Here is a 92,769-nt window from a genome sequence, read left to right on the forward strand (position 1 = left end):
ATGGAGCCCTCGGATCGGATGGACAGGATCGAGCGGCGCGAGTGCACGGACTTCCTCGAATGCGATGCGGAGGCCATGGCTGAGGTTTACCACAGGGCCGGGCAAAGCAGAAGGGCCCCTTCGCGATGCGAAGGGGCCCTTCTGAGGTGACTGGTGACCTACGGAACGACAACCATTCCGACGGTCGGCAGGAAGCTGCAGGTGATCGGCGCGGCACCCTCGGCCTGAGTGGTGAGGGAACCGGAGATCACCGCGAGAACGCGGCCGCGGCCGGTGTCGGCGATGGCGGACAGGGTGGCCGGTCCGTCGGGGTTGATCTTCGACTCGGCGGTCAGGTTCTGGGTCGCCGACTTCTGGTTGTCGATGTTGACCCAGCTGACGGTGAGCGGGGTCGGCTGCACGGCGGCGGGCTTCTTGGTGCCCAGCGCGGTGAAGACGAACCCGGCCTGGCCGGCCTTCGGTCCCGGCGGGGGCAGGTGCGCGGGGCCGGGGACGGCCAGCGCGGTACCAACCGAGTCGGCGGTGGCCGAGATGCAGCCCTTGCCGAGGGTCGGGTAGAGGAACTGGGCGATCACGGGGCCACTCTCGGGCGGGAGCTCCGGTCCGCCGCCGCCGCTGCCGTCGAGGAAGGTGATGACCCTGGCGAGGGTCGCCTTCGTCGACTCGGGCAGGTTGGAGGACTCGAGCAGCGTGCGCGCCTGGGCGAGCAGGTCCGCCTGCGGTCCGCCTGCGATGTCGGACGGGCCGGCCGCGGCACCGATGATGGCCGGTGCCAGCGAGGCCAGCGCCTCGATGTTGAGGCCCTGGGGGAGCACGGGCGCCGGCTGCGCCACAGCGTTGGTCGGAGCAGCCAAGGCAGCGGCCGCGGCTATCGCTAGCGCGGTGATCGTTCTGCGCGGTCCTCGCGTACGAAGCACAGTCGTCCCATCCTTATTTCTTCAAGCGTCGGTTGGCCTGCAGGCCCCCAGCGGTAACGAGGGGCCACTCTATGCAGGCCATCAGGCGGTTGTACAGCGCTAGCCGAGACAACCCTGTTATTTCATCGTCACCCGAGGGTGACGTCGTGTCGGGAGTCTATGGCAATGCTGGGCCGGATGATGCTTGCCCGGTGACCATATCTTGTGACTAGAGTGAAAATTGAGATTGTTGATGCAACTGTTATCGACAATTTTCGGGGAGATTCAGCGGTCGCCGCGGCTGCCGTTAGGCTCGCTGTCGAACGCTTCGGGTTCCACCCGTCGGCCCACACCACACGGGAGAACGCGAGACGTGTCCGAGATGCCAACCGCACCGCAGACTCGGGATGCTCGCACCGGTAGCCGGTCGGCGTCGGTCCTCCGCTTCGCCCCGTTGCTGTTGGCGGTCTCCGTCGCGGTGCGGATGGCGTGGGTGTTCCTGAGCCCGAACGGCATGAACCTGGTCGATCTGCACGTCTATGTGGACGGCTCGGCCGCGCTGCTCAGCGACAACCTCTACGACTTCACCTACGCCGAGCTGACCCCGGACTTCCCGCTCCCGTTCACGTACCCGCCGTTCGCCGCGTTGGTGTTCTTCCCGCTGCACTACCTGCCCTTCCCCGTGGTGGGGGTGTGCTGGACGCTGCTCACCATCGCGGCGCTGTTCCTGGTGATCCGCATGAGCCTCGAACTGATCTACGGCGCGGCGGCGAGGGAACCCCGCTGGACCGCGATCGCCCTGACCTGGACAGCGGTCGGGATCTGGACCGAGCCGGTCCGCACCACGCTCGACTACGGGCAGGTCAACGTCTTCCTGGTGCTCGGCGCGATGGTCGCCGTCCGCAGCACCCGGTGGTTGATCGCGGGCGGGCTGGTCGGCGTCATCGCGGGTATCAAGCTCACCCCCGCCATCACCGGCCTCTACTTCGTGGCGCGCAGGCAATGGAAGGCCGCCGTCTTCTCCGCGGTCTCGTTCGGGCTGACGGTGGCGGTCAGCTACCTCTTGATCGGCCCCGCGGCGCGCGAGTACTTCGAACACCTGCTCGGCGACGCGTCTCGGATCGGTCCTGTCGGGTCGGTGTGGAACCAGTCGGTGCGCGGCGCCCTGAGCCGGGTGCTCGGGCATGACGTGGAGAGCGGCTGGCCCTGGCTGGTGGCGGTGGCGGTCGCGGCGCTGCTCGCCTTCTTCGCGTGGCGTGCGCTCGGCGCCGACGACCGGCTCGGCACCCTCGTCGTGGTGCAGCTCTTCGGACTGTTGATCTCGCCGATCTCGTGGTCGCACCACTGGGTGTGGCTGATCCCGATGCTGATCTGGCTCGTGCACGGACCGCTCGCGGGGTTGCTGGGATCGAAGATCCTCGCCGGCTGCTGGCTGGCGTCGACCGTCATCGGGGTGCCGTGGGTGCTGTCCTTCTTCCAGGACTCGATCTGGCTGATCTCGAGGCCGGCCGTGCTGGCCTGGCTGGGCGCCGTGAACGTGGTGGGCGCGGTCGCGTTCTACGCCTGGGTGATCTACGCCGGCCGACTCAGTCCTCGGCAGCCAGACGATCGATCTCCCGCGCAAGGCCAACGTCCAGATCGGTGATCCCGCCCATGGAATGGGTGGCGCAGGTGAAGGTGAGCGTGCGCCAGCGGATGTCGATGTCCGGGTGGTGATTGCGGCTCTCGGCGGCCGCCGCGACCCGATCGACCAACGCGATGGCGGCGGGAAAGGTCGGGCACTTCAGTGTCCGGGTGATCGACGCGCCCGCCCGCTGCCAATCGGGTAGCGATCCCAGCGCGGCTTCGACCTCGGCGTCCGACAGCAACTCGGCCATGACAATGATGGTGCCATGCATGGAGCCCGGGTGGACACGAATGCGGTGCGGGAGGTCGCGGCGGCGGCGATCATCGCGGGCGGTCGGCTGTTGCTCGCGCAGCGGGTGGCGCCGCCCGAACTGGCAGGCATGTGGGAGCTGCCCGGCGGCAAGATCGAGCCGGGGGAGACCCCGGCGCAGGGCCTGCGCCGCGAGCTCCGCGAGGAACTGGGTGTGGACACCGCGGTCGGCGACCGGATCGGGGTGGACGTGCCGCTGCCGAAGGGAATGGTCCTGCGCGCATACCTGGTGTCACTGCGCGACGGGACCCCGACCGCGCTGGAACATTCCGCGGTGCGCTGGGTGGATGCGGCCGAACTCGCCGCAGTCGACCTGGTGCCGAATGACAGGGCGTGGCTGGCCGAGTTGACGGCGGTCCTGCGGGCGGGCTAGCAGGGGGCCGTTGGCGCGTCCATCGCGTGTCGCGTCGGGAGAACCGTTGGCCCCAGCCGTTTCCGTGCCACGCTGATACCCGTCCATCGGCGAATCGAGGGAAGGCGCCAGCCATGAGGCGATCGGCGAGAGCAATTCTGGGTCTGATGGTGGCGGTCGCCGCGCTGACCCTCGGAGTGACGCCCGCGGCGGCCGCCGAGCCGCTGCCCGGCCCGATGCCGTTGGCGGACAACTGGTTCCAGGGGCCCGCCGACCTCTCCGGGTATGCAAACGGCGACGTGATCCGCAGCCGTCCCGTGGAGGTCCGCTTCCCGGCGAACACGGCCTGGCCGGTGGTCAAGACCACCCAGCTGCTCTACCGCACCTCCGATTCGTTCGGGGCTCCGGTGACCACGGCCACGACGGTGATGATCCCCGACCGCCCGTGGACCGGTCCGGGGGCGCGCCCGCTGCTCTCGCAGCAGCAGGCCATGGACGCCCTCGGCCTGCAGTGCAATCCGTCGGTGACCCTGCCCGCGGGCAAGTCCCAGGACCTGGCCCTCATCTCGCCGATGCTCGCGCTCGGCTACGCGGTCGTCACATCCGACTACCAGGGCCCGGAGATGGCCTGGATTGCCGGACGACAGACCGCGCACGGTGTGCTCGACGGGATCCGCGCCGCGCAACGCTTTGAGCCGCTCGGACTCTCGCAGTCTCCGGTCGTCCTGTACGGCTACTCGGGCGGCGGGCACGCGACCGCGTGGGCGGCGGAGCAGAAGGCCACGTACGCACCGGAACTCAACATCATCGGAGCAGCCGAGGGCGGGGTCCCCGGCGACCTGGCCGGGCTCAGCGAGAAGCAGCCCGCGGTCGGTTTCACCGCCTGGGGCACCCTGCTCGGTCTGTCGAGGGAGTACCCGGACAAGATCAGGCCGCAGGACTACCTCAACCCCGAGGGGATCGAGTTCGCCAAGGCGTTGACCGACGGGTGCCTGCCGGACCTGCTCGGCAAGACCAAGGGCGTCAGCCTCGCGCAGTACTCGAAGGTGGGGGACATCCTCACCATCCCGAGCGTCAAAGCTGTGATCGAGGAGAACTCGTTGGCACGCACCGCCGCAACGCCGGACATGCCGCTGTTCGTCTTCCATGACACCAAGGACGTGTTGATCCCGGACTGGGGGATGACCGGCGTGGTCCGCGAGTACTGCAACCGAGGGGTGGACGTCCAGTTCGCTCCCGGGCTCGGCGTCGATCATGTCGGTGGGGCGTTCGTCGGGATGCCGCCGGCCTACAAGTGGCTCGACGATCGCGTCGTCGGCCGTCAGACCACGCCCAACTGCTGAGTCCGAGGGCACGCCACGGGGAGGGGTTCAGGAGGCGCGAGCCTTCTTGAGCCCCTTCTTCAGGTCCTTGCCCTTGACGCCCTCGTTCTCGAGCTTCTTCATCCGCATGATGACGACGGGACACTTGAGGCACCGCGTCTTGCTGCGGCAGCACTTCTTCTTCGGCTTGAGGCTCGAGACCTTCTTCGCCTTGACCTTGCCCATGTCGGCACGGCCCTCCTGCCCGGGTCGGAAACCGGATCATCTCCGGCCTTCCCGAGGTTAGCGTAGCCTCAGAAATCGGCTCGGACGAGGTGCGCCGACTGCCGCGAGGCCGGCACGGACGGGCCCACCACCCGACCGCACCGGCCGATCCGTCAGCCCCCGACCGGGTAGTTGCCCCGAACCAGTCCTGCGGGATCGGTGGACCGCTTGATGGCCCGGAGCCGCGCGATCGTGGCGTCGTCGAAGGCCGACGATGCGGGGTCCCCAGAGCTGAGCATCGAGAGCACGGAAGGGCCGGATGCCCACGGGCCGAGCGTGTTTCGAAGCGTCGACAGTGCGGCGGCGACCGGATCGCGCAGTGCGGGATCCGGCAACATCGCGAGCGCCACCGCCAGATAGTCGCCGTGGATCGGTCCGGCGCAGCCACGCCCGGCGCGCCGCAGCGCCCCACCGAGGTGGCGCAGCTGCACCTGGAACAGCGGGGTCGCGACGCCTGCCCCCGCGAGCCCGAGTACTCGGTCGATGAGGTTCTCGTCGACGACGGTCACGGCCATCGCGGTGTGGGTGGCGGCGGAGGGGTCCTCGGGCTCCTCGCAGACCGCCCCGAGCTCGGATGGCAGTAGCGGCCGGACGGTGTCGCGGAGCACCGGGCCCGCCGCCCGGATCGGCGCCAGCAGGGCGCCCAGCTCCTCGGGCCCGCCGAGGTGGACCGCGTCCACGAAACAGAAGGAGCGTCCGCGGATCTCCTCCGGCAGGAACGGCAGTGGCGGGAAATGGGTCACCGACGCCCACAGGCTGAGCGTGTCCGGCGCGACACTGGTCACCTCGCCGAACGCGCGCAACACCTCGCCTGCGTCCTCGGCGGGGAACGCCAGCCGTCCGCCGGTGATCTGCGGAGCGGGGAACAGATCGATCTCGACCGCGGTGACGATCCCGAAGTCCCCGCCGCCGCCGCGCAGCGCCCACATCAGGTCCGGGTCCCGTTCCTCGGTGACCCACCGGTGCATGCCGAGCGGGTCGACGAGCTCGACCGCACGCAGGGAGCTCGCACCGGTACCGAATCTGCGTGAGAACCAGGACATCCCGCCGCCGAGGCAGAAGCCGACGACGGAGATGCCAGGGCTCGAGCCCGCGAGCCCGACCAGTCCGGTGCCGTCGAGGGCCTGCATCAGCGCACCCCAGGTCACACCCGCGCCCACCCTGGCGACCCGGGACTGGGCGTCGATCCAGACGTCGTCGAGGGCGCCGGTCCGGATGAGGACGACGTCCTCGAGCGAGTCCGTGGCTCCGTGTCCGCTGGGCTGTGCGCTGACCCTGAGTCCATGGGTGTGCGCGAAACGGACTGTCCGCACGACGTCCTGGGCGGTCGAGGCGAGCACCACGGCCTGCGGGCGCTGCTCGACGCTCCTGTTCCACGGGGCGGCCGACTCCTGGAAGTCCTCGTCGTGCGGGCGCAGGACCGTGCCGTCGAGCATCGGACCGAGATCGGCGAGCGGGTCGACGGCGGAGAGGACCGGATCGCCCCCGCGGGGAGATTGCTGTGTGAAGGTCATGGATCAACCGTCGCGGAGCCGGCGGCCTCGGACCATCCCAGTGCCCGGGGGACCCGGACCCCCAGAATTCTGGGGTTCCCCCTTCACGTTCGGCGCTGCAGAATTTCCTTCCATGGCGACCATGCGCGCGGAGACCGTCCGCACCCGGCTCGACGCGTTGTCCCGCGCGGGACTGTCGTGGGGTGAGTTCGGCGAGAACGCACTCCAGTTGCTCACCAAGGCGGTGCCGTTCGACTCCGCGTGCTTCGGCACCATCGACCCGGCGACGACGATGGTCACCGGGTCGGTGAAGACCGGCCTGGACGACCCGTGTGAGGCCGAGTTCGCACACCACGAGTACGTGGAGGACGACGTCAGCCTGTTCTCCGACCTGGCCCGGCGCAACGTCGGGGCGAGCATCCTGCACGAGGAGACCGGGGGCGACCCACGCAGGAGCTCTCGATTCCGCGACCTGTTCGAGCCGGTGTTCGGACTCGGACACGAGATGCGGGTGACGCTGAGGACCGGCGGCGACGTCTGGGGCGGCCTCGCGATCTATCGGCGCTCCGGTGGCAGCGGCTTCAGCCCGGCCGAGGCGGACTTCATCGACGGGCTGTCCGGGATGCTCGCGCTCGGGGTGCGGGCGGGCCTACTCGTCGGTGCCGCCGAGCGCCAGGAGCTGTGCGACTCGGCGGACGGGCCCGCTGTGCTGACGTTCGATCACACCAATGCCGTCTGTCAGGCGACCGTTGCGGCGGAGAGGCGGATCGAGGAACTCGGCGGCGCAGTCTGGGGGGAGTTGCCCCAGCCGGTGCTCGCGATCGTCGCGACCGCGCGTGCGCTCGGAGCGGGCCGGCTCGGGGTGGTGCCGAGCGTGCGGGTGCGGTCGCGGGCGGGCCGGTGGCTCACCGTGCACGCATCCCCGCTCAGCGGTCGCGGTGACACCCCGACGCAGGTCGTGGTCACCATCGAGCTGTCCGGCGCCCCCGAGGTGGTGCCCCTCGTGGTCGCCGGGTTCGGGCTCACCGCGCGCGAGCGGGATGTGGTCGACGGGGTGCTGCGCGGCGCGACCACGGCCGAGATCGCCAAGTCGCTGCACCTGTCGCCGTACACCGTCCAGGACCACCTCAAGGTGGTGTTCGACAAGGCCGGGGTGTCCAGCAGGAGGGAGCTGACGTCGAAGGTCTTCTTCGACCACTACGCCCCGAGGATCGGCGGTTCGCTGAGTCAGTCCGGGTGGTTCGCCGAGTAGCAGATCCAGGGTGATTCACAACTCGTTTTCGGCGGAATTGCCGAGGACGGGTAGTATCTAGCTGGCCGCAATGCCTGCACAGGCCGTCCTGTGCTGATGGATTCGCATTCGCGACGCGGCCGCCCGAGCCGTGCGAGCCTAGGTTTCGCGTGGCTGAATCAAGCCAGCCAGGAGACCGCAGCGTGCCCAGCACCACCTTCCGCAATGTTGCCATCGTCGCACACGTCGACCATGGCAAGACCACCCTCGTCGACGCCATGCTCCGGCAGTCCGGCGCATTCGCCGAGCGTGCCGAACTGGTCGACCGCGTGATGGACTCCGGTGACCTGGAGCGCGAAAAGGGCATCACCATCCTCGCGAAGAACACCGCCGTGCATAAGCACAACGAGGACGGTTCCGTCACCATCATCAACGTGATCGACACCCCCGGCCACGCCGACTTCGGTGGCGAGGTCGAGCGCGGCCTGTCCATGGTCGACGGCGTCGTGCTGCTGGTCGACGCGTCCGAGGGCCCGCTGCCGCAGACCCGCTTCGTGCTGCGCAAGGCGCTCGCCGCGTCGCTGCCGGTCATCATCGTGGTGAACAAGACCGACCGTCCCGACGCCCGCATCGAGGAGGTCGTGGCCGAGTCCCAGGACCTGCTCCTCGACCTGGCGTCCGACCTCGACGACGAGGCCGCCCAGGCCGCCGAGGCGCTGCTGGACCTGCCGGTCCTGTACGCGTCGGGTCGCGAGGGCAAGGCATCGCTGAACCAGCCGGAGAACGGCCAGGCTCCCGACACCGAGAACCTCAGCGTCCTCTTCGACGTGCTGATGGAGCATGTCCCGGCCCCGAAGGGTGACGCCTCGGCGCCCCTGCAGGCTCACGTCACCAACCTCGACGCCTCCGACTTCCTCGGCCGCCTCGCGCTGGTCCGCATTCACAACGGCGAGCTGCGCAAGGGCCAGACCGTCACGTGGATGCACGCAGACGGCGTCAAGAACGTCAAGATCACCGAGCTGCTCAAGACCGTCGGCGTCACCCGTGAGCCCGGCGAGAGCGCGACCGCCGGTGACATCGTCGCCGTCGCAGGCATCCCGGAGATCATGATCGGCGACACCCTCGCCGACACCGAGAACCCGGTCGCGCTGCCGACCATCACCGTCGACGAGCCCGCGATCTCCGTGGTCATCGGCACCAACACCTCCCCGCTCGTCGGTCGCGTGAAGGGCCACAAGCTGACCGCCCGCATGGTCAAGTCCCGCCTGGACTCCGAGCTGATCGGCAACGTGTCGCTGCGCGTTCTCGACATCGGCCGCCCGGACGCCTGGGAGGTGCAGGGCCGCGGTGAGCTGGCGCTGGCCATCCTCGTCGAGCAGATGCGTCGCGAGGGCTTCGAGCTCACCGTCGGCAAGCCGCAGGTCGTCACGCGTCAGGTCGACGGCAAGGTGCACGAGCCGTTCGAGGAACTGACCATCGACACCCCCGAGGAGCACCTCGGCGCGATCACCCAGCTGCTCGCGAACCGCAAGGGCAAGATGGTCCAGATGACCAACCACGGCACCGGCTGGGTGCGGATGGAGTTCATCGTCCCGTCGCGTGGCCTGATCGGTTTCCGCACCGACTTCCTCACCGAGACCCGCGGCACCGGCATCGCCAACGCCGTCTCGCACGGCTACGGCCCGTGGGCGGGCGAGATCCGCGCCCGCCACACCGGCTCGCTGGTCTCCGACCGCACCGGCTCGGTGACCCCGTTCGCGATGATCCAGCTCTCGGACCGCGGCACGTTCTTCGTCGATCCGGGCGCGGACACCTACGAGGGCATGGTCGTCGGTATCAACCCGCGCGCCGAGGACCTCGACATCAACGTCACCAAGGAGAAGAAGCTCACCAACATGCGTTCGGCGACCGCCGACGCCACGGAGACCCTCGCGAAGCCGATCGAGCTGACCCTCGAGAGCGCGATGGAGTTCTGTGCAGGCGACGAGTGCGTCGAGGTCACCCCGGAGGCGATCCGCGTGCGCAAGGTGCACCTGTCCCAGACCGACCGCGCCCGCGAGCGTTCGCGCGCGAAGTCCCGCGACAAGGCCGCGCTGTAAAGTTGCGCTTCGCGCACTGTGCGCGTGTCTCACCCCGATCGGGGTGAGACACGCGCACAGGCGGCGCAGCCGCAATTCGAAAGGGACAGCCAGTGCACGAAGCGGGACCAGCCGGGCGAAGATTCCGACAGATCCTGCCGATTGCGACAGTCCTCGTCGCCGGCCTCGTGCTGGCGGGCTGCACCGCGAACCCGCCACCCCCGGTGGAGAGCACCGACAGTCCCAAGCCGACGACGACGGTACCGACCAAGAACACGGTCGTGGTCGCGATCGACGAGTTGGGCCTCGGCTTCAACCCGCACCTGGTCTCCGACCAGTCCCCGGTCACCTCGGCGGTCAGCTCGATGGTGCTGCCCAGTGCCTTCCGTCCTGTGCCCAGCCCGACCCGGCCCGGCGGCACGGACTGGCTCCCCGACGAGTCCCTGCTGATCTCCGCGGACGTCACCTCGCAGAATCCGTTCACCGTCACGTACCAGCTCCGCAACGAGGCGCAGTGGTCCGACAGCGCGCCGATCGCCGCCGAGGACTTCCGCTACCTGTGGCGGCAGATGATCAGCCAGCCAGGGGTCGTCGACCCGGCCGGCTACGGACTCATCACCGACATCGGCTCCTCGGGCGGCGGCAAGACCGTCACCGTGACGATGAGCTCGCCGTATCCGGCCTGGCGCGAGCTGTTCACGGACCTGCTCCCTTCGCACCTGGTGAAGGACTCGCCGGGCGGGTTCACCCGCGGACTGGCCGAGAACATCCCCGTCTCCGGCGCCGACTTCCACATCAAGTCCATCGACCGCGGCCGCGACGAGATCCTGCTCGAGCGCAACGACCGGTTCTGGGGTAAGCCCGCGACCCCCGACCAGATCCTCATGCGTCGCGGTGGTTCGTCCGCGCAGTTGGCGGACTCGATGCGGTCCGGTGACGCCCAGGTCGCGCAGGTTCGGGGCAACGGCCCCCTGCAGGCGCAGTTGGCCGCCATTCCCTCGGTACGCGCCGCCGTCACCCCCGCACCCCGGGTGCTGGAGCTGACCATGAACGGCAGGGTGCCCGCGCTCGCCGACCAGCGGCTGCGCCGCGGCCTGATGGGGCTGCTCAGCCCCGACCTGTTGGCCTCCGTCGGTACCCCGACCGGCGCGAACGCGACGCCGGCCCGGGCCCAGGTGCTGGCACCGTCCGATCCGGGTTACGTCCCGACCGCCCCGCCCGCCCCGAGCCGTGAGCAGGCGCTCGGGTTGCTCGCCGAGGCGGGCTGGGTTCACACGTCCGTCGACGGCCCTGGCGAGACGGCCCAGTCCGAGATCACGAAGGACGGCGAACAGCTGGCCCTGGTGATCGGCGCACCGGAGGGCGACGACTCGGCCATCGCCGTCGCGAACACCGCTGCCGACCAGCTGCGCGGCGCCGGGGTGGATGCGACGGTGACGACGATGCGTCCGGATGAGCTGTACGGCAAGTCGCTCGTCGAGGGCGAGGTCGACGCCGTGGTCGGCTGGGTGCGCGCCGGCTCCGATCCGGCGACCTCGATGGCCTCCCGGTTCGCCTGCCCGCCGCCTGCGGTGCCTGCCCCGGCTCCCTCCGGCACCGACGAGTCGACGGACGCCGAGCCCGACGTCGTGCCCGATCCGCTTGCCCCGAGCAACCTGTCGGGGCTCTGCGATCCCGCCCTGCAGGTGGGCATCGACGAGGCGCTTCGCGGGACCGCGGATATCGGGCACGTGATCGCGCAGGCCGAGCCGAAGCTGTGGGATCTCGCCGCCGTGCTGCCCGTCCTGCAGGACACGACCGTGGTCGCGGCCGGGCCGGGCGTCCAGGGCGTCTCGCTGACCGGCGCGATCCAGGTCGGCATCTTCGCCGATGCCGCCGGCTGGTCGAGGAGCCCGCAGTGAGCGAACGTCGACTGCTGCTGGTACACGCCCATCCCGACGACGAGACCCTCACCACCGGGGGCACCATCGCGCGGTACGCCGCCGAGGGCGCGCGGGTGACAGTGCTGACGTGCACGCTCGGCGAGGAGGGTGAGGTGATCGGTGAGCGGTGGGCAGGCCTCGTCGCCGACCGCGCCGATCAGCTCGGCGGCTACCGCATCCTCGAGCTGACCGAGGCGCTCGCGAGGCTGGGTGTCGACGGACCCAGGTTCCTTGGCGGGGCGGGACGCTGGCGGGACTCCGGGATGATCGGCACCCCGTCAGCCGCCAACCCGCGCGCCTTCGTGAACGCCGACCCCGAGGTGGCGATCGAGGCCCTCGTCGCGGTGATCCGGGAGGTTCGTCCGCACGTGGTGGTCTGCTACGACCCCGACGGCGGCTACGGCCACCCCGATCACATCCAGGCGCACCGCTTCACGATGGCCGCGGCCGCGGCCGCGGGCACAGACGCATACCCCGACGCGGGCACGCCATGGGCGCCGGCGAAGGTGTATTGGACTGTCACCGAGGCGAACTCGTTGTCACGGGGGATCGAGTGCATCACCGAGATCCCGTCGTCGTGGCGGATGCCGGAGCCGGGGGAGTTGCCCTGTGTGCCCGACGAGTCGGTGACCGCCGCGGTGGACGTGCGGGCGGCGCTCGATGCCAAGCGGGCCGCACTGGCCGCGCACGCGACGCAGGTGACGGTGTCGGAGACCGGGTCGGAGTACGCGCTGTCGAACAATGTCGCGCAGCCGATCCTGGCCGAGGAGCACTACGTCCTGGTGCGCGGCGTCCGCGGCGAGGCCGACGGCGACGATCGCGAGCGGGACCTGTTCTCCGGCATCGCTTTCTAGAGAGCGTGACCCCGGAGCTTCGCGTCCGGCCCACGGTGTGACTCGATCCGGGTTACCCTCGGGGTGCTTCATCAGTCGTTCCTGAGTTCTTTCGCGCGTGTATGCAGATCGAATGTCGATTTCGCCGATCACGGAGGGATGAGCCCGATGGCGTTGCACAGGGTCACCGACAGGGGCGGGGACGTCCAAGACATCTACTCGACGCCGCTCAGCCGAGAAGTGCTGCCGAAGTACCAGATGCCGGACGGACCATCGGACCCACGGATCGCCTACGCGCTGATCCACGGCGAACTCCAGCTGGACGGCAACTCCTCGCAGAACCTCGCGACGTTCTGTTCGACCTGGTCAGAGGACGAGGTCCACCGGCTGATGAACGACTGCCTCGACAAGAACATGATCGACAAGGACGAGTATCCGCAGACCGCGGAGATCGAGTCCCGGTGCGTGCACATGCTGGCGGACCTGTGGAACTCGCCTGCCGGACGCGAGACCATGGGGTGCTCGACCACCGGATCGAGCGAGGCCGCCATGCTCGGCGGGCTGGCCCTCAAGTGGCGCTGGCGCCAGCGGCGGCAGGCGGAGGGCAAACCGACGGACCGCCCGAACCTGGTGTGCGGGCCGGTGCAGATCTGCTGGGACAAGTTCGCCCGGTATTTCGACGTGGAGTTGCGGCAGGTCCCGCTCGAGCCGGGCGCGACGGGGATACGTCCGCACCAGTTGCGGGAGTACGTCGACGAGAACACCATCGGCGTCGTCGCGATCCTGGGCGTCACGTACACCTGCGACTACGAGCCAGTCGCGGAGATCGCGGCGGAGCTGGACGCGATCATGGCGGACACCGGGCTGGACGTGCCCGTACACGTCGACGCGGCCAGCGGGGGGTTCATCGCCCCGTTCGTGCAGCCGGAGTTGGTGTGGGACTTCAGGATCCCGCGAGTGGCCTCCATCAACACCTCCGGTCACAAATACGGGCTGGCCCCGCTGGGGGTCGGCTGGGTGGTGTGGCGGTCGGCGGACCTGCTGCCAGAGGACCTGGTGTTCCGGGTGAGCTATCTCGGCGGCGACATGCCGACCTTTGCGCTCAACTTCTCCCGGCCGGGCGGGGAGATCGTCGCCCAGTACTACCTGTTGCTTCGCCTCGGCCGCGAGGGCTACCGGATGATTCAGCAGACGTGTGCCGAAATCGCCCAGGCCCTCGCCGAGGAGATCAAGACGATGGGGCCGTTCACCTTGCTCTACGACGGGACCGGCGGGTTGCCCGCGGTGTCCTACACCCTGACCGACCCGGCGACCGCGGGCTTCTCGCTCTACGACCTCAGCGACGAGCTGCGCAGGCGCGGCTGGCAGGTGCCCTCGTACCCGCTGCCCGCGAACCGTCAGGAGACCGTCATCCAGCGGGTCCTGGTCCGGCACGGGATCTCCCGCGACGTGATCTCCCTGCTGGCCGAGGACATCCGTCGATCGCTGGCGCGACTGGCAGGAGGTGCACCGTCAGACGAGGCCCGGTCCGGGTTCCATCACTGACGGGTTCGGGGTCCTTCCCGGGACACGGGGTCGGCTGTGGCGGCCGACACCCATCCGACTAGACTGTGACATGGGTCATAGTCGGGTCGGGCTGACGGAAGGGTGTCGATGTACAACTGGAGTGTTCAGAACGCGATCGTGGCATTCGTGGATTCGCTGCGCCCCCACTCGGAGCAGCATCACGAGATGTACATGAACGCGCTGTACAACTTCGTCGACATGCAGAGTCACCTCCTCACGCTCCTCGGCTACCCGCCGGTGGGCTGAAGCCCCCGGCCTACGATTGGTGCCATGACTTCCGGCACCAGCCCCGCACCGACCGGGCGTCGCATCCTCGACTCGGCAATTCTCGGTCTGCTGATGTTCGACGGCGCGCTCACGGCCGTGCTGGCCGTGCTGTTCCTGCCCACCTACCTGGGTTCGGTGCCGTTTCCGATCAGCGCGCTCGTCGCGGGCGTCGTCAACGTGTTGCTGGTGCTCGGGGCCCGTACCGTGACCGACCGGGCATCGATGGCGGCGCTTCCACTGGTCGGCTGGTTCCTCGGCTTCGTGCTGTGCATGTTCGGCGGTCCCGGCGGGGACGCACTGTTGCTCGCGAGCCCGCTGACCCTGGTGCTGCTCGGGTTCGCGGTGGTGCCCGCAGGGCTGCTCTTGCTGAGGTTCGCCTCCGAGGAGGCCGTCGCGCGCGGCAGCTCCGTCAGGCGGGCCTAGCGCGCCCGGCGGGGGTTCGATTCGTCAATCGCCGGTCGGAGTGCACGACGGACTGTTAGCGTGCCTCGACCGCAGCAGTGCGACGAGTGGAGCAGACAAGTGACCGAGGCTTCGAGCCCGTTGATCGGTGTCCGTCGGATGGGTTGTGCCGCAGCGGCGATGGCGGCCGCGGTCGCCGCAACTCTGCTCGGCACCGGCGTGGCAGGCGCCGTCCCACCGCCGGCGGGCCTCGACGAGGTCCTGTTCGTCGGGAACAACTGGGAAGGCACGGCCGACGTCATCGAGTCGACCGGCGGCTACGCCAAACTCGGCCGGGTGAACATCATCCCGGACAAGGAGGAGCGGCTGCGGGAGATCTACCTGAACCCGATCAAGCTGGGCTTCTTCCTCGGGATCCGCGAGACCGCGGGCGAGGGGCACGACCAGTTCGTCGACGACATGTACACCACCCCGGACGGGTCCGCGGTCGTCGCCTCCCGGCCCAGCTTCGCCGACGTCGTCTCGATCGATCTGGTCAGCGGAAAGGTCAACTGGCGCTTCCCGGTATCCGGTTTCCGGGCAGACCACATGGCCGTCTCGCCGGACGGCGGCCGGGTCGCGGTCTCCGCGTCGACCAGCAACACGGTGCACGTGCTCGACATCCGCACCGGCGCGCAGGTCGGGTCGTTCAGGACGGGGGACAAGCCGCACGAGAACGTCTTCACCGACGGCGGCCGGTACCTGTGGAACATGTCCATCGGTGAGGTGAACACCCCGCTGGACGCGCCCTCGCAGGACTCGACCAAGGGCGACCGCAGGATCACTGTCGTCGATGCCCAGACGTTCCAGACGGTGAAGGTGATCGACATGCGGGATCGGCTGGACGCCTTCGGCCGGAAGGACCTCTCGGACTCGGTACGGCCCGTCGCGTTCGCCCCGGACGAGAGCAAGCTGTACTTCCAGGTGTCCTTCTTCAACGGCTTCGTCGAATACGACATCGCCTCGGACACGATCACCCGGATCAAGGAACTGCCGAAGAACCCGAACACCAACCCGGATCGGACCACCTGGGTCAACGACTCCCGCCACCACGGCATGTCGATCAGTCCGGACGGCCGCAAGCTGTGTATCGCCGGGACCATGGACGACTACGTGACCGTCGTCGACACGGCCACATTGCAGGAGACCCCGACCGTCCCGGCCGGAAAGCCGTACTGGGCCACGGTCAACGGTGACGGCACGCACTGCATCATCTCCGAGAGCGCCGACGACTCGGTGAGCGCGATCGACTTCGCGACCGGCCAGAAGGTGGCGACCGTGCCCGTGGGCGATCACCCGCAGCGGGTGCGCATCGGGCACGTCCCCGACGGCTGGGCCGGTACCCCCGACGGGGGGACGGGCACGGGCAGCCTCGAGGGTGCGCTGGGAAGCGTGGGCTCCTAGCTACTCCTGTGGCAGCAACCCCGCCGCTCGACCGGCCTCGGACAGCACCGCCTCGACCATCGCCGGGGTGAGCCGACCGGTGAAGGTGTTCTGCTGGCTGACGTGAAAGCAGCCGAACAGGTGCAGGTCGTGCCCGCTCCCCGATGCGGGGAGCACGACGTGCGCGCCGTGCCCGAACTTCGGCCGCGGCCGCGGGATAGGCCACCCGGCGTCGGCCAGCGCGGGCAGCAGCGCCTGCCAACCGAATCCGCCGAGCACCACCACCGCCCGCAGGGTGGGGCTGAGCAGCCGCAGTTCCTCGTCGATCCAGCGCCTGCAGGTGTCCCGCTCGGTGGGGGTCGGCTTGTTGTCCGGGGGCGCGCAGTGCACCGGTGCCGTGACCCGGGTGCCGCGCAGTGTCAGCCCGTCCCCGATGTGAATCGAGGTCGGTTGGTTCGCCAGGCCGACCGCGTGCAGCGCCGCGTACAGCACGTCCCCGCTGCGGTCGCCGGTGAACATCCGGCCGGTGCGGTTGCCGCCGTGCGCGGCCGGAGCCAGCCCGACGATCAGCAGTGCCGCGTAATCCGGGCCGAAGCCGGGAACGGGCCTGCCCCAGTACGTCTCGTCGCGGAACGCGGCACGTTTCTCCACGGCCACACGCTCGCGCCACTCGACCAGGCGTGGGCAGCGCCTGCAGTCGACGAGCTCGCCGTCCATCTCGGCGAGGGTGGCATGGGCTTCCACAGATCCGACGGTACCCGCGCGGTGGGCCCGCAGTCCGGATCTAACCGGAGCAGGGGACGGTGCCGGCGAGCGTCGGGTCGAGGGCCTTGCGGGCGAGGAAGATCGGAGCCGAGTAATCGAGGAGCCCGGCCTGGGGATTCGGGCCGGTGTCGAAACTCTTCCGAGAGTGCCCGACAAAGAGGTCCTGGTTCTGGCACTCGTCCTGTACGTACATGTTCTGGACGGACGTTCCGGGGGCGGCATTGAGGAACGAGCCCGTGTACGGGGTGATGGTCCTGTCGGTTCTCGTCGCGATGACGGTGTAGTCGATCCCCGGGAAGGTCTCCTGTCCGGCGTTGAGCTTGGTAAGGAACGCCGATCCGATGATCTGCTGCTGCGACGCAATCGAGGCACCCGCAGCCTTGGCCGCGTCGACGGACAGGTATTGATCGCGGTAGTTCGATCCATGGGTGGACGGCGCGAGCATGACAAGGGTGTGCACCTTGTTGTTCGCGGGGTTCTCCTGGTCCGTGCCGCCTGCGAACCGGAGGTACTGCCGGGTCACCGTGGCGCCCTGCGAGTGCCCGACGACGTCGACCTGCGCGGAGCCGGTTTCCGCCCGAACCTTCTCGATGAACCCGTTCAGCTCGACCGCCGCGTCCTCGATCGCCGCGTGTCCCCACCAGTCCCGGCCCGCCGGGATGGGTATCGGACCAAGGAAGAGGGAGGGGGCGAAGCCATAGTTCAACGCGAAGACGCAGTACCCATCGTCCTTGAGCGGTTTGATCAGCGGGCCCTGGTCATTCGGGTTCTCCGCGTTGCCCCAGCTCTCCTGCATGCTCCTCCCGGTACCGTGCACCAGCACCACCGGTCGAGGGTGCTGCGGCGACGGCTCGCACTCCCAGTCGTTCGCGCCGGCGAGAGTGCCCTGTTCGGGCGCCCCGGCAGAACCGGTCACAGATGACTGGGCTGACGCGGTGGCCGGCGGGAGGGTCGCGGTGGTGAGGGCGAACAGTGCGATGGTCGCGACGCTCGTCGCGATCGCGCGGAGCCGGTCGTTCACGTGAGTAACTCCTGAGGCTGGGTCCGGGAAGTACGAAACAGTGCAGCCGTCATCTGTAACACCTCGGAGTGGGGCGGCGCAGCAGAATGCCCTGTTCGGTCAGTCCGATGCCGCGTGCACCCGCAACGTCAGCACCTGGAACGGCCTCAACGTCACGGTGATCGCGTCGCCGTCGAGGACGATGCCGGTGGGGTCGTCGACCGGTCGCTCGAGCAGGTCCACGAACTCGGCGCCCGTGTGGGGGAGGTCGAGGTCGATCCTCGCGGTCGACCTGGCGCCGGTGGATTCGTACAGCCGGACCACGACGTCGCCGCTGCGGTCCTCGGCGAGCTTGACCGCCTCGACCACCACCGCTGGATTCGACACCCGCAGCAGCGGTTCGACCGGCGCGCCACCCGTGATCGTGCGCGGCGGCAGGTTGATCCGATAGCCCTCGGTGACCGCATCGCCGATCGTGGCACCCGGACGTACGGAGACCCGCAGCGTGTGCGTGCCCTGATCGGAGGTCGGGTCCGGGTACAGCGGCGCGCGCAACAGCGACAGGCGAACGGTGGTGGTGCTGCCGCCGTCCGGCCGGGCGGAGCGTGCGATGTCGTGGCCGTAGGTGGAGTCGTTGGCCACCGCGACGCCGTACCCGGGCTCGCCGACGTGCACCCAGCGGTGCGCACAGATCTCGAACTTCGCGAAGTCCCAGGAGGTGTTGGAGTGCGTCGGACGGAAGACGTGCCCGAACTGTGTCTCCGCGGCGCTGCGATCGGCGTGCACGTCGAACGGGAAGGCCAGCTTGAGCAGCTTCTGCCGCTCGTGCCAGTCGATCACGTTGCTGATCTCCAGCGCACGGGCTCCGGGGGCGAGCTCGAGCCGTTGCACGACCGTCGAGTCGCCGAACGACCTGCGCACCACCACGGCGTCGCCGTCACGATCGACGGAGTCGGCGTCGCGCAGGTCGGTCACCGTGCGGCGGTAGAACTCGTCGATGTCCCAGGCGTCCCACTGGTTCGGCACGTCCCGGTGCAGCTGCAGCAGGTTGCCGACCGTGCCGGGCGCGATGGCCTCTCGTCCGGTGTCGGCATCGGTCAGCGAGGTGACAAGCCCGTCGCCGTTGATCGTGACCCGGACCAGGCCGTTGTCGAGGACGAAGCCCTTGCCGCGCTCGGTGATCCGGGTGGGCCGGGCCTCGCGGTCGGCCGTCGCGATGCCGAGCGCGGGCACGCCGTCGCGAGCGAGGGGGCCCGCGTTGAGGGTGAGTGTCGCCGAGCCCTCTCCGGTCAGTGCCAGCGCCGCGTCGGCGATGATCGCCTCCAGGCCCGCGGCGACGGCGGCGTAGTTGCGTTCGGCGTCGCGATGCACCCACGCGATCGAGCTGCCGGGCAGGATGTCGTGGAACTGCTGCAGCAGCACCAGATGCCAGAGCCGCTCGAGCTCGTCGTACGGATAGTGCGCCCCCGCCCGCACGGCGGCCGTGGCCGCCCACAGTTCCGCCTCGCGCAGGAGGTGTTCGCTGCGCCGGTTGCCCTGCTTGGTCCTGGCCTGCGAGGTGTAGGTCCCGCGGTGCAGCTCCAGGTACAGCTCACCGGACCACACGGGCGGACAGGGGTACTCGGCCTCGGCCCGGCGGAAGAAGTTCGCGGGCGTGTCCAGCGTCACGGTTGGTGAGCCCTCGAGCGAGCGGGTGCGCTCGGCCGCGGCCAGCATCTCGCGGGTCGGTCCGCCGCCGCCGTCGCCCCACCCGAACGGGACAAGGGACACGGTGCCCGCGCCCTGCTCCCGGTAGTTGCGCTGGGCATGACCGAGGTCGTGGCCGGACAGGTCCGAGTTGTACTTGTCGACCGGAGGGAAATGGGTGAAGACCTGGGTGCCGTCGATGCCCTCCCACCGAAAGGTGTGGTGCGGCATCCGGTTCGTCTTGTTCCATGAGATCTTCTGGGTGAGGAAGTACCGCGACCCCGACAGGCGCACCAACTGGGGCAGCGCGGCGGAGTAGCCGAACGAATCGGGCAGCCAGACCTCGGGGGTGTCGACGCCGAACTCGTCGAGGAAGAACCGCTTGCCCGCCACGAACTGCCGCGCCATCGCCTCACCGCCGGGCATGTTGGTGTCGGCCTCCACCCACATGCCGCCGACCGGGATGAACTGGCCCGCCGCGACCTTGTCCCGGATCCGCTCGAACAGTTCCGGGTAGCCGTCCCTGATCCAGGCGAGCTGCTGCGCGGACGAGCAGGCGAACCGGAAGTCCGGGTGATCATCCATCAGCGCAACGACATTGGCGAAGGTACGGGCGCACTTCCTGACGGTCTCGCGCACCGGCCACAGCCAGGCTGAGTCGATGTGCGCGTGCCCGACCGCGACCAGGTTGTGTGCGCTGGCGTAGGCCGGCCGCGAGAGCACCTCGCGAAGTTCCTTGCGCCCGGCGGCGGCGGTGCCTGCGATGTCGTCCGGGTCGACGGCGTCGAGCATCCGCTCGAGGGCGCGCAGGATCTCGTGCCTGCGCGGCAGGTCGAAAGGCAGCGCGTGCATCAGGCCGCTGAGCGCCGCGATGTCCTGCGTCAGCTCCCACACCGTGCGGTCGCGAAGCGCGAAGTCGACCTGGCGGAGCTGGTAGATCGGATCCTCGCCCGCGGTGCCCAGGTCACCTAGCGGGGTGGGCTGGAAGCCGAAACTCCGTGCCACATCGGGATTCGCGGCCAGCTCGAGATAGAGGTCGACCGGTCGGTGCGGATCCACGGGGAGGTAGGTGTTGAACGGGGAGATCGCCTTGATGACGGTGCCGTCGGGGCGATACGCGAGCGCCTCGGCGTTGAAACCGGGGCCGCCGGTGAATCCGGGATCGACCACCAGTTCCACCTCGACGCCGTCGCCGAGGTCCGCGAGCCAGCGTTCCGGCACGCGGCCGGTCACGTGCAGCCACATCGTCCCCCACGGCCTGCCCCAGCGGGTCCCGATCGCGATGGGTGCGAACTCCTGACGCAGTGCCTCCGCCGCCGGCACCGGCTCGCCCGGCACCTGCCACGCGCCGAGCTCGGCAGGCGCGGTGTCCCGGTAGAGCGCCGCGCCGAGCCGCTGATCGACGAACCGCCGCAGCCGCTCCTCCACGATTTCGCGATCGTCGTGCATCGGTGTCCTCCGTGCGTCGATGAGGGATGGGTCGGATCAGACGGTGCGGCTCCAGATGTCGCCTGCGCCAGGGGTCACCGTCTCGATCAGAGCCCAGGCGCGGTCGGCGGGCAGGTCGAGCACCTCGTAGTGGCCGGCGCCTGCCGGGGTGGCCGCCACCACGGTGGCGACCCCGGCACGCCGCTGGAAGTAGGTCTGCCGCACGGTCCATCCGATGATGCCGTCGGCCTCGAGGCTGGCCCGGCTGCGGTCCAGTGAGCCGCTGCGGGTGATGAGCCATCCCGGCGGCGTGGCGTGGCCGAGGCCCCGACAGCGGTCCCAGGCCAGCGCGGTGGCGGCAACGGCCAGGGCCGCGAGCCCGGCCCACAGTGGCCACCGCAGCGTCACGCCGAGCGCGGACGCGACCGCGGCCGCGACGCCGAGCGTCGCCACCGGGATCAGCGCCCGCGTGTACCGGCGGCGCCTGGCCGCGGGGCCGTGCTGGGTGAGCGGCACGGGGGAGTGGGCGCCGCCGAGGACCACGGCCGCCACCCGCTCGGCCTCGGCCCGCGGTGACTGCGGCATCAGCAGGGTGGACTGTCCCTTCCCGGCGCTGATCCCGGTCATGATCGCGTCGAGGTGCGCACCACCAGCGGCCCGCAGCAGCAGCGGTTCGCGCAGCGAGGTGCCGCGCAGGCGGGCCCGGTCCAGGGTGGTCTGCCTGGTCTTGAGCAGGCCGTGGCTGACGTGCAGCACCTTGCCGTTGTCGGTGACCAGGAGGTTGCCGAACGCGATGAGGTAGCGCACGCAGGCGAGCCCGCTCGCCACGACCAGGAGCACGACCAGCGCGAGCGCGACGGCGGCCGCGATGCCGAGGTGCTGCATGGAGTCGACCCCCCGGCTCACCGCCGAGGAGTCGGCGATCCGTTTGCCGAGCCCGTATTGGAAGGCGAGTCCGACGGCCGCGGCCACCGTCAGCACCCCGGTGACGGAGAACGGTGCGTAGCGGACCCAGGCGGGCGTCCAGTGCGCGATCTCCGTTTCCCGGTTCGGTGCGCCAGCGGCCGCTCCCACCTGTGCCGTCTCGGCATCGGCGGCCGCCGGTTCCCGGTGCCCGGCCAGCAGGGCCGCGCGCAGCGCGGGGACAAGAGCGGAATCGAGCGCGTTTAGCTCGAACCTCTTGGAGTCGCCGTGTCCGGACTGCTGCCCGGTGCCGATCCGGACGACGGACAGGCCCAGGAACCTGTGCAGCACACCGGATTCCACGTCGACCGACCGGATCCGGTTGCGCGGCACCGAGAGCAGGTTCTTCTGGAACACCCCGGTGCGCAGCTGCACGTGGACCGGGCCGATCCGGTAGCTGGTGGTGAACCAGCGCAGCAGCGCGTATGCCACCAGGACGGCGACGAAGATCAGACCGAACGTGTGGTTGCCGCTCTGGGTGCCGACGACCAGCGAGATCAGCAGCACCGGGAGCAGTTTGACGACCTCGTCGACCGGATGGACGAGCAGCATTCGCTTGTCGAGCCGCAGCCACGGCTGTTCCTGCTCGGCCGCCAACGCGGCGGCGCCGGAGGCCTCCGGCGGGGCTGTGCCCGGCGCGGGGTACCGCGTCGCGTAGTCCGGCGGGGCCGGGTGCCCTGGCGAGCTCATGTCGCGTCCCCGACGTTGCGGCCCGCGATCTCGGTGAGCTGCGCGACCGTCCGGTCCGCGACCTCGCGGTCGAGCGCGGTGATGGTGACCGCGCCCGCGGACGAGGCGGTGGTGACGGTGACCGTGGCGAGGCCGAGCATCCGGTCGATCGGTCCCCGCTCGGTGTCGACCGTCTGCACCCTGGAGATGGGGGCGATGCGGCGCTCCTGGGTGAACCATCCGGTCTTCGTGTACACCGCGTCGGCGCTGATCTCCCAGCGGTGCACGCGGTAGCGCCACTGCGGGACGACCAGGACGTGCGTCAGCGCGACCGCGAGGCAGACGACGAACACCGCGATGTGCGGCCACGTGGTCCAGCGCCCGTCGACGAATCCCCAGACGATCTGCGCGATGAAGACCGGGATCCACATCAGTGCGGCGTTGATCGCCCACAACTGCGGGGCGCGGGTGCTGGGTCGCCACTGGGGGTCGGCCATGGTGACGACGGGGGGCGGGGGAGTGCTCACCTCTCCAGCCTGCCCGATCCGGTGCCGTCACCGCGTGATCATCCGCCGGTTTCGGTGGATGTGGCGCCCTCCCGTGGGTCCGCAGGAGGGTTAGCCTGAGAGAGCGAGGGAAGGAACGACCATGGACCGATTCGATCCCGCCTCCAAGCCCGAGGTCCCCGAGGCCGACCGGGTAGAGCAGGAGACACCGGTGGGTGGACCGGACGACGCCGAAACCAACGACGAGTCCGCGCAGAAATCGGCCGCAGGCTCGCTCGAGGTCAACGACGCGGACGCGGCCGAACAGGCGCGCGTCGTGCCGGACGAGGACGAGTATCCGCACGAGTGATCGAGCGCGCACGCCGCGACCGGAGGCCTCCCCCTGGCAGGTCCCACGGGTGATGGCGCATGATCGAACGCGTGAGCCCTGACGACGCCCCCTCGACCACGCCCGCGATGCTGCCCGATCCCGCGATGCCGTCGGGATCCGCGAAGGCGGCCGCCCCGGCTCCGCCGGACGGGTTGGCGGCCCCGTCGCCGTCCGCGATGCGCCGGGCGCTGCGCCGCGCCCGCGACGGCGCCACCCTCAACGTCGACGAGGCAACGGTGCTGCTGCACGCGCGCGGCGCCGATCTCGACGACCTGGCCGCCTCCGCCGCGCGGGTTCGGGACGCGGGGCTGGAGGCGGCGGGCCGGCCGTTGACGGTCAGCTATTCGCGGAAGGTCTTCATCCCGCTGACCCGGCTCTGCCGGGACAAGTGCCACTACTGCACCTTCGTCACGGTGCCGGGGAAGTTGCGGGCCGAGGGGCACGGGATGTTCCTCGACCCGGACGAGGTGCTCGACATCGCCCGGCGCGGCGCGGAGCTCGGCTGCAAGGAGGCGCTGTTCACCCTCGGTGACCGGCCGGAGGACCGCTGGCCCGAGGCGCAGGAATGGCTCGACTCGCGCGGCTACGACTCCACGCTCGACTACGTGCGGGCGATGGCGATCCGGGTCCTCGAGGAGACCGGACTGCTGCCGCACCTGAATCCGGGCGTGATGAGCTGGGAGGAGATCTCGCGGCTCAAGCCGGTGGCGCCGTCGATGGGGATGATGCTCGAGACCACCTCGACCCGGCTGTTCACCGAGAAGGGTGAATGCCACTACGGCAGCCCCGACAAGGATCCGGCCGTTCGGCTGCGCACCCTCACCGACGCGGGCAGGCTCTCGGTTCCGTTCACCACCGGCATCCTGGTGGGCATCGGCGAGACGGTGGCCGAACGCGCCGAGTCCATTCTCGCGATCCGCAAGTCCCACAAGGCGTTCGGTCACGTCCAGGAAGTCATCATCCAGAACTTCCTTGCCAAGGACGACACCGCGATGCGCGACGCGCCGGACGCGGGAATCGAGGAGTTCCGGGCCACCATCGCCGTCGCCCGGCTGCTGCTCGGTCCCGGCATGCGGATCCAGTCACCGCCGAACCTGGTGTCCGCGGACGAGTGCCTCGCCCTGATCGCCGCGGGCGTCGACGACTGGGGCGGGGTCTCGCCGCTCACCCCTGACCACGTCAACCCGGAGCGGCCGTGGCCGAACCTCGACACGCTGGCCACGATCACCGCGGAGGCGGGTTACACGCTCATCGAGCGGACGGCCGCGCAGCCGCCGTACGTGCTCGCGGGCTCGCCGTGGATCGACCCCCGGATCTCCGCGCACGTGCAGGCCCTCGCGGACCCGGTGACCGGGCTGGCCAGGCCGGACACCCGGCCGACCGGTCTGCCCTGGCAGGAACCTGACGAGGCGTGGGAGTCGGCGGGGCGTGTCGACCTGAACACCGCGATCGACACCGAGGGCCGCAACACCGAGACCCGCAGCGACCTCGGCAGCGCGTTCGGCGACTGGGACTCGGTCCGCGAGCAGGTCCTCGAGCTGTCCAACCAGGGCGCGCCCGTGCGGCTCGACTCCGAGGTGCTGGCGGCGCTGCGCAGCGCCGAGCGTGACCCCGGTGCCTGCACCGACGACGAGTACCGGGCCCTGGCCACCGCCGAAGGCGAGGGCCTCGAGGCGATGGTCGCGTTGGCCGACGCCCTGCGCCGCGACGCCGTGGGCGACGACGTCACCTACGTGGTGAACCGGAACATCAACTTCACCAACATCTGCTACACCGGCTGCCGGTTCTGCGCCTTCGCGCAGCGCAAGGGCGACGCCGACGCGTTCACCCTGTCCACGGCCGAGGTGGCGGACAGGGCCTGGGAGGCGCATGTCGCAGGGGCCACCGAGGTCTGCATGCAGGGCGGCATCGATCCCGAGCTGCCCGTCACCGGCTACGCGGACCTGGTCCGCGCGGTCAAGGCCAGGGTGCCCTCGATGCACGTGCACGCCTTCAGCCCGATGGAGATCGTGAACGGCGCCTCCCGCGGTGGCCAGAGCGTGCGGGACTGGCTCACCGACCTGCGCGCCGCGGGCCTGGACTCGATCCCCGGCACCGCGGCGGAGATCCTCGACGACGAGGTGCGTTGGGTGCTCACCAAGGGCAAGCTGCCGACGAGTACCTGGGTCGACGTGGTCACCACCGCGCACGAGGTGGGCCTGCGGTCCAGCTCGACGATGATGTACGGGCACGTCGATCAGCCGCACCACTGGGTGGGGCACCTCAACGTGCTGCGCGGAATCCAGGACCGCACCGGCGGATTCACCGAGTTCGTGCTGCTGCCGTTCGTGCACCAGAGTTCCCCGCTGTACCTGGCAGGCGCGTCGCGGCCGGGACCGACCCAGCGCGACAACCGGGCCGCGCACGCGCTGGCGCGGATCATGCTGCACGGGCGGATCCACAACATCCAGACCAGCTGGGTCAAGCTCGGGGTCGCGGGGACCCAGGCGATGCTCCAGGGCGGCGCCAACGACCTGGGCGGCACCTTGATGGAGGAGACCATCTCGCGGATGGCCGGTTCGCAGCACGGATCGGAGATGACGGTGGCGGAGCTGCGGGCGATCGCCGAGGGGATCGGACGCCCGGCCCGCCAGCGCACGACGGGATATGCCGAAAGGGTGGGAGTGGCATGAGCGAGAAGGATCCGATCGGCGACGGCAGGGTCGTCGCGGTGCTCGACCGCGCGGCCTGGGGGATCAACCCGGTGCTCGACCTGATGAGCACCGACCCGCTGCGGATCAAGGCTCGTACGTTCACGCCGACCGCCGAGCAGCGCTCGCTTCTCGAGAAGGCGCTCGACGCGGCGGCCTGGCTGCTCGATGTCGCCGAGGTGCCCGGCACCGCCGCGTGGGAGCGGGCGAGCGACGAGCGCCGCGCCCGGTGGTGGGTGACCCGCCTCGGCGCGCTGAACACCATCGCGGTGGCGTTTCCCGGCGTGTTCGGGCCGCTGGCCCGGCGGCTGCCGATCCAGGACCTGCTGGCGTTCGCGAATCAGACGCTGGTGCTGGTCGCGGTCGCAAGGGAGCTCGGCGTCACCGATCGCAGCGCCCAGGTGGATCTGCTCGCCTCGGTGCTCTGTCGCAGGCAGACCGACGCCAGGACGCTGCTCGCACACCCGGATGCGACGCCGCCCGAGGCCGGGTCGTCCTGGCGGCCGTTCGCCCTGCTCGGCGCGATGTGGACCACCTCCCGGATGCTGCGGGCGATCCCCGGTGAGCTGGGGAAGCGTCCGAAGCCGGGCCAGCCCTATCGGACCATCGGGAAGCTGCCCCTGGTCGGCGCGGTGGCGGACTACTTCGGTGAGCGGGGCGCCCTCGCCAGGGCGGCAGCGCAGGGTCAGCGCTGGATCGACGGCCACACGGTGCGGACAGCGGCGGGCCGATCGGGCGTGCAGGGCCTCTCGAGCGTCTGACTTTCGACCCGGTGCTGCGGCCCGCTGCCCAGTAGTCTGTGAGAGCTCCCCGGTTTCGCACCGAATCCGACGGTCAGGGCACCCTAAGCGGGTGTGCCCGGCTCGGGGAGGAGATACTGGTAACTCCTGGGCGGACATGGGGGTTCGCCCGGCGTAATGGTCTTTACGAAAGGCAGGGAGAGCAGCAGTGCCCTACACGATTGCTGAACCGTGCGTGGATGTTCTCGACAAGGCGTGCATCGAGGAATGCCCTGTCGACTGTATCTACGAGGGGGGCCGCATGCTCTACATCCACCCCGATGAGTGCGTGGACTGCGGCGCCTGCGAGCCCGTCTGCCCCGTCGAGGCGATCTTCTACGAAGACGACGTGCCCGACCAGTGGAACGCCTACGTCAGCGCGAATGTCGATTTCTTCGTGGATCTCGGATCGCCCGGTGGCGCCGCCAAGCTCGGCAAGGTCGACTACGACCCGCCGTTCATCAAGGCGCTGCCGCCGATGGGCGAGCACTGAGTTGCTCGGTACCGCCGTGACCGCTCGCACCCGGGTCCCCGTGTCCGCGGGTTTGCCCGACTTCCCGTGGGACTCGTTGGCAGGAGCCAAGGCCAAGGCCGAGTCCCATCCCGACGGGATCGTCAACCTCTCGGTCGGCACGCCGGTCGATCCGGTGGACCCGCTGATCCGCGAGGCGCTGGCCTCCGTTTCGGAGGTGCCGGGATACCCGACCACGCACGGCACCCCCGAGCTGCGCGCGGCCGCGGTCGGTGCGCTGGCCCGGCGGTACGGGGTCACCGGGCTCGATCCGGCGGCCGTGCTGCCCGCGCTCGGCACCAAGGAGGCGATCGCCTGGCTGCCGCGGCTGCTCGGGCTCGGCGCCGATGACCTGGTCGTCATCCCCGAGGTCGCATACCCCACCTACGAGGTCGGCGCGCTGCTCGCCGGTGCCAGGGTGCTGCGCGCCGACGGCACCATGCGGCTCGGCCCCGAGAGCCCGTCGCTGATCTTCATCAATTCGCCGTCGAACCCGACCGGCAAGGTGCTCGGCATCGACCACCTGCGCAAGGTCGTCGACTTCGCGCGGCAGCGTGGAGCGATCGTCGTCTCCGACGAGTGCTACCTGGGCCTGACCTGGGAGGCCGAGGCGTACTCGATCCTCGACCCCCGCGTCTGCGACGGCGACCACACCGGCCTGCTGGCCGTGCACTCGTTGTCGAAGACCTCGAACCTGGCCAGCTACCGGGCCGGCTTCATCACCGGCGATGCCGCCCTGGTCGCGGAGCTGCTGGAGGTGCGCAAGCACGCCGGGATGATCATGCCGTTCCCCGTGCAGGCCGCGATGACCGCGGCGCTGAACGACGACGCGCACGAGAACGAGCAGCGGGAGCGGTACCGCGCCCGCCGCGAGGTGTTGCTGCCCGCCGTCCGCGCCGCCGGCTTCACCGTCGACAACTCCGAGGCAGGCCTGTACCTGTGGGCCACCCGCGAGGAGGCCTGCCGGGACACGGTTGACTGGTTCGCGGACCGGGGCATCCTGGTCGCGCCGGGCGACTTCTACGGTCCCGGTAGCAGGCGGCACGTGCGGATCGCGCTCACCGCGACCGACGAGCGGATCGCGGCCGCCGCCGTACGGCTCGCCGCCTGATCGCTGTTACCTGGCCGGGGACCCCGCCACGGCGCTAGCCTGGGGGCGGAGTTCCTCGTTGCCGGGGTACCGCCCCTGCAGCGTTCCCCTCGCGGGCAGGAGGCAGCATGGACGCCGTCACTCGGGTTCCCTCGCCCAGCAACGAACCGGTGTACTCGTACGCCCCTGGCAGCCGCGAGCGGCTGTTGCTCACCGCCAAGCTCACCGTGCTGGCCTCGGAGCCGGTCGAGCTGCCGCACGTGATCGGGGGTGTGCACCGGCAGGGCTCGGGTGAGCGGGTGGACGTCGTTCAACCGCATCGTCATTCGGCCGTGCTGGGGACGCTCACAAACGCCACCCACGAGGACGCGGACGCGGCCGTCGAGGCCGCGATCGCCGCCGCACCCGGCTGGCGGGCCCTGTCCTTCGACGACCGGGCCGCCGTGCTGCTGCGGGCCGCGGACCTGCTCTCCGGACCCTGGCGGGAGACGCTGGCCGCCGCGACCATGCTCGGTCAGTCCAAGTCGGTCCAGCAGGCCGAGATCGATGCGCCGTGCGAGCTGATCGACTTCTGGCGGTTCAACGTGCACTTCGCCCGGCAGATCCTGGCCGATCAGCCGGTCTCCGGACCGGGGGTGTGGAACCGGCTCGAGTACCGGCCGCTCGAGGGATTCGTCTACGCGATCACGCCGTTCAATTTCTCCGCCATCGCGGGCAACCTGCCGACCGCGCCCGCGCTGATGGGCAACACCGTGGTCTGGAAACCGTCGACCACGCAGACCGTCGCCGCGTACTGGACCATGAAACTGCTCGAGGAGGCCGGGCTGCCACCGGGGGTCATCAACCTCGTCACCGGCTCGGGTGCCGCGGTTTCCGATGTGGCGCTGGGTGATCCGCGCCTGGCCGGCATTCACTTCACCGGCTCCACCAGGACTTTCCAGCATCTCTGGCGGGAGGTGGGGGCCAACATCGACTCGTATCGCGGTTACCCACGGTTGGTCGGCGAGACCGGCGGCAAGGACTTCGTGGTCGCGCATGCCTCGGCGAATCCCGAGGTGCTGAGCACCGCGCTGGTGCGTGGTGCCTTCGAGTACCAGGGCCAGAAGTGCTCGGCAGCCTCCCGTGCCTACGTCCCGAAGTCGGTGTGGCACAGGATGGGAGAGGCCTTCCTGGCCCAGGTCGATCAGCTCACCTATGGCGACGTGACCGACCTCTCGAACTTCGGCGGGGCCCTCATCGACCGCGCGGCTTACGACAAGAACGTCGCCGCGATCGAGCGGGCGCGCGACGCCGCAGGCGTCCAGATCGCCGTCGGTGGGAAATACGACGACAGCGAGGGGTACTTCGTCCGGCCGACGGTGCTGCTCGCCGAGGATCCGCGCGACGAGTCCTTCGCCACCGAGTACTTCGGGCCGATCCTGTCGGTGCACGTCTACGACGACGACAAGCCGGGAGCCTTCGAGGACCTGCTGGCGGTGGTGGACTCGAGCGCCCCCTATGCGCTCACCGGGTCGATCATCGCGGACGACCGGGTCGCGGTCGACAAGGCGGCCGCGGCACTGCGATTCGCGGCGGGCAACTTCTACGTCAACGACAAACCGACCGGTGCCGTTGTCGGACAGCAACCCTTCGGAGGGGCCCGCGCCTCGGGCACCAACGACAAGGCGGGCTCGCCGATCAACCTGCTGCGCTGGACCTCCGCCCGGACCATCAAGGAGACCTTCGTCCCGCCGACGGACCACCGCTATCCGCACATGGAGCCGGAAGAGTAGCCGTGGTGGCGCAGGTGTTCGAGAACCCGCTGCGACCCGCGATCCTGGCCGCCGCGCGATCGACGGCGCTCAAGGCGGCGATCACCAAGGCGCCGGTGACCCGATCCATCGTCACCCGGTTCATCGCGGGGGAGACCAGGGCGGCGGCCTTGACCGCCGCGCGCGCGATCCTCGACACCGGCAGGCTGATCAGCATCGACCACCTGGGGGAGGACACCACCGACGAGGCCAAGGCCCGGGCCGCCGTCGCCGAATATCTGGCACTGCTCGCCGACCTTGCGGAGCTGCCGGAGGCGAAGGTGCCCGGCGATGTGCGCCCACTCGAGGTGTCGGTGAAGCTGTCCGCGCTGGGGCAGGCGCTGCCCGTCGACGGCCGCGACATCGCGCTGGCGAACGCGCGGACGCTCTGCGCCGCGGCCGAGAGTGCCGGGATCTGGATCACCGTTGACGCCGAGGACCACACCACCACCGACTCGACCCTGTCGATCGTCCGCGAACTGCGGGCCGACTACCCGTGGCTGGGCGCCGTGCTGCAGTCGTACCTGCGTCGTGCCGAGGCGGACTGCCGCGAACTGGCAGGCCAGGGTTCGCGGATCCGGCTGTGCAAGGGCGCCTACCGGGAACCGGAATCGGTCGCCTTCCAGGCCAGGGCGGACGTGGACGCGTCCTACCTGCGTTGCCTGCGGGTGCTGATGGAGGGCGCCGGCTACCCGATGGTGGCCTCCCACGACCCGGCGATCATCGCGGAGGCGGACTCGATGGCGGCGGGCTCGGGGCGGGGCGCGGCGGACTTCGAGAACCAGATGCTCTACGGGATCAGGGACGGCGAACAGCTCCGCCTTGCCGGGCTCGGCGCCCAGATGCGGGTCTATCTGCCGTACGGCGGCCAGTGGTACGGCTACTTCATGCGCCGGCTCGCGGAGCGGCCCGCCAACCTCGGCTTCTTCGTGCGCTCAATTCTCACGAGGGACTGAACCCATGTGATCGCGGTCGAAACGGGTAACCGCCCGCTGGGTGGGAACAGTCCTGGAGAACACGTTCTAGTGCAAGGAGATTGAGAAGAGCTGTGATCGGCATCACCGCGGCCCAGCCCGGCCGCTGAACGAGGAGACGCTTCATGACCAACGTGGACACCGAGATCACCGACGAGGTTCGCATCATCGACCAGGGCACGCCGCCCGCCCGCTTCGCGCGCGGCTGGCACTGCCTGGGCCTGGTGGAGGAGTTCCGGGACGGTAAGCCGCACTCGGTGGAGGCGTTCGGGACCAAGCTCGTGGTGTTCGCCGACAGCAACGGCGACATCAAGATCCTCGATGCCTACTGCAGGCACATGGGTGGCGACCTGAGTCAGGGCACCGTCAAGGGCGACTCGATCGCCTGCCCGTTCCACGACTGGCGCTGGGGCGGCAATGGCAAGTGCACCGGCATCCCCTACGCCCGCCGGGTTCCGCCGTTGGCCCGCACCCGCACCTGGCAGACCATGGAGCAGGACGAGCTGCTGTTCGTGTGGAACGACCCGGAGGGCAACCCGCCGCCGGCGGACGTGACGATCCCGCAGATGTGCCCCGAGGGCACGGAGTGGACCGACTGGGTGTGGAAGTCGATCGTCATCGACACCAACTGCCGCGAGATCATCGACAACGTCGTCGACATGGCGCACTTCTTCTACGTGCACTACTCGTTCCCCACGTACTTCAAGAACATCTTCGAGGGCCACGTCGCGATCCAGGAGTACGAGGGCGTCGGCCGCGAGGACATCACCGAGTGGGACGACCCGGACGTGCCGCAGCTGGTGTCGACCACCTCGACGGCGGCGTACCACGGTCCGTCGTTCATGATCGACGACCTGACGTACCACTACGAGCACTTCAAGGCCGAGTCGATCCTCATCAACTGCCACTACCCGGTTGGCCCGGACCAGTTCGTGCTGATGTACGGCATCAAGGTCAAGAAGACCGAGGAGGTCCCCGCGGAGATCGCCGACCAGATGGTGCAGGCGATGATCGGCTACATCGGCATCGGCTTCGAGCAGGACATCGAGATCTGGAAGAACAAGACCCGGATCGACAACCCGCTGCTCACCAACGAGGACGGCCCCGTCTACCAGCTGCGTCGCTGGTACGAGCAGTTCTACGTCGACGTCGCGGACGTCAAGCCGGAGATGGTGGACCGCTTCGAGTTCGAGCTCGACACAACAAGGCCGGTCGAGGCGTGGAAGCAGGAAGTCGCCGACAACATCGCCCGCAAGGCCGACGCGGAGGCCTCGGCCTGATGCAGCCGGTCGATTGCGAACGCTGCGGCAACCGGGTCCTCGTCGAGAAGGCCAGCTGGCAGCAGACGACGGTCCAGTGGAGCACCGACCACCCCGAGGTCATCTGCGAGGAGTACCAGCAGGACCCGTCGCTGACCCAGCGCGGTGCGCGGATCGGCCGCTGTTCGGCGTTGCGCGAATCGATCCGCAAGGCCGTCCTGGACGGGCGCATCACCGTCCCGGACTGACCCTTCCCTCCCGGCCCGGTACGCCAAGCGTGCCGGGCCGGAGTCAGGTCCCGTCGCCTACCGGCCGCGCGTCGCCGGTAGCGGCGACGATCAGCGCCAGCGCAACGGCGATCGCCGTGGTCCAATTCATCGTTGCGGCTCGGGTGCCGACGTGTTGGCCTTTTGGTGAACCGTCCGTGTGAGACGCTGGGCTGGTGCTGCTTCGATCGCTAGACGCCATCGCCGTCGCCCGAGGTGACGATCTCCCCGACGCCGTCCGGATCGGCGACACCACGCTCTCGCGCAGCGACATCCTCGGCGCTGCCGGCGCGCTCGCCAAGCGCATCGGCGGCGCCGAGCGGGTCGCCGTCCTCGCCACGCCGACCGCGTCGACGGTGATCGCGGTGGTCGGTTGCCTGCTCGCGGGCGTCACGGTCGTGCCGGTGCCGCCCGACGCCGGATCCGCCGAGCTCGACCACATCCTGCGCGATTCGGGTGCGCAGGCGTGGCTGGGTGCGGCGCCCGACGGGACGGATCTGCCGGTGGTGCCGGTGCGGTTGCACACCCGCGACTGGCACTCTCACCCCGAACCGCCCCCGTCCTCGATCGCCTTCGTGCTGTACACCTCCGGCACCACGGGGCCGCCGAAGGGCGTGCTGCTGAGCAGGGGTGCCATCGCGGCCGGCCTCGACGCGCTCGCGGATGCCTGGAAGTGGACCGCGAACGACACTCTGGTGCACGGACTTCCGCTGTTCCACGTGCACGGCCTGATCCTGGGTCTGCTCGGCCCGCTGCGGGTCGGCAGCAGGCTGATCCACACCGTGCGTCCCACCCCAGCGGCCTATGCGCAGGCCAACGGATCGCTCTATTTCGGTGTGCCGACGGTGTGGTCGCGGGTGGTCGAGGACGAGGTGTCGGCCAAGGCGCTGAGCGGGGCCCGGCTGCTGGTCTCCGGCAGCGCCCCGCTCCCGGTTCCGGTGTTCGAGCGGCTGGCGGACCTGACCGGGCTGGTGCCGATCGAGCGCTACGGCATGAGCGAGACCATGATCACGGTCAGCACCCGGGTGGGCGGTGAGCACCGACCGGGTTGGGTGGGGCTGCCGGTGGCGGGTGTGGAGACCAGGCTGATCGACGAGGACGGCACCCCGGTCCCGCACGACGGCGAGAGCATCGGCGAACTGCAGGTGCGCGGCCCGATGCTGTTCGACGGTTACCTGGGTCGCCCGGACGCGACCGCGGCGTCGTGGACCGAGGACGGCTGGTTCAAGACAGGGGACGTCGCGGTGATCGACGAGCACGGATTCCATCGGATCGTGGGCCGTGAATCGACCGACCTCATCAAGTCCGGCGGCTACCGGATCGGGGCGGGCGAGGTGGAAACCTCGCTGTTGGGCCACCCGGCGGTCCGCGAGGTCGCGGTGGTCGGGGTGCCGGACGACGACCTGGGACAGCGGCTGGTCGCCTATGTGGTCGGCGATGTGCCCTCGCCCGAGGACCTGATCGAGCACGTGGTCGCGGAGCTGTCCGCGCACAAGCGGCCTCGCGAGATCCGGGTGGTGGATTCGTTGCCGCGCAACGCACTCGGCAAGGTACAGAAGAACAAGCTCGGCTGAATCCGCTGGGCCTAGGCCAATGCGCCCGCGCCGCTGAGCGTGACGAACTCGTGTCCCTGCTCGCGCAGCGCGGGCAGGGCTGCGGCCAGTCCCTCCGCGGTGTCTCCCGCGGGGCGGTTCATGTGCGCGATCACGATCGATCCGGGTGCCGCTGAGGTGAGCGCACCCCGGACCTTCGCGGCGGGCATGGTCGCGCCGGAATCGCCGTTCACCGTGAAACCGACGACCTCCTCGCCGAGATCCCGGACGATGGCGGCCGCGACCTCGTCGCAGTGGGCTGTGCCCGGCCGGAACCAGCGCGGCGCCACGCCGGTGATCTCCTGCAGCCGTCGGTGATTGACGAGCACCTCGTCGATGACCTCCGCCACGGAACGGGTGCCCGCGATCCCGTAGGCCGATCGTCCGGTCACCGACAGCGGCAGGTGGTGGGTCCCGTGGTTGCCGAGCTCGATCAACGGGTTGCCGGCCAGGCGGACGGCCAGCGTCGGATTGGCGTCGATCCAGCGGCCGTTGAGGAACAGGGTGGCGGGCAGCCTCTCCCGCTCCAGCAGTCCCAGCAGGTCGGCGTCCACCGCGGTACCCCCGTGGCCGCCGCAGGCGTCGAAGGTGAGGGCGAGCCTGCGGTCGGGCAGCGCGAGCCGGGTCCTGGTCCCGGTGACGGCCAGGCCCCATTCGTGGGGGACCGCGCCCGCGTACCTGGCCTGCACCGTCGCCACCGAGGGCGGGACCGGGCTCAACGGCGGGGTTTCGGGGAGGATCCCGGACGGCCCGATCGGGAGTGGCTCGGAACCGGCGACGGTGGGCCCGCCGACCGTGACGCGGTGCGCGGCGAAGGCGAAGCCGCCTGCGAGGCCGAGGAGCAGGGACCGGCGGGTGAGGGGCGCGCGCACGGCGGTCACGCTATGACACCCGGCGCGATCTCGCGCGTCGAGGCGAACCGTGGGCGGAGACGGCTCCTTTTGAGCCCGACACGACTAACCTCGATAACCATGACCATGCCAGCCGAGAACACCCGTATCGTGCTCGCGTCACGCCCCGTCGGCGAACCCCGGCCATCCGATTTCCGGCTCGAGACCGTCCCGGTCCCCGCTCCGGGCGACGGGCAGTTGCTGCTCAAGACCCTCTACCTCTCGCTCGATCCTTACATGCGGGGCCGGATGAGCGCGGCGAAGTCGTACGCCGATCCGGTCGAGCTCGGCGACGTCATGGTCGGCGGCACCGTGTGCGAGGTGATCGAGTCGAGGGACCCGGCCTTCCACGCGGGCGATGTGGTCTTGTCCTTCTCGGGCTGGCAGACGCACTCGGTGATCGACGCGCACCACGTGCGCAAGCTCGACCCGCATGCCGCGCCGGTGCAGAGCTGGTTGGGTGTGTTGGGGATGCCCGGCTTCACCGGCTACGCGGGACTGCTGCGCATCGGCGATCCCAAGCCGGGTGAGACGGTGGTGGTCGCCGCCGCGACCGGGCCGGTCGGATCGGCCGTCGGGCAGATCGCGAAGATCAAGGGCGCCAGGGCGGTCGGCATCGGGGGCGGGCCGGAGAAGGTTGCCTACCTGCGCGAGATCGGCTTCGACGCCGCGATCGACCACCGCGCCCCCGACTTCGCCGACCAACTCGCGGCGGCCTGCCCCGACGGAATCGACGTGTACTTCGAGAATGTCGGCGGCGCCGTGTGGGCCGCGGTGTTCCCGCTTCTGAACGACTTCGCGCGGGTTCCTGTGTGCGGGCTGGTCTCGCACTACAACGACACCGCGGCTCCGGCGGGCCCGGATCGGTTGCCCGGCTTCATGAGTGACGTGCTGAAGAAGAGCCTGACGATCCGCGGCTTCATCCAGAGCGAGTTCGTCAAGAGCGACTTCAAGCACTTCGTCGGCGACATGTCCGGCTGGATCCACGCAGGCCGCATCGCGCACCGCGAGGACATCGTCGAGGGGCTGGAGAACGCGCCCGCCGCCTTCAACGGGATGCTCGCCGGGCGCAACTTCGGCAAGCTGATCATCAAGGTGGCGTGAGGTGGGCGGGGTGAAAGAGTTGGGTGAACGGCCGCAGGAGAAGGTCGGGCCGCTCGAACTGATCGCGTTCCTGTGCGAGCTGGCGATGCTTGTTCTTCTCGCCGTGGCCGGGATCGCGATGATGGATTCACTGCTCGGTCGGGTGCTCGTTGCGATCGCGTTGCCTGTCGCCGCGGCGGGGATCTGGTCGGTGTGGATGGCGCCGACGTCCCGCAGGAGGCTCCCCAATCCGTCCCGACTGTATGCGCAGGTCGCACTGTTCGCGGCGGTCGGGCTGGTCGTCGGGCCGACCACCGGCTGGCTCGTCGGCGCTGCATTCTTCGTGGTGTCCGCGGTCGTGTTCGCGGAGCGGTACAGGCGGGAGTTGCGTACCACGTAGCGAACTGCCGCCGGGTTCCCCGGCGTGGCGTGGCTCCTGCTGATCATCACGGTGGCGTGAGCACGCAACCCCGACAAGGGTGAACATTCCCACCTCCCGAGGGTGCTTCTCGAGCACCCCTGGGCGCCTACTGAAAAATGTTGGTGCAGATGACGATTGATGGGCAAACCCCATCCCAGGTCATTGGAGGCCAGATGTCCAACTCGAAGATCCGCACCGCGATCGCGGTCGTCGCCGCCAGTTTCGCCGTCGCCGCGGCCGCAGCCGGTCCGGCCTACGCCGTCACGGCCGCAAGCGCCGTCAAGCCCGCCGAACCCGTTCCGGGTCCCACGGCTCCGAATCCCTGCCCGCCGCCTGTCGTTGCCGCGTCCTACGTCGCCGCGCCGGCAGGAGGCGGCACCGGACCCACCGTTCCCAAGCCCTGCCCGGGCCGACCCGGTGGTGGCACCGGCGGCGGTGGCGGCACCGGTGGCGGAACGGGCGGTGGCACCGGCGGAGGCGGTGGCCCCAAGTAGAGCCGGACATCAGCTGCCCGCCGTCAGCTCGACGGCGGGCAGCTGCTTGACGGATCCATCGTGGATGTCATGTCCGGCTCGAGGGCAATCGCGGCTACCTGCTGTCCCGGAACACCGGCTCGCGCTTTTCGCGCCGCGCCAGGGTGGCCTCCTCGAAGTTGTCGGTCATCAGCCGGATCATCAACTGGCCAAGGCCTTCCTGGTTCATGTGCTGGGCCATCGAGGAGGCGTCCAGGCTCGACCACAGGGTCCGCTTGGTGAGCTCGACGCCGGGCCGGGAGAAGGCCGCGATCCGCTCGGCCAGGGTGAACGACTCCTCGAGCAGGTCGTCGCCGGACACCAGGCGCGAGACCAGGCCGATCCGCTCGGCCTCCACGGCGTCGATGTCCCGGCCGGACAGCATGATCTCGAAGGCCCGGGAGGACCCGATCGCGCGCGGCAGCAGGTAGCTCAGCCCCAGCTCGCTCGCGGTCAGTCCGTTGTTGATGCCCGCCGCGCGGAAGTAGGCGTCGGTGGAGGCCAGCCGGATGTCCGCGGCCAGCGACAGGCAGAAGCCGCCGCCGATCGCGGCGCCGTTGACCGCGGCGATCACCGGCTGGTGCATCCGGCGAACCGCCAGCACCACGTCGTCGAGGATCTCCATGGCGCGCAACGCGATCGACGGGCGGGTCAGGCCGTCGATGTGCGGGGGACTGCCGGCGGAGGCCTGGTCGGCGCCCGAGCAGAACCCGCGGCCCGCTCCCGTGAGGACGACCGCCCGCACGGAGTTGTCGTTGCTGATCGCCTCGAGGGATTCCTTGAGCGGAACCATCACGTCGAACGCCATCGCGTTCATCCGCTCGGGTCGGTTCAGCGTCACCAGGGCCACGTTCTCTCGCGGCCGCTCGACGAGGATGAAGCTCACGAAGGACTCCTGTTCGGTCACGGACGTAGGTCGCTGACACTACGTCCTGCCCGGCCGCCGCGGGGCGATTTCTGGCACCAGGTGCAGGATGCGCGGGGGTGCCGCACCGACCCGATTCGCCCGAAACGCGTCGTCCGATTCCCGCCAGCATCGAGTGCAGGGATTCCGCAATCTGATTCAGGCGAACATCGCGCCACTCTCAGCAGATCTCCGAAAGGACTCATCATGTCTTCGCGCCTGGATTCCAAGGTCTTCATCGTCACCGGCGGCACCTCCGGCATCGGCCTCGCGGTTGCCCGTCGGCTCACGGCGGAGGGCGCGGCTGTTGTGCTCGGTGCTCGCCGCAAGGACGTCGGCGAGGAGGCTGCCGCGAGCATCCGGGCCGCGGGCGGCACCGCGACCTTCGTGCCGGCGGATGTGTCGGTCGAGGCGGACGCCGCCGCGCTCGTCGCCGCCGCGGTCGCCGAGTTCGGGCGCCTGGACGGGGCCTTCAACAACGCGGGCGGCGTCAACGCGTCCGGCCCGGTGTCCGGCATCGCCGGGGCTGACTGGGACGCGGAGATGTCGCAGAACGTCACCAGCGTCTTCAACTGCCTCAAGCACCAGATTCCCGCCGTCCTCGAGACCCGCGGGGCCATCGTCAACAATGCGTCGAACCTGGGGGTCGTCGCGCTGCCCGAGGTCGCGCCCTACGTCGCGGCCAAGCACGCCGTGGTCGGCCTGACCCGGTCCGTCGCGCTTGAGGTCGCCGAGCGGGGAGTCCGGGTCAACGCCATCACCACCGGCGGGGTCGACACGCCGCTCTCGCGCGGGTCCATGGCCCCCACCGACGAGGCGATGGCGCGGATCGGCGCCTTGCACCCGGTGAACCGGGTCGCCCAGCCGGAGGAGATCGCGCCGTTCGTCGCGTTCCTGCTCAGCGACGAGGCGTCGTTCGTCACCGGCGCCGCACTCTCGATCGACGGTGGCTTCACGGCGCGCTGAGCGGAGCCGGACGCGCGTGCGGCTGCCTAGGCGGCCGCACGCCGCCGGCGCGCGTTGAGCACCGAGAGGCCGGCGATCACCGCGAACAGCACCGCGGTGGAGATCAGCTGCTTGCGGGCGTCGGCGTCCGTCAGCATCAGCAGGATCAGGCCGCCGAGCGCGGCAAGGGTGAACCAGCTCAGGTAGGGGAAACCCCACATCCGGAGGCTGAGCTTGCCCTCGGCCTCCAATCGCGGGCGCAGCCGCAGCTGCGAGACCACGATGAAGATCCAGATCACCAGCAGCGCGGCGCCGACCGCGTTGAGCAGGATCGACAGCAGCGAATCCGGCAGCAGCCAGTTCAGCAGCACGCTGACGAAACCGAAGAACACCGAGAGCAGCACAGCGTTGGTCGGCACCCCGGTCTTGGACAGGCCTGCCAGCAGCGCCGGACCGTCGCCGCGCCGGGCGAGCGAGTAGGCCATCCGGGAGGTGCCGTAGACGTTGGCGTTGAAGGCGGACAGCAGGGCCACCACGACCACCAGCTCCATGAAACCGGCCACGTAGGAGATGTGGGCCTGGTTCAGGACGGCCACGAAGGGGCCGCTCTGCAGCTGCGGCGAATCCCATGGCAGCACCAGCACCATGATCGCGATCGAGCCGATGTAGAACACGCTGATGCGCCACACCACGCTGCGCACGGCGGTGGCGATCGAGTGCTCCGGGTCCTTCGACTCGGCCGCGGCGATGGTGACGATCTCGATGCCGCCGAACGCGAACGCGACCACGAGCAGGCCCGCGGCGATGCCCGCGAACCCGTTCGGCATGAAGCCGCCCTGGCCGAGCAGGTTCGTGAACCCGACCGGGTCGGTGTCCGGCAGCAGCCCGAACACCAGCAGCACGCCGATCACCAGGAAGGCGACGATGACCGCGACCTTGATGGCGGCGAACCAGAACTCGAACTCGCCGAAGTTGCTCACCTTGGCCAGGTTCACCACCGCGAAGAAGGTGACGAAGACCAGCGCCACCACCCATTGCGGTACCCCTGGCAGCCATCCGTGCACGATTGCCGAGGCGCCGGTGATCTCGGCGCCGAGCACCATGATCAGCATGAACCAGTACAGCCAGCCCATCGTGAAGCCGGCCCACTCGCCGATGCCGATGCGGGCGTAATGGCTGAACGAGCCGCTGGCCGGGATCGCGGCGCCCATCTCGCCGAGCATCCGCATCACGAAGACCACGATGATGCCGGCGATGATGTACGAGATCAGCACGGCCGGGCCGGCCTTCGCGATCCCGACCCCGGTACCGAGGAACAACCCGGCGCCGATCGCGGAACCGAGGCCCATCATCGTGAGATGGCGGACCTTGAGCCCGTGCCCGAGGTGCGAGGTGTCGCCCTCCTCGGCGGGGGCCGTGGCGGTGTCCTTTGCCGGGTCGCTCGTCGTCATCGTCAGTCGTTCTTGTGCAGCGCCGCGTTGAGCTCGACGCCGGTGCCCTTCCACGGGGTCACCTCGACGGCGCCGGACACGGAGTTGCGGCGGAACAGGATGTTGGACTGGCCGTTGAGCTCCTTGGCCTTGATCACCGTGCCGTCGGGGCCGGAGACCTTGGTGCCGGAGGTGATGTACAGGCCGGCCTCGACCACGCAGTCGTCGCCGAGGGAGATGCCGAGGCCGGAGTTCGCGCCGAGCAGGCAGCGCTTGCCAACCGAGATGACCTCCTTGCCGCCGCCGGAGAGGGTGCCCATGATCGAGGCGCCGCCGCCGACATCGGAACCGTCGTCGACGACGACGCCTGCGGAGATGCGGCCCTCGACCATCGAGTTGCCGAGGGTGCCTGCGTTGAAGTTCACGAAGCCCTCGTGCATGACCGTGGTGCCGCTGGCCAGGTGCGCGCCGAGGCGGACCCGGTCCGCGTCGGCGATCCGGACGCCGGAGGGGACCACGTAGTCGACCAGGCGCGGGAACTTGTCGATGCCGTACACGGTGACCTGGCCGCGGGCGCGCAGCTTGGCGCGCACCAGCTCGAAGCCCTCGACCGCGCAGGGGCCGAAGTTGGTCCACACCACGTTGGCGAGCAGGCCGAAGACGCCGTCCAGGTTCGCGCCGTGCGGCTGGACGAGGCGGTGCGAGATCAGGTGCAGGCGCAGGTAGGCGTCGTGCGCGTCGACCGGCGCCGCGGCCAGGTCGGCGATCGTGGTGCGCACCGCGACGGTGCGGACACCGCGGGCCTCGTCGTCGCCGACCAGCACGGCCAGCTCGGCCGGGATGTCGGAACCCTCGAGCACGGCGGTGTCCGCCTGAGCGTGTTCGCCCAGCGTGGGCTCCGGGTACCAGGTGTCGAGGACGACCCCGCCCGTGGTCACGTTTGCGATACCGACTGCCGATGCTCCCTGAGTGCTCACGGGCAGTCAGGGTACCGGCTGGAGTAATTGAACCGTCACCCGAGCGCATCCCGTGGAAGGCTGTGCTCATCGACCGTCGTACCAGCCGGATGGATGTGGGGACGCATGCGTGGAATCGGATTCGCTCGCTCGGTCAGGATCGCGGCGGCCGGGGCCGCGGTGGCCGCGGCGCTCTCGCTGTTGTCGACGCCGCAGGCGGGAGCCGCGCCGCTCTGCCCGGGCGCGGGGCGGGCGCCCGTGCTGGTCGGCCGGGTTCCCGGCGCCGCCATCGAGGGCGCGGCGGTCGACGGCGCCGGTCGGCTCTATCTCACCGACCTGCGCAGCAACCGGGTGCTCCGCATCGACAGGCCCGGCGCCCCTGCGGTGCCGTTCGCGACCCTGCCCGGTCCGATCGGTGGCGGCCTGGCCTTCGCGCCGGACGGCGGCCTGCTGGTCGGCTACGGCGACGCCCGCGTGTTCGTCGGCGATGTCGCGCGGCCGGCCGGCATCGTCAAGATCGACGTCGGGACCGGCGCGGTGCGCCCGTTCGCGTCCGGGCTCTCCGCGGCAAACGGCCTCGCGGTGACCCGAGACGGCACCGTGTACGCGACCAACGACCTCGCGTCGCTGGTCGGGCGGGTGCTGCCGAATGGTGTCGTGCAGCCCGACTGGGCGGTGCTGCCCAGCGCGAACGGCGCCGCGCTCAGCGGCGACGACCGCTACCTCTACGTCTCGCGGACCTTCGCCAATCCGGGCGTGAGCCGGATCCCGCTGGCGAATCCGGCGGCGCCCGAGTCGCTGGTGGACTTCGGCGGCGCCGACACGTTCGTCGCGCCGGACGGCCTGGTGCTGGACGCGGCGGGCCGCCCGATCGTGCCGACCGACGTCAGCGGGGAGATCCTGCGGGTGGACGGGCCGAACCGGTACTGCGCGCTCGCAGGCGGCTTGCCGGGGTCGAGCGTGCTGACCTTCGGCAACGGCGGCGCCGGGTTCTCCGCCGGACGGCTGTTCCGGGCTGGGTTCGACGGCGACATCTACGAGATCTAGGCGCTTCGCGCCCGTGCGCGGTTGACGAGTCTGTGGACCCGCTAACCGCGCACGGGCGGCGGAGCCGTCTGGGCCGTTTCCTGATGCAAACCGACCGGATGGTTTAGCGTCCGCGGTTGTCAAGTCCGCGAGAACCATCAGGAGCTCTACATGAAACGTACGACCCGGTATCTCACCGGCCTGCTCACCGCAACCACGCTGATCGTCGGCCTCGGCGCGGGCACAGCCCAGGCGGAATCGGTGCAAATTCCCGCCCCAGCCGTCCCGCCCGCCAAGACGGTCGCAGCAGGTATGAGGCTCGCCTTCGACGACTACACGGAAAAGGGCAACATGTGCACCCTCGGTGCAGTCGGCACCGACTCCGGCAACAGGAAAGTTGGTATCACCGCCGGACACTGCAACCCGTGGGAGACCGAGGGGCCTCTGAAGCGGATCTACGTCGGTCCGATGACGCAGGTTCACACCCTCGACAACACCCACCCCGTCTGGGACTGGCGTGACGTCGCTGCGGGACCCATCGGCTGGATCCGCTGGGTATCGGACGATGAGCGCGATGGACCCCTCCGAGGGCCGCTCGACTACATGGTGATCGAGTTCGCCGAAAACGTCACCCTCTCCAGCCAGTTGATGACGACCCCCAAGTACGGACCCAATGCGAACGGGACGCCCTACGATCCCAATACGAGCCTGGACCCCGGTCCGATCGAAGTTCCTTCCCAGCCTTGGTGGAAGATGAACGAGATCTACGCCGACGCCGCCGGGAATCCGATGAACCCGGGGTGGAATCAGACCCTCTGCAATGCTGGTTCCACCACCACCCAGTTCTTCGCCCAGGCGGGTGATCCCAGGAACGTTCGGTGCGGCCCCATTGGGTACAGCAGCGGCGGACTTCTCTATTCCCAAGCAGGTATGAAGCCGGGCGACTCGGGTGGTCCCGCCTTTGTTCAGGGCCAGAGCAACAAGTGGGCTGGCATCTCGTCGTGGATTTGGCCGGGAGGAAACCTCTTCTACCAGCACGTTTACACCTCTGCCAAGAGGATTCTCGACGACCTGAACCCGCGCGGCATCACCGGCAGCGGCTTCAAGATCACCAACAACTAACGTCCCACCGAACGACTGCCTCGGAACACGCATTCCAGCGTCCGGCTATTTCGTTCGCGGTCACCGGTCCGTGGAGTTCGCCACCACCGGACGCCTTTGCACATGGTGCCCTGGTGTCCTATTGGTCCGCCCTGGACCAATAGGACACCAGGGCGGCGGAGCCGCCTAATCTGGGACGGTGACCTCACTGCCGCGCCTTGACCTGCACGCCGACCCGATCGACCTGACCGCAGCCCTGGTCGACATCCCGAGCGTCTCGCACGACGAGGCGCTGATCGCGGATGCCGTGGAGGCGGCGCTGCGCGAGCAGACCATCGGCTTCGAGGTGATCCGCAACGGCAACGCGGTGCTCGCGCGCACGGATCTGGGACTGCCGAGCCGGGTGATGCTGGCCGGCCACCTGGACACGGTGCCGATCGCCGACAACGTGCCGAGCACGCGCACCGTCGACCCCGAGCGGGGCGAGCTGCTGCACGGCTGCGGCACCGTCGACATGAAGTCCGGCGATGCGGTGTTCCTGCACCTGGCCGCGACGATCGAGGAACTCGCGCACGACCTGACGCTGGTGTTCTACGACTGCGAGGAGATCGCGGCCGTGCACAACGGGCTCGGCCGCATCGAACGCGAGCTGCCGCAGTGGCTGCAGGCCGACGTCGCGGTGCTGGGGGAACCATCGGGCGGGTTCATCGAGGCCGGCTGCCAGGGCACCCTGCGGGTGCGACTGACGACCTCGGGAACCCGCGCGCACTCGGCGCGATCCTGGCTGGGGGACAACGCGATCCACAAGTTCGGACCGCTGCTGGCCCGGCTCGCCGACTACCAGGCGCGGTCGGTGGACATCGACGGCTGTGTCTACCGCGAGGGCCTGTCCGCGGTGCGCATCGCCGGGGGAGTGGCGGGGAACGTGGTGCCCGACGCCGCCGAGGTGGACGTGAACTTCCGGTTCGCGCCCGACCGCAGCGTTGACCAGGCGATCGAACACGTCCGTGAGGTGGTGGACGGTCTCGGCCTCGGCTTCGAGGTGACGGACAGTTCGGCCGGGGCGCTGCCGGGCCTGGGCGCACCGGCCGCCGCCGCGCTGATCGGCGCGGCGGGCGGACAGTTCCGCGCGAAGTACGGCTGGACCGACGTCGCCCGGTTCTCGGCGCTCGGCATCCCGGCCGTCAATTACGGACCCGGAGACCCGAACCTCGCGCACAAGCGGGACGAGCACGTGCCGGTCTCGCAGATCACCGAGGTCACCCGGGTGCTGCGCGGCTACCTCAGCGCATGACCGGAACGGGTCCGGCCCCACCACGGCGGTCGTGGTGGGGCCGGAGTCGTCGGGCGGTGGCTAGCCGATGCTGAACGGCTGTCCCCAAAGCGTGGTGCTGCTGGTGATGTTGTCCGTGCTCACCGAGACGGTGGCGTAAGAGCGGGCCTGCGCGTAGCCGGCGCAGCCCTCGACGCCGATCGTGGAGTCGGCATAGGTGACCGAGCCGGACCTGCCCTTGAACGAGTTCGCGCCGGAGTGGGATTCGTTGCCGTAGCTGTCCTCCTTCTCCAGGTCGAGGAGCCGGATGTTCTTGGCCTGGCCGGGGCCGATGCTGACGGTGCCGGAGCCCTTGGCGGTCTGCTTGACGCTCTCGCCCTCCCAGCTCGAGGACATCCCGGTGTCGGCGCCGCCCTTGCCGCCGAGGGTCAGCTGGCAGGCCACCACATAGCCCGCAGTGATGCTGCCGCCCTTGGCATTCGGCCCGGTGACCTCGGCGCCGATTCGGCCGGACACCCACACGTTGCGGTGCAGCGGGGTCGCGCCCATCGACGGCGAGATGTTGGCGGTCTCGCCGGTACGGGTGATCGTGACGACGGTGCCGTCGGCGAGGGTCTTGCTGATGGTGCCGTCAGGCAGGGGGACGAAGGTGTCGGCGTTCGCGGCGCCCGCGGACAGGAAGCCGACCGCGACGGCGGTGGCGGCGCCGACGGCCGAGATCTGCAGCCCGCGACGCAGGCCGGTGGTGCTGGAGTTCATGATTTCGTCTTCCTATCCGATGCTGAACGGCTGGCCGTACAGGGTGGTCTTGGAGTAGTTGTCGCCGACGATCTCGACCACCGTGTAGGAACGGGCCTGGGCGAAGCCGCCGCAGTTCTGGATCTCGAGCTGGGTGTCCTGGTACTGGACCGAGTACTTGCCGTTCTTCTTGATGTCCTTTCCGGAGACGCCGACGAACTTGACCTGGCCTGCGGAGACCGGGACGGTCAGCGAACCTGAGATCGATGGGCCGGAGAGGTCGATGCCCGCGCCGATGGAGCCGCCGAGGCCGGTGATGTCGACCTGGCAGCCGACGATGTAGCCGGTGCTGATCCGCGAGACCCCGTGCGTCGAGGAGTTGTTGGTGCCCTTGTCGTTGGTCGCGCCGTTCCAGGGGCCGGCCTCGGTCTCCTTGGTGACGCCGGTGACGTCGGCGGTGACCGTGCCCGAGACCCACGCCGTGCGGCCGGCGCCGTTGGCGGCGAGCGACGGGGAGATCAGGGCGCTCTCGCCGGTGCGGGAGACGACCGCTCCCGGTCCGGCCTTCTGCCCGTCGGGCAGCGGCACGAAGGTGTCGGCGTGGGCCGCACCGGTGGACATCAGGCCGATCGCCATCGCGGCGGCGGCGACGCCTCCGATGCGGGCGCCCCGCACCCCGGACACGCTCTTCACACTCAATGCAATCCCCTCACAAGGAATCTCGACCGGGCAACTCGGACAACCGAGGCGGGCGGGGCATGTCGTTGCCACCGCGAACAAGAAGTTAGCGAAGGCTAAGCTACTTTGCAATCGCTTGCTTTGGCGTTTACCCGGTGAAATGGGTCACCCCTGTCGGGATAGCCTTGCTCGCATGGCACCCGACAAGACGCCCGGCCGGGCCGCGAAGCAGAACACCTCGAAGCGGGGCAGTGCCTCGGTCAAGCACCGCGGACCGATCCTGCTGCGACGCGATCGCAAGGTGGGCACGAGCACCACCGATCAGCGGCTGCTCGACCAGCGTGGGCCGACCGACTGGGTGCACACCGATCCGTGGCGGGTGCTCCGGATCCAGAGCGAGTTCGTCGAGGGTTTCGGTGCGCTGGCGGAGGTGCCGCGGGCGGTGACGGTGTTCGGTTCCGCCCGAACCGGGTCCGATCACCCCGAGTACACCGCGGGTCGCGAACTCGGCGCCGCGTTGGCCGAGGCCGGGTACGCCGTCATCACCGGCGGCGGCCCCGGCGTGATGGAGGCCGCGAACCGCGGCGCCAGCGAGTCGGGCGGCTACTCGATCGGGCTCGGGATCGAGCTGCCGTTCGAGCAGGGCCTGAACGAGTGGGTCGACCTCGGCATCAACTTCCGGTACTTCTTCGCCCGCAAGACCATGTTCGTCAAGTACTCGCAGGCCTTCATCTGTCTGCCTGGCGGGTTCGGCACCCTGGACGAGCTGTTCGAGGCGCTGACCCTCGTGCAGACCCGCAAGGTCACCCGGTTCCCGATCGTGCTGTTCGGCACGGAGTACTGGTCCGGCCTGGTCCAGTGGATCAAGACGACGCTGGTGGAGAGCGGCAAGATCTCCGAGGGTGACGTCGAACTGCTGCACGTGACCGACAGCGTCGAGGAGGCCGTGCGCATCGTCGTCGAGTCGCAGCACGGCGTCGACGCCGCCGAGCTGATGGGCACCGAGGAGGAGTGGTGAGCCCGATGCGCACCATCTGTGTGTATTGCGCCTCCGGGCCGGTCGACGATTCTTACCTGGCGCTCGCGGCGGAACTGGGTACCGAGATCGGCCGACGCGGGCTGCGGCTGGTCTCCGGCGGCGGCAATGTCTCGATGATGGGGGCGGTGGCCGAGGCCACCCGCGACGCAGGCGGCTGGACCATCGGTGTCATCCCGAAGGCGTTGGTGCACAGGGAGGTTGCCGATACCGATGCCGACGAACTGATCGTCACCGACACCATGCGCCAGCGCAAGCAGGTCATGGAGGACCGCGCCGATGCCTTCATCACCCTGCCGGGTGGGATCGGCACGCTCGAGGAACTCTTCGAGACCTGGACGGCGGGCTACCTGGGCATGCATGCCAAGCCGGTGGTCCTGCTCGACCCGGTCGGGCACTACTCCGGGCTGTTGAACTGGCTGGACGGATTGCGCGACGGCGGCTTCGTGCAGCAGCGGGCCCTCGACGGGCTGCTCGTGACGTCCGGGGTCGGCGAGGCGCTCGACGCCTGCACCACCCCGTGATCGCCGGTGCCTGGATGCCACTATGAAGCCCATGACCGAACCCCACCTCGCGGCCTCGCCGACCCTGTGCGGCAAGCCGGTGGCGACCGATCGGGCCCTGGTGATGGCGATCGTCAACCGCACCCCGGATTCGTTCTACGACAAGGGCGCCACCTTCACCGATGAGGCGGCCATGGCGGCCGTCCACCGGGCGGTCGACGAGGGCGCGGACCTGGTCGACATCGGCGGCGTCAAGGCGGGGCCAGGCGACGAGGTGGACACTGCCGAGGAGATCCGCCGGGTGGTGCCGTTCGTCGAGGCGATCCGCGCTCGGTACCCGGACCTGCTGATCTCCGTGGACACCTGGCGCGGCCCCGTCGCCCGGCTGGCGTGCGGTGCGGGCGCCGACCTGATCAACGACACCTGGGCCGGTGCCGATCCGACGTTGGTCGAGGTGGCGGCCGAGCTGGGCGCCGGATATGTCTGCTCGCACACCGGCGGCGCCGTGCCCCGGACCCGGCCGCACCGGGTCCGCTACACGGACGTCGTCGCGGACGTGGTCGACGAGGTGGTGACGGCGGCGCAGCGGGCGCGCGATCTCGGCGTCCCCGCCGACGGGATCCTCATCGATCCGACCCACGATTTCGGCAAAAACACCTTCCACGGGCTCGAGTTGTTGCGGCGCGTGGACGTTCTTGTAAACACCGGGTGGCCTGTCCTGATGGCACTGAGCAACAAGGATTTTATCGGGGAGACTCTAGGTGTAGAACTCGCCGAGCGGTTGGAGGGTACGTTGGCAGCGACAGCATTGGCAGCCGCAGAAGGTGCCCGGGTCTTCAGGGTCCACGAGGTCGCGTCCACCAGACGAGTGGTCGACATGGTCGCCGCGATCATCGGCACCAGGGCGCCGGCCCGCACGGTTCGGGGGCTGGCATGAGGGCGAGCACGAGCGGTGAGCGCGTCTGGTCAGAGGCGAACAGTTGGGACCACCCGGCCTGGAGCATCGCCGACCTGATCGCGGCGAAGGCAGGCCGGACGGTGTCGGTGGTGTTGCCCGCGCTGAACGAGGAGAAGACGGTCTCCGCGGTGGTGGACACCATCCATCCGCTGCTCGGCAGTCTGGTGGACGAGCTGATCGTGCTCGACTCCGGTTCCACCGACGAGACCGCGGAGCGGGCCGCGGCCGCGGGCGCAACCGTGGTCAGCCGTGAGCAGGCGGTGCCGGGACTCGCGCCGGTACCCGGCAAGGGCGAGGTGCTGTGGCGCTCGATCGCGGCGAGCACGGGCGACCTGATCGCCTTCGTCGATTCCGACCTGATCAACCCCGATCCGGAGTTCGTGCCGAAGCTGCTGGGGCCGCTGCTCACCGTCGACGGCATCCATCTCGTGAAGGGGTACTACCGGCGGCCGCTGCGGGTCAGCGGGACCGAGGATGCGAACGGCGGCGGCCGGGTCACGGAGTTGGTCGCGCGGCCGCTGCTCGCGGCGATGCGGCCCGAGCTGACCTCGGTGCTGCAACCTCTCGGTGGTGAGTACGCGGGGACACGGGAGCTGCTGTCCGCGGTGCCGTTCGCGCCCGGATACGGGGTGGAGATCGGGCTGCTGCTCGACACCTACGACCGGCTCGGGCTCAGCGCCATCGGCCAGGTGAACCTGGGGGTGCGCAAGCACCGCAACCGGCCGCTGGTCGAGCTCGGCGTGATGAGCAGGCAGATCATCGGCACCATGCTCCGCCGGTGCGGTATCGAGGATTCCGGAGCCGGGCTGACGCAGTTCCTCGCCGACGGCGACTCGTTCGTGCCGGTGACCACCGAGGTGTCGCTGGCGGACCGGCCGCCGATGAACACGCTCAGGCCGTAGGGCGGCGGGTCACCACGTTGCGGCGCTTGTCGGACGGCCGTGACAGGATCGGATCATGTTCACGGTGCTGCTCTATCTGCTGATCATGGCGCTGGTCGGAGGGCTGTTGTTCCTGGCGGCCTCGGCGGTGTTCGGGCGCGGTGAGGAGATGGCCCCGCTGCCGCCGGGGACCACCGCCACCATGCTCCCGGCAGAGGACGTCACAGGGGCGGACGTCCGCGCGCTGCGGTTCCAGCAGACCGTGCGTGGGTACAAGGCCGCCGAGGTGGACTGGGCATTGGATCGGTTGGGGCGCGAGATCGATTCGCTGCGGAGCGAATTGGCGAGCCTGCGCGAGGCGCCGGTCTCCGGGCAGGAGGAGTCATGAGCGCGGACGCGTCCTATGACGGCCGGACCCGGTGCCCGTGGGCGGTCGACGGGTCGGGATCGCGGATCTACCGCGACTACCACGACGAGGAATGGGGAGTGCCCCTGCGCGGTCGGGACGAGCTCTTCGAGCGGCTGTGCCTGGAGGCCTTCCAGTCCGGGCTGTCCTGGATCACCGTGCTCCGCAAGCGGGAGGCCTTCCGCTCCGCGTTCGCGGGCTTCGACGTCGAGACGGTGGCCGGGTTCGGGGCCGACGATGTCGAGCGGCTGCTCGCCGATCCGGGAATCGTCCGCAATCGGGCGAAGATCGAGGCCTGCATCTCGAATGCGCGGGCCGTTCTCGAGATGACGGACACCGATCTCGACGCGCTGCTCTGGTCGTTTGCACCCGAGCCACGCCCGGGCCGGTTGCGGACCGTCGACGAGGTGCCCGCGGTGACCGCGGAGTCGAAGGCGATGGCCAAGGAACTCAAGCGCAGGGGGTTCAAGTTTGTGGGTCCCACCACGGCATATGCCCTGATGCAGGCGACAGGGATGGTCGACGATCACGTGCTCGATTGCTGGGTCGAGGTGCGTCGCTGAGCCTGGTTTCCGGTCCGCATTCGATCGGAAACGAGACTCAGGTTCCCGGCATTCCTTGCAATAGGGAAGAATGGCACATGTGATCCCCGACAACAGCTGTCGGGGTACCGACGGTAAGCCTAGGCGCAGAGCTTGTCAGCGCAGATCTGGAGGGAGCAGGTAATGGCGGCCATGAAGCCCCGGACCGGTGACGGTCCCCTCGAAGCCACCAAGGAAGGGCGAGGAATCGTCATGCGGGTTCCGCTCGAGGGTGGAGGTCGGCTCGTCGTCGAGCTGACCCCGGAAGAAGCCGCCGCGCTCGGAGACGAGCTGAAGGGCGTCACCAGCTAACTCCTGGAATGGTTCGATACGGCGACCTTGCCGGACTCGAACCCTCAGGCATACGGCCCCGCTTGCCACCTCGGCTCGCGGGGTCTTTGCGGTGCAATCGACAGAGAGGCGGACCGATGCTGGCCGATGTCGTCGGGCTGCTCGCCTGCCCGCATTGCGGCGGTGGGCTCGACGTCGCCGACCGCACCCTGCTGTGTGAACAGGGACACAGCTTCGACATCGCCAGGCAGGGCTACGTCAGCCTGTTGTCCGGGGCCGCGAAGTTCACCGGCGACAGCGCCGAGATGATCGCGGCCCGTGCCCGATTCCTCGACGGCCACCATTTCGACCCGCTGATGGACGCGGTGGCCCGCGCCTGCGCCACCGATGCCCCTGCCGACCCGGCGGTGCTCGAGGTCGGCGCGGGTACGGGCCACTACCTCGCGGCCGTCCTCGACGCCCTGCCCGCCGCGCAGGGCATCGGCGTCGACGTCTCCAAGCCCGCCGCGCGATGGCTCGCTCGCAGCCATCCGCGGGCGGCGTCGGTGGTCGCCGACATCTGGACCCAGCTGCCGGTCCGCGCTCACGCCCTCAGTCATGTGCTGTCGATCTTCGCCCCGCGCAACGCCGCGGAGCTGCGCCGGGTGCTGCGGCAGGACGGAACGCTGATCGTGCTCACCCCGACGGATCGGCACCTGCGTGAACTCGTGGACCTGCTCGGCCTGGTCCGGGTGGACGAGAACAAGACGGTGCGCCTCGGCGCCAGCATGGCCGGGCACTTCGAGAGGGTGGACCGGGTTGCGGTCGAGTACCCGATGACGCTCGCGCGCACCGATGTCGACAGCCTGATCGCGATGGGTCCGTCCGCGCGTCACCTCGGCGACGAGGCGAGGGCGCAGCGCATTGCCAGCTTGCCCGAGTCCTCGACGGTGACGGCCTCCGTCACGATCAGCAGCTACCGCCCGGTCCCGGAGGCGGGCGCAGACCCGGTGTAGCCCTCGACCGCGGCCTGGTAGACGGCGAGGGTCTGCCTGGCGATCTGCTCCCAGGAGAATTCCGCGATCGCCCGCGCCCGGCCGGCCCTGCCCATCGCGGCCGCGCCCGCGCGGTCGGCGGTGACCGTGTTGACCGCCGCCGCCAGCGCGTGCTCGAACGCCTCCGGCTCGTAGGAGTTGTAGTGCACCAGACTCCCGGTGACGCCGTCCTCGACCACCTCGGGAATGCCGCCGACGTCGGAGGCCACCACCGCGGTCTCGGTGGCCATCGCCTCCAGGTTCACGATGCCGAGCGGCTCGTAGACCGAGGGACACACGAACACCGTTGCGGCGGAGAGGATCTCCCGGACCTGCGCGGTGGGCAGCATCTCCCTGACCCAGAACACGTTGCGTCGCGCCTCGGACAGCTTCGCGACCGCCCGCTCGGTCTCCTCGGCGATCTCCGCGGTGTCGGGGGCGCCTGCGCACAGCACCAGCTGCACATCCGGGTCGAAGTCGTGGGCCGCCGCGATCAGGTGGCCGACGCCCTTCTGTCGGGTGATCCGGCCGACGAAGGCCGCGATGGGGGCGTCCGGGTCGACGCCCAGGTCGCGCAGCACCGAGGTCGGGCGTTCGCCGCCGAAATCCGGGTACCAGACATCGGTGTCAATCCCGTTGCGCACCACATGCACTCGATCCGGGTTGACGAACGGATAGGCGTCGAGCAGGTCGAGGCGCATGCCCGCGCTGACCGCGATGACGGCGTCGGCGTACTCGACCGCGTTGCGCTCGGACCAGGAGGAGATGCGGTATCCACCGCCGAGCTGCTCGGCCTTCCACGGTCGGCGGGGCTCGAGCGAGTGGGCGGTCATGATGTGGGGCACCCCGTACAGCTCGCCCGCGAGGTGCCCGGCCAGGCCGGTGTACCAGGTGTGCGAATGCACCACGTCGGCCGCGCATGCCGCCTGCGCCATCCGCAGCTGCGCCGACAACATGGTCAACGCGGGATTGGCGCCTGCCAGAGCGGGATCGGGCCCGTGCACGATCGCGCCCTCGCGGGGCTCGCCCATGCAGTGCACCTCGACGTCGCAGAGCCGCGTGAGCTGGGCCACGAGCTCGGTGACGTGGACCCCCGCGCCACCGTAGATCTCCGGGGGGTACTCCCTGGTCATCATCGCAACCCGCACGCGATAAACGTAGCCGCCGAGCCGACTTGGGGCTACCGCTGGCGGGGGTAATGCCCGACCGATAGGTTGGCAGGGTGAGGAGCCAGCCGCATGTGCTCGGAATCGTGCTCGCCGGAGGCGAAGGGAAACGTCTGTACCCCTTGACCGCGGACCGGGCCAAGCCGGCGGTGCCGTTCGGCGGGGCCTACCGCCTGATCGACTTCGTGCTGAGCAACCTGGTCAACGCCGGCTATCTCCGGATCTGTGTGCTGACCCAGTACAAGTCGCATTCCCTCGACCGCCACATCTCGCAGACGTGGCGGCTGTCGGGTTTCGCGGGCGAGTACATCACCCCGGTCCCGGCGCAGCAGCGGCTCGGCCCGCGCTGGTACACCGGCAGCGCGGATGCGATCTTCCAGTCGCTCAACCTGGTCTACGACGAGGACCCCGAGTACATCGTGGTGTTCGGCGCCGACCACGTGTACCGGATGGATCCCGAGCAGATGGTCCAGCACCACATCGACTCGGGGGCGGGGGTCACCGTGGCCGGGATCCGTGTGCCACGCAGCGAGGCGTTCGCGTTCGGCTGCATCGACAGCGACGAGTCGGGCCGCATCACCCAGTTCCTGGAGAAGCCGGCGCATCCGCCCGGCACCCCGGACGACCCGAACGTGACGTTCGCGTCGATGGGGAACTATGTGTTCACCACGAAGGTACTGGTGGACGCCATCCGCGCCGACTCGGAGAACTCCGACTCCGACCACGACATGGGCGGGGACATCATCCCGGCGCTGGTCGCCGCCGGGATGGCCAACGTCTACGACTTCAAGGACAACGTGGTGCCCGGCGCAACCGACCGCGACCGCGGGTACTGGCGGGACGTCGGCACCATCGACGCGTTCTACGAGGCGCACATGGACCTGGTGTCCGTCCACCCGGTGTTCAACCTCTACAACCGGCGCTGGCCGATCCGTGGCGCGGCCGAGAACCTGGCGCCGGCCAAGTTCGTGCAGGGCGGGCTCGCCCAGGAATCGGTGGTGGGCGCCGGCTGCATCCTGTCCGCCGCGACCGTCCGCAACTCCGTGCTCAGCTCCAACGTGATGGTCGACGACGGCGCCACCGTCGAGGGCAGCGTGCTGATGCCGGGCGTGCGCGTCGGCAAGGGCGCGGTGGTGCGGCACGCGATCCTGGACAAGAACGTGGTGGTCGGCGAGGGCGAGATCATCGGCGTCGACCTCGAGCGTGACCGGCAGCGGTTCGCGGTCAGCCCTGGCGGCGTGGTCGCGATCGGCAAGGGCGTCTGGATCTGAGCCCCCTGTCCGCGGCCGGTCGGGTAACGGTTCGATGTGCGGGTTCGCCGAGGCGTCTCGGATGAGTAACGAGATCTTCGTTCCGCAATCCCTGATCCTCGTTTCCCTGGTCTAATGGAATGCTCAGAGACAGAATGGATTTCGACAGCGAGTAAGCCCTAACCCAAGGTCAGCCGGCCACCCGTACCGGTCAGTCGCACACGCGCGCGGGGGCCCCAGAGTTTCGGGATGCGCGATGATCGAAGCAGTGCTGGGGCTCTCCACGAGCACAAGCGAGCCGGCGCAACCCCGACCCGAGTCGGCGCAACCCCGACCCGAGCCGGCGGAGCGAATCGACGACGCACGTGGCGGTCGTGTGGTTCTCCACGGGTTGCTCGCGATTGCGACGTTGACACCGGCGCAGGCCGCGCTGCTCGTCACCGATGTGGTCGATCAGCTCGAGCTGGTGCGGAGCCGGGACGGCTACCCGATCATCCGGGACCACGGGGTGACGGTGTCCGAGCGGGGACAGCTCACGATCGAGTGCACCGGGAGCGCGGCGTCCTGGCACGACATGGACGAGGCGGTGGCGAGTCTGCTGCGGAGTATCGCGACGAGCTGTCGGGATCGTGCGCTCGCCGACCGGTTGGACGAATCGATCGCCCGAACAACAGATCTGGCAGACCTGGCGCAACGGGTTCGCGGTGCGGTCGCGACGGAGCTCGACCCGTCCACGGTTGGCAGGACGCGGTGCCAGCTCGCGGAGCTCGTCTCGGCGACGAGGGGGCTGGCACACTCGGACGATCGGGTCGTGACGGACCGCGCGAACTCGCAGGGCCCACCGACCCCGCCGACCCCGGCCGCCGCATCGTCGCTCGCCCCGAAGGGCTGGTATCCACCCGTCGAGAATCCGTGGCATCGCAAGCGGCGGCGGCTGTCGCGTCGTGGGGGTGTACTCGGCCTGATCTCGATCCTGCTGTTCGTCGGGGTGGTGTGGGCGGCTCCCGGTGCGTGGTCGGAGCTGCGTCGGGGCTGGGATGCCCTTCTGCATCCGGTGAATCCGTCGGAGCAGAATCAGATCAGTCCGGTCTCGCCGCCGCCGCCGCTCGCGCCCGAAGCCGCCCAGGCGAACTCACCGACCGCGCAGGGCACCGCCGAGGCTGGGCCGGTCCATACCGGACTTCCCGGCAGCGCGGGGCCGATCACCCTGGTCACCGCCACCTTCGCCAACGGGGAATGCGCGACGGGACAACCGTGCACCATGCGGGTCGACGTCCACGTCGATCCTGCTGCGAATGTCGGCGCGGTGACCTGGCATGTGGTCGTGTACGACCGATGCTCGGGAGCCGTTCATCCGGGCACTGACGTGACGACGCCCGTGCCGCCGGGTGGGCAGCAGGTGTACGGCATCGCCAGGGTCGTCCTGCCGCCCGCCCCCGCGCTCGCCGTCGCCGCGCTGACCAACGCCCCTGCGGCAGCCGCGTCGGAGCCGGCATTCGTGCCCGCCGAGAACGCAAAGTGCTGAGGGGTGGGGTCGCATGCAGGCGCACAAGCGAGAATCCGACCCCTGGCTCGTAGCGGCGGCGATCACCCTCGTCGTCCTCGGCCTGCTCAACCTGGTCTCGACGGGGAAGACCACGGATGCCGTCCGTCACGCACTCTTCGCTGCCATCGGCCTCGGTGCGATGTACGCGATATCGCGACTGCGGACCGGCACCCTCCGACGATTCGGCTGGACGTTGTATGCCGCTGCGGTCGTCCTGCTCGCTGCGGTGCCACTCATCGGGATCGCGACCAAGGGTGCGCAGCGATGGCTGAACTTCGGCCTGTTCACCGTTCAACCGTCCGAACTCGCCAAGCTGGCGCTGGTCATGGTCCCCGCGGCGATCCTGGCGGGTGGGTACACCCTCGGCCGGTTCGCGGCGACCCTGCTGATCTCGAGTGTGCCGATCGGTCTCGTGGCGCTGCAGCCCGACCTGTCGACCGCCGTGGTGCTCGCCTCGACCGTGATACTCATGCTGATCCTGGCCAGGGTGCCGCTGCTGCCCCTGCTGCCGCTGTTCGCGCTCGGGATCGCATCGTTGCCCCTTGCCGTGCTGTTCCTCCGGCCCTATCAGCTCGAGCGCATTCACGTGTTCCTGTCGAGCAACGCCGACCCGCAGGGGTCGGGTTGGGCGGCGCTGCAGGCCGACATCGCGATCGGCAGCGGCGGGTGGTTCGGTCTCGGGCGTGAGCCGTTTTACGACCTGAGGGCCGAGTACCTTCCCGAATCGGAGCACGATCTCGCCTTCGCGAGCCTCGTGTACGGATGGGGGTTGTTCGCCGGCCTGGCAGTCGTGGTCGCCACGATGATCATCGTGTGGCGGGCCGCGCTGGCCGCCCGAACGGCACGCACCAGGGAAGCCGCCCTCGTCGCGGCCGGGATCGGTGGGCTGTTCGGAGTGCAGGCCGTGGTCTCCATTGCGCAGAGCCTGTCGCTCCTCCCGCACACCGGCATGCCGATCCCCCTCTTCAGTTACGGGGGCACGGCGGCAATCGTCGGATTCGTCGCGATCGGGCTGGTGCTCGCGATCCGCCGCGACGGCGTCACGCGTCCCCTGTGGGCCACCGAGTCCAGGCGGCGCCGCCTGCCCCGAGGAGTGTCAACAGGCGCCGTCACGGTCACAGCGATGCTCCTCGCGCTGTCGGTGTTCGCGTGGCAGCTGCAGACCGGTCGGGGTACGGAGTTGCGCACGATGAGCGACGTGCAGATGGAGCGTTGCATCCGTCTACCCGCCGAGCGGGGTCACATCCTCGACCGAAACGGCGAGCCGCTCGCGTACAACGTCCCCGAGTACGCCGTCGCGGTGGTTGCCCGGATGTTCGACCGTGACGACGGGCCCGTGCGCGCCGAACTGGCCGCGCTGCTCGGCGTCACGCCCGAACAGCTGGCGGCGACCCTGGAGAGCGGCGGCCAGGAGTTGGAGGTCGTACTGGGCCGGGTCACCGCCGAGCAGGCTCGGCGGGTCGTGGACGCCCAACTCCCGTGGGTGCTCGTGTACCCGACCGGGCGCAGGCACTACCCGCACGGGGCATCGCTGGCATCCGTCCTCGGGTACGTCGGGCTCGCGGATCCGCATGACATGGAACGCTGGCCCCACCTCGCCCTCGGATCACGGGTCGGCAAGGCGGGTACCGAGAAGCAGTACGACGCGCTGCTCCGCGGCACCGACGGCAAGCAGTGCATGTTCGTCGATCCGTCCGGGCGTCTGGTGGCCACCGGCGAGCGGGTGGACCCGGTGCGGGGACACGACCTGAAGTTGCACCTCGACATGGGGATGCAGCAGCTCGCGACCGATGCGCTCACCGATGCGGTGCGCAGCAGTGGGGGCGATATGGGCGCGGCGATCGTGATGGACGCCCGCACCGGGGCGGTGCTGACGCTGGCCAGCGTGCCCGGATACGACAACAACGTCTACGGCCCCCCGGTCGACGCGGTCGCGCTGGCGGCACAGACCGAGGGGCCAGGGCCGGGACGGATGCTCAACCACGCCGACCAGTCCGCGGCACCGCCCGGCTCGACCTTCAAGATCGTCGTCGCGGCGGCCAACGCGAAGTACAACGTGCTGTCGCCGGACGCCCAGCTCGCGGGCGGTGCGTCGTACACCTATGGAGGGCACACATTCGCGAACTGGCAACCGATGGGGCCGAACAGCTTGATCGGGGCGATCCAGTGGTCGGACAACGTCTACTTCTACCAGCTCGCCGAACTCCTCGGCCCCGAGCGAATCGCGGCAACCGCCGCGGAGTTGGGCGTTGGCGAGGAATCGGGGATCGACCTGCCGGGCGAGGCCGTGGGCTTCCTCGGCACCCCGGAGAACGTCGGCAGCATCGGGGGAACCTGGTATCCGGGGTCGACGCTGCTGATGGGCATCGGTCAGGGCACCGTCAGCGCGACGCCTGTGCAGTTGGCGCGCTGGACGTCGGGCATCGCCACCGGCTCGACGGTGACCCCCCAGCTCGCCGCGGCGTACGGGCCGGACGCCCTGCCCATTCCCACCGCTGACCCTCGGCGACTGTCCTTCGCGGACCAACTCGGCCCCGTCCGAGCAGGGATGCGAGCATCTGCCGCTGCCGGAACGGCCGGGCAGTTGGCCACCTTGCCGGTCGCGGCGGGCGCCAAGACCGGAACGGCGGAGGATCCGTCGGCACCAGGAAAAGGCCTCAATGCCTGGTTCTCGGCGGTGGTGCCCTTCGACGCTCCCGAGATCGTGGTCTCGGTGCTGGTCCGTGGCGGTGGATTCGGGTCGGCAACGTCCGGGCCCGTCGCCAAGAAACTCCTCGAGCGCTACCTCGCACAACCACGGGCCGTGCCGAACCGCTGATCCCCGATCCACCGCGGGGTGGATCAGGGCCGATCAGTCGCTGTAAGCGGCAACCACTTCGGGGTGATCGAGGCAGGCGGTCGCACCTTCGGCGACACAGGTCAGCGGGCGCTCGGCCGTCTTCACAGGGAGCCCGAAGGTCTCTTCGAGCAGCTGCGACAGACCGTGCAGCAGCGACCCACCGCCGAGCGTCAGGAGCCCCTCGGACATCACGTCACCGATCGCCTGCGCGGGGATGTCCTCCAGGCATGCGGCCAGCGTCTGCACGATCCCGGTCGTGGTCGGCCGCAACGCATCCACGATCTCCTCGGTCTCGAGCGTGACCAGACGTGCCCGTCCGGTCACGGCGTCGCGGCCCTCGACGACGAGCGACTGCCCCTCGCCGGTCTCGGGCGCGCCGACCTTCACCCGCTCGGCGGTGAGCTCGCCGACGATGATGTTGTGCTCGGTCCGCAGGTAGTGATACAGCGCGTTGGTCAGTTCATCACCTGCGAGCCGGCAACTGCGATGCGAGAGCATGCCGCCATAACAGAACGCGGTGACTTCCGAAGTGCCGCCGCCGATGTCGACGACGAGGTGGGCGCGGGGTTCGAGCGGGTTGATCCCGCAGCCGAGTGCCCCCGCGACCGGCTCCGGTATCAGCCCGACCTTTCGCAGACCGGCCTCGTGTCCGACCTCGAGCAGAGCCCGACGCTCGAGCGAGGTGGCGCCTGCGGGAACCGAGATGACGCCCTTCGGCCGCACGCCGTACCGCCTGCTCGGGGCCGCGCGTTTGATGACGGCCGTGACGAAGGCCTGGGCCGACTCGAGGTCGACGATCACCCCGTCGTGCATCGGACGAACGGGCGTGACTCCCATGGGATTGCGGCCGACCAGGTCTCGCGCTTCCGTGCCGATCGCGAGGGCGTGGTGCGGATCCTTCTCTCGCACCAGCATGAACGATGGCTCGTTCAGGACGATGCCGTCTTCGGGGGTCCCGACGACAGTGTTGGTGGTTCCGAGATCGATACCAAGTCCGCTCACGTCGGCCTCCGAGAGGTGTTCCAGCGAGATGGTTCGATGGTACGCAGCGGCTCCGGCGTTCGGTCGAGATCGCGGTGACTCGTCACAGATCCGCGCTCAACCGTTATCGACCTCACCGTTCGGTTGATCGCTCAGTGGACCTCCATCAGCTCGGCCCACGACTCGACGTTGGGGTGACGCTTGAGCAACGCCCGGCGCTGGCGCTCGGTCATCCCGCCCCAGACGCCGAACTCGACTCGGTTGTCGAGGGCCTCGGCCCCGCACTGGATGATGACGGGGCACTGGCGGCACGCGGCGGCCGCCTCGCGTTGGGCTGCGCCGCGAACGAACATCTGATCGGGGTTCTGCGCACGGCACAGCGCACGCTCCACCCAGGCGTGCGGCATGGCGAGGAGGGGGTAGTCGCATTCCGCGGGGGCATAGCTCCCGGACTCCGGTCGGGGGCGGCTTGAGCACATCACGAGACCCCATGGTGCCCCGGATCGAGCCTGCCCGACAGCCGTTTTGGCGGAAGTTGGTCAACTGTCCATCTCGGGGTAACGGCGCGTTTCGGCCGTACATGGGGAGCCGGGCGAACCGGCTATCGGAGGTCCCGCCGCCGGAACGCGACAAGGCCGGCGACGAGCAGCCCCGCATCGATCACCAGGAGCCACACGACAGGGGCGGCCTCGAAGCCCGCGCCTGGCAACTTGGGCGTGTGGCTGAAGGGTTGGAGGTCGAGCACCCACTGCGGGACGCCCGAGATGGAACCGAGCAGGAACAGGGCCACGAACGTCACCAGCACGCCCCACGCCACCGGGGTGAAACGCGGAACCAGTCCGAAGAGCAGCACCGTCACCGCCGCCAGCATCCAGACGGCAGGCAGCTGCACGAGCCCGGTGGCAAGCACCCCTGGGAGCTTGCCCCCGACATCGCCTGCCGCGACACCGTAGGTCACCCCGGCAACCAGCCCGGCGGCGAGCATGGCGACGGCAGGGCCGACGAACGCGAAGACGACATGGCTTGCGGCCCATCGGATCCGGCCGACCGCACCGGAGGTCACGGACTCGGCGCGCTGCGCGGTCTCCTCGCCGTGCAGGCGCAGCGCCGAGGAGATCGCGAGCGCAGCGGCGCCGACGGCGAGCATGGTGAACGCGATCGTGATGAACGCGTCCTCGAGGGCCTGCGTTCCGCCCATCCGGCTGACGATCTCCCGGATCGTGTCGCCGCCGCCGAGCTCGTCGCCGATCCCGTGCACGACGCTGCCGATCAGCAGTGCGTACAGGCTGATCCCGATGGTCCACGCGATGAGCGTGCCCCGCTGCAGTCGCCAGGACAGGCCGAACGGGCCGCTCAGCACCCGCGCCGCTGTCGGCGCACCGAGGCGCTCCGCGATCACCCCCGCACCGACGTCCCGCCTGCGCAGCAACGCATACGCCGCCACGGTGAGCGCGATCGCCGTGGCCAGGTGCAGCAGGAGCACCCACCAGCGGTCGCCCGCGTACGGCCGCACCTGCAGCGACCAGCCCAGCGGCGACAGCCAGGACAGTGCGGCCGGACCGGCGTCGCCGACGGCACGGAGCGCGAATGCGGTCCCGAGGACGGCGAAGGCGATGCCGCGGGCGGTGCGGGCACTGGTGCTCAGCTGCGCCGCGACGGCGGCGACCGCCGTGAACACGATGCCGGATGCCGCCAGCGCGAGTCCGAACGCGATCGAGCCCGCGCGCGGCACGTCGGTGCCGAGCAGTCCCGCCGCGCCGATCGCCCCGGTCGCGATGGACGCGCCGAAGGCGACCAGCAACGCGGCGGTCAGGCCCGCGTACCGGCCGACGACGGTCGAGTCGAGCAGCTCCGTCCGACCGCTCTCCTCCTCCGCCCTTGTGTGCCGGATGACGGTGAGGATCACCGCGATCGCGATCAGCGTGTAGAAGATCCCGGCTTTCCAGATGCCGACGGCGCCGAGGCTGTCGTTGTAGATCTCGCCGTACATGGCGCGTTGAGCCGGGCTCCCCATGATGGTGGCGGCGAATGCCGCACGCTCCGCCTCGTCGGGGTAGATGCTCTCGATGCTGCCCATGTAGACGGGAGCAAGCGGCAGCGAGAGGAGCAGCACCCAGAGCGGTAGCACGATCCGGTCGCGCCGCAGGAAGAGCCGGACGAAGCCGAGCGTGCCGGTGAGGTTCGACGCCCCGCGCGGAGCCGCCGCGGCCGGATACCGTGGCCCCGCGACTGTCACGGTGCTCATGCCGTCACCTTCTCTCCGGTGGGCTCGGGTCCCTCGACCTGGTAGTGGCGAAGGAACAGTTCCTCGAGCGTCGGCGGCTTGCTGACCAGGCTGCGCACCCCGGCGTCGCCGAGCACGCGGATCAGCTCGCCCAGGTGTTCGCTGTCGACCTGGCAGTGCAGCGTGTGATCGTCGATCGAGATGTCATCGACGCCCGCGAGCCGGCTGAGGTCGCCTGGGTCGCCCGTCAACTCGGCACTGATCGAGGTGCGGCTCAGGTGTCGCATCGAGGACAGCGAGCCGCTCTCCACGGTCTTGCCCAACCGGATGATGGTCACCCGGTCGCACAGCGCCTCCACCTCGGACAGGATGTGGCTGGACAGCAGCACGGTGACACCGCGGCGGGCCGCCTCGGCGACGCAGTCGCGGAAGACCTGTTCCATCAGCGGGTCGAGGCCGGAGGTCGGCTCGTCGAGCAGGAGCAGTCGGGCGTTCGACGACAACGCCGAGATCAGGGACACCTTCTGCCGGTTGCCCTTCGAGTACGTGCGCGACTTCTTGCGTGGATCGAGGTCGAAGCGCTCGATGAGCTCGGAACGCCTGGCCTCGTCGATGCCGCCGCGCATCCGGGCCAACAGGTCGATGGTCTCGCCGCCGGTCAGCGACGGCCACAGCGTGACGTCGCCAGGAACGTAGGCCAGGTCGCGGTGCAGGGCGACGGCGTCACGCCACGGGTCGCGGCCGAGGACAGTGGCGCTGCCCGCGGTCGCGCGCAGGCTGCCGAGCAGCACCCGGATGGTGGTCGACTTGCCCGCGCCGTTGGGGCCGAGGAAGCCGTGCACCTCGCCGGGCGCGACCTGTAGGTCGAGGCCGTCGAGGGCCCGGGTCTGACCGAACGTCTTGACCAGGTCGCGAACGTCGATGAGCGGGTTCATGGCATCTCCTCGGTTGGGGCATCGGCGGCCAGGAAGGCGTCGAGCAGCGAGGAGTCGGTGAAGATCCCCTCGGCGTACATCTCGAGAGCGGGCAGGGTGATCTCGTCCGACAGGTCGCGGATGGCCGTGGCGTAGTCGAGCGCTCCCTCCCGGTCCGCCCTTATCTGTAGGTAGAGCAGCAGCGCGCCGACGTTGTTCAGGGTGAGATACCGCGCCCGCGCCTTCGGGTCGCGGCTCGCTCGCAGCTTGCCGGAGCGCACTCCGATCGCGAGGTACTCCTCGGTGTCGGCCACCATGTGCTCGAAGAGGGACTCGGCGAGCCGGCCGCCTGCCTGGAAGCTGCGGACCATGTACGCGACGACCGGCGCGTACTGCTCGAGTTCGCTCAGCGCCGCGATCGCGCCCGCAGGCCCCGGCGTCGACATGGCCTGAGCCTTCTGTTCCCTGATGATCTCGAGAACGTGCGCGTCACATTCGGCGCGCAGTCCGTCCTTGGAGCCGAAATGGTGGTTCACCAGCCCGGGGGAGACCCCCGCCGCGGTCGCGATGGCGCGGACGCCGGTGACGAAGCCCTGCTCGCCGAAGACCCGGATCGCCGTGTCGCGGATCCGCGCACGGGTGGTCAGGTCCCGGTCGGGGGTGGTTGGCTCGGCTGGCATTGAACGCATGTTTAGAAGATTAAACACTCGTTCAGTCGCTCGGCAACGGTTCTCCCGTCAAGAGGCCGTAAAAATTCGCCGACGAAGGCGGCAGTCGGTGCCGCTACTCCGAACGCGACGCGCAGAGCAGGCCGTCGCCCACCGGCAGCAGCACCTTCGTCAGGCGGTCGTCCTCCGCGATCGCCCGTGCTGCCGCACGCACGGCGAGGGTGGTCGCGTCGCGCTGGTTGGGGTCGGCGACCCGACCGCCGAGCAGCGCGTTGTGCAGGACGATCACCCCTCCTGGCCGGAGCAGCCGGACCCCCTCGGCGACGAACTGCGGGTGGTCGGCGGGCGAGGTGTCCACGAACACCAGGTCGTAGGCGGCGTCGGCGAGACGGGGCAGCACGTCCAGTCCCCAGCCGTTGATCAGCCGGGTGCGGCCGGGCGCGATCTCGCCGGACCGGAACGCGTCCTTGGCGGCCCGCTGGTGCTCGGGTTCGGTGTCGATGGTGGTCAGGACCCCGTCGGCACGCATGCCGTCGAGCAACCACAGCCCGCTCACGCCTGCACCGGTCCCGATCTCGACCACGGTCTTGGCGTCGAGCATCTGGGTGAACAGGCTCAACAGCGCGCCGACGGACGGCGGAACCGGGGTCGCGCCGAGATCCTCCGCCCGTTCGCGTGCGAGCGTGAGGACCGCGTCCTCGAGGACCGATTCCTCGGTGTGAGCCAGCAGCTGCTCGGCGTTGTTGTGCACGAATCCGAGGTTATAGCCGACACGCTGTGGTGGAGTCGAGGCGCGCACGTGATATTGGCCGCTGACCCGCAGATTCTCAGCTGAACCTCAGGTTGCTCACACATCTCACACATTTGGATCAGAAAAGGTGGGTCCACACGAGATCGCTGACCGCCCCGGAAGGGGGTACCGGACGAAACCGTCGAGGGGAACAAACCCGACACTTCGGGGGTTGTGCCTTTTGTCCAGATCGTCCTGTGCTCGCTCACCAGCTGTCCTTAGCAGGAGGTTTCCACAATCTCGATGGTCAACGCCGTTCCCGCCTTCGATGCGGAATTCACCGAGTCGGCTGATCTGAGCGGTACCGCCGCCTTCGACGCCACCGGCGATCAGACCGCCATGCCCTCATGGGACGAGCTCGTCCGTGAGCACGGCGACCGGGTGTATCGGCTGGCCTACCGGCTCTCGGGCAACGCCCAGGACGCCGAGGACCTCACCCAGGAGACCTTCATCCGGGTGTTCCGGTCGCTCTCGAACTACCAGGCGGGCACCTTCGAGGGGTGGCTGCACCGGATCACCACGAACCTGTTCCTCGACATGGTGCGGCGCCGCAACCGGATCAAGATGGAGGCACTGCCCGAGGACTACGAGCGGGTCCCGTCCGACCGCCCGAACCCCGAGCAGATCTACCACGATGCCCGGCTCGATCCCGAGTTGCAGTCCGCGCTGGACTCGCTGGCGCCCGAGTTCCGCGCCGCGGTGGTGCTCTGTGACGTCGAAGGCCTGTCATACGAGGAGATCGGTGCCACACTGGGAGTCAAGCTCGGTACCGTACGCAGCCGAATCCACCGTGGGCGGCAGGCGCTCAAGGAGTATCTGACCGCGGTGTCGGGGACAGGGAAGATGACATTCGCATGACCGTGCAGGAGGGTTGGATGACGCAGGCCAGGAAACCGCGCCGCTTCAGCTCTACCGAGCACCTGGCCAGCGAGGCGATCGCGGCGTACGTCGATGGCGAACTGCAGATGAACGCCTACCTGCGGGCCGCGCAGCACCTGTCGATGTGCCCCGAGTGCGCGGCCGAGGTCGACGCCCAGCACCATGCGCGCGGCGCGCTCCGGCAGGCCTCCGAGATCAGCATGCCCAGTTCGCTTCTCGGGATACTCAGCCAGATCCCGATGTGCACCCCGCTCCCGGACGCCGACAGCACGACGCTGGACCGCGGTCGTCGCTTCGCCGAGCGGTCCGGCTTCCGGCGCCCCGACGGCAAGGCAGGCGCCGTGCTCGCGGCCATGGTCACGTCGTACTCGTTCGCGTCGTGGCGCAAGCGGCGGTAGGCGCCGCCGCGTCGGTGACCGCGCGACGCACCGCGTCGGTGACTGCTGGTCCCGCCGCGTCGGTGATACTGGGATCCGTGACTGACGCCAACGAGGGGTACACAGCCGCGTGAACTCGGATCCCACATCCCCGACCGCGGGCGCGCGACCGGATGCAGCAGCTGAACAGGATTCGGCACCGCCCCGCCTGGCACCGCGGCCGCTCTACCGTCCCACCGTCGACCCCGCGGCCGCCGCGGCGTTCGGGCGGCCCGACGGCGTCGACTCCTCGTTCGCGCCGGGCGCGGACCGCGGCGCGGATCCGAAGCTCGCCGTGCGGCGTCCCGATCCGGTGCTCGCCGAGGCCTTCGGCCGCCCGGCAGGCGAAACCGATTCGATCCAGCGCGATCCGTCCGCGGGCGACACCGACGAGGTGGCGGACGCATCGCCTGCCGATCCGTGGCGGGATCCGGACGCTCCTGCGCGTCTCGGTTCCCCAGCCCTCGACGCCCCCGCGGCAGGGGACCTGCCGCCCGCGCCCGCCCTCGGCATCCGCGACGTCCTGCTCGGCGAGCGCATCGCGCCGCGGGCGCTGGCCGTGCTCGCGGGCGTCGCGTTGGCGATCGGCCTGGTCGGCGGCATCATCGGACGCGTAACGGCCGAGAACGTTGGCGCGCTGACCAGCCAGCGGGTCGAGCTGACGCAGTCGAGTGGCGACGACACCGAACTCGGCCAGGTGGCGAAGGTCGCCGAGGCGGTGCTCCCGTCCGTGGTGTCCATCCAGGTCGCGCTCGGTGAGCAATCCGGCACCGGCTCCGGCGTGGTGATCGACGGCGAGGGGTACATCGTCACCAACAACCACGTGATCTCGATGGCGGCGACGAACCCGGACACCGCGACGCTCCGTGTCGTCTTCGCGGACGGCACCAAGGCGCCCGCGCGGGTCGTCGGCCGCGACACGAAGACCGACCTCGCGGTGCTCAAGGTGGATGTCGGCAACCTCACCGTCGCCGAGCTCGGCAAGTCCGCGGACCTGAAGGTCGGCGACGACGTGGTCGCGGTCGGATCGCCGCTTGGTCTGAGCAAGACGGTCACCAGCGGGATCGTCAGCGCGCTGCACCGCCCCGTCCGGCTCAGCGGCGAGGGCACCGACACCGACGCGGTCATCGACGCGGTCCAGACCGACGCCGCGATCAACCCCGGCAACTCCGGCGGTCCGTTGGTGGATCACGAGGGCCGGGTGATCGGGATCAACTCCGCCATCAGGAGCGAGAGCGGGGGATCGGTCGGCCTCGGGTTCGCCATCCCCGTCGACGACGTCACCGCGGTCGCGCAGGAACTGATCAGGACCGGAGCCATGCATCACCCCGAGATCGGGGTGAACGCGCGGTCGGTGACCAACGAGCAGACCAGTGGTGCCGAGGTGGCCAACGTCAAGGAGGGCGGGCCGGCGCAGCAGGCCGGGATCATCGAGGGCGACGTCATCGTCAAGGTCGGTGAACGTGACGTGACCAGCGCGGACGAGCTGGTGGTCGCGGTGCACCAGCAGGCCGTCGGCCAGCCGGTTCCTGTGCAACTGGTGCGCTCGGGCCGGACGGTCGAAGTCCAGGTCACGCCCGCTTCGGACTGAGCGGCGCCATCGGAGGGCAAGCGGTATGCGATGTGAATTCGGCACTGATAGCGGCGCGGATCGCCGCGGGCACGTAGGCTGACCCGGTGTTTGGCAACATTGGCTGGGGCGAGTTCATGGTCCTACTCGTCGCGGCGCTCGTGATCCTCGGACCCGAGCGGTTGCCCGGTGCCGTCTCCTGGGTGACGAAGTCGCTGCGCCAGGTCCGTGACTACGCGGGCGGCGCGACGCAGCAGCTCAAGGACGAGCTCGGTCCCGAGTTCGAGGATCTGCGCAAGCCGCTCTCCGATCTGCAGCAGCTGCGGGGGATGACGCCCCGCTCGGTGATCACCAAGCATCTGCTCGACGGGGACGACTCGATCCTGACCGGCAACTTCGACGCGAAGCCGAAGAGCAGCGGTGGGCCAGGCGGCCCCGCCCTGCCCTCCTCGCCGCAACGCGATTCGACACCGCTCGCCTCCGGTGAGCGCCCGCCGTACGACGCCGACGCCACCTAGGGCCAGTCGAACGGAATCCAGTCGCTGGTCGCCGGATTCCGGTGGAAAGCAACGAATATCGAACTCTCCTCGCCCGGGCGTTCCGGGTCGAACAGGACCTGTGTCGTGCCCTGGTCCGGTACCCGGTGCAGGCTGGGAACCCGCCGAGTGACCCACCGCGTGACGCCCTTGGTGTCGGTGAAGGTCACCGTCGCGTCGATGCCCGCGATCGACACCGTGCCGTCCTCCTGAGGACTGTCGACGAGCACGTTGACGTCGGCGATCGTGCCCGGCACCCGTAGCCCGCGGACCAACAGGCGGTCACGCTCCTCGAGTTGGGCGGACTGCCTGCGGAACCGGAACACAGTCCGCGACACCGCCGCCCCGGTGGTCGCCAGCAGGAGCAGGGGAATCCAGACTTTCGTGTAGTAGCCCACCCAGGCGAGCGGGCTCCACGGCGTCTCGGTCATGGTGATCGGGTCGATGGCCGCGCCGACCTGCGACGGTGGCCACCAGTTCATGGTGGACACCACGAAGCCGAGGGAGACACCAGCCCAGCCGGCCGCGGCCATGATGCCGGGGCAGCGGTGCCGTCCGAGGAAGGTCGCGAGATCGTCGGACATCCCGACACCGAACAGGACGTAGCCGAAGGCCGCCCCGAACGGCCACCAGAGCCACGTCGGCGCCTCGTCGAACCTCGCCTCGTCGGCGAACGTGGTGTCGATGACGGCGTGCCGGAAGATGTCGGCGACACAGGCCAGGCCGTATCCCAGCAGGGCCGCGCAGGCCACGAACACCGCGAACCGGAAACAGAGCCACAGCAGGAAGGAGGGGCTGCCGCGCCTGGACTCGAGTTCGTCGTGCCGTCGCCTGGCCGGATCCAGTGTGCTCAATGCCCCCGCCTCGTCCACCGTCAAGGAAGCCACACTGTAGCGCCGTTCCTGCTTCGGTGATCCGCGCATTCGGCGTAGCGTCCAGCCATGGGAACCACCCGGGGCGCCCGCAACCAGTCGGTCGACGCGGAGGGTGACGTCTGATGCGCGATGTCCTCGCCGAGCTGTTGGCGATCTGGCGTGCGGGCGGGACGGCGGGCGTCGGCACGGTGGTGCAGACCTTCAGGTCCGCGCCGAGGCCCCCTGGCGCGGCGATGGTGGTCGCCCCCGACGGCACCGTGGCCGGCTCGGTCTCGGGTGGCTGTGTGGAGGGGGCCGTCTACGAGCTGGCCCTTGAGGTGGTCGAGTCCGGCAGGCCGGAGCTCGAGCGGTACGGAGTCACCGATGACGATGCCTTTGCGGTGGGGCTGACCTGCGGAGGCATTCTCGACGTCTACGTCGAGCCGATCTCCCGCCACACCTTTCCCGAGCTCGCCGAGGTGGCCGAGGACATCGAGCGCGAACGCCCGGTGGCAGTGGCGACGGTGATCGAACACCCCCGGTCCGCCTGGGTCGGTCGCCGGATGATCGTGCGGCCGGACGGGATCGGTGGAACGGTCGGGTCCGCGCGGGCCGATACCGCGATCGCCGATGACGCCCGTGGTCTGCTCGCGGCGGGACGGACCGGGGTGCTCACCTACGGCCCCGACGGGCAGCGGAGGGGAGAGGGGATGCGCGTGTTCGTCGCGAGTCATGCCCCGAGTCCGCGCATGCTCGTGTTCGGCGCCATCGACTTCGCCGCGGCGGTGGCCCATCAGGGGGCCTTCCTCGGCTACCGCGTCACGGTGTGCGACGCCAGGGCGGTGTTCGCAACGCACACCCGTTTCCCGACCGCGGACGAGGTCGTCGTGGACTGGCCGCACCGCTACCTGCAGTCGCAGATCGACGCCGACGCGATCGACGGCCGCACGGTGATCTGTGTGCTCACCCACGACCCCAAGTTCGATGTCCCGTTGCTGGCCCTCGCGCTCCGGCTGCCCGAGGTCGGCTTTGTCGGGGCGATGGGGTCGCGGCGTACCCACCGCGACCGGCTGCAGCGCCTGCGCGAGGCGGGGCTCACCGAGGCGGAGCTGGCACGGCTGTCCAGCCCGATCGGACTCGACATCGGGGCCCGCACGCCCGAGGAGACCGCGGTGTCCATCGCCGCCGAGATCATCGAGTTGCGATGGGGTGGGGGCGGCGAGCGGCTGACCGCGATCGAGGGCCGGATCCACCACGACGAATCCCTTTGACGCCCGCCCGCGCGAGCCGTTTGCGGACAGGTCGCGGTGATCGCACGGGGCGCTTGACACCCCCGGTGGACCGGTCGAGTCTGGATTTGTCCCCATGCGATGCGAGGTGGATCAGATGCAGGTCCCTGGACCTTTTGAATACGAGCGAGCGACGAGCGTCGACGAGGCGATCGGACTGCTCGAACGGCTGGGGAGCGAGGCTCGACTGGTGGCCGGCGGCCACAGCCTGCTCCCGATGATGAAGCTGCGGCTGGCGAACCCCGAGTACCTCATCGACATCAACCCGCTGCACGACGAGCTCGGTCACATCACGGTCGAGCCGTCGGGCGTGCGGATCGGTGCGATGGTGCGACACCGGGAGTTGCTCGAGTCAGCGGAGCTGGCCGCGCTGTGGCCGATCTTCCGGGACGCCGAGCGGGTGATCGCCGACCCGGTGGTGCGCAACCGAGGCACGATCGGCGGATCGCTCTGTCAGGCGGACCCGGCCGAGGACCTCAGCACGGTGTGCGAGGTGCTCGACGCGACCTGCGTGCTGCGCGGGCCGGGCGGCGAGCGCACGATCGGCATGTCCGAGTTCCACCTCGGGCCGTACGAGACCGCCGCGGCGGACGACGAGATCCTCACCGAGATCCGCATCCCCTTCCGCGATCACGGGTCGAATGCTTACGCGAAAGTGGAAAGACGCGTGGGGGATTGGGCGATCGCCGCGGCGGGAGCCGCGGTGTGGCTGGACGGCCCGATCATCGTCGAGGCGAGGATCGGTCTCACCGCGGTGAACGCCGACCGGTCCGGGTTCGGTGAGGTGTACGAGTTCCTCCTCGGCAAGCCGTGCACCGACGAGGTGGCCCTCTATGCGGGTGATCTGGCGTCGCGGCACTGCGAACCGGTCACCGACATGCGTGGGACCGCGGAGTACAAGCGGCACCTGGCCAAGGAACTCACCCGTCGCGCGTTGCGCACGGCGGCCGGACGGGTCCACTAGCGAGGGCAGGTCGGGGGACCAGGGAAGGACGAGAAGACATGCAGGTGACGATGACCGTCAACGGCAGCGAGGTCACGGAGGACGTCGAGCCCCGAATGCTCCTTGTGCACTTCCTGCGAGATCAGCTGGGACTGACCGGAACCCATTGGGGCTGCGACACCAGCAACTGCGGCACCTGCGTGGTGCTGGTGGACGGCGAGCCGGTGAAGTCCTGCACGATGTTGGCCGCGATGGCCGCCGGGCACGAGGTGCGGACCGTCGAGGGCCTCGAACGGGACGGCGAGCTCGACCCGGTCCAGCAGGGCTTCATGGAATGTCACGGCCTGCAGTGCGGCTTCTGCACCCCCGGCATGATGATGACCGCCAGGGCCCTGCTCGACAGCACCCCGCACCCGGACGAGCAGGCCATTCGCGAGGCGATCTCCGGGCAGATCTGCCGGTGTACCGGGTACACCACGATCGTCCGCTCCGTGCAGTGGGCCGCGGCGCACGAGGAGGGCGCGGCCCGCGAACCGGAACCGGAGCGCGGCACCGGTCCCACCGCGGCGCAGCCCGAGGCGAGCTCACAGCCGCGCGTCACCGAGCACGTCGGAGGTGCATCATGACCACCGTCGAACATCCACCGACCGGACCACTGACGGACGAGTCGGACAACGAACACTTCGACAACAACAAAAAGCCGGTCGGGTACGGGCGGATGCTCCGCAAGGAGGATCCCCGCTTCATCCGCGGTCGCGGGAACTATGTCGACGACATCGTGCTCCCCGGCATGCTGCACATGGCCATCCTGCGATCACCCGTCGCGCACGCACGCATCGTCGGCGTGGACACGACGGCGGCGCAGGCCCACCCGAAGGTGAAGGCGGTCATCACCGGCGCCGACCTGGCCGAGCAGGGCCTGGCCTGGATGCCGACCCTCTCCAACGACGTGCAGGCGGTCCTCGCCACCGACAAGGTGCGTTTCCAGGGGCAAGAGGTGGCGTGTGTCATCGCCGAGGACCGGTACTCGGCTCGTGACGCGCTCGAGCTGATCGAGGTCGAATACGACATCCTCGATCCGGTGATCGACGCTCGCAAGGCGCTCGCTCCCGATGCCCCGGTGATCCGCACGGACCTCGAAGGCAAGTCCGACAACCACGTCTTCGACTGGGAGGCGGGCGATTCGAAGGCGACCGAGGAGGCCTTCGCCAGGGCGGAGGTGATCACCACCCAGGAGATCGTCTACCCGAGGGTGCACCCGGCTCCGATGGAAACCTGTGGTGCCGTAGCGGATTACGACGCGGTCAACGGCAAACTGACGCTCTGGTCCACCTCCCAGGCACCGCATGCCCACCGGACCCTGTACGCACTGGTGGCGGGGCTGCCCGAGCACAAGATCCGGGTCGTCTCGCCTGACATCGGTGGTGGGTTCGGCAACAAGGTGCCGATCTACCCCGGATACGTGTGCGCCATCGTCGCCTCGCTGGTGACGGGGAAGCCGGTCAAATGGATGGAGGACCGCAGCGAGAACCTGATGAGCACGGGGTTCGCGCGGGACTACATCATGCAGGGCGAGATCGCCGCCACCCGGGACGGCAAGATCCTCGCGATCCGGACGAACGTGCTCGCCGACCACGGCGCGTTCAACGGCACCGCGGCTCCTGTGAAGTACCCGGCCGGGTTCTTCGGGGTGTTCACCGGTAGCTACGACCTCGAGGCGGCCTACTGCAAGATGACCGCGGTCTACACAGACAAGGCTCCTGGCGGGGTGGCGTATGCCTGCTCGTTCCGGATCACCGAGGCGGTGTACCTCGTCGAGCGACTGGTCGATTGCCTCGCCTACGACCTCGACATGGATCCGGCCGAGCTGCGGCTGAAGAACCTCCTCAAGCCGGAGCAGTTCCCCTACACCTCGAAGACCGGCTGGGTCTACGACTCGGGCGACTACGAGGTGACCATGCGCAAGGCCATGGACATGATCGGCTATGCCGACCTGCGCCGAGAGCAGGCCGAGAAGCGTGAGCGGGGCGAGCTGATGGGCATCGGCATGTCCTTCTTCACGGAGGCGGTCGGCGCCGGGCCCCGCAAGCACATGGACATCCTCGGGCTCGGCATGGCGGACGGTTGCGAGCTGCGGGTGCACCCCACCGGCAAGGCCGTGGTGCGGCTGTCGGTGCAGACCCAGGGCCAGGGGCACGAGACGACCTTCGCGCAGATCGTCGCCGAGGAGCTCGGCATCCCGCCGGACGACATCGAGGTGGTGCACGGCGACACCGACAACACCCCGTTCGGCCTCGGCACCTACGGCAGCCGGTCGACGCCGGTGTCGGGGGCGGCCGCGGCGCTTGTCGCGCGGAAGGTGCGGGACAAGGCGAAGATCATCGCGTCGGGGATGCTCGAGGTGTCGGTGGCCGATCTCGAATGGGAGAAGGGCTCCTTCCACGTGAAGGGCGATCCGACGACGGCGGTGACGATCCAGGACATCGCGATGCGCTCGTACGGTGCAGGCGACCTGCCCGAGGGGCTCGAGGGCGGGCTCGAGGCCCAGATCTGTTACAACCCAGAGAATCTCACCTACCCGTACGGATCGTATTTCTGCGTCGTCGACATCGATCCCGGCACCGCCGAGGTGAAGGTGCGCAGATTCCTCGCGGTCGACGACTGCGGTACCCGGATCAACCCGATGATCATCGAGGGACAGGTGCACGGTGGCATCACCGACGGGATCGGGATGGCGCTGATGGAGATCATGGCCTTCGACGAGGACGGGAACTGCCTTGGCGGCTCGCTGATGGACTACCTGATCCCGACCGCGCTCGAGGTGCCCCACCTCGAGACCGGTTTCACGGTGACGCCCTCGCCGCACCATCCGATCGGCGCCAAGGGCGTCGGTGAGTCGGCAACCGTTGGTTCGCCGCCCGCCGTCGTGAACGCCGTGGTCGACGCGCTTAAGCCGTTCGGCGTGCGGCACGCCGACATGCCGCTGACACCCTCGCGGGTGTGGGAGGCGATGCAGGGCAGAGCGGCGCCACCGATCTAGCCCGCGGCAGGAGACCGGGCAGGACCCAGCACAGCGCAGGAGGGTGCGGGCATGGAGACGAACGCGCGGATCGCCGAGCTGATCGACCGCAGGCAACCGTTCGTGCACGCGACCGTGGTTCGCGCCGAGCCGCCGACCTCCGCGCGCACGGGCGACGAGGCGATCGTGTTGCCGGACGGCTCCATCGAGGGGTTCGTCGGCGGCCAGTGCGCCGAGAGTTCGGTGCGCAAGGCCGCGCTCGACGCGCTGCGGTCCGAGGAGAGCGTGCTGCTGCGGGTGCTGCCGGACGGCCAGGCGCAGTTCCCCGAGGCGCCGGGGGCGACGGTCGTCGTCAACCCGTGCCTGTCCGGTGGTGCACTGGAGATCTTTCTCGCGCCGCGACTGCCCGCCGCGCGGCTCTACCTGATGGGGACAAACCCCGCCGCGGATGCGGTCGCCGACCTGGCGCGGATGCTGGGGTTCCAGATCGAGCGGGTCGAGGAGGGCGGCGGGCCCGACGGCGCGGTGGCGGCGGTGATCGTCGGTCTCGGGGGGAACGAGTCGGAGTCCATCCGGGCCGCGCTCGACGCGGGTGTGGGATACATCGGGCTGGTCGCCAGCAGGATCCGCGGCGCGAGCGTGCTGGCGCAGCTCGAACTCGACGAGGCGGAGCGGGCCAGGATCCACACCCCGGCCGGGTTGCCCATCGGCGCGCGCACCCCTGCCGAGATCGCGTTGTCGATCCTCGCGCAGATCGTGCATGGCATCCGGCTCGGGGGACTGGCCGGCCGAAGCCCGGCACTGGACGCCGCGCTCGCCGCCGCAGCACGGGACACGGTCACCGATCCGATCTGCGGCATGGCGGTGACGGTCCGCGAAGGCACCCCTCGGGTCGAACTCGGCGGGCAGACGTACTGGTTCTGCAGCACGGGGTGCCGAGACCGGTTCGAGAGCGAGCGGTCCCCGTGACGGTCACCGGCATCGTCCTCGCGGCCGGGGGATCGACCCGCCTCGGCCGGCCGAAGCAGCTGTTGGAATACCGGGGCGCCCCGCTGCTGACCGCGGTGCTGCGGGTCGCGCGCCGGTGCGACTTCGACGAGGTACTGGTGGCCCTCGGCGGCGGCGCCGCCGAGGTGGAGGCCGCCGTCGACCTGTCCGGGGTACAGGTCGTGCACAACCCCGACTTCGGTTCGGGCTGCGCGTCGACGATCTCGCGCGCGCTGGACGAGGTGGACCCGCACGCGCGGGGCGTCGTCCTGATGCTCGGCGACCAACCAGGGGTCGGATCGGCGACGATCGCGGCGCTGCTGGACGCGGCGACGCCGGACGCGAGCGCGGTCTGCCGGTACCGGGATGGACGCGGGCACCCGCTCTGGTTCGGCAGGAGCATGTTCCCCGAGCTGCGCACGCTGCACGGCGACAAGGGGGTGTGGAAACTGCTCGAATCGGGCCGGATCCCGGTGCTGGAGGTGCCGATCGATGCCGAGATCCCTCTCGACGTCGACACCTGGGACGACTACGTGGCGCTGCGGGCACAGGATTCTCGGTGAGCCATGGACCAGCACGGGTTCGCCGATCTCGCCGATGTCGTCGGGCGATTCGACGCGCAGGACTACCTGCTGGACGAGGGCACGGCGTCGGCGATCTACCTGGCACTGGCACTCGGGCGACCGCTGCTGCTCGAGGGCGAGCCGGGAGTGGGGAAGACGACCGCGGCCAAGGCGCTCGCGGCCGCCCTCGACACCACGCTGATCCGGCTTCAATGCTACGAGGGGCTCGGTGCCGGTGAGGCCCTGTACGACTGGAACTACCAGCGGCAGCTGCTCGCGATCCGGATGGCCGAGTCGCGCGCAGGCAGGCTGGACGAGTCGGATCTGTTCACCGAGGAGTTCCTGCTGCCGCGCCCGATCCTGCAGTGCGTGCGGCACCGGGGCGCCGGGGCCCCCGTCCTCCTGGTCGACGAGATCGACCGTGCCGATGACGAATTCGAGGCCCTGCTGCTCGAGTTCCTCGGTGAGTCGTCCGTGACGGTGCCGGAGCTGGGCACGTTCTCCGCTGAGCGTCCGCCCGTGGTGGTCCTCACCTCGAACCGCAGCCGCGACCTGCACGACGCGCTCCGCAGGCGCTGCCTCTACCACTGGATCGAGTATCCGAAACCCGAACGCGCGGTGGCGATCCTGCGGCGCACCGTGCCGGAGGCGAACACGGCCCTGATCAAGCAGGTCACCGAGTTCGTCGGCGATGCCCGCGGGCTCGACCTCGACAAGCCGCCTGGCCTGGCCGAGTCGATCGACTGGGTGTCGGCGCTCGCGGCACTGGGCGCGACCGAACTCGGCCGCGCCGAGGCGGTCACGAGCCTCGGTGCGATCGCCAAGACCCCGGACGACCGGGACTCGATCATCGCGCTGATCGACGACAACGAACGGGATCGGGCCACGCCGTGCTCGGCGCCCGATGCAACCACATGAGAGGCCAAGGGCGATGAAACTGGAGAATCAGTTCACGGTGAACGCGCCGATCGAGACGGCATGGGACACCCTGACCGATCTCGATGCGGTCGCGCCGCTGCTCCCGGGTGCGCAGCTGACGGGCCGCGACGGCGACGCGTACCTGGGCAAGATGAAGGTCAAGGTCGGCCCCGTGACGAGCGAGTTCTCCGGCCGGGCGGCGTTGACGGAAACCGACCGCGCGGCACACCGAGCCGTGATCGAGGCCAACGGACGGGATTCGCGGGGCGCAGGCAACGCCTCCGCCACCATCACCGCGCGCCTGGTCGAGGACGGCGCCGCGACGAGGGTGACCGTCGACACCGATATGCGGGTCGTCGGGAAGTTGGCGCAGTTCGGCAGCGGCGTCATCGCGCAGGTGTCGGAGAAGATGATGAACCAGTTCGCGGCCTCGCTCGAGGCCAAGCTGGCCGCGGGGGAGTCGGCGACCGAGCCGGAAACGGCTGTCCCCGCCGAGCAGGGTGCCCCGTCCGGAGCGCTCGTCGCGGCGCCCGAACCGGTCGAGGAACCCGAGCCGCTCGACCTGCTCGGGTTGGCCGGGCCTGCACTCGTGAGGCGGCTGCTCCCACTGGCGGCCGCGGTGCTGGCCGGTGTCGTGGCCGGGCTCGCGATCCGATTCCTGCGGCGACACGAGAGGTGACGATGGGCGATCCGGCACTGGCAAGGGGGATCGACCTGGCGGCCTTCTCCATCGCGCTGACGATGCGCCTGCGTGCCGCGCGGATCCCGGTGACCGAGGGCGGCGCGGCCGAATTCGCAAGGGCGTTGTCGTCCTTGCAGCCGACGTCGATGTCCCGCCTCTACTGGGCGGCGCGCCTGACGCTGGTGCGCAGGCAGGCCGATCTCGCCGGTTTCGACAGGGTGTTCATGGGCGTATTCGGTGCGTCGCTGTTGGCTAGGGATCCGAATGCGCGCCGCGCGCTTCGTGATTCGCTGCCGGATTCACACATCGCGGCGTTGTTCTCGAGCGCGGGCAGTGAATCGATGGAAGCGCAGGGGGTGGGACTGCCATGGGCGACGATGGAGGCGGTCCGGGTCACGCGCGACCGTGGCGATGAGGGGCCGAGCCTGGAACTGCGATTGCCTGGCCGGCTCGAGGCGGTGGAGGGCAGGCCGTTCGGACAGTTCAGGGAGGACGAGCTGCGGGCCCTGCGCAGCTGGCTGGACCGGGCGTCGGTCGACTGGCCGCAACGACGCACGAGGCGCAGTCGACGTCACCCGGCAGGCAGGCGGATCGCGCTGCGGGAGACGATCGCCCGGTCTCGGCGCACCGGCTGGGAGGCCCTGACGATCGTGCGCACCCGACCGGTGATCCGACCGAGGCGGATGGTCGTGCTCTGCGACGTGAGCCAGTCCATGCAGCCGTATGCCGACGCCTACCTACACCTGATGCGTGCCGCCGCGACCCGTGGCAACGCGGAGGTCTTCGCCTTCTCGACGCGGCTGACCAGGCTCACCGCCGTGCTGGCGCACCGATCCGCCGAGGCCGCCCTCGCGCATGCCAACGACAGGGTGGTCGACCGGTTCGGCGGCACTCACATCGGCGGCAGTGTGCGTGACCTGCTCGCGTCGCACCACGGCAATGCGTTGCGCGGGGCGGTGGTGCTCATCGCCTCGGACGGCTGGGACAGCGACAGCCCAGAGGCGCTGGGTGCCGCGATGGCCCGCCTGCACCGCAGGGCGTACCGCGTGATCTGGCTCAACCCCCGCGCGGGGGCAACGGGGTTCGAGCCGCTGGTCGGGGCGATGGCAGCGGCGCTGCCGTACTGCGACCGGTTCCTGGCGGCCGACACCCTGATCGCGGTGCGCGAGGCGCTGGAGGTGATCGGTACCGCCGCGTGGCAGGGCCGCTGAGCGCCGGACCTACAGGTGGCGCGTGGTGTCGATGCCGAGCGACATGCCCGCCAGGCCGCGCGAGCGGACCGACAGCTTCTCGGCGACCTCGCGCAGCGCCGTGCCTGCCGGGGAGTCGGGCGCACTGAGCACGATCGGGACGCCCTCGTCGCCGCCCTCGCGGACGGCCTGCTCGAGCGGGATCTGCCCGAGCAGCGGGACCTTCGCACCGACGGCCTTGGTGAGCCGGTCGGACACGGCCTGACCGCCGCCGGAGCCGAACACCTCCATCCGGGTGCCGTCGGGCAGCTCCATCCAGGACATGTTCTCCACGACCCCGACGATGCGCTGGCGGGTCTGCAGCGCGATCGCGCCCGCGCGTTCGGCCACCTCGGCCGCCGCCTGCTGCGGGGTGGTGACCACCAGGATCTCGGCGCCGGGGATCAGCTGGGCGACGGAGATCGCCACGTCGCCGGTGCCGGGCGGCAGGTCGAGCAGCAGCACGTCCAGGTCGCCCCAGAACACGTCCGCCAGGAACTGCTGGAGCGCGCGGTGCAGCATCGGCCCGCGCCAGACGACGGGGGTGTTGCCCTGGGTGAACTGCGCGATCGAGATGAGCTTCACGTCGTGCGACTGCGGCGGCATGATCATCCGCTCGACCTGCGTCGGCTTGGCATCGGTGCCGAGCATGCGGGGGACGGAGTGACCGTAGATGTCCGCGTCGAGGACACCGACCGAGAGGCCGCGGGCGGCCATGGCGGCCGCGAGATTGACTGTGACGCTGGACTTTCCGACACCACCCTTGCCGGATGCCACGGCGTACACGCGGGTCAGCGAGCCGGGCTGGGCGAACGGGATGACCGGCTCGGCCGAGTCGCCGCGCAGAGACTTGCGCAGCTCGGTGCGCTGCTCGTCGTTCATCACGTCGAGCTCGACGCGGATGGCGCCGATGCCGGAGACGTCGGCGACCGCCTTGGTGACCCGATCGGTGATCTCGGTCCGCATGGGGCAGCCCGCGGTCGTCAGGTAGATCTCGATGTCGACGCTGGCGTCGTCGGACAGCGCGACGCTCTTGACCATCCCCAGCTCGGTGATGGGTTTGCGGATCTCCGGATCGAGCACCCGGGACAGCGCGCTACGAACGTCGGACTCGGTCACTACTGGCATGCCCTAATCCTAGGTGGCCTGGACTCAGTGGATACGCGGCAGGGCGTCCGCGGTGGGGGTGATGCCGGTCGAGTAGGCCAGCGCCCATGCGGTCACGTTGGCCACGTACGCCATCGAGTTGTTGTAACGGTGGATCGCCATGGTGGCCGAGCCGATGTCGCGCATGTTGGTCCCGCGGTCGCACAGGTACTTGGCGGTCGCGGCGGCGGAGTCGAAGAGGTTCTGCGGATCGATCTTGCCGTCGCCGTTGCCGTCGGCGCCGAACTGCGCCCAGGTGGTCGGGATGAACTGGGTGGGGCCGACCGCACGGTCGTAGACGGTGTCGCCGTCGAGGGCGCCGCCGTCGGTGTCCATGATGACGGCCTGTCCCGGCAGGCTGCCGTTGAGGGGCAGGCCGATGACCGGCTCGAACACGTCGCCGTTGTCGTGGGCCTTGCCGCCGTTGGCGTGGTGCGACTCGACCATGCCGATGCCCGCGATCTGCATCCAGGTGATGCCGCAGCCGGGCAGGTCCTTGGCGAGCAGCTTCTCGGCGGCCTGGTAGGCGGCGAAGTTGACGCCGGGGATGCCGAGCGGCCCCTCGGGCAGGGGGGCGGGCGCGGGCGCCGGTGCGGGCTCGGGGGCGGGCGCGAGGGCAGGCGCGACCTCGGGGGCGGGCGTGGCCACGGCGATGGGTTCGGCCTCCGGCTGCGGGGCGGCGGGAACGTCGGCGATCGGAGCGGACTCGGCCGCGACCGTGAACGGGAGCGAGGGGGAGGCGCTCGCGGTGGTTCCGACGACCAGCCCGGCGGGGACCAGCCCGGCGAGCGCCACGACGGAGTTGCGGCGAAGGTTCGAGTCCTTCTTCTTGCTGTGGCGACCCACGGTGATCCTCCTGCGTCCCGGTCGGGGGCACTGATTCGTTATCGACCGGAGACGAGGCTACCCGAATTCGAGATTGTTCCGTTACTCAACCGTGATTTGCGTTGTCGAAACTCGAGGATATTTGCAGGTCAAAAGGAGAAATTCAATAATTTCAGTTAGGTCACGCCGAGGCGGGTCGGGGTCGCCGATGATGACCGTTTCGAGACCTTCGGAGCGGGTCGGGTGCCGGGGTTCCTGCCGCGCGCTCAGGGCGCGGGCGGGGGAACCGGTGCCGCGGGCGCGGCGGGCGCCGGCGCGGGCGGCGGGCAGAAGATCAGGCACGGCAGCTCGGGCAGGCCGGGGATCAACGGCGCGGGCGCCGGTGCGGCAGGCGCGGCAGGCGCCGCGGGCGCGGCCGCATCGACCGCGCGACCGCCGTCGACCTCGCGGCTCGGCTCGGGTGGCGAGGCCGACTCCGGCCGGACGTCCGGGATCGACCCGGGCGCGGGCGTCCCGCCGCCCGCGTACGCCGCGGACCAGGCCAGCACGTTGGCCGCGTAGGCCATCGAATTGTTGTAGCGCAGGACCGCCCTGACCTCCTGGGCGCTGTCGCGCAGGTTCAGCCCACCCGAGCAGAGGTACCGGGCGGCCGCGAGCGAGGCGTCGAAGACGTTGTTCGGGTCGGCGGCGCCATCGCCGTTCCCGTCGGCGGCATACCGCGCCCAGGTGCTGGGGATGAACTGCATGGGCCCGACCGCGCGATCGTGCTTCTTGTCGCCGTCCAGGGCGCCGCCGTCGGTGTCGGTGATGACCTGGTTGCCCGCGAGGTGCCCGTTCAGCACCGGCCCCAGGATCGGGGTCACCGTGGTGCCGGCCGCGTCGGTTCGGCCGCCACCGGCGTGCCCGGACTCGATCCGGCCGATCCCGGCCAGGAGATGCCAGGTCACCCCGCAGCCCGGTGCCTCGGTGGCCATCGTCGACTCGGCCATCCGGTAGGCGCCGAGCACCAGTTCGGGGATGCCGAGTTCGCTCACCGTCACCGCTGCGGGCATCGGCGACAGGCGGGGGGCCAGCGCGGGCGGGAGTTCGAACCGGACCGGCGGGGGCGGGGTGTAGGCGTGCGGCGCGCGGACGGGGCGGGGCGCGGCCGGCAGCACCCCTACGGTGCCCGCGGGATCGGGCGCGTCGGGGGTGGCGACCGCGACCCCGGCCAGGGCGGGTGCGGCGGTGCCGAACGGTCCGAAGCCGAGCGCGGCGCCGACGACGGTGGCCGCGGCCCCGACCGCGACGAAGGTCGCCGTCGACCCGGCAGCAAGACCCCTGATCTGCATGCGCCCACCCTTTGCGATGCCCGACCCACGAAATGTGACCCAGATTACATTCCGGAAACGCGGGTCGTGCCCCTTTCGGGTGCTGCTACCGCCGCGGTGGCCTCGGCTCCTCCTCGTCCTGGGGGGTCAGCAGGGACTTGATCTCCTCGAGCTCGCGGCGCAGGTAGTCCCTGGTGGCCACCTCGCCGACCGCCAGGCGCAGTGCGGCGAGCTCGCGGGCCAGGAACTCGGTGTCGGCCTTGGTCTGCTCCGCCCGGGCCCTGTCCTCCCCGAGCGAGACGCGGTCCCGGTTCTCCTGCCGGTTCTGCGCCAGCAGGATCAGCGGCGCCGCGTACGCGGCCTGGGTGGAGAACGCCAGGTTGAGCAGGATGAACGGGTACGGATCCCACCGCAGCCGGACCGCGAACACATTGAGGACGATCCAGACGACCACGACGATGGTCTGGATGGCCAGGTACCGCCCTGTGCCCAGGAACCGCGCGAACCGCTCGCCGACCCGGCCGACGGCTTCGACGTCGATCTGGAAGTTGAACAGGCGTGAACCGCGCGGTGTGTCGAGTCGTTGGCGTGCGCTCAGCGCCGTCGACTTGTCGGTCGCTGTCCGCTTCTCACTCATCGGCCACTTCCTGTTCGCGCCAGTCCTCCGGGAGCAGGTGATCGAGCACGTCGTCGACGGTGACGGCGCCGAGCAGGTGCTCCTCGTCGTCGACGACCGGGCCGCACACCAGGTTGTATCTCGCGAAGTAGCGGGTCACCGCCGTCAGCGATTCGTCTGGGTCGAGCCTGGTCAGGTCGGTGTCCAGCACCCCGCCGACCAGGGTCGCTGGCGGCTCCCGCAGCAGCTGCTGCAGGTGCACGCAGCCGAGATATCGACCGGTCGGGGTCGAGATCGGCGGCCGGACCACGAACACGAGGCTGGCCAGCGCGGGCGTCAGATCCGGATTCCGGACCCGGGCCAGCGCCTCGGCGACGGTGGTGGCGGGCGTGAGGATCACCGGTTCGGGCGTCATCAGGCCGCCCGCGGTGTCGGGGGAGTGCTCGAGCAGTCGTCGGACGGGCTCGGAGTCCTCTGGATCCATCAGCTGCAGCAGCGACTCGGCCTCCGCGTCGGGCAGCTCGCCAAGGAGGTCGGCGGCGTCGTCCGGGTCCATCGCCTCGAGCACGTCGGCCGCCCGCTCCACCTCGAGGTGGGTGAGCAGGTCGGTCTGATCGTCGGACGGCAACTCCTGCAGCACATCCGCGAGCCGCTCGTCGTCGAGCGCGACCGCGACCTCGTGACGGCGTTTGTCGGGCAGCTCCCGGATGGCGTTGGCGACGTCGGCGGGGCGCATGCCCTCGAACTGTTCCAACAGCTGCGACACGCCCTGTCCCGGCAGGGCCAGCTGGGATTGCGTCAGGCCCTGCACGTGCTGCCAGTCGACGATCTGCATCGCGGTGCGGCGGGCCAGCCGGCCCCGGGGCTTTCGTACCGCGACCCGGGAGACCACCCAGTCCCGCGTCCTGGTCAGCTCGATGCCCAGGTCCGCGACCAGGACCTCCATGCCTGCCAGGTCATCGTGTTCGGGGTCGTCGACGCGCACCCGGCTGTCGAGCACCTGGGCCAGCGCCAGCACCTCGCCCGGCTTCTGGGTGAACCGGCGCAGGCTCACGTTGCCGGTCAGCGTCACCGAGCCGGGCTCGATGGCGGTCACCCGTAGCATCGGGATGAATATCCTTCGCCGGGTGAGCAATTCGACGACCAGGCCGAGGACCCGGGGGCGTTGTCGACCGATCCGGATGGTGATGACGACGTCGCGGACGCGGCCGATCGATTCACCGTCGGGTCCGAGCACCACCAGGCCGGCGAGCCTGGCTACGAAGACCTTGCTCACTGCTGCCATGATGGCCAGGCTAATTCACACTGGAGGTCCACATGCAGGTCGCGCGCCCGCGCCGGTCGATTCTTGCCGTTCCCGGCAGCAGCAGGAAGATGATCGACAAGGCCAAGGGATTGCCCGCCGACGAGATCTTCCTCGATCTCGAGGACGCCGTCGCGCCGATCGCCAAGGCGCAGGCAAGGGCCGAGATCGTCGATGCACTGAACTCCGACGGATGGGGTGAGCAGATCCGGGTCGTCCGGGTCAACGACTGGACCACCGAGTGGACCCACGCCGATGTCATCGAGGTGGTCTCCGGCGCAGGCGCCCGGATCGACGCGATCCTGTTGCCGAAGGTGACCGACGCGAGTCATGTGCAGGCGCTCGACCTGCTGCTCACCCAGGTCGAGCGGGCCAACGGGCTCGAGGTGGGCCGGATCGGCATCGAGGCGCAGATCGAGAACGCGATCGGCCTGACCAACATCAACGCCATCGCGACCGCGAGCCCGCGGGTGCAGACGCTGGTCTTCGGCCCGGCGGACTTCATGGCGAGCATCAACATGCGCACCCTTGTCGTCGGCGAGCAGCCGGAGGGGTACGAGCCGGGCGACGCCTACCACCACATCCTGATGACGATCCTGATGGCGGCGCGGGCGCACGGGCTCGAGGCGATCGACGGACCGTACCTGCAGATCCGCGACGTCGAGGCCTTCCGGCGCGCGGCCGGACGGACCGCGGCGCTCGGTTTCGACGGCAAGTGGGTGCTCCATCCCGGCCAGATCGACGCGGCCAACGAGGTTTTCAGCCCACGTCAGGCCGACTACGACCACGCCGAGATGATCCTCGACGCGTACGAGTTCCACACCTCGGCGGCGGGCGGTGCACGCGGTGCCGCCATGCTCGGTGACGAGATGATCGACGAGGCGAGCGCCAAGATGGCGCTGGTCGTCGCGGGCAAGGGGCGCGCGGCCGGCATGGTGCGGACCACGCGGTTCGACCCGAACTCTCAGTAAGATGGACATCGACGAGAGTGCAGTTCTCACGAGCTGAATCACCGATGAGGGAGCACAGACGATGACCAATCCGCTGGCACAGCCGAATCCGACCGGGCGCGGCGGGGCGCTGCCGACCCCTCCCACCGGGTGGCCGATCGGCTCGTACCCGACCTATGCCGAGGCGCAGCGCGCCGTCGACCACCTGTCGGATCAGGCCTTCCCGGTCGAGGACGTCACCATCGTCGGTGTCGACCTGATGCAGGTCGAGCGCGTTCTCGGACGCCTCACCTGGGCGAAAGTGATTGGCGGCGGAATTGTTTCGGGCGCGTGGCTTGGTGTGTTCCTCGGCCTGCTGCTCGGACTGTTCACCGACAGCTTCCTCGGTCCGCTGGTCGCGGGCATCATCGGCGGCATCATCTTCGGGTTGATCTCCACCACCATCCCGTACGCCGCAACGCGCGGACAGCGTGATTTCGCGTCCACCATGCAGCTGGTGGCGGGCCGCTACGACGTGCTGTGCGAGCCCAAGACCGCCGAGCGGGCGCGGGACCTGCTGGCCAAGCTGGCCATCTGATCGTTTCGGTCCCGCGCCGACCGCTCACGCCGCGGACAGGGCCTCGACGACCGCGGCGGCCGTGTCCGCCACGGCCTGGTTGTTCCCCTGCGCGTCTGCCTGATTCGTCAGACTGTCGGTGAGGATGGCGAGGACCAGGGGATTGCCGTCCGGGTCCCACACGACGCCCGCGTCGTTGACGGTCCCGAAGCTGCCCGCGCCGGACTTGGTGGCAGCGGTCCACCCCGGCCGCAGCTCGGCACGAATCCGCTTGTCCGACGTCTTGCTCGCCCGCATCCAGTCGCCGAGTTGTGCACGTTCCGCCGATCCGAGCGCGTCCCCGACGATCAGGGCCCGGTATCCCTCCGCAAGGCCGTTCGGTGTCGAGGTGTCCCGCGGGTCGCCTCGGAGCGCGGTGTTCAGTTCGGGCTCCCACCGATCGAGTCGAGTGCTCTCGTCACCGATGTCGCGGGCGAGCGCGGTGACGGCAGGCGGCCCGCCGATCTCCTCGAGCAGGTAGTTGCCCGCCGTGTTGTCGCTCCTCGTCAATGCCGCTTCGGCGAGCTGTCGCAGCGTCATCGCCGTGCCGGCAGCTGCTTCGGTCACGGGCGAGTTCTCGACCAGATCGCCTGGGTCGACCATGACCGGCTCCTCGAGCGACGAGGCGCCGGTGACCGTTCGGCGGAGAACCTCGGCCGCCGCGTATGTCTTGAACGTCGAGCACAGTGCGAACCGTTCCTCGCCCCGATGCCGGTAGGTTCGGCCCGACGCGGGATCGATCGCGGTGACCCCGATTCGCGTGGAGTATCGGGCCTCCAACGCGTCGAGGGTCGCGTCGAGCGACTGGAGGTCCGGTGCCGGGGCCACTGATGTGACGGGCGCGGGGTGATCCGCGGCGGCCGTGCACGCACCGAGCAGCAGGGGAAGTGTGAGTGCGAGAGCGAAGGCGCCGCGACGGCGGGCGGCGTGCCCCGGTTTCGGCTGAACTCGAAGTCTGGTCATGAACCCCAATGTCGTGACCGACCGCGACCGGCGCAAAGACGGACGCGACGTCGCCGCCAGTCGAAATTACTATGCCCCCAGCTCGTGGATGCCTTTTGTGTCGGGCAACTCGTCACGGGCGGCTGACGACCCCGGATCGGCTGGTTCAATGGCGGCCATGGATCTGCTCCGCCATCTGAGCTTCTTTGTCGCCGTTGCGGAGGAGGGGCATTTCGGGAATGCCGCGTCGCGATTGGGTATGACGCAACCACCGTTGTCGCAGGGGATGAGGCGTCTCGAGCAGAGGCTGGGCACCGATCTGGTCCATCGCGGTGCCCGCGGCGTCGTCCTCACGGAAGCTGGACGTCAATTACTGCCTCGGGCACGGCTTCTCGTCTCCGATGCCGCCCGATTCGAGGACGAGGCCCAGCGCATCGCAGGCGGCCACGACCGGACGGTGAGGTGGGGTGTCACCCCGTCGCTCGGTGACGAGGTGGTGGTGCGGTGTGTCCGCGCGCTCCGAGGAGTCGACGGGGACCGGCCGACGAGGATCGTCACAACCACGGCCACCACAACCGAACTCGTGGAGAGCGTGCGGGCCGGGAGTCTGGATGTCGCGGTGGTCGAACACCCGGCCCTGCTCACCGGCCTCGACAGCGGGCCTGTCCTGAAGCTCCGGCGCTGGGTTGTGGTGCCGGAGGACCACCCCGTCGGCACCGCGAAGAAGGCGCAGGTCCGGATGCTCCGGGGGCTGGCATTGAGCACGGGTCCACGGTCGGACAATCCCCCCGCCCATGATCTGTTCGTCGACATGTGGAAGGCGCGAGGGGTCGATCCGGAGGTGATCGTCTCGACCGGTACCCGGGAGCTTCTGACCCATGTCGCGGCCGGTGGGTGTTTCGGGGTGACGACGACGGCTCCGACCGCGATGCCGGGTGTGAGGTGGGTTGACCTGGTTCGTGAGGACGTCGCGCTTCGGCTCCGGATCGTCTGGCGGTCGGGTGCCGAGTTCTCGTCGGCGGCCAGGGAACTGGATCGGGTGCTCCTCAAGGCGGGGCGATGAGGACCGCCGCCGAGAAGCGGATCCGCGACGTGTTCGCCGACGCCGGTTGTACCGGCTGGCTGCACGCCCGTCGTGTCGGAGAACAGCGAGTCGACGACGGTGACGCCGTCTCGGTCGAGGCCGACGATCTCGTCGTGACGGCATCGGTCTACAAGCTTCCCCTGTTGGTCGCGTTGTGCAGGGAGTTCGATACGGGCGCCCTCTCGCCAACGGCGACGGTGCGCGTCAACCCCGCGGACTGCACGCCGGGGCCGACGGGGGTGTCGATCTTCCGGGACCCCGTGGTCATGAGTTGGCGTGATCTCGCGCTGTCGATGATGACCGTGTCCGACAACGCCGCGGCGGACCTCATCCTCGGCAGCGTTGGCCTCGATGGGATCGATCGGGTCCTCACCGAACTCGGACTGAGCCGCACGCGGATCATCGGCGGCACAGCGGATGTCCACCGGGCCCTGCTCGTGGAGTCGCACGCGCACACGACGAGAGAAGCGTTCGATGCGCTGGCCGACAACGACGAGGCGTGGGCGGCCTCGGCTTACGATCCGGCGTTCGCGAGTGCGACCACCCCCCGGGAGATGACGTCGCTCCTCGACGCGATCTGGACGGGCAGGGCGGTGTCCGCGGCTCAGACCGAGTTCATCAGGGAGGTCATGGCCGGGCAGATCTGGCCGCACCGGATCCGCTCCGGATTTCCCTATGCAGGTGTCACCGTCGCGGGCAAGACCGGGACGATCGGGGCGATCCGCAACGAGGTGGCGGTGGTGGGCTTCCCTGGCGAGACCCCCGTTGCCGTAGCTGTTTTCACACGGGCGGCGCGTGCCGATCCGGTCCTGCCCGTTGTCGATCAGGCAATCGGACGGGCCGCTCACATCGCGGTGACCGAACTCCGTTCCGGCCGTATCGAGTGAGAGCGCAGTGCACCGGATTTCGTGGTGTGGTGTCCTACCCTTGGTGCGGCGATGGAAGTCCTTCGGCGGTAGGGGAGTGCGATGTCAGCGGGGACAGAGGTCAGGCGTGAACGATTGTCCCGCAGGGCACTGAGCCGCGCGACGCTGGAACGCCAGCACCTGCTGCGCCGCACCGGCGACAACGCGCTCGCGGTGATCGGGCACCTGTACGGCCTGCAGGCGCAGGCGCCGATGGCGCCCTACTTCGCGTTGTGGGCCCGGCTCAAGGGATTTCGGCCTACCGACCTGTCATCGTTGATCGAGAACCGAGATGTCGTCCGGATCGTGGTGATGCGCGGCACCGTGCACGCGGTCACCGCGGCCGATGCCCTGGCGCTGCGACCGTGGGTACAGCCGATCATGGATGCCGACATGCGGACGAACACCCTGCACAAGAACGGCCTCGTCGGGATGGACCTCGCGGCGCTGGCGGACTGGAGTCGGGCGACGCTCGAGCACACCCCGCTGAGCATGGCCGATCTGCGACCGTTGCTGGCCGAGCGTTGGCCGGACCGCGACCCGGTGGCCCTCGCGCATGGGGTCCGGAACCTGCTCCCACTCGTGCAGATCCCCCCGAGGGGGATCTGGGGCAGGTCCGGTCAGCCGGTCTGCACCACCCTGGAGCGGTGGACGGACGCGCCGCTGTCCGACCCGGTGCCGGACGAGATGATCCTTCGCTACCTGGCGGCGTACGGCCCGGCATCGGCGGCGGACGCCCAGGCCTGGTCCGGCCTGACCAGGCTGGGCGAGGTGTTCGACCGACTCCGCCCGAGGTTGCGGGTGTTCGTCGACGAGGACGGCGCCGAACTGTTCGATCTGCCCGACGCCCCGCGGCCGGACCCGGCTGGCAGCCTGCCGGCACGGATCCTGGCGCCGTACGACAGTGTCCTGCTCGGCCACGCCAACCGGAGTCGGGTGCTCGCGGACGAGCACCGCAAGGTGGTTTTCACCGCGAACGGGATCATCAAGCCGACGGTCATGGTCGGTGGCCAGGTCGCCGGATTCGTCACGGTCACCGCCAAGAAGCGTTCCGCGGCCGTCGAGATCGCGACATTCGCACCGCTCGCGAAGGGCGCAACGTCGGCGCTCGAGGCCGAGGCGCAGCGGTTGCTGAAGTTCGCGCACCCCGACGCCGACGACAACGACGTCCGGTTCACGGCTGTGCGGTGACCGTCTCCGCGATCGACGACTCGTTCTCTGCGGGAAGGTCATTGCCCGATTCCGGGGCCGCCGCATCCCTCGAGATCCGCCGCGCGAGCGCGTTGGCCGCGCCGACGAACAGCCCGACGATCGCGCCCCAGAGCACCGACACGAGCGCCCCGCCGACGAGCGAGGCCAGGTAGGCGCCTGGACCTTCCTGCAGCACGAAACTCAGGTACACCGTGCGGATCAGGTTCCCGGCGAGGACGCCGATCACGGTGGCGCCGAGGCCAGCCGAGAAGGCGCGCCCGACGCCGCCGCCGGGGTGCCTGCGCGCGGAATTCACCAGCCGCATCCAGACGACGGCGAGCATCACGAGCGCGGCGGCGCAATCGACGAGCCAGTTGGTGATGGTCGTCTCGCCGAGCGGGAACAGTCGCAGCGCCGGGATGCCGAACGGCAGCCCGATCGCACTCGGGACGAGCAGTTCCGGGAGCCGGGTGAGTACGGCGCCGGTGATCGACCAGACCCCGAACAGGACCGAGATCACGGCGAGCGCCGCGACGGCAGGCCACGGGACGCGGAAATCGGCATCGACCTGCGGATTCACCGAATCGGCAGCGCTGGCGTCAGACATGCCGCAACATTAACGGGATCAAATGGACCAAGCGTCCAGAATCATGCAGAAAGTTGAGTGTGAGTCCGTGCGGCGAATCAGAGTGGTGTCCCTCGTTGCGGCAGGCGCGCTCGTCCTCGCCGGTGGTGTCGGCGCGGTGCTCCGGTCCGACCCGGCGCCGGCCGAGTCGTACCTCACCGACGACCAGGGGCGCTCGCTGGTGCTGCGTGGATTCAACACGGCGTCCAGCGCGAAGAGCACCCCCGACGGCATGCCCGACTTCACCGAGGCCGACCTCGAGCGGGAACACGCCGACATGGGTACGAACTTCGTCCGGTTCCTGATCTCGTGGCGCTCGGTCGAGCCGGAACCCGGTGTCCACAGCCAGGAGTACCTGGACCGGGTGGAGGAACGCATCGGCTGGTACGCGGACCGCGGCTATCACGTCATGCTCGACATGCACCAGGACCTGTGGTCGGGCGCGATCACCCCGGACGGCAAGACCGGCAACGGCGCCCCCGCATGGGCCACCTACATGGACGGGTTGCCGGTCGGATCGCACGACATGTGGGAGCAGTACTACCTCGACCCCGGCGTGATCCGGGCCTTCGACAACTTCTGGGACACCACGGGGGCGCACCCCGAACTCTCCGAGCACTATGCGAACGCATGGCGGGCGGTGGCCGAGCGATTCGCCGACCATCCCGCGGTCGTCGCGTACGACCTGATGAACGAGCCGTACGGCGGCACCCTGCAGGGCCCCGTCTTCGAGGCCGGGCCGCTCACGGCGCTCTACCAGAAGTCGACCGACGCGATCCGCACCGTGGACCAGGACACCTGGGTCTGCGTGGCACCGCAGGCGATGGGCACTAACTGGGGCACCCCGAGCGGCCTCGGCGCGATCACCGACAACCGCGAGGGCGACCAGCGGATCGCCTACTGCCCCCACATCTATCCGCTGCCGATGGATCTCGGCGGGGGCTACGAGGGCACCTCCCGCGACCTGGTCGACGCGACGGTCGCCTCGTGGCGCGGCAACACCCTGCGCACGGCGGCGGCCCTCGGCGACGCCCCGATCATCCTCGGGGAGTTCGGGCTCGACACCACGCTCCCCGGTGCGCTCGACTACGTGGACCGGATCTACGCCACGGCCGCGGAGATCGGTGCGGGCGTGAGCTACTGGTCGCGCGACCCGGGACCATGGGGGCCGTACGGCGAGGACGGCACCGCCAGGAACCTCGTCACCGCGCTCGACACGCCGTATCCGCGTGCGGTCGCCGGGACGCCGATCACCTGGGCGGCATCCGGGGACCGGCTCGAGCTGACCTTCCGGCCCGACCGCGATGTCTCGGCACCGACCGAGATCTACCTGCCGCGCAGCGGCTTCCCCGCAGGCGTCACGGTCGACGGCGGCGAGGTACTGACCTGGGATCAGCAATCCCGGCTGCTCACCCTCCGGCCGCCGCAGTCGGGCGAGGACGTCACCGTGACGCTCACCCCTGCGCCCTGATCGGAGAGCATCGGCAATGGGGTGTTAGATGAACGGGTGAGTGACAGCGTCATCGCCTCCGTCCGTGCGCACCTCGCCGATCGGATCGGTGGGCCTGCGCCCTCCGCCGCGTCCGTGACCTTCCTCGGGCTCGAACCGCTGGAGGTCCTCCGCTTTCCCGCCGACTCCGACGATCTGGTCCGGTATGTCTCGCTCGGCTGTTCCCGGCATCCGATGGGTGATCCCGCCGAGGCCGTGGCGGACCCGGTGCGTGGGCCACGTGCGGAGCTGATGCTGACCCTGCGCGGCGGTGTCGGAGTCGCCTCCGGGGTGCACAAGACGCTGGCCGTGCTGGCCGCGGCGCCCGCGGTGGAGGGCGTGGTCCTCACGGTCGACGGGCTGCTCGACGTGGGTGAGCCGCTGTGGAAGGGCGCGCCGTTCACCGCGGTGCTGCTGGGGGAGAGCGACGTCGAGGACCTCGAGCTGCCCGAGCCCGCCGATCCGGTGCGTTTCCTCGCCGCGGTGCCGATCACCGGCACCGAGGCCGCCTGGGTGCGGCTTCGCGGTGCGGGGGCCCTGCGCGAGGCGTGGGCGGAGGCCGGGATCGACGTGCGCGACCCGGCGCGCGGGGCAGCCTCGCTCTAGTCAGAGCCAGTTGTTGCGGCGGAACGTGACGAACAGGCCGGTGCACACGATGGCGATCAACCCGACCACCCCGTAGTAGCCATAGGTCCAGCGCAGCTCCGGCATGTGGTCGAAGTTCATCCCGTAGATGCCCGCGACCATGGTCGGGACCGCGGCGATCGCGACCCAGGCCGAGATCTTGCGCATGTCGGTGTTCTGCTGCACGGCGACCTTGGCCAGGGCAGCCTCGACGAGGGTGCTGAGCACCTCGTCGAACTCGGCGATGCGCTCGGCGACGACGGTGTGGTGGTCCTGCACGTCGCGTAGATAGCGCCTGACCTCCTTCGGCACACCGGTTGCGGTGTCCTGACTCAGCCGCTGCAGTGGACTGGCCAGCGGGTTCACCGACTTGCGCAGCTCGACGATCTCCCTCTTGAGCAGGTAGATCTGCTCGATCGCGACCCGGGTGCGGGGGCTGAAGACCTCCTCCTCCATGAGATCGACGTCCTTCTCGACGGATTCGGTGACCGCGAGGTAGTGATCCACCACATGGTCGGCGATCGCGTGCAGCACGGCGGACGGCCCCAGCGCGAGCCGGGTGGGATTCGCCTCCATCAGCGCCCGCACGCCTGCCAGGCCGGAATGCTCGCCGTGCCGGACGGTGACCACGAAGTCGGTGCCGAGGAAGATCATGATCTCGCCGGTCTCGACCACCTCGTTGGCCGTGGTGATCGACTCGTGCTCAACGTAATTCACGGTCCTCAGCACCAGGAAGAGGACATCGTCGTACAGCTCGAGCTTGGGTCGCTGGTGGGCGTGCACTGCGTCCTCGACCGTCAGCTCGTGTAAGCCGAAAACCTCTGCGACACTGCCCATCTGATACTCGTCGGGGGCATGCAATCCCACCCAGGCGAAGCCCTTCCCGCGGGCGCGGACCTCGGCGAGGGCTGCGGAGTGGGTGAACTTGCCCGGCAGTCGCTCGCCGTCGATGT

The 92,769-nt window shown here is 69.6% G+C and carries 91 protein-coding genes (1 of these 91 cut by a window edge); 59 read left to right on the forward strand and 32 right to left on the reverse strand.

Annotated elements, in window-relative coordinates:
- On the reverse strand, window positions 1–77 hold the 5' portion of the coding sequence (locus tag RM1_RS01060) for a hypothetical protein (RefSeq protein WP_072749593.1). 259 nt of this gene lie to the left of the window's left edge; only the first 77 of its 336 coding nucleotides appear in the window; its start codon is at window positions 75–77; the stop codon falls past the left edge of the window.
- A gap of 81 nt (window positions 78–158) precedes the next feature.
- Window positions 159–917 (reverse strand): Rv1157c family protein, encoded by a 759-nt coding sequence (locus tag RM1_RS01065; RefSeq protein ID WP_072749594.1) that lies wholly within the window; start codon window positions 915–917, stop codon window positions 159–161.
- Between the two features lie 361 nt (window positions 918–1,278).
- On the opposite strand from RM1_RS01065, the gene RM1_RS01070 reads away from it, so the two are divergent.
- Window positions 1,279–2,541, forward strand: coding sequence for a mannosyltransferase (locus tag RM1_RS01070; RefSeq protein ID WP_072749682.1), 1,263 nt, complete (start codon window positions 1,279–1,281; stop codon window positions 2,539–2,541).
- Here RM1_RS01070 and RM1_RS01075 read toward each other — a convergent pair.
- Window positions 2,483–2,773, reverse strand: coding sequence for a 4a-hydroxytetrahydrobiopterin dehydratase (locus RM1_RS01075; protein ID WP_072749683.1), 291 nt, complete (start codon window positions 2,771–2,773; stop codon window positions 2,483–2,485). The genes RM1_RS01070 and RM1_RS01075 overlap by 59 nt on opposite strands.
- A gap of 30 nt (window positions 2,774–2,803) precedes the next feature.
- On the opposite strand from RM1_RS01075, the gene RM1_RS01080 reads away from it, so the two are divergent.
- Window positions 2,804–3,205 (forward strand): (deoxy)nucleoside triphosphate pyrophosphohydrolase, encoded by a 402-nt coding sequence (locus tag RM1_RS01080; protein WP_425528684.1) that lies wholly within the window; start codon window positions 2,804–2,806, stop codon window positions 3,203–3,205.
- Between the two features lie 146 nt (window positions 3,206–3,351).
- Complete coding sequence (locus RM1_RS01085; protein WP_072749596.1) at window positions 3,352–4,527, forward strand: lipase family protein; 1,176 nt, start codon at window positions 3,352–3,354, stop codon at window positions 4,525–4,527.
- A 27-nt stretch (window positions 4,528–4,554) separates the two neighbouring features.
- Here the strand turns inward: RM1_RS01085 and RM1_RS26285 are convergent, their stop codons facing one another.
- Entirely contained in the window at window positions 4,555–4,731 is a 177-nt protein-coding gene (locus tag RM1_RS26285; RefSeq protein WP_092667787.1) for a hypothetical protein, read from the reverse strand.
- A gap of 152 nt (window positions 4,732–4,883) precedes the next feature.
- The gene (locus RM1_RS01090) at window positions 4,884–6,284 is read right to left on the reverse strand and encodes an FAD-binding oxidoreductase (RefSeq protein ID WP_083576441.1); all 1,401 of its coding nucleotides are present in this window, start codon (window positions 6,282–6,284) and stop codon (window positions 4,884–4,886) included.
- Between the two features lie 112 nt (window positions 6,285–6,396).
- On the opposite strand from RM1_RS01090, the gene RM1_RS01095 reads away from it, so the two are divergent.
- The 8 genes from RM1_RS01095 to RM1_RS01125 all read left to right on the forward strand — a co-directional run bounded on the left by RM1_RS01095 (window position 6,397) and on the right by RM1_RS01125 (window position 16,005).
- Window positions 6,397–7,515 carry a LuxR C-terminal-related transcriptional regulator gene (locus RM1_RS01095; RefSeq protein ID WP_072749597.1) on the forward strand — a complete coding sequence of 373 codons (1,119 nt, stop codon included), beginning with the start codon at window positions 6,397–6,399 and terminating at the stop codon, window positions 7,513–7,515.
- A gap of 182 nt (window positions 7,516–7,697) precedes the next feature.
- On the forward strand, window positions 7,698–9,593 hold the full coding sequence (gene typA, locus RM1_RS01100; protein WP_072749598.1) for a translational GTPase TypA: 1,896 nt from the start codon (window positions 7,698–7,700) through the stop codon (window positions 9,591–9,593).
- 92 nt (window positions 9,594–9,685) lie between these two features.
- Window positions 9,686–11,473 carry an ABC transporter family substrate-binding protein gene (locus RM1_RS01105; protein WP_072749599.1) on the forward strand — a complete coding sequence of 596 codons (1,788 nt, stop codon included), beginning with the start codon at window positions 9,686–9,688 and terminating at the stop codon, window positions 11,471–11,473.
- On the forward strand, window positions 11,470–12,348 hold the full coding sequence (gene mshB / locus RM1_RS01110) for an N-acetyl-1-D-myo-inositol-2-amino-2-deoxy-alpha-D-glucopyranoside deacetylase (protein ID WP_072749600.1): 879 nt from the start codon (window positions 11,470–11,472) through the stop codon (window positions 12,346–12,348). The genes RM1_RS01105 and mshB overlap by 4 nt, the downstream gene beginning before the upstream one ends.
- A 147-nt stretch (window positions 12,349–12,495) precedes the next feature.
- Entirely contained in the window at window positions 12,496–13,872 is a 1,377-nt protein-coding gene (gene gad, locus RM1_RS01115; RefSeq protein ID WP_072749685.1) for a glutamate decarboxylase, read from the forward strand.
- Between the two features lie 108 nt (window positions 13,873–13,980).
- Window positions 13,981–14,139 (forward strand): hypothetical protein, encoded by a 159-nt coding sequence (locus RM1_RS26290; RefSeq protein WP_169310534.1) that lies wholly within the window; start codon window positions 13,981–13,983, stop codon window positions 14,137–14,139.
- A gap of 24 nt (window positions 14,140–14,163) precedes the next feature.
- A complete protein-coding gene (locus RM1_RS01120) occupies window positions 14,164–14,583 on the forward strand; it encodes a hypothetical protein (RefSeq protein ID WP_072749601.1) in 420 nt (139 codons plus the stop codon).
- Window positions 14,584–14,682: 99 nt separating this feature from the next.
- On the forward strand, window positions 14,683–16,005 hold the full coding sequence (locus RM1_RS01125) for a YncE family protein (protein WP_245815917.1): 1,323 nt from the start codon (window positions 14,683–14,685) through the stop codon (window positions 16,003–16,005).
- On the opposite strand, the gene RM1_RS01130 is transcribed toward RM1_RS01125, so the two are convergent.
- From RM1_RS01130 to RM1_RS01150, 5 genes are all read right to left on the reverse strand, one after another.
- Window positions 16,006–16,701, reverse strand: a complete 696-nt coding sequence (locus RM1_RS01130; protein WP_072749603.1) for a uracil-DNA glycosylase — start codon at window positions 16,699–16,701, stop codon at window positions 16,006–16,008.
- 67 nt (window positions 16,702–16,768) lie between these two features.
- Entirely contained in the window at window positions 16,769–17,770 is a 1,002-nt protein-coding gene (locus RM1_RS26580; protein ID WP_083576443.1) for an esterase/lipase family protein, read from the reverse strand.
- A gap of 99 nt (window positions 17,771–17,869) precedes the next feature.
- Window positions 17,870–20,884: an alpha-mannosidase gene (locus RM1_RS01140; protein ID WP_072749604.1), complete on the reverse strand. Its 3,015-nt coding sequence runs from the start codon at window positions 20,882–20,884 to the stop codon at window positions 17,870–17,872.
- Window positions 20,885–20,920: 36 nt separating this feature from the next.
- A complete protein-coding gene (locus RM1_RS01145) occupies window positions 20,921–22,516 on the reverse strand; it encodes a PH domain-containing protein (RefSeq protein WP_072749605.1) in 1,596 nt (531 codons plus the stop codon).
- Window positions 22,513–22,992, reverse strand: a complete 480-nt coding sequence (locus tag RM1_RS01150) for a PH domain-containing protein (RefSeq protein WP_037177850.1) — start codon at window positions 22,990–22,992, stop codon at window positions 22,513–22,515. The genes RM1_RS01145 and RM1_RS01150 overlap by 4 nt, the downstream gene beginning before the upstream one ends.
- A 151-nt stretch (window positions 22,993–23,143) precedes the next feature.
- On the opposite strand from RM1_RS01150, the gene RM1_RS01155 reads away from it, so the two are divergent.
- The 10 genes from RM1_RS01155 to RM1_RS01200 all read left to right on the forward strand — a co-directional run bounded on the left by RM1_RS01155 (window position 23,144) and on the right by RM1_RS01200 (window position 34,304).
- Window positions 23,144–23,350 (forward strand): Rv3202a family protein, encoded by a 207-nt coding sequence (locus tag RM1_RS01155; RefSeq protein WP_072749606.1) that lies wholly within the window; start codon window positions 23,144–23,146, stop codon window positions 23,348–23,350.
- Window positions 23,351–23,475: 125 nt separating this feature from the next.
- Window positions 23,476–26,043 carry a bifunctional FO biosynthesis protein CofGH gene (locus RM1_RS01160; protein ID WP_245815926.1) on the forward strand — a complete coding sequence of 856 codons (2,568 nt, stop codon included), beginning with the start codon at window positions 23,476–23,478 and terminating at the stop codon, window positions 26,041–26,043.
- Entirely contained in the window at window positions 26,040–26,822 is a 783-nt protein-coding gene (locus tag RM1_RS01165) for a hypothetical protein (protein WP_027502984.1), read from the forward strand. Before RM1_RS01160 ends, RM1_RS01165 begins: the two co-directional genes overlap by 4 nt.
- Before the next feature lie 187 nt (window positions 26,823–27,009).
- On the forward strand, window positions 27,010–27,333 hold the full coding sequence (gene fdxA, locus RM1_RS01170; protein ID WP_027502985.1) for a ferredoxin: 324 nt from the start codon (window positions 27,010–27,012) through the stop codon (window positions 27,331–27,333).
- A 40-nt stretch (window positions 27,334–27,373) separates the two neighbouring features.
- Window positions 27,374–28,462, forward strand: coding sequence for a succinyldiaminopimelate transaminase (dapC, locus tag RM1_RS01175; RefSeq protein WP_072749687.1), 1,089 nt, complete (start codon window positions 27,374–27,376; stop codon window positions 28,460–28,462).
- 107 nt (window positions 28,463–28,569) lie between these two features.
- Entirely contained in the window at window positions 28,570–30,213 is a 1,644-nt protein-coding gene (pruA, locus tag RM1_RS01180; RefSeq protein WP_072749608.1) for an L-glutamate gamma-semialdehyde dehydrogenase, read from the forward strand.
- A gap of 5 nt (window positions 30,214–30,218) precedes the next feature.
- The gene (locus RM1_RS01185) at window positions 30,219–31,187 is read left to right on the forward strand and encodes a proline dehydrogenase family protein (protein WP_245815919.1); all 969 of its coding nucleotides are present in this window, start codon (window positions 30,219–30,221) and stop codon (window positions 31,185–31,187) included.
- 143 nt (window positions 31,188–31,330) lie between these two features.
- Window positions 31,331–32,485, forward strand: coding sequence for a 3-ketosteroid-9-alpha-monooxygenase, oxygenase component (locus tag RM1_RS01190; RefSeq protein WP_072749610.1), 1,155 nt, complete (start codon window positions 31,331–31,333; stop codon window positions 32,483–32,485).
- Complete coding sequence (locus RM1_RS01195) at window positions 32,485–32,712, forward strand: hypothetical protein (RefSeq protein WP_072749611.1); 228 nt, start codon at window positions 32,485–32,487, stop codon at window positions 32,710–32,712. The genes RM1_RS01190 and RM1_RS01195 overlap by 1 nt, the downstream gene beginning before the upstream one ends.
- A 194-nt stretch (window positions 32,713–32,906) precedes the next feature.
- Window positions 32,907–34,304 carry an acyl-CoA synthetase gene (locus RM1_RS01200; RefSeq protein ID WP_072749612.1) on the forward strand — a complete coding sequence of 466 codons (1,398 nt, stop codon included), beginning with the start codon at window positions 32,907–32,909 and terminating at the stop codon, window positions 34,302–34,304.
- Window positions 34,305–34,315: 11 nt separating this feature from the next.
- Here RM1_RS01200 and RM1_RS01205 read toward each other — a convergent pair whose 3' ends face one another.
- Window positions 34,316–35,194, reverse strand: a complete 879-nt coding sequence (locus RM1_RS01205; RefSeq protein WP_072749688.1) for a polysaccharide deacetylase family protein — start codon at window positions 35,192–35,194, stop codon at window positions 34,316–34,318.
- A gap of 99 nt (window positions 35,195–35,293) precedes the next feature.
- On the opposite strand from RM1_RS01205, the gene curA reads away from it, so the two are divergent.
- The 3 genes from curA (at window position 35,294) to RM1_RS26295 (ending at window position 37,210) form a co-directional block, all read left to right on the forward strand.
- Complete coding sequence (gene curA / locus RM1_RS01210; protein WP_072749613.1) at window positions 35,294–36,316, forward strand: NADPH-dependent curcumin/dihydrocurcumin reductase; 1,023 nt, start codon at window positions 35,294–35,296, stop codon at window positions 36,314–36,316.
- 1 nt (window position 36,317) lies between these two features.
- Entirely contained in the window at window positions 36,318–36,695 is a 378-nt protein-coding gene (locus tag RM1_RS01215) for a YrdB family protein (protein ID WP_245815920.1), read from the forward strand.
- Between the two features lie 194 nt (window positions 36,696–36,889).
- Window positions 36,890–37,210 (forward strand): hypothetical protein, encoded by a 321-nt coding sequence (locus RM1_RS26295; protein ID WP_092667789.1) that lies wholly within the window; start codon window positions 36,890–36,892, stop codon window positions 37,208–37,210.
- A 94-nt stretch (window positions 37,211–37,304) separates the two neighbouring features.
- Here RM1_RS26295 and RM1_RS01220 read toward each other — a convergent pair whose 3' ends face one another.
- Window positions 37,305–38,114, reverse strand: coding sequence for an enoyl-CoA hydratase (locus tag RM1_RS01220; RefSeq protein ID WP_027503273.1), 810 nt, complete (start codon window positions 38,112–38,114; stop codon window positions 37,305–37,307).
- A gap of 225 nt (window positions 38,115–38,339) precedes the next feature.
- On the opposite strand from RM1_RS01220, the gene RM1_RS01225 reads away from it, so the two are divergent.
- Entirely contained in the window at window positions 38,340–39,098 is a 759-nt protein-coding gene (locus RM1_RS01225; protein WP_072749614.1) for an SDR family NAD(P)-dependent oxidoreductase, read from the forward strand.
- A gap of 26 nt (window positions 39,099–39,124) precedes the next feature.
- Here RM1_RS01225 and RM1_RS01230 read toward each other — a convergent pair whose 3' ends face one another.
- Both RM1_RS01230 and dapD read right to left on the reverse strand, forming a co-directional pair.
- Entirely contained in the window at window positions 39,125–40,429 is a 1,305-nt protein-coding gene (locus RM1_RS01230) for an amino acid permease (RefSeq protein WP_231496693.1), read from the reverse strand.
- Window positions 40,430–40,530: 101 nt separating this feature from the next.
- Entirely contained in the window at window positions 40,531–41,484 is a 954-nt protein-coding gene (gene dapD / locus RM1_RS01235) for a 2,3,4,5-tetrahydropyridine-2,6-dicarboxylate N-succinyltransferase (RefSeq protein WP_072749615.1), read from the reverse strand.
- Window positions 41,485–41,589: 105 nt separating this feature from the next.
- Between dapD and RM1_RS01240 the strand changes: the two genes are divergently transcribed.
- The 3 genes from RM1_RS01240 (at window position 41,590) to dapE (ending at window position 44,884) form a co-directional block, all read left to right on the forward strand.
- A complete protein-coding gene (locus tag RM1_RS01240; protein WP_072749616.1) occupies window positions 41,590–42,510 on the forward strand; it encodes an SMP-30/gluconolactonase/LRE family protein in 921 nt (306 codons plus the stop codon).
- Between the two features lie 150 nt (window positions 42,511–42,660).
- Complete coding sequence (locus RM1_RS01245) at window positions 42,661–43,611, forward strand: chymotrypsin family serine protease (RefSeq protein WP_072749617.1); 951 nt, start codon at window positions 42,661–42,663, stop codon at window positions 43,609–43,611.
- Window positions 43,612–43,798: 187 nt separating this feature from the next.
- Window positions 43,799–44,884 (forward strand): succinyl-diaminopimelate desuccinylase, encoded by a 1,086-nt coding sequence (dapE, locus tag RM1_RS01250; protein ID WP_092667800.1) that lies wholly within the window; start codon window positions 43,799–43,801, stop codon window positions 44,882–44,884.
- A 60-nt stretch (window positions 44,885–44,944) separates the two neighbouring features.
- Here dapE and RM1_RS01255 read toward each other — a convergent pair whose 3' ends face one another.
- Window positions 44,945–45,622 (reverse strand): MspA family porin, encoded by a 678-nt coding sequence (locus RM1_RS01255; protein WP_072749619.1) that lies wholly within the window; start codon window positions 45,620–45,622, stop codon window positions 44,945–44,947.
- 12 nt (window positions 45,623–45,634) lie between these two features.
- Entirely contained in the window at window positions 45,635–46,300 is a 666-nt protein-coding gene (locus RM1_RS01260; protein ID WP_072749620.1) for an MspA family porin, read from the reverse strand.
- Between the two features lie 172 nt (window positions 46,301–46,472).
- Between RM1_RS01260 and RM1_RS01265 the strand changes: the two genes are divergently transcribed.
- The 8 genes from RM1_RS01265 to RM1_RS01300 all read left to right on the forward strand — a co-directional run bounded on the left by RM1_RS01265 (window position 46,473) and on the right by RM1_RS01300 (window position 51,930).
- Window positions 46,473–47,297, forward strand: a complete 825-nt coding sequence (locus tag RM1_RS01265) for an LOG family protein (protein WP_027502646.1) — start codon at window positions 46,473–46,475, stop codon at window positions 47,295–47,297.
- A gap of 5 nt (window positions 47,298–47,302) precedes the next feature.
- Entirely contained in the window at window positions 47,303–47,839 is a 537-nt protein-coding gene (locus RM1_RS01270; protein ID WP_072749690.1) for an LOG family protein, read from the forward strand.
- A 22-nt stretch (window positions 47,840–47,861) separates the two neighbouring features.
- Window positions 47,862–48,755, forward strand: coding sequence for a dihydropteroate synthase (gene folP / locus RM1_RS01275; protein WP_092667874.1), 894 nt, complete (start codon window positions 47,862–47,864; stop codon window positions 48,753–48,755).
- On the forward strand, window positions 48,752–49,678 hold the full coding sequence (locus RM1_RS01280; protein ID WP_027502649.1) for a glucosyl-3-phosphoglycerate synthase: 927 nt from the start codon (window positions 48,752–48,754) through the stop codon (window positions 49,676–49,678). Before folP ends, RM1_RS01280 begins: the two co-directional genes overlap by 4 nt.
- Before the next feature lie 55 nt (window positions 49,679–49,733).
- The gene (locus RM1_RS01285; RefSeq protein WP_072749622.1) at window positions 49,734–50,045 is read left to right on the forward strand and encodes a DivIVA domain-containing protein; all 312 of its coding nucleotides are present in this window, start codon (window positions 49,734–49,736) and stop codon (window positions 50,043–50,045) included.
- Window positions 50,042–50,626, forward strand: a complete 585-nt coding sequence (locus RM1_RS01290) for a DNA-3-methyladenine glycosylase I (protein WP_072749623.1) — start codon at window positions 50,042–50,044, stop codon at window positions 50,624–50,626. Before RM1_RS01285 ends, RM1_RS01290 begins: the two co-directional genes overlap by 4 nt.
- A 162-nt stretch (window positions 50,627–50,788) precedes the next feature.
- A complete protein-coding gene (locus tag RM1_RS01295) occupies window positions 50,789–50,956 on the forward strand; it encodes a DUF3117 domain-containing protein (protein ID WP_003931055.1) in 168 nt (55 codons plus the stop codon).
- Between the two features lie 116 nt (window positions 50,957–51,072).
- Window positions 51,073–51,930 carry a putative RNA methyltransferase gene (locus RM1_RS01300; RefSeq protein WP_072749624.1) on the forward strand — a complete coding sequence of 286 codons (858 nt, stop codon included), beginning with the start codon at window positions 51,073–51,075 and terminating at the stop codon, window positions 51,928–51,930.
- Here RM1_RS01300 and glgA read toward each other — a convergent pair.
- Window positions 51,891–53,096: a glycogen synthase gene (glgA, locus tag RM1_RS01305; RefSeq protein ID WP_072749625.1), complete on the reverse strand. Its 1,206-nt coding sequence runs from the start codon at window positions 53,094–53,096 to the stop codon at window positions 51,891–51,893. The genes RM1_RS01300 and glgA overlap by 40 nt on opposite strands.
- A gap of 74 nt (window positions 53,097–53,170) precedes the next feature.
- Here glgA and glgC point away from each other — a divergent pair, with 74 nt between their 5' ends.
- From glgC to RM1_RS01320, 3 genes are all read left to right on the forward strand, one after another.
- Entirely contained in the window at window positions 53,171–54,385 is a 1,215-nt protein-coding gene (gene glgC / locus RM1_RS01310) for a glucose-1-phosphate adenylyltransferase (RefSeq protein ID WP_037177585.1), read from the forward strand.
- Between the two features lie 235 nt (window positions 54,386–54,620).
- Window positions 54,621–55,889: a hypothetical protein gene (locus RM1_RS01315; RefSeq protein WP_072749626.1), complete on the forward strand. Its 1,269-nt coding sequence runs from the start codon at window positions 54,621–54,623 to the stop codon at window positions 55,887–55,889.
- A gap of 13 nt (window positions 55,890–55,902) precedes the next feature.
- Window positions 55,903–58,728 (forward strand): FtsW/RodA/SpoVE family cell cycle protein, encoded by a 2,826-nt coding sequence (locus RM1_RS01320; protein ID WP_072749627.1) that lies wholly within the window; start codon window positions 55,903–55,905, stop codon window positions 58,726–58,728.
- 33 nt (window positions 58,729–58,761) lie between these two features.
- On the opposite strand, the gene RM1_RS01325 is transcribed toward RM1_RS01320, so the two are convergent.
- From RM1_RS01325 to RM1_RS01350, 6 genes are all read right to left on the reverse strand, one after another.
- Window positions 58,762–59,751: a rod shape-determining protein gene (locus RM1_RS01325; RefSeq protein WP_072749628.1), complete on the reverse strand. Its 990-nt coding sequence runs from the start codon at window positions 59,749–59,751 to the stop codon at window positions 58,762–58,764.
- 131 nt (window positions 59,752–59,882) lie between these two features.
- The gene (locus RM1_RS01330) at window positions 59,883–60,137 is read right to left on the reverse strand and encodes a WhiB family transcriptional regulator (RefSeq protein WP_037177603.1); all 255 of its coding nucleotides are present in this window, start codon (window positions 60,135–60,137) and stop codon (window positions 59,883–59,885) included.
- A gap of 194 nt (window positions 60,138–60,331) precedes the next feature.
- A complete protein-coding gene (locus RM1_RS01335) occupies window positions 60,332–61,975 on the reverse strand; it encodes an ABC transporter permease (protein WP_072749629.1) in 1,644 nt (547 codons plus the stop codon).
- Window positions 61,972–62,889 (reverse strand): ABC transporter ATP-binding protein, encoded by a 918-nt coding sequence (locus tag RM1_RS01340; protein ID WP_072749630.1) that lies wholly within the window; start codon window positions 62,887–62,889, stop codon window positions 61,972–61,974. Before RM1_RS01340 ends, RM1_RS01335 begins: the two co-directional genes overlap by 4 nt.
- On the reverse strand, window positions 62,886–63,557 hold the full coding sequence (locus RM1_RS01345; protein WP_072749631.1) for a TetR/AcrR family transcriptional regulator: 672 nt from the start codon (window positions 63,555–63,557) through the stop codon (window positions 62,886–62,888). Before RM1_RS01345 ends, RM1_RS01340 begins: the two co-directional genes overlap by 4 nt.
- Window positions 63,558–63,651: 94 nt before the next feature.
- A complete protein-coding gene (locus tag RM1_RS01350) occupies window positions 63,652–64,287 on the reverse strand; it encodes an O-methyltransferase (protein ID WP_174562886.1) in 636 nt (211 codons plus the stop codon).
- Window positions 64,288–64,569: 282 nt separating this feature from the next.
- Here RM1_RS01350 and sigE point away from each other — a divergent pair, with 282 nt between their 5' ends.
- The 4 genes from sigE to tatB all read left to right on the forward strand — a co-directional run bounded on the left by sigE (window position 64,570) and on the right by tatB (window position 67,709).
- Complete coding sequence (gene sigE, locus RM1_RS01355) at window positions 64,570–65,184, forward strand: RNA polymerase sigma factor SigE (protein ID WP_037177590.1); 615 nt, start codon at window positions 64,570–64,572, stop codon at window positions 65,182–65,184.
- A gap of 17 nt (window positions 65,185–65,201) precedes the next feature.
- Complete coding sequence (locus RM1_RS26035) at window positions 65,202–65,603, forward strand: anti-sigma factor family protein (RefSeq protein ID WP_143069477.1); 402 nt, start codon at window positions 65,202–65,204, stop codon at window positions 65,601–65,603.
- A gap of 109 nt (window positions 65,604–65,712) precedes the next feature.
- Window positions 65,713–67,212 (forward strand): S1C family serine protease, encoded by a 1,500-nt coding sequence (locus RM1_RS01365; RefSeq protein WP_072749632.1) that lies wholly within the window; start codon window positions 65,713–65,715, stop codon window positions 67,210–67,212.
- An 86-nt stretch (window positions 67,213–67,298) separates the two neighbouring features.
- Window positions 67,299–67,709 (forward strand): Sec-independent protein translocase protein TatB, encoded by a 411-nt coding sequence (gene tatB, locus RM1_RS01370; protein ID WP_072749633.1) that lies wholly within the window; start codon window positions 67,299–67,301, stop codon window positions 67,707–67,709.
- Here tatB and RM1_RS01375 read toward each other — a convergent pair.
- A complete protein-coding gene (locus tag RM1_RS01375; protein ID WP_143069476.1) occupies window positions 67,706–68,614 on the reverse strand; it encodes a hypothetical protein in 909 nt (302 codons plus the stop codon). The genes tatB and RM1_RS01375 overlap by 4 nt on opposite strands.
- 110 nt (window positions 68,615–68,724) lie before the next feature.
- Here RM1_RS01375 and RM1_RS01380 point away from each other — a divergent pair, with 110 nt between their 5' ends.
- The 9 genes from RM1_RS01380 to RM1_RS01420 all read left to right on the forward strand — a co-directional run bounded on the left by RM1_RS01380 (window position 68,725) and on the right by RM1_RS01420 (window position 78,193).
- Window positions 68,725–69,852, forward strand: a complete 1,128-nt coding sequence (locus tag RM1_RS01380; RefSeq protein WP_072749635.1) for an XdhC family protein — start codon at window positions 68,725–68,727, stop codon at window positions 69,850–69,852.
- Between the two features lie 115 nt (window positions 69,853–69,967).
- A complete protein-coding gene (locus RM1_RS01385) occupies window positions 69,968–70,834 on the forward strand; it encodes an FAD binding domain-containing protein (RefSeq protein WP_072749691.1) in 867 nt (288 codons plus the stop codon).
- 38 nt (window positions 70,835–70,872) lie between these two features.
- A complete protein-coding gene (locus RM1_RS01390) occupies window positions 70,873–71,439 on the forward strand; it encodes a (2Fe-2S)-binding protein (RefSeq protein WP_083576445.1) in 567 nt (188 codons plus the stop codon).
- Window positions 71,436–73,853, forward strand: coding sequence for an aerobic carbon-monoxide dehydrogenase large subunit (locus RM1_RS01395; protein WP_072749636.1), 2,418 nt, complete (start codon window positions 71,436–71,438; stop codon window positions 73,851–73,853). The genes RM1_RS01390 and RM1_RS01395 overlap by 4 nt, the downstream gene beginning before the upstream one ends.
- Window positions 73,854–73,904: 51 nt before the next feature.
- Window positions 73,905–74,801 carry an XdhC family protein gene (locus RM1_RS01400; RefSeq protein WP_072749637.1) on the forward strand — a complete coding sequence of 299 codons (897 nt, stop codon included), beginning with the start codon at window positions 73,905–73,907 and terminating at the stop codon, window positions 74,799–74,801.
- A complete protein-coding gene (locus RM1_RS01405) occupies window positions 74,798–75,382 on the forward strand; it encodes a nucleotidyltransferase family protein (RefSeq protein ID WP_072749638.1) in 585 nt (194 codons plus the stop codon). Before RM1_RS01400 ends, RM1_RS01405 begins: the two co-directional genes overlap by 4 nt.
- Before the next feature lie 3 nt (window positions 75,383–75,385).
- Complete coding sequence (locus tag RM1_RS01410) at window positions 75,386–76,300, forward strand: AAA family ATPase (RefSeq protein WP_072749639.1); 915 nt, start codon at window positions 75,386–75,388, stop codon at window positions 76,298–76,300.
- A gap of 13 nt (window positions 76,301–76,313) precedes the next feature.
- On the forward strand, window positions 76,314–76,979 hold the full coding sequence (locus RM1_RS01415) for an SRPBCC family protein (protein ID WP_072749640.1): 666 nt from the start codon (window positions 76,314–76,316) through the stop codon (window positions 76,977–76,979).
- A 2-nt stretch (window positions 76,980–76,981) separates the two neighbouring features.
- The gene (locus tag RM1_RS01420) at window positions 76,982–78,193 is read left to right on the forward strand and encodes a vWA domain-containing protein (RefSeq protein WP_072749641.1); all 1,212 of its coding nucleotides are present in this window, start codon (window positions 76,982–76,984) and stop codon (window positions 78,191–78,193) included.
- Between the two features lie 9 nt (window positions 78,194–78,202).
- On the opposite strand, the gene RM1_RS01425 is transcribed toward RM1_RS01420, so the two are convergent.
- The 5 genes from RM1_RS01425 to RM1_RS01445 form a co-directional block, all read right to left on the reverse strand.
- On the reverse strand, window positions 78,203–79,339 hold the full coding sequence (locus RM1_RS01425; RefSeq protein ID WP_072749642.1) for an Mrp/NBP35 family ATP-binding protein: 1,137 nt from the start codon (window positions 79,337–79,339) through the stop codon (window positions 78,203–78,205).
- 24 nt (window positions 79,340–79,363) lie between these two features.
- Window positions 79,364–80,203, reverse strand: coding sequence for a lytic transglycosylase domain-containing protein (locus RM1_RS01430; protein ID WP_072749643.1), 840 nt, complete (start codon window positions 80,201–80,203; stop codon window positions 79,364–79,366).
- Window positions 80,204–80,448: 245 nt separating this feature from the next.
- A complete protein-coding gene (locus RM1_RS01435) occupies window positions 80,449–81,513 on the reverse strand; it encodes a lytic transglycosylase domain-containing protein (protein WP_072749644.1) in 1,065 nt (354 codons plus the stop codon).
- Between the two features lie 85 nt (window positions 81,514–81,598).
- On the reverse strand, window positions 81,599–82,129 hold the full coding sequence (locus RM1_RS01440; RefSeq protein ID WP_072749645.1) for a DUF1003 domain-containing protein: 531 nt from the start codon (window positions 82,127–82,129) through the stop codon (window positions 81,599–81,601).
- The gene (locus RM1_RS01445; protein WP_072749646.1) at window positions 82,122–83,393 is read right to left on the reverse strand and encodes a magnesium transporter MgtE N-terminal domain-containing protein; all 1,272 of its coding nucleotides are present in this window, start codon (window positions 83,391–83,393) and stop codon (window positions 82,122–82,124) included. Before RM1_RS01445 ends, RM1_RS01440 begins: the two co-directional genes overlap by 8 nt.
- A 32-nt stretch (window positions 83,394–83,425) precedes the next feature.
- Here RM1_RS01445 and RM1_RS01450 point away from each other — a divergent pair, with 32 nt between their 5' ends.
- Together RM1_RS01450 and RM1_RS01455 are read left to right on the forward strand one after the other, a co-directional pair.
- Window positions 83,426–84,382 (forward strand): HpcH/HpaI aldolase/citrate lyase family protein, encoded by a 957-nt coding sequence (locus RM1_RS01450; protein ID WP_072749647.1) that lies wholly within the window; start codon window positions 83,426–83,428, stop codon window positions 84,380–84,382.
- Between the two features lie 61 nt (window positions 84,383–84,443).
- Complete coding sequence (locus RM1_RS01455; RefSeq protein ID WP_072749648.1) at window positions 84,444–84,938, forward strand: YflT domain-containing protein; 495 nt, start codon at window positions 84,444–84,446, stop codon at window positions 84,936–84,938.
- Between the two features lie 24 nt (window positions 84,939–84,962).
- Here RM1_RS01455 and bla read toward each other — a convergent pair whose 3' ends face one another.
- A complete protein-coding gene (gene bla, locus RM1_RS01460; RefSeq protein ID WP_072749649.1) occupies window positions 84,963–85,919 on the reverse strand; it encodes a class A beta-lactamase in 957 nt (318 codons plus the stop codon).
- Window positions 85,920–86,067: 148 nt separating this feature from the next.
- Between bla and RM1_RS01465 the strand changes: the two genes are divergently transcribed.
- From RM1_RS01465 to RM1_RS01475, 3 genes are all read left to right on the forward strand, one after another.
- Window positions 86,068–86,961, forward strand: coding sequence for a LysR family transcriptional regulator (locus tag RM1_RS01465; protein WP_072749650.1), 894 nt, complete (start codon window positions 86,068–86,070; stop codon window positions 86,959–86,961).
- Entirely contained in the window at window positions 86,958–87,869 is a 912-nt protein-coding gene (locus RM1_RS01470) for a serine hydrolase (RefSeq protein ID WP_072749651.1), read from the forward strand. The genes RM1_RS01465 and RM1_RS01470 overlap by 4 nt, the downstream gene beginning before the upstream one ends.
- A gap of 81 nt (window positions 87,870–87,950) precedes the next feature.
- Window positions 87,951–89,078, forward strand: a complete 1,128-nt coding sequence (locus RM1_RS01475) for a winged helix DNA-binding domain-containing protein (protein ID WP_072749652.1) — start codon at window positions 87,951–87,953, stop codon at window positions 89,076–89,078.
- On the opposite strand, the gene RM1_RS01480 is transcribed toward RM1_RS01475, so the two are convergent.
- The gene (locus RM1_RS01480) at window positions 89,062–89,685 is read right to left on the reverse strand and encodes a hypothetical protein (RefSeq protein ID WP_072749653.1); all 624 of its coding nucleotides are present in this window, start codon (window positions 89,683–89,685) and stop codon (window positions 89,062–89,064) included. The two genes, RM1_RS01475 and RM1_RS01480, sit on opposite strands and share 17 nt — an antisense overlap.
- Before the next feature lie 67 nt (window positions 89,686–89,752).
- Here RM1_RS01480 and RM1_RS01485 point away from each other — a divergent pair, with 67 nt between their 5' ends.
- The gene (locus tag RM1_RS01485) at window positions 89,753–91,174 is read left to right on the forward strand and encodes a cellulase family glycosylhydrolase (RefSeq protein WP_072749654.1); all 1,422 of its coding nucleotides are present in this window, start codon (window positions 89,753–89,755) and stop codon (window positions 91,172–91,174) included.
- Between the two features lie 36 nt (window positions 91,175–91,210).
- Complete coding sequence (locus RM1_RS01490) at window positions 91,211–91,798, forward strand: suppressor of fused domain protein (protein WP_174562888.1); 588 nt, start codon at window positions 91,211–91,213, stop codon at window positions 91,796–91,798.
- Here RM1_RS01490 and corA read toward each other — a convergent pair.
- Window positions 91,799–92,769: magnesium/cobalt transporter CorA (corA, locus tag RM1_RS01495; RefSeq protein WP_174562889.1), on the reverse strand; the 971-nt coding region annotated here is incomplete at its 5' end.

Origin of the sequence: Rhodococcus maanshanensis NBRC 100610, assembly GCF_001894865.1 — a bacterium.
Lineage (GTDB): Bacteria > Actinomycetota > Actinomycetes > Mycobacteriales > Mycobacteriaceae > Rhodococcus_G > Rhodococcus_G maanshanensis.

What these genes read in the sequence shown, in the direction of transcription:
- RM1_RS01070 (WP_072749682.1), top strand. Translation starts at nt 1,279, where the DNA reads ATGCCAACCGCACCGCAGACTCGGGATGCTCGCACCGGTAGCCGGTCG.
- RM1_RS01075 (WP_072749683.1), bottom strand. Translation starts at nt 2,773, where the DNA reads ATGGCCGAGTTGCTGTCGGACGCCGAGGTCGAAGCCGCGCTGGGATCG.
- RM1_RS01085 (WP_072749596.1), top strand. Translation starts at nt 3,352, where the DNA reads ATGGTGGCGGTCGCCGCGCTGACCCTCGGAGTGACGCCCGCGGCGGCC.
- RM1_RS26285 (WP_092667787.1), bottom strand. Translation starts at nt 4,731, where the DNA reads ATGGGCAAGGTCAAGGCGAAGAAGGTCTCGAGCCTCAAGCCGAAGAAG.
- RM1_RS01090 (WP_083576441.1), bottom strand. Translation starts at nt 6,284, where the DNA reads ATGACCTTCACACAGCAATCTCCCCGCGGGGGCGATCCGGTCCTCTCC.
- RM1_RS01095 (WP_072749597.1), top strand. Translation starts at nt 6,397, where the DNA reads ATGGCGACCATGCGCGCGGAGACCGTCCGCACCCGGCTCGACGCGTTG.
- gad (WP_072749685.1), top strand. Translation starts at nt 12,496, where the DNA reads ATGGCGTTGCACAGGGTCACCGACAGGGGCGGGGACGTCCAAGACATC.
- RM1_RS26290 (WP_169310534.1), top strand. Translation starts at nt 13,981, where the DNA reads ATGTACAACTGGAGTGTTCAGAACGCGATCGTGGCATTCGTGGATTCG.
- RM1_RS01120 (WP_072749601.1), top strand. Translation starts at nt 14,164, where the DNA reads ATGACTTCCGGCACCAGCCCCGCACCGACCGGGCGTCGCATCCTCGAC.
- RM1_RS01130 (WP_072749603.1), bottom strand. Translation starts at nt 16,701, where the DNA reads ATGGACGGCGAGCTCGTCGACTGCAGGCGCTGCCCACGCCTGGTCGAG.
- RM1_RS01140 (WP_072749604.1), bottom strand. Translation starts at nt 20,884, where the DNA reads ATGCACGACGATCGCGAAATCGTGGAGGAGCGGCTGCGGCGGTTCGTC.
- RM1_RS01145 (WP_072749605.1), bottom strand. Translation starts at nt 22,516, where the DNA reads ATGAGCTCGCCAGGGCACCCGGCCCCGCCGGACTACGCGACGCGGTAC.
- RM1_RS01150 (WP_037177850.1), bottom strand. Translation starts at nt 22,992, where the DNA reads ATGGCCGACCCCCAGTGGCGACCCAGCACCCGCGCCCCGCAGTTGTGG.
- RM1_RS01155 (WP_072749606.1), top strand. Translation starts at nt 23,144, where the DNA reads ATGGACCGATTCGATCCCGCCTCCAAGCCCGAGGTCCCCGAGGCCGAC.
- RM1_RS01160 (WP_245815926.1), top strand. Translation starts at nt 23,476, where the DNA reads ATGCCGTCGGGATCCGCGAAGGCGGCCGCCCCGGCTCCGCCGGACGGG.
- RM1_RS01165 (WP_027502984.1), top strand. Translation starts at nt 26,040, where the DNA reads ATGAGCGAGAAGGATCCGATCGGCGACGGCAGGGTCGTCGCGGTGCTC.
- pruA (WP_072749608.1), top strand. Translation starts at nt 28,570, where the DNA reads ATGGACGCCGTCACTCGGGTTCCCTCGCCCAGCAACGAACCGGTGTAC.
- RM1_RS01190 (WP_072749610.1), top strand. Translation starts at nt 31,331, where the DNA reads ATGACCAACGTGGACACCGAGATCACCGACGAGGTTCGCATCATCGAC.
- RM1_RS01195 (WP_072749611.1), top strand. Translation starts at nt 32,485, where the DNA reads ATGCAGCCGGTCGATTGCGAACGCTGCGGCAACCGGGTCCTCGTCGAG.
- curA (WP_072749613.1), top strand. Translation starts at nt 35,294, where the DNA reads ATGACCATGCCAGCCGAGAACACCCGTATCGTGCTCGCGTCACGCCCC.
- RM1_RS26295 (WP_092667789.1), top strand. Translation starts at nt 36,890, where the DNA reads ATGTCCAACTCGAAGATCCGCACCGCGATCGCGGTCGTCGCCGCCAGT.
- RM1_RS01225 (WP_072749614.1), top strand. Translation starts at nt 38,340, where the DNA reads ATGTCTTCGCGCCTGGATTCCAAGGTCTTCATCGTCACCGGCGGCACC.
- RM1_RS01230 (WP_231496693.1), bottom strand. Translation starts at nt 40,429, where the DNA reads ATGATGGGCCTCGGTTCCGCGATCGGCGCCGGGTTGTTCCTCGGTACC.
- RM1_RS01240 (WP_072749616.1), top strand. Translation starts at nt 41,590, where the DNA reads ATGCGTGGAATCGGATTCGCTCGCTCGGTCAGGATCGCGGCGGCCGGG.
- RM1_RS01245 (WP_072749617.1), top strand. Translation starts at nt 42,661, where the DNA reads ATGAAACGTACGACCCGGTATCTCACCGGCCTGCTCACCGCAACCACG.
- RM1_RS01255 (WP_072749619.1), bottom strand. Translation starts at nt 45,622, where the DNA reads ATGAACTCCAGCACCACCGGCCTGCGTCGCGGGCTGCAGATCTCGGCC.
- RM1_RS01265 (WP_027502646.1), top strand. Translation starts at nt 46,473, where the DNA reads ATGGCACCCGACAAGACGCCCGGCCGGGCCGCGAAGCAGAACACCTCG.
- RM1_RS01270 (WP_072749690.1), top strand. Translation starts at nt 47,303, where the DNA reads ATGCGCACCATCTGTGTGTATTGCGCCTCCGGGCCGGTCGACGATTCT.
- folP (WP_092667874.1), top strand. Translation starts at nt 47,862, where the DNA reads ATGAAGCCCATGACCGAACCCCACCTCGCGGCCTCGCCGACCCTGTGC.
- RM1_RS01280 (WP_027502649.1), top strand. Translation starts at nt 48,752, where the DNA reads ATGAGGGCGAGCACGAGCGGTGAGCGCGTCTGGTCAGAGGCGAACAGT.
- RM1_RS01285 (WP_072749622.1), top strand. Translation starts at nt 49,734, where the DNA reads ATGTTCACGGTGCTGCTCTATCTGCTGATCATGGCGCTGGTCGGAGGG.
- RM1_RS01290 (WP_072749623.1), top strand. Translation starts at nt 50,042, where the DNA reads ATGAGCGCGGACGCGTCCTATGACGGCCGGACCCGGTGCCCGTGGGCG.
- RM1_RS01295 (WP_003931055.1), top strand. Translation starts at nt 50,789, where the DNA reads ATGGCGGCCATGAAGCCCCGGACCGGTGACGGTCCCCTCGAAGCCACC.
- RM1_RS01300 (WP_072749624.1), top strand. Translation starts at nt 51,073, where the DNA reads ATGCTGGCCGATGTCGTCGGGCTGCTCGCCTGCCCGCATTGCGGCGGT.
- RM1_RS01315 (WP_072749626.1), top strand. Translation starts at nt 54,621, where the DNA reads ATGATCGAAGCAGTGCTGGGGCTCTCCACGAGCACAAGCGAGCCGGCG.
- RM1_RS01320 (WP_072749627.1), top strand. Translation starts at nt 55,903, where the DNA reads ATGCAGGCGCACAAGCGAGAATCCGACCCCTGGCTCGTAGCGGCGGCG.
- RM1_RS01330 (WP_037177603.1), bottom strand. Translation starts at nt 60,137, where the DNA reads ATGCCGCACGCCTGGGTGGAGCGTGCGCTGTGCCGTGCGCAGAACCCC.
- RM1_RS01335 (WP_072749629.1), bottom strand. Translation starts at nt 61,975, where the DNA reads ATGAGCACCGTGACAGTCGCGGGGCCACGGTATCCGGCCGCGGCGGCT.
- RM1_RS01340 (WP_072749630.1), bottom strand. Translation starts at nt 62,889, where the DNA reads ATGAACCCGCTCATCGACGTTCGCGACCTGGTCAAGACGTTCGGTCAG.
- RM1_RS01345 (WP_072749631.1), bottom strand. Translation starts at nt 63,557, where the DNA reads ATGCGTTCAATGCCAGCCGAGCCAACCACCCCCGACCGGGACCTGACC.
- sigE (WP_037177590.1), top strand. Translation starts at nt 64,570, where the DNA reads ATGGTCAACGCCGTTCCCGCCTTCGATGCGGAATTCACCGAGTCGGCT.
- RM1_RS26035 (WP_143069477.1), top strand. Translation starts at nt 65,202, where the DNA reads ATGACGCAGGCCAGGAAACCGCGCCGCTTCAGCTCTACCGAGCACCTG.
- RM1_RS01380 (WP_072749635.1), top strand. Translation starts at nt 68,725, where the DNA reads ATGCGCGATGTCCTCGCCGAGCTGTTGGCGATCTGGCGTGCGGGCGGG.
- RM1_RS01385 (WP_072749691.1), top strand. Translation starts at nt 69,968, where the DNA reads ATGCAGGTCCCTGGACCTTTTGAATACGAGCGAGCGACGAGCGTCGAC.
- RM1_RS01390 (WP_083576445.1), top strand. Translation starts at nt 70,873, where the DNA reads ATGCAGGTGACGATGACCGTCAACGGCAGCGAGGTCACGGAGGACGTC.
- RM1_RS01395 (WP_072749636.1), top strand. Translation starts at nt 71,436, where the DNA reads ATGACCACCGTCGAACATCCACCGACCGGACCACTGACGGACGAGTCG.
- RM1_RS01400 (WP_072749637.1), top strand. Translation starts at nt 73,905, where the DNA reads ATGGAGACGAACGCGCGGATCGCCGAGCTGATCGACCGCAGGCAACCG.
- RM1_RS01410 (WP_072749639.1), top strand. Translation starts at nt 75,386, where the DNA reads ATGGACCAGCACGGGTTCGCCGATCTCGCCGATGTCGTCGGGCGATTC.
- RM1_RS01415 (WP_072749640.1), top strand. Translation starts at nt 76,314, where the DNA reads ATGAAACTGGAGAATCAGTTCACGGTGAACGCGCCGATCGAGACGGCA.
- RM1_RS01420 (WP_072749641.1), top strand. Translation starts at nt 76,982, where the DNA reads ATGGGCGATCCGGCACTGGCAAGGGGGATCGACCTGGCGGCCTTCTCC.
- RM1_RS01425 (WP_072749642.1), bottom strand. Translation starts at nt 79,339, where the DNA reads ATGCCAGTAGTGACCGAGTCCGACGTTCGTAGCGCGCTGTCCCGGGTG.
- RM1_RS01435 (WP_072749644.1), bottom strand. Translation starts at nt 81,513, where the DNA reads ATGCAGATCAGGGGTCTTGCTGCCGGGTCGACGGCGACCTTCGTCGCG.
- RM1_RS01440 (WP_072749645.1), bottom strand. Translation starts at nt 82,129, where the DNA reads ATGAGTGAGAAGCGGACAGCGACCGACAAGTCGACGGCGCTGAGCGCA.
- RM1_RS01445 (WP_072749646.1), bottom strand. Translation starts at nt 83,393, where the DNA reads ATGGCAGCAGTGAGCAAGGTCTTCGTAGCCAGGCTCGCCGGCCTGGTG.
- RM1_RS01450 (WP_072749647.1), top strand. Translation starts at nt 83,426, where the DNA reads ATGCAGGTCGCGCGCCCGCGCCGGTCGATTCTTGCCGTTCCCGGCAGC.
- RM1_RS01455 (WP_072749648.1), top strand. Translation starts at nt 84,444, where the DNA reads ATGACCAATCCGCTGGCACAGCCGAATCCGACCGGGCGCGGCGGGGCG.
- bla (WP_072749649.1), bottom strand. Translation starts at nt 85,919, where the DNA reads ATGACCAGACTTCGAGTTCAGCCGAAACCGGGGCACGCCGCCCGCCGT.
- RM1_RS01465 (WP_072749650.1), top strand. Translation starts at nt 86,068, where the DNA reads ATGGCGGCCATGGATCTGCTCCGCCATCTGAGCTTCTTTGTCGCCGTT.
- RM1_RS01470 (WP_072749651.1), top strand. Translation starts at nt 86,958, where the DNA reads ATGAGGACCGCCGCCGAGAAGCGGATCCGCGACGTGTTCGCCGACGCC.
- RM1_RS01475 (WP_072749652.1), top strand. Translation starts at nt 87,951, where the DNA reads ATGTCAGCGGGGACAGAGGTCAGGCGTGAACGATTGTCCCGCAGGGCA.
- RM1_RS01480 (WP_072749653.1), bottom strand. Translation starts at nt 89,685, where the DNA reads ATGTCTGACGCCAGCGCTGCCGATTCGGTGAATCCGCAGGTCGATGCC.